Source organism: Frigoribacterium sp. AC512 (assembly GCF_979258295.1).
The window spans coordinates 57,672-172,090 of sequence record NZ_OZ409850.1 but is presented as its reverse complement, the minus strand read 5'-3'; the positions used below and the strand labels follow the sequence as shown (position 1 = coordinate 172,090).

103 protein-coding genes (2 of these 103 cut by a window edge) are annotated in these 114,419 nt (G+C 71.7%); 56 read left to right on the top strand and 47 right to left on the bottom strand.

Annotated elements, in window-relative coordinates; translation table 11 throughout:
• Positions 1-1,343, bottom strand: the beginning of a protein-coding gene (locus ACZZ97_RS00740; RefSeq protein WP_463471923.1) for an AAA family ATPase. 1,945 nt of this gene lie to the left of the window's left edge; the window shows 1,343 of its 3,288 coding nt (coding positions 1-1,343); the start codon lies at positions 1,341-1,343; the stop codon falls past the left edge of the window.
• Complete coding sequence (locus ACZZ97_RS00735; RefSeq protein ID WP_463471922.1) at positions 1,340-2,563, bottom strand: exonuclease SbcCD subunit D; 1,224 nt, start codon at positions 2,561-2,563, stop codon at positions 1,340-1,342. The genes ACZZ97_RS00740 and ACZZ97_RS00735 overlap by 4 nt, the downstream gene beginning before the upstream one ends.
• A 150-nt stretch (positions 2,564-2,713) precedes the next feature.
• Between ACZZ97_RS00735 and ACZZ97_RS00730 the strand changes: the two genes are divergently transcribed.
• From ACZZ97_RS00730 to ACZZ97_RS00715, 4 genes are all read left to right on the top strand, one after another.
• A complete protein-coding gene (locus ACZZ97_RS00730) occupies positions 2,714-3,322 on the top strand; it encodes a hypothetical protein (RefSeq protein WP_314104610.1) in 609 nt (202 codons plus the stop codon).
• A gap of 207 nt (positions 3,323-3,529) precedes the next feature.
• Complete coding sequence (locus ACZZ97_RS00725; RefSeq protein ID WP_463471921.1) at positions 3,530-4,687, top strand: M20/M25/M40 family metallo-hydrolase; 1,158 nt, start codon at positions 3,530-3,532, stop codon at positions 4,685-4,687.
• A gap of 118 nt (positions 4,688-4,805) precedes the next feature.
• Entirely contained in the window at positions 4,806-5,399 is a 594-nt protein-coding gene (locus ACZZ97_RS00720) for a hypothetical protein (RefSeq protein WP_314102559.1), read from the top strand.
• 166 nt (positions 5,400-5,565) lie between these two features.
• A complete protein-coding gene (locus ACZZ97_RS00715; RefSeq protein WP_463471920.1) occupies positions 5,566-6,261 on the top strand; it encodes a hypothetical protein in 696 nt (231 codons plus the stop codon).
• Positions 6,262-6,378: 117 nt separating this feature from the next.
• Here the strand turns inward: ACZZ97_RS00715 and ACZZ97_RS00710 are convergent, their stop codons facing one another.
• The 3 genes from ACZZ97_RS00710 to ACZZ97_RS00700 all read right to left on the bottom strand — a co-directional run bounded on the left by ACZZ97_RS00710 (position 6,379) and on the right by ACZZ97_RS00700 (position 9,890).
• Positions 6,379-7,392 (bottom strand): acetamidase/formamidase family protein, encoded by a 1,014-nt coding sequence (locus tag ACZZ97_RS00710; RefSeq protein ID WP_463471919.1) that lies wholly within the window; start codon positions 7,390-7,392, stop codon positions 6,379-6,381.
• Positions 7,389-8,834 carry an APC family permease gene (locus tag ACZZ97_RS00705; protein WP_463471918.1) on the bottom strand — a complete coding sequence of 482 codons (1,446 nt, stop codon included), beginning with the start codon at positions 8,832-8,834 and terminating at the stop codon, positions 7,389-7,391. The genes ACZZ97_RS00710 and ACZZ97_RS00705 overlap by 4 nt, the downstream gene beginning before the upstream one ends.
• A 123-nt stretch (positions 8,835-8,957) precedes the next feature.
• The gene (locus ACZZ97_RS00700; protein ID WP_314102555.1) at positions 8,958-9,890 is read right to left on the bottom strand and encodes a proline iminopeptidase-family hydrolase; all 933 of its coding nucleotides are present in this window, start codon (positions 9,888-9,890) and stop codon (positions 8,958-8,960) included.
• Between the two features lie 83 nt (positions 9,891-9,973).
• On the opposite strand from ACZZ97_RS00700, the gene ACZZ97_RS00695 reads away from it, so the two are divergent.
• Positions 9,974-10,816: a FadR/GntR family transcriptional regulator gene (locus ACZZ97_RS00695; protein ID WP_463471917.1), complete on the top strand. Its 843-nt coding sequence runs from the start codon at positions 9,974-9,976 to the stop codon at positions 10,814-10,816.
• Between the two features lie 124 nt (positions 10,817-10,940).
• On the opposite strand, the gene ACZZ97_RS00690 is transcribed toward ACZZ97_RS00695, so the two are convergent.
• The 7 genes from ACZZ97_RS00690 to ACZZ97_RS00660 form a co-directional block, all read right to left on the bottom strand.
• A complete protein-coding gene (locus tag ACZZ97_RS00690; RefSeq protein ID WP_463471916.1) occupies positions 10,941-11,966 on the bottom strand; it encodes an LLM class flavin-dependent oxidoreductase in 1,026 nt (341 codons plus the stop codon).
• 170 nt (positions 11,967-12,136) lie between these two features.
• Entirely contained in the window at positions 12,137-12,673 is a 537-nt protein-coding gene (locus ACZZ97_RS00685; protein WP_463471915.1) for a hypothetical protein, read from the bottom strand.
• A gap of 250 nt (positions 12,674-12,923) precedes the next feature.
• A complete protein-coding gene (locus tag ACZZ97_RS00680) occupies positions 12,924-14,813 on the bottom strand; it encodes an amidase family protein (protein WP_463471914.1) in 1,890 nt (629 codons plus the stop codon).
• 101 nt (positions 14,814-14,914) lie between these two features.
• On the bottom strand, positions 14,915-15,682 hold the full coding sequence (locus ACZZ97_RS00675; protein ID WP_463471913.1) for a cohesin domain-containing protein: 768 nt from the start codon (positions 15,680-15,682) through the stop codon (positions 14,915-14,917).
• Positions 15,683-16,100: 418 nt separating this feature from the next.
• Positions 16,101-17,528 (bottom strand): MSMEG_0567/sll0787 family protein, encoded by a 1,428-nt coding sequence (locus ACZZ97_RS00670; protein ID WP_463471912.1) that lies wholly within the window; start codon positions 17,526-17,528, stop codon positions 16,101-16,103.
• A 1-nt stretch (position 17,529) separates the two neighbouring features.
• Positions 17,530-18,645, bottom strand: coding sequence for an MSMEG_0568 family radical SAM protein (locus ACZZ97_RS00665; RefSeq protein ID WP_463471911.1), 1,116 nt, complete (start codon positions 18,643-18,645; stop codon positions 17,530-17,532).
• Positions 18,646-18,657: 12 nt separating this feature from the next.
• A complete protein-coding gene (locus ACZZ97_RS00660; RefSeq protein WP_123547142.1) occupies positions 18,658-19,194 on the bottom strand; it encodes an MSMEG_0572/Sll0783 family nitrogen starvation response protein in 537 nt (178 codons plus the stop codon).
• Positions 19,195-19,464: 270 nt separating this feature from the next.
• Here ACZZ97_RS00660 and ACZZ97_RS00655 point away from each other — a divergent pair, with 270 nt between their 5' ends.
• Genes ACZZ97_RS00655 through ACZZ97_RS00625 form a run of 7 tightly spaced genes read left to right on the top strand, consistent with a single transcriptional unit; the run spans position 19,465 to position 25,587 of the window.
• Positions 19,465-20,361 carry a carbon-nitrogen hydrolase family protein gene (locus ACZZ97_RS00655; protein ID WP_314103970.1) on the top strand — a complete coding sequence of 299 codons (897 nt, stop codon included), beginning with the start codon at positions 19,465-19,467 and terminating at the stop codon, positions 20,359-20,361.
• A gap of 1 nt (position 20,362) precedes the next feature.
• Entirely contained in the window at positions 20,363-20,716 is a 354-nt protein-coding gene (locus ACZZ97_RS00650; protein WP_463473741.1) for an MSMEG_0570 family nitrogen starvation response protein, read from the top strand.
• Positions 20,713-22,050 (top strand): MSMEG_0569 family flavin-dependent oxidoreductase, encoded by a 1,338-nt coding sequence (locus tag ACZZ97_RS00645; RefSeq protein WP_463471910.1) that lies wholly within the window; start codon positions 20,713-20,715, stop codon positions 22,048-22,050. Before ACZZ97_RS00650 ends, ACZZ97_RS00645 begins: the two co-directional genes overlap by 4 nt.
• 9 nt (positions 22,051-22,059) lie before the next feature.
• Positions 22,060-22,935 carry a carbon-nitrogen hydrolase family protein gene (locus ACZZ97_RS00640; protein ID WP_314104385.1) on the top strand — a complete coding sequence of 292 codons (876 nt, stop codon included), beginning with the start codon at positions 22,060-22,062 and terminating at the stop codon, positions 22,933-22,935.
• Positions 22,935-24,083: an MSMEG_0565 family glycosyltransferase gene (locus ACZZ97_RS00635; protein ID WP_463471909.1), complete on the top strand. Its 1,149-nt coding sequence runs from the start codon at positions 22,935-22,937 to the stop codon at positions 24,081-24,083. Before ACZZ97_RS00640 ends, ACZZ97_RS00635 begins: the two co-directional genes overlap by 1 nt.
• A complete protein-coding gene (locus ACZZ97_RS00630) occupies positions 24,040-25,083 on the top strand; it encodes an AMP-binding protein (RefSeq protein ID WP_463471908.1) in 1,044 nt (347 codons plus the stop codon). Before ACZZ97_RS00635 ends, ACZZ97_RS00630 begins: the two co-directional genes overlap by 44 nt.
• Positions 25,084-25,587, top strand: a complete 504-nt coding sequence (locus tag ACZZ97_RS00625) for an AMP-binding enzyme (RefSeq protein ID WP_463471907.1) — start codon at positions 25,084-25,086, stop codon at positions 25,585-25,587.
• Between the two features lie 169 nt (positions 25,588-25,756).
• Here ACZZ97_RS00625 and ACZZ97_RS00620 read toward each other — a convergent pair whose 3' ends face one another.
• Together ACZZ97_RS00620 and ACZZ97_RS00615 are read right to left on the bottom strand one after the other, a co-directional pair.
• A complete protein-coding gene (locus tag ACZZ97_RS00620) occupies positions 25,757-26,509 on the bottom strand; it encodes a hypothetical protein (RefSeq protein WP_463471906.1) in 753 nt (250 codons plus the stop codon).
• Positions 26,506-26,817 carry a hypothetical protein gene (locus ACZZ97_RS00615; RefSeq protein WP_463471905.1) on the bottom strand — a complete coding sequence of 104 codons (312 nt, stop codon included), beginning with the start codon at positions 26,815-26,817 and terminating at the stop codon, positions 26,506-26,508. The genes ACZZ97_RS00620 and ACZZ97_RS00615 overlap by 4 nt, the downstream gene beginning before the upstream one ends.
• A gap of 352 nt (positions 26,818-27,169) precedes the next feature.
• Here ACZZ97_RS00615 and ACZZ97_RS00610 point away from each other — a divergent pair, with 352 nt between their 5' ends.
• The 4 genes from ACZZ97_RS00610 (at position 27,170) to ACZZ97_RS00595 (ending at position 32,510) form a co-directional block, all read left to right on the top strand.
• The gene (locus ACZZ97_RS00610) at positions 27,170-29,428 is read left to right on the top strand and encodes a serine hydrolase domain-containing protein (RefSeq protein ID WP_463471904.1); all 2,259 of its coding nucleotides are present in this window, start codon (positions 27,170-27,172) and stop codon (positions 29,426-29,428) included.
• 65 nt (positions 29,429-29,493) lie between these two features.
• Positions 29,494-31,170 (top strand): sensor histidine kinase, encoded by a 1,677-nt coding sequence (locus tag ACZZ97_RS00605; RefSeq protein ID WP_463471903.1) that lies wholly within the window; start codon positions 29,494-29,496, stop codon positions 31,168-31,170.
• Positions 31,167-31,892: a response regulator transcription factor gene (locus tag ACZZ97_RS00600; RefSeq protein WP_463471902.1), complete on the top strand. Its 726-nt coding sequence runs from the start codon at positions 31,167-31,169 to the stop codon at positions 31,890-31,892. The genes ACZZ97_RS00605 and ACZZ97_RS00600 overlap by 4 nt, the downstream gene beginning before the upstream one ends.
• Positions 31,893-32,057: 165 nt before the next feature.
• A complete protein-coding gene (locus ACZZ97_RS00595) occupies positions 32,058-32,510 on the top strand; it encodes a VOC family protein (protein ID WP_463471901.1) in 453 nt (150 codons plus the stop codon).
• Between the two features lie 130 nt (positions 32,511-32,640).
• Here the strand turns inward: ACZZ97_RS00595 and ACZZ97_RS00590 are convergent, their stop codons facing one another.
• Positions 32,641-33,351 (bottom strand): hypothetical protein, encoded by a 711-nt coding sequence (locus ACZZ97_RS00590; protein WP_463471900.1) that lies wholly within the window; start codon positions 33,349-33,351, stop codon positions 32,641-32,643.
• A 139-nt stretch (positions 33,352-33,490) separates the two neighbouring features.
• On the opposite strand from ACZZ97_RS00590, the gene ACZZ97_RS00585 reads away from it, so the two are divergent.
• From ACZZ97_RS00585 to ACZZ97_RS00575, 3 genes are all read left to right on the top strand, one after another.
• A complete protein-coding gene (locus ACZZ97_RS00585; protein WP_463471899.1) occupies positions 33,491-34,678 on the top strand; it encodes a glycosyl hydrolase family 18 protein in 1,188 nt (395 codons plus the stop codon).
• A gap of 82 nt (positions 34,679-34,760) precedes the next feature.
• Positions 34,761-36,203 (top strand): alpha-amylase family glycosyl hydrolase, encoded by a 1,443-nt coding sequence (locus ACZZ97_RS00580; RefSeq protein ID WP_463471898.1) that lies wholly within the window; start codon positions 34,761-34,763, stop codon positions 36,201-36,203.
• A gap of 153 nt (positions 36,204-36,356) precedes the next feature.
• Complete coding sequence (locus ACZZ97_RS00575; protein WP_463471897.1) at positions 36,357-37,064, top strand: hypothetical protein; 708 nt, start codon at positions 36,357-36,359, stop codon at positions 37,062-37,064.
• 363 nt (positions 37,065-37,427) lie between these two features.
• On the opposite strand, the gene ACZZ97_RS00570 is transcribed toward ACZZ97_RS00575, so the two are convergent.
• The 4 genes from ACZZ97_RS00570 to ACZZ97_RS00555 form a co-directional block, all read right to left on the bottom strand.
• A complete protein-coding gene (locus ACZZ97_RS00570) occupies positions 37,428-38,348 on the bottom strand; it encodes an ABC transporter substrate-binding protein (protein WP_463471896.1) in 921 nt (306 codons plus the stop codon).
• 127 nt (positions 38,349-38,475) lie between these two features.
• Positions 38,476-39,303 (bottom strand): ABC transporter permease, encoded by an 828-nt coding sequence (locus ACZZ97_RS00565; RefSeq protein WP_463471895.1) that lies wholly within the window; start codon positions 39,301-39,303, stop codon positions 38,476-38,478.
• Complete coding sequence (locus ACZZ97_RS00560; protein ID WP_314103096.1) at positions 39,300-39,953, bottom strand: ABC transporter permease; 654 nt, start codon at positions 39,951-39,953, stop codon at positions 39,300-39,302. The genes ACZZ97_RS00565 and ACZZ97_RS00560 overlap by 4 nt, the downstream gene beginning before the upstream one ends.
• Positions 39,950-41,008 (bottom strand): ABC transporter ATP-binding protein, encoded by a 1,059-nt coding sequence (locus ACZZ97_RS00555; protein ID WP_463471894.1) that lies wholly within the window; start codon positions 41,006-41,008, stop codon positions 39,950-39,952. The genes ACZZ97_RS00560 and ACZZ97_RS00555 overlap by 4 nt, the downstream gene beginning before the upstream one ends.
• Before the next feature lie 235 nt (positions 41,009-41,243).
• Here ACZZ97_RS00555 and ACZZ97_RS00550 point away from each other — a divergent pair, with 235 nt between their 5' ends.
• Positions 41,244-41,741 carry a MaoC family dehydratase gene (locus ACZZ97_RS00550; protein ID WP_314103101.1) on the top strand — a complete coding sequence of 166 codons (498 nt, stop codon included), beginning with the start codon at positions 41,244-41,246 and terminating at the stop codon, positions 41,739-41,741.
• A gap of 177 nt (positions 41,742-41,918) precedes the next feature.
• Complete coding sequence (locus ACZZ97_RS00545) at positions 41,919-42,962, top strand: NAD(P)-dependent alcohol dehydrogenase (protein ID WP_463471893.1); 1,044 nt, start codon at positions 41,919-41,921, stop codon at positions 42,960-42,962.
• 109 nt (positions 42,963-43,071) lie between these two features.
• On the opposite strand, the gene ACZZ97_RS00540 is transcribed toward ACZZ97_RS00545, so the two are convergent.
• Positions 43,072-43,773, bottom strand: coding sequence for a DUF4232 domain-containing protein (locus tag ACZZ97_RS00540; RefSeq protein ID WP_463471892.1), 702 nt, complete (start codon positions 43,771-43,773; stop codon positions 43,072-43,074).
• Between the two features lie 105 nt (positions 43,774-43,878).
• On the opposite strand from ACZZ97_RS00540, the gene ACZZ97_RS00535 reads away from it, so the two are divergent.
• The 6 genes from ACZZ97_RS00535 to ACZZ97_RS00510 all read left to right on the top strand — a co-directional run bounded on the left by ACZZ97_RS00535 (position 43,879) and on the right by ACZZ97_RS00510 (position 50,969).
• The gene (locus ACZZ97_RS00535; protein ID WP_314103110.1) at positions 43,879-44,031 is read left to right on the top strand and encodes a hypothetical protein; all 153 of its coding nucleotides are present in this window, start codon (positions 43,879-43,881) and stop codon (positions 44,029-44,031) included.
• Positions 44,032-44,297: 266 nt separating this feature from the next.
• Positions 44,298-45,893, top strand: a complete 1,596-nt coding sequence (locus tag ACZZ97_RS00530; RefSeq protein WP_463471891.1) for a hypothetical protein — start codon at positions 44,298-44,300, stop codon at positions 45,891-45,893.
• A gap of 305 nt (positions 45,894-46,198) precedes the next feature.
• Complete coding sequence (locus ACZZ97_RS00525; RefSeq protein WP_463471890.1) at positions 46,199-47,278, top strand: hypothetical protein; 1,080 nt, start codon at positions 46,199-46,201, stop codon at positions 47,276-47,278.
• Between the two features lie 188 nt (positions 47,279-47,466).
• Positions 47,467-48,018: a YbhB/YbcL family Raf kinase inhibitor-like protein gene (locus ACZZ97_RS00520; protein ID WP_463471889.1), complete on the top strand. Its 552-nt coding sequence runs from the start codon at positions 47,467-47,469 to the stop codon at positions 48,016-48,018.
• 275 nt (positions 48,019-48,293) lie between these two features.
• Complete coding sequence (locus ACZZ97_RS00515; protein ID WP_463471888.1) at positions 48,294-48,842, top strand: putative immunity protein; 549 nt, start codon at positions 48,294-48,296, stop codon at positions 48,840-48,842.
• Positions 48,843-48,968: 126 nt separating this feature from the next.
• On the top strand, positions 48,969-50,969 hold the full coding sequence (locus tag ACZZ97_RS00510; RefSeq protein ID WP_463471887.1) for a putative Ig domain-containing protein: 2,001 nt from the start codon (positions 48,969-48,971) through the stop codon (positions 50,967-50,969).
• Positions 50,970-51,146: 177 nt separating this feature from the next.
• Here the strand turns inward: ACZZ97_RS00510 and ACZZ97_RS00505 are convergent, their stop codons facing one another.
• Both ACZZ97_RS00505 and ACZZ97_RS00500 read right to left on the bottom strand, forming a co-directional pair.
• Complete coding sequence (locus ACZZ97_RS00505; protein ID WP_463471886.1) at positions 51,147-51,581, bottom strand: DMT family transporter; 435 nt, start codon at positions 51,579-51,581, stop codon at positions 51,147-51,149.
• Complete coding sequence (locus ACZZ97_RS00500; protein WP_463471885.1) at positions 51,581-51,895, bottom strand: DMT family transporter; 315 nt, start codon at positions 51,893-51,895, stop codon at positions 51,581-51,583. The genes ACZZ97_RS00505 and ACZZ97_RS00500 overlap by 1 nt, the downstream gene beginning before the upstream one ends.
• A 124-nt stretch (positions 51,896-52,019) precedes the next feature.
• Here ACZZ97_RS00500 and ACZZ97_RS00495 point away from each other — a divergent pair, with 124 nt between their 5' ends.
• Positions 52,020-52,643: a TetR/AcrR family transcriptional regulator gene (locus ACZZ97_RS00495; protein WP_463471884.1), complete on the top strand. Its 624-nt coding sequence runs from the start codon at positions 52,020-52,022 to the stop codon at positions 52,641-52,643.
• Positions 52,644-52,905: 262 nt separating this feature from the next.
• Here the strand turns inward: ACZZ97_RS00495 and ACZZ97_RS00490 are convergent, their stop codons facing one another.
• Both ACZZ97_RS00490 and ACZZ97_RS00485 read right to left on the bottom strand, forming a co-directional pair.
• Positions 52,906-53,952: an NAD(P)-dependent alcohol dehydrogenase gene (locus tag ACZZ97_RS00490; protein ID WP_463471883.1), complete on the bottom strand. Its 1,047-nt coding sequence runs from the start codon at positions 53,950-53,952 to the stop codon at positions 52,906-52,908.
• Between the two features lie 119 nt (positions 53,953-54,071).
• On the bottom strand, positions 54,072-55,322 hold the full coding sequence (locus ACZZ97_RS00485) for an MFS transporter (protein ID WP_463471882.1): 1,251 nt from the start codon (positions 55,320-55,322) through the stop codon (positions 54,072-54,074).
• A 259-nt stretch (positions 55,323-55,581) separates the two neighbouring features.
• On the opposite strand from ACZZ97_RS00485, the gene pgtP reads away from it, so the two are divergent.
• Positions 55,582-57,015: a phosphoglycerate transporter protein PgtP gene (pgtP, locus tag ACZZ97_RS00480; RefSeq protein WP_463471881.1), complete on the top strand. Its 1,434-nt coding sequence runs from the start codon at positions 55,582-55,584 to the stop codon at positions 57,013-57,015.
• 105 nt (positions 57,016-57,120) lie between these two features.
• On the opposite strand, the gene ACZZ97_RS00475 is transcribed toward pgtP, so the two are convergent.
• Together ACZZ97_RS00475 and ACZZ97_RS00470 are read right to left on the bottom strand one after the other, a co-directional pair.
• On the bottom strand, positions 57,121-57,936 hold the full coding sequence (locus ACZZ97_RS00475) for an SGNH/GDSL hydrolase family protein (RefSeq protein WP_463471880.1): 816 nt from the start codon (positions 57,934-57,936) through the stop codon (positions 57,121-57,123).
• A 224-nt stretch (positions 57,937-58,160) separates the two neighbouring features.
• The gene (locus ACZZ97_RS00470; RefSeq protein ID WP_463471879.1) at positions 58,161-59,021 is read right to left on the bottom strand and encodes a VanZ family protein; all 861 of its coding nucleotides are present in this window, start codon (positions 59,019-59,021) and stop codon (positions 58,161-58,163) included.
• A 96-nt stretch (positions 59,022-59,117) separates the two neighbouring features.
• On the opposite strand from ACZZ97_RS00470, the gene ACZZ97_RS00465 reads away from it, so the two are divergent.
• Entirely contained in the window at positions 59,118-59,309 is a 192-nt protein-coding gene (locus tag ACZZ97_RS00465; RefSeq protein ID WP_463471878.1) for a hypothetical protein, read from the top strand.
• Positions 59,310-59,574: 265 nt separating this feature from the next.
• Here the strand turns inward: ACZZ97_RS00465 and ACZZ97_RS00460 are convergent, their stop codons facing one another.
• A complete protein-coding gene (locus ACZZ97_RS00460; RefSeq protein ID WP_463471877.1) occupies positions 59,575-60,153 on the bottom strand; it encodes a MarR family winged helix-turn-helix transcriptional regulator in 579 nt (192 codons plus the stop codon).
• Positions 60,154-60,551: 398 nt separating this feature from the next.
• On the opposite strand from ACZZ97_RS00460, the gene ACZZ97_RS00455 reads away from it, so the two are divergent.
• From ACZZ97_RS00455 to ACZZ97_RS00445, 3 genes are all read left to right on the top strand, one after another.
• The gene (locus tag ACZZ97_RS00455) at positions 60,552-61,151 is read left to right on the top strand and encodes a winged helix-turn-helix domain-containing protein (RefSeq protein ID WP_463471876.1); all 600 of its coding nucleotides are present in this window, start codon (positions 60,552-60,554) and stop codon (positions 61,149-61,151) included.
• On the top strand, positions 61,148-62,755 hold the full coding sequence (locus tag ACZZ97_RS00450; protein ID WP_463471875.1) for an MFS transporter: 1,608 nt from the start codon (positions 61,148-61,150) through the stop codon (positions 62,753-62,755). The genes ACZZ97_RS00455 and ACZZ97_RS00450 overlap by 4 nt, the downstream gene beginning before the upstream one ends.
• A gap of 409 nt (positions 62,756-63,164) precedes the next feature.
• Positions 63,165-63,908, top strand: coding sequence for an SDR family oxidoreductase (locus tag ACZZ97_RS00445; RefSeq protein ID WP_463471874.1), 744 nt, complete (start codon positions 63,165-63,167; stop codon positions 63,906-63,908).
• Between the two features lie 154 nt (positions 63,909-64,062).
• On the opposite strand, the gene ACZZ97_RS00440 is transcribed toward ACZZ97_RS00445, so the two are convergent.
• Positions 64,063-64,488, bottom strand: coding sequence for a VOC family protein (locus tag ACZZ97_RS00440; protein ID WP_463471873.1), 426 nt, complete (start codon positions 64,486-64,488; stop codon positions 64,063-64,065).
• Between the two features lie 109 nt (positions 64,489-64,597).
• On the opposite strand from ACZZ97_RS00440, the gene ACZZ97_RS00435 reads away from it, so the two are divergent.
• Both ACZZ97_RS00435 and ACZZ97_RS00430 read left to right on the top strand, forming a co-directional pair.
• Positions 64,598-65,569 carry a helix-turn-helix transcriptional regulator gene (locus ACZZ97_RS00435; RefSeq protein ID WP_463471872.1) on the top strand — a complete coding sequence of 324 codons (972 nt, stop codon included), beginning with the start codon at positions 64,598-64,600 and terminating at the stop codon, positions 65,567-65,569.
• 117 nt (positions 65,570-65,686) lie between these two features.
• A complete protein-coding gene (locus tag ACZZ97_RS00430) occupies positions 65,687-66,442 on the top strand; it encodes a GntR family transcriptional regulator (RefSeq protein WP_463471871.1) in 756 nt (251 codons plus the stop codon).
• A 20-nt stretch (positions 66,443-66,462) separates the two neighbouring features.
• Here the strand turns inward: ACZZ97_RS00430 and ACZZ97_RS00425 are convergent, their stop codons facing one another.
• The 12 genes from ACZZ97_RS00425 to ACZZ97_RS00370 all read right to left on the bottom strand — a co-directional run bounded on the left by ACZZ97_RS00425 (position 66,463) and on the right by ACZZ97_RS00370 (position 80,117).
• The gene (locus tag ACZZ97_RS00425; RefSeq protein ID WP_463471870.1) at positions 66,463-66,882 is read right to left on the bottom strand and encodes a tautomerase family protein; all 420 of its coding nucleotides are present in this window, start codon (positions 66,880-66,882) and stop codon (positions 66,463-66,465) included.
• 130 nt (positions 66,883-67,012) lie between these two features.
• A complete protein-coding gene (locus ACZZ97_RS00420) occupies positions 67,013-68,131 on the bottom strand; it encodes a transaldolase family protein (protein WP_463471869.1) in 1,119 nt (372 codons plus the stop codon).
• A gap of 42 nt (positions 68,132-68,173) precedes the next feature.
• Positions 68,174-69,052, bottom strand: coding sequence for a sugar phosphate isomerase/epimerase family protein (locus ACZZ97_RS00415; RefSeq protein ID WP_463473740.1), 879 nt, complete (start codon positions 69,050-69,052; stop codon positions 68,174-68,176).
• A gap of 6 nt (positions 69,053-69,058) precedes the next feature.
• On the bottom strand, positions 69,059-70,120 hold the full coding sequence (locus ACZZ97_RS00410; RefSeq protein WP_463471868.1) for a Gfo/Idh/MocA family protein: 1,062 nt from the start codon (positions 70,118-70,120) through the stop codon (positions 69,059-69,061).
• A 28-nt stretch (positions 70,121-70,148) separates the two neighbouring features.
• Complete coding sequence (locus tag ACZZ97_RS00405; protein WP_463471867.1) at positions 70,149-71,117, bottom strand: sugar phosphate isomerase/epimerase family protein; 969 nt, start codon at positions 71,115-71,117, stop codon at positions 70,149-70,151.
• A gap of 47 nt (positions 71,118-71,164) precedes the next feature.
• On the bottom strand, positions 71,165-73,063 hold the full coding sequence (gene iolD / locus ACZZ97_RS00400; RefSeq protein ID WP_463471866.1) for a 3D-(3,5/4)-trihydroxycyclohexane-1,2-dione acylhydrolase (decyclizing): 1,899 nt from the start codon (positions 73,061-73,063) through the stop codon (positions 71,165-71,167).
• A complete protein-coding gene (iolB, locus tag ACZZ97_RS00395) occupies positions 73,060-73,986 on the bottom strand; it encodes a 5-deoxy-glucuronate isomerase (RefSeq protein ID WP_463471865.1) in 927 nt (308 codons plus the stop codon). The genes iolD and iolB overlap by 4 nt, the downstream gene beginning before the upstream one ends.
• A 75-nt stretch (positions 73,987-74,061) precedes the next feature.
• Positions 74,062-75,603: a CoA-acylating methylmalonate-semialdehyde dehydrogenase gene (locus ACZZ97_RS00390; protein ID WP_463471864.1), complete on the bottom strand. Its 1,542-nt coding sequence runs from the start codon at positions 75,601-75,603 to the stop codon at positions 74,062-74,064.
• A gap of 35 nt (positions 75,604-75,638) precedes the next feature.
• Positions 75,639-76,568, bottom strand: coding sequence for a class I fructose-bisphosphate aldolase (locus ACZZ97_RS00385; protein ID WP_463471863.1), 930 nt, complete (start codon positions 76,566-76,568; stop codon positions 75,639-75,641).
• Positions 76,561-77,532, bottom strand: a complete 972-nt coding sequence (iolC, locus tag ACZZ97_RS00380) for a 5-dehydro-2-deoxygluconokinase (RefSeq protein WP_463471862.1) — start codon at positions 77,530-77,532, stop codon at positions 76,561-76,563. The genes ACZZ97_RS00385 and iolC overlap by 8 nt, the downstream gene beginning before the upstream one ends.
• Entirely contained in the window at positions 77,529-78,974 is a 1,446-nt protein-coding gene (locus ACZZ97_RS00375) for a sugar porter family MFS transporter (protein WP_463471861.1), read from the bottom strand. Before ACZZ97_RS00375 ends, iolC begins: the two co-directional genes overlap by 4 nt.
• Before the next feature lie 153 nt (positions 78,975-79,127).
• A complete protein-coding gene (locus ACZZ97_RS00370) occupies positions 79,128-80,117 on the bottom strand; it encodes a LacI family DNA-binding transcriptional regulator (RefSeq protein WP_463471860.1) in 990 nt (329 codons plus the stop codon).
• 121 nt (positions 80,118-80,238) lie between these two features.
• Here ACZZ97_RS00370 and ACZZ97_RS00365 point away from each other — a divergent pair, with 121 nt between their 5' ends.
• From ACZZ97_RS00365 to ACZZ97_RS00330, 8 genes are all read left to right on the top strand, one after another.
• Entirely contained in the window at positions 80,239-81,531 is a 1,293-nt protein-coding gene (locus tag ACZZ97_RS00365) for an ABC transporter substrate-binding protein (protein ID WP_463471859.1), read from the top strand.
• Positions 81,532-81,608: 77 nt separating this feature from the next.
• Positions 81,609-82,544, top strand: a complete 936-nt coding sequence (locus ACZZ97_RS00360; RefSeq protein WP_463471858.1) for a carbohydrate ABC transporter permease — start codon at positions 81,609-81,611, stop codon at positions 82,542-82,544.
• Between the two features lie 10 nt (positions 82,545-82,554).
• Positions 82,555-83,376, top strand: a complete 822-nt coding sequence (locus ACZZ97_RS00355) for a carbohydrate ABC transporter permease (RefSeq protein ID WP_314100708.1) — start codon at positions 82,555-82,557, stop codon at positions 83,374-83,376.
• Between the two features lie 3 nt (positions 83,377-83,379).
• Positions 83,380-85,335 (top strand): glycoside hydrolase family 127 protein, encoded by a 1,956-nt coding sequence (locus ACZZ97_RS00350; RefSeq protein WP_463471857.1) that lies wholly within the window; start codon positions 83,380-83,382, stop codon positions 85,333-85,335.
• A gap of 24 nt (positions 85,336-85,359) precedes the next feature.
• Complete coding sequence (locus ACZZ97_RS00345) at positions 85,360-86,424, top strand: LacI family DNA-binding transcriptional regulator (RefSeq protein ID WP_314100706.1); 1,065 nt, start codon at positions 85,360-85,362, stop codon at positions 86,422-86,424.
• Entirely contained in the window at positions 86,421-86,579 is a 159-nt protein-coding gene (locus tag ACZZ97_RS00340; protein WP_463471856.1) for a RidA family protein, read from the top strand. Before ACZZ97_RS00345 ends, ACZZ97_RS00340 begins: the two co-directional genes overlap by 4 nt.
• Positions 86,580-86,605: 26 nt before the next feature.
• Positions 86,606-86,881, top strand: a complete 276-nt coding sequence (locus ACZZ97_RS00335; RefSeq protein ID WP_463471855.1) for a helix-turn-helix domain-containing protein — start codon at positions 86,606-86,608, stop codon at positions 86,879-86,881.
• Positions 86,878-87,594, top strand: coding sequence for a B3/B4 domain-containing protein (locus ACZZ97_RS00330; protein ID WP_463471854.1), 717 nt, complete (start codon positions 86,878-86,880; stop codon positions 87,592-87,594). Before ACZZ97_RS00335 ends, ACZZ97_RS00330 begins: the two co-directional genes overlap by 4 nt.
• A 41-nt stretch (positions 87,595-87,635) precedes the next feature.
• On the opposite strand, the gene ACZZ97_RS00325 is transcribed toward ACZZ97_RS00330, so the two are convergent.
• A complete protein-coding gene (locus tag ACZZ97_RS00325) occupies positions 87,636-88,655 on the bottom strand; it encodes a LacI family DNA-binding transcriptional regulator (protein WP_314100703.1) in 1,020 nt (339 codons plus the stop codon).
• 163 nt (positions 88,656-88,818) lie between these two features.
• Here ACZZ97_RS00325 and ACZZ97_RS00320 point away from each other — a divergent pair, with 163 nt between their 5' ends.
• The 8 genes from ACZZ97_RS00320 to ACZZ97_RS00285 all read left to right on the top strand — a co-directional run bounded on the left by ACZZ97_RS00320 (position 88,819) and on the right by ACZZ97_RS00285 (position 97,138).
• Entirely contained in the window at positions 88,819-90,075 is a 1,257-nt protein-coding gene (locus tag ACZZ97_RS00320; protein WP_463471853.1) for a sugar ABC transporter substrate-binding protein, read from the top strand.
• A 379-nt stretch (positions 90,076-90,454) separates the two neighbouring features.
• Positions 90,455-91,129 (top strand): carbohydrate ABC transporter permease, encoded by a 675-nt coding sequence (locus ACZZ97_RS00315; protein WP_463471852.1) that lies wholly within the window; start codon positions 90,455-90,457, stop codon positions 91,127-91,129.
• Between the two features lie 116 nt (positions 91,130-91,245).
• Positions 91,246-92,007, top strand: a complete 762-nt coding sequence (locus ACZZ97_RS00310) for a carbohydrate ABC transporter permease (protein WP_463473739.1) — start codon at positions 91,246-91,248, stop codon at positions 92,005-92,007.
• 69 nt (positions 92,008-92,076) lie between these two features.
• Positions 92,077-94,050 carry a glycoside hydrolase family 127 protein gene (locus ACZZ97_RS00305; protein WP_463471851.1) on the top strand — a complete coding sequence of 658 codons (1,974 nt, stop codon included), beginning with the start codon at positions 92,077-92,079 and terminating at the stop codon, positions 94,048-94,050.
• Between the two features lie 142 nt (positions 94,051-94,192).
• Complete coding sequence (locus tag ACZZ97_RS00300; RefSeq protein ID WP_463471850.1) at positions 94,193-95,917, top strand: CBM35 domain-containing protein; 1,725 nt, start codon at positions 94,193-94,195, stop codon at positions 95,915-95,917.
• 132 nt (positions 95,918-96,049) lie between these two features.
• Positions 96,050-96,493 carry a hypothetical protein gene (locus tag ACZZ97_RS00295; RefSeq protein WP_463471849.1) on the top strand — a complete coding sequence of 148 codons (444 nt, stop codon included), beginning with the start codon at positions 96,050-96,052 and terminating at the stop codon, positions 96,491-96,493.
• A gap of 130 nt (positions 96,494-96,623) precedes the next feature.
• The gene (locus tag ACZZ97_RS00290) at positions 96,624-96,872 is read left to right on the top strand and encodes a DUF4287 domain-containing protein (protein WP_463471848.1); all 249 of its coding nucleotides are present in this window, start codon (positions 96,624-96,626) and stop codon (positions 96,870-96,872) included.
• Between the two features lie 89 nt (positions 96,873-96,961).
• Positions 96,962-97,138, top strand: a complete 177-nt coding sequence (locus ACZZ97_RS00285; protein WP_314100695.1) for a hypothetical protein — start codon at positions 96,962-96,964, stop codon at positions 97,136-97,138.
• 59 nt (positions 97,139-97,197) lie between these two features.
• Here ACZZ97_RS00285 and ACZZ97_RS00280 read toward each other — a convergent pair whose 3' ends face one another.
• The 4 genes from ACZZ97_RS00280 to ACZZ97_RS00265 all read right to left on the bottom strand — a co-directional run bounded on the left by ACZZ97_RS00280 (position 97,198) and on the right by ACZZ97_RS00265 (position 104,545).
• Complete coding sequence (locus ACZZ97_RS00280; protein ID WP_463471847.1) at positions 97,198-99,099, bottom strand: ABC transporter ATP-binding protein; 1,902 nt, start codon at positions 99,097-99,099, stop codon at positions 97,198-97,200.
• A 478-nt stretch (positions 99,100-99,577) separates the two neighbouring features.
• Positions 99,578-101,641 carry an antiviral reverse transcriptase Drt3b gene (drt3b, locus tag ACZZ97_RS00275; protein WP_463471846.1) on the bottom strand — a complete coding sequence of 688 codons (2,064 nt, stop codon included), beginning with the start codon at positions 101,639-101,641 and terminating at the stop codon, positions 99,578-99,580.
• Positions 101,641-103,020 (bottom strand): antiviral reverse transcriptase Drt3a, encoded by a 1,380-nt coding sequence (drt3a, locus tag ACZZ97_RS00270; protein WP_463471845.1) that lies wholly within the window; start codon positions 103,018-103,020, stop codon positions 101,641-101,643. Before drt3a ends, drt3b begins: the two co-directional genes overlap by 1 nt.
• Before the next feature lie 235 nt (positions 103,021-103,255).
• The gene (locus ACZZ97_RS00265; RefSeq protein WP_463471844.1) at positions 103,256-104,545 is read right to left on the bottom strand and encodes an ROK family protein; all 1,290 of its coding nucleotides are present in this window, start codon (positions 104,543-104,545) and stop codon (positions 103,256-103,258) included.
• A 97-nt stretch (positions 104,546-104,642) separates the two neighbouring features.
• On the opposite strand from ACZZ97_RS00265, the gene ACZZ97_RS00260 reads away from it, so the two are divergent.
• The 5 genes from ACZZ97_RS00260 (at position 104,643) to ACZZ97_RS00240 (ending at position 112,209) form a co-directional block, all read left to right on the top strand.
• The gene (locus ACZZ97_RS00260; RefSeq protein ID WP_463471843.1) at positions 104,643-106,958 is read left to right on the top strand and encodes an alpha-galactosidase; all 2,316 of its coding nucleotides are present in this window, start codon (positions 104,643-104,645) and stop codon (positions 106,956-106,958) included.
• Between the two features lie 217 nt (positions 106,959-107,175).
• Positions 107,176-108,540 (top strand): ABC transporter substrate-binding protein, encoded by a 1,365-nt coding sequence (locus ACZZ97_RS00255; RefSeq protein WP_463471842.1) that lies wholly within the window; start codon positions 107,176-107,178, stop codon positions 108,538-108,540.
• The gene (locus ACZZ97_RS00250) at positions 108,540-109,493 is read left to right on the top strand and encodes a carbohydrate ABC transporter permease (RefSeq protein ID WP_314100689.1); all 954 of its coding nucleotides are present in this window, start codon (positions 108,540-108,542) and stop codon (positions 109,491-109,493) included. The genes ACZZ97_RS00255 and ACZZ97_RS00250 overlap by 1 nt, the downstream gene beginning before the upstream one ends.
• A complete protein-coding gene (locus ACZZ97_RS00245; RefSeq protein ID WP_463471841.1) occupies positions 109,493-110,446 on the top strand; it encodes a carbohydrate ABC transporter permease in 954 nt (317 codons plus the stop codon). Before ACZZ97_RS00250 ends, ACZZ97_RS00245 begins: the two co-directional genes overlap by 1 nt.
• An 11-nt stretch (positions 110,447-110,457) precedes the next feature.
• A complete protein-coding gene (locus ACZZ97_RS00240) occupies positions 110,458-112,209 on the top strand; it encodes a glycoside hydrolase family 13 protein (protein WP_463473738.1) in 1,752 nt (583 codons plus the stop codon).
• A 397-nt stretch (positions 112,210-112,606) separates the two neighbouring features.
• Here ACZZ97_RS00240 and ACZZ97_RS00235 read toward each other — a convergent pair whose 3' ends face one another.
• Both ACZZ97_RS00235 and ACZZ97_RS00230 read right to left on the bottom strand, forming a co-directional pair.
• The gene (locus tag ACZZ97_RS00235) at positions 112,607-113,590 is read right to left on the bottom strand and encodes a magnesium and cobalt transport protein CorA (RefSeq protein WP_463471840.1); all 984 of its coding nucleotides are present in this window, start codon (positions 113,588-113,590) and stop codon (positions 112,607-112,609) included.
• 58 nt (positions 113,591-113,648) lie between these two features.
• Positions 113,649-114,419, bottom strand: the 3' end of a protein-coding gene (locus ACZZ97_RS00230) for a signal peptidase I (RefSeq protein ID WP_463471839.1). Its footprint extends 870 nt past the window's final position; 771 of the gene's 1,641 nt are visible here — the last part of the coding sequence; its start codon lies beyond the right edge, outside the window — the gene reads right to left on this strand; its stop codon occupies positions 113,649-113,651.

The following is a 114,419-nucleotide window of genomic DNA, read 5'->3' as shown; positions in this document are numbered from 1 at the left end:
ACAGGGGCGGGGGCGCGGTCGGGGGCGGCGGCGGGCACGCTCGAGGCATCAGCGGCGGCTTCGAGAGGATCGGCAGCAGCAGCGTCGTCGTCGTCGCCAGCAGCGGCGGCGACCCCGGCTGCGGAGGCCGCGCGCGCAGCACGGGCGAGCTCGTCCGCGGTCGCGCGGACCGCCTCCTCGGTCCGGGCTGCACCTCGGGCCGCTCCCGTGACGAGGTCGGCACGCGCGGCAGCGTCGAGGCTGTCGCCCGCTTCGCGGACGGCCGGCTCGGCGGCCTCGAGCTGGGCGGCGCGGACGAGCAACGCGGCACGACGGTCGAGGGCCCCACGCAGCCGACGTCGTGCGTCGAGGGTCGACCTCAGCTCGTCGCGACGGGCTGCCCGCCGGTCACGGTCCGACTGCGCCGTGGCGGCTGCCGTCACGAGGTCGGCGAGGACAGCGTCCGGGTCGGAGTCGGGCCCGGCGTCCAGTCGCGCAGCGAGGTCACGGACGACGACGGCCGCGGCGGGGCCATCGACAGCGGTCGCGGTCTCGGCCTCGGACGGCTCCCGGTCACCCAGCGCCCCGCCGCCGCCGAGCGCGGAGTCCCTGACAGCGGGCTCGTCGCCAGCGCCGGTGCCGGTGCCGGTGCCGGTGCCGACACCCCCGAGCTCGTCGTCGCTGCCGACGCCGGCGGCCTCGCGCAGGCGCGCCCAGCCGAGCTCGACGGCGTGGTCGGCCGCGGCCACCTCGGTGTTCGCCGAGCGTCGGGCCTCGACGAGCTGCGCCGTCGTCGCCTCGTAGATCTCGGTGCCGAAGAGCGACTGGAGCATCGTTCGACGCTCCTCTCCCGTCGAGCGGAGGAACGCCGCGAACTCGCCCTGCGGCAGCACGACCGTCTGCACGAACTGCTGTCGCGTCAGGCCGAGGATGCGTCCGATCTCGCCGCCGACCTCCTGCGTGCTGGTCGAGACCGGCTCGCCCGCGGTCGCGTCGGGAGACGTGAGGCGCACGAGGGTCGCCGTGGCGTTCGCCGGGGTCGTGCCCGTGCCGCTCTTCTTCGGCCGCCGCCAGGCCGGGGTGCGCCGCACCCGGTGGATGCCCGCGGCGGTCTCGAAGACGAGCTCGACGAACGGCTCGACCTCGGGGGCGGCGTGGTGGCTGCGCAGCCGGTCACGGCTCGCACCCTCGCCGGCCAGCGACCCGTACAGCGCGAAGACGATCGCGTCGATCACCGTCGACTTGCCCGCGCCCGTCGGCCCTTCGAGCAGGAAGGTTCCGGACGCGCCCAGCTCGGCGAAGTCGACCGTGTGCTCGCCCGCGTACGGCCCGATGGCGCGGAGGGTGAGGCGGTGCAGGTTCACGCGGACTCCTCGGCGCTGCGGGCGGTCTCGTAGGCGTGCCGCACGGCCGCGAGCTCGGCGTCGGTCGCCGGGGCGCCCGAGGCGAAGGCGACGAAGTCCGCGGCCACCTCGAGCGGGTCGGTCTCGGCGGTGACGAGTCGCAGCGCGGGCGCGTCGACCGCGCCGATCGGCTCGTGCAGCACGACGAGCGCGTGGGGGAAGTGCGCCTTGACCCGGCTGTACAGCCGCTCGGGATGGACCGGGTCGGTGACGTGCACGCGCAGCCAGGCGTCGCGCAGCTCGTCGTGGCGACCGTCGAGCAGGTGCTCGAGCGTGTCGGTCACCTCCGCGAGCCTGCGCGGGACGGGTGCAGGGACGAGCTCGACCGTCGCGCCTCCCCCGGCGTCGAGGTCGACGAGCGCGGTCGACTTGACGTGCCCGAGCTCGCCGAACGAGAAGGCCACGGGCGAGCCCGAGTACCGGATCACGGGTCGCTCACCGCGAGACGCACCGATGCGCTGGGCACCGTGCAGGTGCCCGAGCGCGACGTAGTCGACGCCGTCGAGCACGGCCGAGGGCACCGAGTCGACCCCGCCGACGCGGATGTCGCGCTCGCTCTCGCTGGCCTCGCCCCCGCTGACGAAGGCGTGCGCGACGACGACCGAGCGGGTGCCGGGGCGCGAGGCGAGGTCGGCACGCACCCTGCCCATCGCGGCCGCGACGACGGCCTCGTGCGACCTCGGCAAGGGCGGGCGCTCGGCATCGACGCCCGCGTCTGCGGCAGCCCCCGTGTCGGCGGCAGCCCCGGTGTCGGCAGTCGGCGCGAGCGTGTGCCGGACCGTGTCGGGATCCAGGTACGGCAGCCCGTAGAACGCGACCGGCCCGTGCTCGTCGGCGACGACGACGGGCTGGTCGAGGGTCTCGACCGAGGCGAGCACGTGCAGTCCCGGCCGCATGAGCTCGGAGGCGAAGCCGAGCCGCACGGCGCTGTCGTGGTTGCCCGGGGTCACGATCACGACCGCGTGCTCGCTCAGCCGACGCAGGGCCGAGCCGAGGAGGCGGACGCTCGGCACCGAGGGGACGGCCCGGTCGTAGACGTCGCCCGCCACCACGACGACGTCGACGTCGCGCTCGGCGACGAGCTCGACGAGGTGGTCGACGAACGCGGCCTGGTGCTCGAGCAGGTCGACCCCGTGCAGGGTGCGCCCGAGGTGCCAGTCGCTGGTGTGCAGGATGCGCACGGTCGCCCTCTCGTCGTGGTCGGTGTGGCCGTGACGGCCGTCGTCAGATCGCCGTCACTGTATCGGCGGCCGCCGACACCGCCGACACCGCCGGGACGCCCGTGGGGGACATCGGCACTCGCCCGGCACCGTTCCCGTACCCTCGAGCGCATGTCCGACGACGCCGGCACCTGGGTCGAGTTCGCCGACGCCCCGAAGCAGCGCGCGTTCCTCCGGCTCATGCGGACCGTCCTGCCGATCATGGTGCTCGTCGGCACGGCGAGCGCGTTCTTCTCGAAGTCGGGAGAGTCGCCGTTCCAGAGCTTCGGACCGATCGCCGTCCCGATCTGGTTCGTCTTCTGGAGCACCGTCGCGGCCATCACCTGGAACGTCGTGCTGCGCCTCTCACGGCCGTTCGCGGTCGACGTCGCGGGGCGGCGCCTTCGTATCCGGGGGAAGGTGCTCGCGTTCGAGGAGGTCGACTCGGCCGAGCTCGTGCCCCTGTCGAACGACGACGCCTCGGGGCTGCTGCTGAGGTTCGGGAAGAAGAAGGGACGCAAGGCGTCCGTGCTGCTGCGCGACCGCGCCGAGCCCGTCCTCGACGACGAGCGGCGCGAGCTGCTGCTCGCCGTCGTCCGCGGCTCCCGGATCGCCCGGCCGGTCAGCCCGCACGACCCGACGGGCGCGTTCGGCCGGTACAACTTCCCGGGGACGCTCGACCGCGAGGGCGCCGAGCAGGTCGTGCTGCAGCCGCCGGCACCGGGCGAGCACGCGCCCTGACCCGTGCCCGTGGCCGTGCCCGCGGGAGGCGGTCGCGCGCCCCGCAGGGGCAGCGCGCCGCTCCTCCACAGCGGCCACGCGGGCCCGAGCCGCCCCCAGGCGGTCGGGGCCGGCGGGCGGTGGCGACCCGCGCCTCCTACCCTGGGGGTGCGTCCTCCTGGCGAGCGACGTCGGCGTCCGCGCCGCCACTCCCCCGGAGGCACCACCGTGACAGACCTCGACATCACCGCCCTGCGCGAGCGCATCGAGCAGCGGCGCGAGGCGATGGTGGCCGACCTGGTCACCTACGCGTCGCTCGAGACGCCCTCCGACGACGTCGACCTGCTCGCCCACGGCCTCGAGTGGATCGAGCACTGGCTCGGCCGCACCGTCGGCGCGCCGGCTGAGCGCCGCGTGCACGTCGTCGAGGGCTACGGCGACACCGTCACCCTCGAGTACCCGTCGCCCACCGGCTCGGCCGAGTGGGTCTCGGCGCTCTGCCACTACGACACCGTCTGGTCCGAGGGCACCCTCGCCGAGTGGCCCGTCACCATCGACGGCGACCACATGACCGGCCCCGGGGTCTTCGACATGAAGTCGGGGCTGATCCAGCTGGGGCACGCCATCGCCGCCTCCGACGCCCTGGGGCTGCCCCGGCCGGGCGTCCGGCTGCTGCTCAACGGCGACGAGGAGATCGGCAGCCTCGCGTCGCGCAGCGCCATCGAGGCCGAGGTCTCCCGAGGAGGCGCGGTGCTCGTCTTCGAGTCCGCTGCGGAGGGCGCCGTCAAGACAGCCCGCAAGGGCGTCGGCATCTTCGAGGTCGAGACGTTCGGCGTCGAGGTGCACGCCGGGCTGCACCCGCGCTCGGGCGCCAGCGCCGTCGACGAGATGGCCCGGATCATCCTGCAGCTGCACGGCGCCGCCGACATCGACGCGGGCACCTCGCTCAACGTCGGCATCGTGCAGGGCGGCACCCGCACCAACGTCCGCGCCGGCCACGCCCGCGCCTCGGTCGACGTGCGGGTCACGTCGGCGGACGAGGCGGCGCGGGTCGAGGCCGTCTTCGCGGCCCTCGCGCCTCACGACCCGGTCGCCCGCGTCGAGGTGACCGGCGGCTGGAACCGACCGCCGATGGAGCGCACGGAGGCGACGGCCGCGCTCTACGGACGCGCCGCCGCCGTGGCCGACTCGCTCGGCTTCGAGCTGCGCGAGGTGTCGGTGGGCGGTGCCAGCGACGGCAACTTCGCCGCCGCGCTCGGCTGCGCCGTGCTCGACGGCGTCGGCGGGGTCGGCGGCGGGGCACACGCCCGCCACGAGTGGATCAGCCTCGGCGGCATGGTCGAGCGCACCGAGTTCGTCTCGGCGCTGTTCGTCGAGCTGGCGTAGGGCTCAGGGCATGGGCGGCCGTCGGGCAGCGGAGGGCGGCGGACGAGGCTGGCGAGCCGACCCGTCTGCCCTCAGGGGGCTGGCCGCAGGCCAGGACGGCCCTGTGGATCAGGGTCCCGTGAGGCGCAGCAGAGCAGTACCGATCGGCATCGCCGTCATCACCGTCCTCGCCATCGCGGTGCCCGTGTACCTGGGGCGCGACCGCCCCGAGGCCGCCCTCGGCGAACCCGTGGAGACCCGCCTCTGGGCCCAGCCCGACTTCGAGGACGGGACCCTCTCGATCACGGCCGAGTCCCTGGAGCCGGTGACCGAGGAGACGCTCGACCGGTGGGAGCTCGACGCAGGCGGCCAGGACGCCTACGAGGCGCGCTTCACCGTCGAGCTCGTCGACGGCAGCTGGTCGGGCGACGGCAGGACGGGCGCCTTCGACAACGGAAAGTGGGTCGTCGGCGTCGACGGCGACTACGTGAAGGGCCCCAGCCGCCTCACCCCCGGCGGGTCGCGCCTCGACCGTGAGGACTGCCCGAACGACGCCGAGGAGACCGCGGCGGCCCTGCGGTCGGAGGGCACTGCGGACATCTGCGTGCTGCTCCTGGCGCCCGGCGGCTCGACCGTGACCGAGATCGGCTACTCCGGGGCGAAGAACGAACGGACCCGCAGGAGCACGGCCGGCAGCAGGACCGTCACCTGGACGGTCGACGCCGACGGGTGACCCGCCGTCCGAGGCGCGGCCGGCGACCTCGCCGGGTGAGCAGCGTGATCCGATCGTGATCGGACCGAGGGCGATGTCGTCCTCGGAGACGATCGACCGCCTCCTCCGGCTCGGTACCGTGGGCGCAGGCACCCGGGACGACGGGTGACGGACCACGGGGAGAGCCATGACGCACCACAGACGCAGGACGACGACGGGGGCCGCTGCTCTCGTCCTCACCGCACTGGTCGCGCTGACGGGGTGCGCCGGCGGCGCGGCCGGCGACGACGACGACGTCACGACAGGGCCGACCGAGACCGTGACCGTGCCGCCGCCCACGTCGACGCCGGGAAGCTCGGAGTCGCCGACGCCGGAGCCGACCGAGACGGAGGTCGCCGCACCGCTGGTGAGCATCCCGACCGACTGCACCCAGATCGTGGACGAGGCGACCTACGCCGCGACCTTCGGCGAGATCCCCCTCAACCCCGAGAACTTCCCCCGCCGCGACGGCACTGCGCGGGGCGCCCGGACGGCCTCCGTTCCCGAGGCCGGCGCGCAGCCGTTCCAGATCGTCGACGCCGCCGCCGAGCTCGACTGCTACTGGCGGGATCCTCGAGCAGACATCTCGGGCATCGGCGTCGTCCTGGGGCGGCTCGACCAGACGACCGCCGCCTCCCTGCTCGACCAGGTCGCCGCAGCAGGCGCCACCTGCGAGGAGGCGCACGGCGGCCAGCTCTGCCAGCAGCAGGTCGCGGTCGAGCAGTACCCGGTCGAGGCTGCCGACACGTGGTTCGTCCGCGGCGACTTCTACATCGCGGTCGACCAGATCAACGTGCCCACGAACGACCTGATCGGCTCGATGCTCGCGCACCTCGAGAGCTGACTCCGGTGAGGCCGCCGTCCTCGCGAAGAACCGCGTTCCGAACCATGAACCGGGATAGAACGCGGTTCATGGTTCGGAACGCGGTTCGAGGAGGTGGCGGAGCGCAAGCAGCAACGCCTACAGCACGCTCTTCGGCACGCGGTGCAGCGTCACGGCGCCGACCGCCGCGAACGGGTGCAGCGGGTCCGGGGCGACCGACCCCGTCGGCCCGCCCAGCCGGGAGTGCCCGACCGCACTGAGCACGGCGTAGGCGTCTCCCCGCGACCAGCCGTGGTCGTCGACGAGGAACGCGAACGCGTCCTCGTAGCCCCGCCGGACGCTCTCCTGCACGGGGTCGCCGAGGCCGACGAAGATCCAGTCGTCAGCCGTCTCAATCCGCGGCGCCCGCAGCCCGAGCCCCTTCACGAGGTCGATCGACACGACCGCGGTGCCCTGCGCCTCGATCGCCACGAACGACGACTCGCCCTCCGCCATGATCGCGTGGACGTCGCCGATCGACAGGTAAGCGCCCTCGACCATCACGGGCAGGTAGACGGTCGAGCCGATCGTGTTCTCGGTGACGTCCATGTTGCCGCCCTGCGGGTACGCGGGCATGATCGTCGAGTTCTCGCCCTCGGCGGGCGCGGTGCCCATGCAGCCGATCATCGGCCGCGCCGCGAAGGTGTGCCGCGACGTCACGTGCACCCCGTCGGCGTCGATCGGCACGCGTCGGGTGAACATCTCGTCGCCCATCACGTGCTGCAGCGCTCCGGAGCCGGGCAGGCTGACCGACCAGCCGTGGTCGACCAGCCGGACGTCGTGCACCGTCACGGCGAGGGCGTCGCCGGGCATCGCTCCCTCGACGTACACCGGCCCAGTGACCGGGTTGATCGGCACCGACAGCTGCGCGAGGTCGTGGTGCCCGTGCAGCTCGGCGTAGACCGCGTCGCTCGTCTCGAAGCCGATCGTCTCGCCGGTGCCCGGCGTGATCCGCAGCACCGGCTCGACGGCGGCGCTGAAGCCGGGCCGGCCGAGCTCGTTGCCGAGGAAGTGGTCGACGCCGTCGAGCTGCCCCGAGGAGGCGCCGGCCGCCTCGCCGAGATCGTCACGAGCGCCCGAGAGGGTCGGGTCGACGCCGTCGCCGCCGCTCACGCGTCGTGCCGCTCGGAGTCGGCGGCCGGGGTCGACGCGACCGCGGCGTCGTCGGCACCCTGTCCCAGGGTCGGGGCGGCGCCTCCTCGGCTGCGGTAGTAGAGGAACACGCCCGCGCCGAGCACGAGCCAGACGAGCCCGCCGATCTTCGCCTCGGGCGCCGCGTTCACGAGCACGTAGCCGATGATCAGGAACCCGATCACGGGCACGACGAGGTGCAGCAGCCAGTTGCGCGACTTCTTCTTGACGACGTAGTGCACGACGACCGAGACGTGCAGCAGCATGAAGCCGAACAACGCGCCGAAGTTCACCAGCGACGCGATCACGTTGATCTGCCCGACGAAGAAGAGCACGAGCACGGCCGACAGCGCCGACACGACGAGGATCGCGGCCTGCGGCACCTTGCGGGCGTTGATCTTCGAGAGGAACGCCGGCAGCTGCTTGTCGCGGCTCATCGAGAACAGGAGGCGCGAGGTCGCGGCCTGCGCCGCCATCGCGTTCGCGATGCCCACCGCGAGCACGTTCACGACGAAGAACGCCGTCGCCCAGCCGCTGTTCGACGCGGCCCTGACCAGGTCGAAGAAGGCGTTGCCGGCCTCGCCCTCGGGGAACGAGTCCCGGCCGCCCGCGAGTGCGCTGGCCAGCCAGGTCTGCAGCACGAAGCAGAACGCGACGATGAACAGGGCGATGATCATCGCCTTGCCAGCGCCTCCTCGCTTGCCGGTGCTCTCCTCGGACAGGGTCGAGATGCCGTCGAAGCCGAGGAAGCTCAGCACCGCGATCGACAGCGCCGAGGCGATCAGGGGCGCGGTGACCTTGCTCGAGTCCCAGATCGGGTCGGTGGTGAACTCCGCGCCGGGGATGGTGCCGTCGTTCAGCGCGACCACGGCGATGATCACGAAGATCGCGATGAAGACGACCTCGATCGCGAGGAACACGCGGTTCATCATCTTGATCGAGCTGATGCCGAGCAGGTTCACCGCGGTGTTGATCGCCACGAAGATCAGCGCCCACATCCAGCGCGCGCTGCCCGGGAAGATGCCGATCATCGACTCGGCCGCGAACACGTAGAGCAACGTCGGCACGAGCAGGTAGTCGAGCAAGATCGCCCAGCCGGCGAAGAACCCGGCGATCGGGTGGATGCCCCGGCCGACGTACGAGAAGACCGAGCCGGCGAGCGGGATCGACTTGGCCATCTGCGCGTAGGCGAGTGCCGTGAAGATCATCGCGACGAGGCCCACGAGGTAGACCAGCGGCACCATGCCCGACGACGCGTTGTAGACGGTGCCGAAGATCGCCCACGGCGCGATGGGCACCATGAAGATCAGGCCGTAGATGAGCAGGTCGACGGTCGAGACCGACCGCTTCAGCTCCTGCTTGTAGCCGTACTGCTCGAGCTGCTGCTGGTTGCTCAGCTCGGGTGACGCGGTCTTCTCGGACATGGTGTCTCTTCTCGGGTCGAGGCGGGTGAACGACGAGGAGGTGCGGTGGGGGCGGGGCGGAGGAGGTGCGGGAGGCGCGGGTCGCGTCGGTTCAGGAAGCGCGACCCGCGCCGGTCAAGGGGGTCAGGCGCTCTGAGGTGCGGCGTCGTGCTCGCTCAGGTCGTGCTCGCCGAAGAACTCCGCGACGACGCGGCGGAACTCCTCGGGCTGCTCGAGGTGGCTGCAGTGGCTGGCGCCGGCGAAGACGTGCGAGCGGACGTCGGCGATGCCGTCGACGAACGGCTGCCAGGTGGCGGGCGTCGCCTCGTCGTGCTCGCCGGCCACGACGAGGGTCGGGGCGGACACGCGCGGCAGCCGGTCGACGATGCTCCAGTCGCGCATCGTGCCGATGACGTGGAACTCGTTCGGACCGTTCATCGTGTGGTAGACCGTCGGCTCAGCCTCCATCTGCTCCTCGCTGTCGACGAAGTCCTGGGGCATCGGGACCACACGGCAGACGTGGCGCTCGTAGAAGACCTGCGTCGCGGCGAGGTACTCGGGGTCGGTGGTGGTGCCGGCGTCCTCGTGACGCTGCAGCGCCTCCTGCGTCTCGGCCGGCAGCTGGGCCCGCAGCTCGGCGGCGCCCTCGACCCAGAGCTGCATCGAGGCGGGCGAGTTGCAGATCGCGAGGCTGGCGAGCCCGGCGGGCTGCCGCACCGCGATCTCGGCGCCGAGCATGCCGCCCCACGACTGGCCGAGCACGTGGAAGCGCTCGAGGCCGAGGTGCGCCACGACGGCGTCGAACTCGGCGACGAAGAGCGCCGGGGTCCAGGTCTCGACGGGGGCGCCGGGGCGGTGGCTGCTGCGGCCGCAGCCGAACTGGTCGTAGTGGACGACCGTGCGGCCGGTCTCGTCGGCGAGCGCCGCGAGGTTCCGCAGGTAATCGTGCGCCATGCCGGGGCCGCCGTGCAGCACGACGAGGGGCAGGGCGCCCGCGCGCGGCTCGTCGGGCGTGGTCACCTGGAGCCAGGTGTGGCCGTCACGGAAGGGCAGGACGTCGGCGGTGCTCGTGGACATGCGAGAGAGCATGCACCCGGAAAGGTCTCGTGCCAAGACCTTTCTTCGTGACTTAATGTGGCGGTAACAAAGAGACGCAGCACATGAGGACGCAGGCAGGGGCAGGGCGGATGACGACGAGCGAGACGAGCGCCTCCGGCGCCCTCGACGCTCCCCTCGAGCCGACCACGCGCGCCGACGACATCACCGACCGCCTTGTCACGGCCATCGCGACCGGCGAGTACCTGCCCGGCCAGCGCCTCCCCGCCGAGCGCGAGCTCGCGACCTCGCTGCGCGTCGGGCGCATGACCGTGCGGCAGGCTCTCGCGCGGCTCGTCGAGCAGGGGCTGATCGAGACGCAGCGCGGGCGCGGGGGCGGGTCGTTCGTGCTCGCGCAGGACTCCCGCCCCGAGCAGGACGCCCGGTCGACGTCCGCCGTCGCGCAGCGCACCCTCGCCGCCCGGTGGTCGGACCTCAGCGACACGAGCGCGGCCATCGGCCGGCTGCACGGCACCGTCGCGGAGGCGGCCGCCGAGAACCGCACGGACGCCGACGTCGCCCTGCTGCGCGACCGGCTCGAGGCCTACCGCGCCGCCGACTCGGGGCTCGCCTCACAGAAGGCCGACGAGCTGCTGCACGTCGCGATCGCCGAGGCCGCCCACAACGAAGTCCTGCGCGACGTCCTGTTCGAGCTGGAGGCGCGGGTCAGCATCGCCGCGCCGGCCCACCCCTGGGGCGGTCGGGACGGCATGCGCGAGATGGAGCTGCGGGCGCTCGCCGAGCACGAGGCGATCGTCGACGCGATCAGCGCCGGGCGCGCACGCCAGGCGGCGGCACTGGCTCGGGCGCACGTCGGCATCGACCTCGAGCTGCTCGAGCGCGTGGTGCGCGGCAGCGGCGGCAGCGCTGGCGGCAGCAGCAGCAGCAGCAGCAGCAGCAGCAGCTGAGCTTTCTTCTCCCCCACCTCGAACCGCGTTCCGAACAATGAACCGGGATAAAACGCGGTTCTTGGTTCGGGATGCGGTTCATCGCGCCTGATCGGACGCGGTCGCGGCCCTCAGGGCGCAGGCGTCAGGGCGTCGGCGCGGGCGTCCAGCCGAGCTCCGGCCCGAGGTGCTCGGCGAGGTCCGTGAGGATCTGCGCGTAGTCGTCCGGCTCGAGGGAGAAGGGCAGCGCGAAGGCGACCTCGTCGACCGCCTGATAGGCCGGGTCGGCGTGCAGCGCGTCGGCGATCTCGGCCGAGGTGCCGACCAGGTCGGCGGCGAACAGCAGCTGTCCCGGGCCCTGGGGCACGCCCACTCGTCCGGAACGTGACTCGGCGTACGCGGCGTAGCGGGCGCGCTGCTCCGGGGTCGCCGAGTCGGTCGGCACGACGACGAGGCCCTGCGAGACCCGGGCGGAGGCGCCGGCCGGGTGGGCGTCGCGGTACGCGTCGATCTGGGCGCGCTGGTTCACGGCGAAGTCGGTGCCCTGCTCGGCCTTCGTGACGCTCGATGCCAGCAGGTGGAACCCGTGCTCGCCGGCCCAGACCGCCGACCGGGTGCTGCCGACGCCGCACCAGAGCCGGTCGACGAGGCCGGGGCTGTGCGGCTGCACGACGTCGCTGAACTCCTCGATGCCGCGGCGGCCGGGCGAGGCGCTGACGACGTCGCCGCGGACGAGGTCGCGGAGGCGCAGGAGGCGGTCGGGACCGAGGTCCTCCTGGTCGAGGGTGTCCGGGTAGATCGCGTCGCGGTAGAGGTCGAAGTTCATCGGCGTGCCCGTCGAGAAACCGGGGTTCAGACGACCGCCCAGCAACACGTCGACCGTGCCGAGGTCCTCCGCCAGGCGGAACGGGTTCTCGGCGCCGATCGGCGTCACGGCGGTGCCCAGCTCGATGCGGCTGGTGCGCTGCGACGCGGCGGCCATGATCGCGACGGGGGACGAGATGCCGGGCTGCAGGTGCCGGTGACGCAGCCACGCGCTGTCGAGGCCGAGCTGTTCGCCGCGCTCGATGACGCGCAGCGTGTCCTCGTGGCCGCCGGCCGGGGACGCGGGGTCGAACGACCCGATCGTGAGGAAGCCGAGGCGCTGCAGCGGGGAACCGTGTACGGGCATGCTCCGAGTCTCGCAGAGCGCCCCCGAGCCCCGCGCGTCGTCACGCCGGCGTCCGGGGACGGGACAGGCGTGGGCCCACGCCTGTCTCGTCCCACGACGCCTGCGCCGCGGCCCCTTCCACCCGCCCTGGCCCGCGACGTCGCCGTCGCCGTCGGGGGTGCCGGCGGTGCTCAGCGACGGCCGAGCAGACCCGCGAACGGCCGCTGCTGCTCGCCCTGCTGGGCGCCGAGGACGAGCAGCACGCCCGTGAGGACCGGCGTCGCCCACTGCAGCAGCTTCTGCTGACGCTGCGCGCTCGCGAGCTCGCCAGAGCTGCCTGCACCCGGCTCGGTGGTGCCCTTCGCGCCCTCCTCGGCGTTCTTCGCCATCTGGGCGCCGACCACGCCCGACCACGCGGTCGTGCCGATCGCCGCCGCCGTGAGGACGAGCTTCAGCGCGGTGTTGCCGCGCGCCTCTCGCTGTCCGGCGAGCCGGCTCTTGTTCCCGGCGATGAGGCCGACCCCGCCGATGCCGTGCACGACGAGGGCCCCGACCTGGAACGGCGCCCACTTGGCCCAGCCGAGCGACGAGAGCGTGAGGCGCTCGACCGGGTCCTTCGCGCCCGCCGCTGCGCCGTTGAGGCCGACGGCGCCCATCAGGTTGCCGCCGAACCAGGCCGCCAGGCCCAGGTCGTGCATGCTGCGGATGACCGTGTTGCGTCCTGCCATGGGTGTTGCCTCCTCGAGTCCGTGACGGCGGGCTGATCGCCGCCGTCACACCACGTTGCGCGCCCGCGCAGGCGATGTCCCGGGCTTGACGGGCGGCGGCAGAGGTGCTCCCCCGCAGGGCGGCGGAGATGCTCTGCGCACGGCGCGGCGGCGATGCACGGCGCACGGCGCGGGGCCCGCGCCCCGCCGCTCGTGGTGAGCGACGGCACGCAGGCCCCGTCCTGCGCGGCCGGGCGGCCGCCTCCTGCGCTCAGCCCGCGGGCAGCGGGCCGTAGTACGTCGGCGCCGTGCGCGACTGCGACGGACCCGTGGCCTGCTCGAACGCGTAGGCGAGGCCGAGCAGGTCGCCCTCGGCGTAGTCCCGCCCGAGGAACTCGAGGTTCACGCCGGCGCCGGTGACGGTGCCGTCCGCGTCGGTCGCCTGCCCCATCGGGACCGTCACGGCCGGCATGCCCGTGTTGGGGCTGAGGCGCATGTTCGTGCTGAACGCGGCGTAGGGGTTGCCCGACGGGTAGATCAGCGTGTCGAGGTCCTGGTCCTCGAGCATCGACGTGACCAGGGCGTGCCCGTTCGCGATGGCCGTGGTGTGCGTGCCGGTCGGGCCCGCCCAGCCCTGGTAGGTCGCCTCGGTGACGGCGTCGCGAGACCGGTAGGTGCCGGCTCGCGACGGCACGTACATGCCCGACGCCAGCACGCCCTGCAGCGAGCGCGCCTCGACGTTCGGCGCCAGGTGCCTCGCGACGTAGGCGTCGAGGTCGTGCTTGAACTCGTTCGTGCTGCCGCTGCCCTCGGCGAGCACGGCGGCGAAGCCGCTCGGCGGCGTCGAGATCGGGACGACCGTCGCGCCCTGCGCCTGCAGGGTGACCAGCGCCTCCGCGAAGAGCCGGGCGGTGGTCCGGTTGGTGCTGACCATCGACGTCACGTAGCCGATGCGGGTGCCGGCGAGGGCGTCCGCGTCGAGGAAGCTCGTGTACGACTCCGGCACGAGGCCCTGCTGCTCGGCGGTGACCGGGTCGGCCGCGTCCACGCCGGTGACGGAGTCGAGCGCCACGGCCGCGTCGGTGACGGTGCGGGCGATCGGGCCGCCGGTGTCCTGCGAGAGGGCGAGCGGGATGATGCCGTCGCGGCTCGCGAGGCCCACGGTCGGGCGGACGCCGACGAGCTGGTTGAACGACGACGGGATGCGGATCGAGCCGCCCGTGTCGGTGCCGAACCCGATGCCGGCGAGGTTCGCCGCGATCGCCGCCCCGGTGCCGCCGCTCGAGCCGCCGGCCGTCTGGCTGGTGACGTAGGGGCTGGCGACCAGCGTGCTCGTGCCGGCGGGCTGGTACGACGAGAACTCGGACGCGAAGCCGAACGCGAACTCGTCGAGGCTCGCCTTCGCGAGGATCACGGCGCCCGACGCCCGCAGCCCGGCGACCATGGCCGCGTCGGTCGTGGTCTGGTTGCCGTCCCAGCAGCCGCAGCCGCCGGTGGTCGGCATGTCGACCGTGTCGTAGTTGTCCTTCACCGCGATCGGCACGCCGAGCAGCATGTCGGTCATCCCGTCGGAGGCGCGGGTCGCGTCGGCCTCGGCGGCCGCGGCGAGCGCGACCTGGCTGGTCGTGATGATCGAGCGCAGCGGCCGGCCGTTGCCCGCCGGGTCGACCTTCGTCGTGTCGTACGCGGCGATGCGGTCGAGGTAGTCCTGGGTGAGCTCGACCGAGGTCGTGACGCCGGCGTTCATCGCGGCCTGCATCGTCACGACCGACGCCTCCACGATCTCGAAGGGGCCGTCGTCGTACACGATGCGCTGCGACAGGGCGGCGACGTCCGAGATCGTGATGACCCCGTCGTCGTCGCCGTCCGCGACCGAGATGGAGCTCCAGCCCGAGGAGGCGCTGGTCGCCCCGAGCACGGAGCTCAGCACCTCGAGGTCGTCGGCCGTCACCTGGCGGTCGCCGGTCAGGTCGAGCTCGACCCAGTACGGGGCGAGGAACGTGCCGGCGGCAGGTGCGGGCGCTGCCGCGGCGGCGGCGGCGGCGGCGGCGGTGTCAGTGCCTGCGGCTGCGTTCGCGGCCGGGACGGCCACGAGCCCGCCGAGCGCGAGGGCGCAGGTGACGGTCGTCGCGGCGAGGGCGCGGCGTCGGGTGGATGGCACGAGGGAGGTCCTCCTGGGACTGGTCGAGTCGGGGTCGGGCGAGACGTGGCCGGGCGAGTCGGCACGAAGCGGCGCCTGGCGGGCGCCGGGGCGGAGCGCGCTCATCGGGTGCCCGCCGAGCGGCGACGGCGCACCTGGGCGACGACCACGGCGGCGATGCCGGCGAGCAGAACGAGGGCGCCCGCGAGGATGCCCGGGAACGCGTCCGAGCCCGTGAAGGCCAGGGGGCCGGAGGCCGAGGAGGCGCTGGTCGCGCCGGACGTGGGCGAGGGCACCGGCGCGGTGCCGCCTCCTGCGGGCGTGCTCGGGTCGGGTACCGGCGCGGGTGCAGGGTCGACCGGGGGCACTGCCGCGGCCGTCACCGCGAGGGGCGCCGTGGACGGCGCCGCGAGCGTCGTCGTGAGCCCGTCCTCGGAGACGAGCGTGACCGAGGCGAGCCCGAGCGTGCCGTCGCCGGCGCCGATCGCGGCGAACTGCAGGTCGACGGCGAGGTCGCCCGCGAGCCCGGGCGACGTGCCGAGCCGGGTGTGCGTGACGGTGAGGGTGCCGTCCTGCTCGTCGACGGCGTCGAAGCCGCCGTCGGGCGCGGTCGCGCTGCCGTCGACGTAGTCGAGCACGGCAGGGTCGAAGTCGACCACGAGCTCGTAGGCGTAGACCTCCGTCGTGCCGGTCAGCGCGATCTGCGCGTCGACGACGTCGCCGACCGTGGCCGTGGCGGGCGCGGTGATCGACGCGGCGGTGATGCCGGGCGCGATCGGGGCCTGGGCGGCGAGGGCGGAGGTGCTCCCGAGGGCGACGAGGCCGACGGTGAGGGCGCCTGTCGCCAGGGCCGTCCGGGGGCGCACGAGGCGCCGGGTGGTGTGCTGCATCGGGGCAGGGTCCTTCGGTCGAGGTCGAGCGCGGCTCGTCGTCGACTGCGGAGCGGAACGGGCGGCGCCGGCGCACGGCCGGGCTGCTCGACGGGGCCGACGGGACGGCCTCGTGCCTCGCAGATCGCCGTCGGTCCGCTCGTGTGGATCACACGATCCACACCGTATTCATGGGGTGTTTCGAGCAGACGCACAGTGTCGTTACGGTCGTGTTTCCCGTCGGGTGTCGTCGAGCGTCGGCGCGCGGGGCGCTGCACCCGCGAGACCCGCACGAGGAACACCCCCGAGACCGCACTACACCCCGCGTTCTCGGGGTGCAATGCGGTCTCGGGGGTGTAGCTCGAGGGCCTGCAAGCCCGAGCAGGGTGCGCGTGCCGCGCGGCCCGCGGTGCGCGGCGCACGGCGCACGGCGCGGCGCTCAGGCGGGGCCGAGGCCCGTCACGCCGCCGCCGATCGCACGCGTGACCTCGCCGTCGGGCCAGCGCAGGTCGACCCCACGCCGCAGCGACAGTTCGCCGATCTCGGCCGTCTCCGCGTACGGCGAGTGCATCCGCGACTCCCCAGGACGGTCTGCCGTCACCATGCCGAACCCGGGGAAGCAGCTCAGCCAGTCCCCCACGGTCACCCCCGAGGAGGCGCCGCCCGGCCTCGGCACGGACGCCACGTCGACGACAGCGCCGTACCCGCTGGCCTCCGCGAGCATCCCGACGGTGCCGACGATGCCGGCCATGCTGACGTCCTTCGCCGCCGCGGGTCGTGCCCGCGCGACGGTGCCCGCGAGGTCGCGCAGCTCGTGCGAGCGGCGCCCCTCGGTCGAGTTCCACTGGCTGCCGTGGTGCCCCTCGCGCCACGAGCCGCTCACGTCGACCGTGAGGCTGAGGGCGTCGCCGTACCGGCCGCCACCGCCCGGCACGGGATGGGCCGTCCGCCCGAGCGCCGTGACGCTGAGCGCGGCAGGCACCCCGACCTGCGTGTGGCCGCCGAGCAACGGCACGCCCCAGGCCTCGGCGCCGCTGCGCACCCCGGCGAGCACCCGTCGGACGAACGCGGCGTCGCGGCCCGCCACCGCGTCGAGCAGCCCGACGGGCGCGGCGCCCATCGCGCTGAGGTCGTTCACGTTGACGAGCACGCCGCACCAGCCGGCCCACTCCGGGTCGCGCTCGACCATCGAGGGCAGGATCGCGTCACAGGCCGCGACGACGTCGGTGCCCGGCACGGGCGCTCCGTCGTCGCCGACCCAGCCCGCGCCTCCCAGTGATCCGTCGGGCGAAGCCGCCCACGCTGTGTGCGGTTCGAGCACGGCCTCGAGCAGCGACTTCGTCGCGTCGACGAGACGCTGGTGCCGGTCGATCGGCCAGCGCATCCGGAGGTGGTCGACGCCGCCGACCACGCAGCGGCCGGTCTGCTCCCAGCCGAGACGCCGGAACAGCACCGACGAGCGCACCTGGACGGTCGCGTCGAAGCGGAGCACCCCGAGCTGCTCGGCGAGCGCCGACGCGGCCCGGACGAGTGCGGACCCCACGCCGAGGGCGCTCCGGGCCGACGGCGCGACGACGAGCCGGGAACCGGTCCACCAGCCGACGTCCTCCTCCCCCACGGGCGCCAGGCGCACCCCGCCGACGACGCCTCCGCCAGCGCGAGCGACGAGCACGACGGTGCGCGGGTCGTCGTCGATCTCGTCGCGGTCGGTGCCCTCGAAGAGCCCCTGCTCGTCGACGAACGCGTCGCGCCGCAGCCGTCGGTACGCCTCGACCTCGGCGCGGTCGGCGACCCCCACGATGAACTCCGCGGCCGGCGGCGCGACGACCCGCGGCCCCATCAGGGCGGGCACGTCGAGCAGCGCCACCTCAGCCCCCGGCCGTCTGCAGCGCCGAGCACGCGCCGCAGGCCGCGCAGCCGGCCTTCTGGTCGGTGCCCTTCATGCCGGCCGCGATCAGCGCCTCCGACACCCGGAAGGTGATGTCGTGCAGCACCGAGCCGTGCGGCGCGGGCACGTGGTCGACGTCGGTCGCGAGGGTCCCGCGCAGCGGGCGGAACGGGACGATGAACGGGTAGACGCCCATGTCGATCAGCTCCTGGGCGCCGGCGACCATCTCGTCCGGGTCCTCGCCGAGGCCGACGAGCAGGTAGGTCGAGACCTGGTTGCGGCCGAAGACGCGGACGGCCTCGCGCCAGGCGGCCCGGTACTCGTCCATCGACACGCGCGACTTGCCCGGCATCCAGCGGCGGCGCACGTCGTCGTCCATCGACTCGACGTGGATGCCGATCGAGCGCGCGCCGGCCTCGTACAGGTCGGTGATCGTCGCGAGGTCGCCCGGCGGCTCGCACTGCACCTGGATCTCGAGCTCGGGCACCACGGCCTTGACGGCGCGCACGCACCGAGCCAGGTGGGTCGCGCCGCGGTCGCGCCCCTTCGAGGTGCCGGTGGTCATCACCATCTGCTCGACGCCGTCCAGTCGCCAGGCGGCCTCGGCCACCTCCGTGATCATCGACGGCGTCTTGACGGCCACGGTCGCGCCGGAGTTCAGCGACTCCTCGATCGAGCAGAACCGGCAGCGCTCGGCGACGTCGTAGCGCACGCAGGTCTGGACGACGGTGGTCGCCAGCACCTTGGCCCCGTGGAGGCGCGCGATCGCCTCGTAGGAGACGCCGTCCGCCGTCGCCAGGTCGTAGAACCGGGGGCGGGCCACCGGCGTGACCTCGATGCCCGTGTCCTCGCCGTCGAGCAGCAGTCGCCCGTCGTCGACGAGGTACGGGCTGTCCTGGCTCTGCGGGATCGCGGACTGCAGGCCCTGGAACAGGACGTGTCCGTCGTCGCTCGGACCAGCGCCTCCTTCGCGGTGCACGGGGGCGGCGACCCGGATGCCGCGGATGGCGACGTCGACGCGGGTGGAGAGCGCCCCGCCGTTCGAGATGCCGACGGCACCGCGCGCGGGGGCCTGCGGCTCGTTCGTGATCGTCACGCGGTCACCGGCTCAGACCATGTAGGTGCTGTTGATGATGGCGCCCTTGCGGGCGTAGTGGATGACGGCGTCCTGCACGTCGAGGGGGTGGCACGGGATCACGCCGGCGATCAGGTCCTCCTCGCGGTTGCCGTGCAGCGCGAGGCCGAAGCGACAGCAGAACACCGTCCCGCCCTCGGCGATGAACGTCTCGAGCGCGTTGTTGATGTTGTTCTCGCCGGGGAACCCGTCCGAGCCCGTCGTCGGGAACCCGCGGTTGGCGATGCAGTTCATCGAGCCGGGGCCGTAGAAGTAGAGCACGCTCGTGAAGCCCTTGCGGAGGGCCCTGGTCGCCTGCAGCACGGCGACGAAGCTCACCGACGACTCGTGGGCGATGCCGTGCACGAGCTGGAAGTAGTGCTCGTCCTTCGTGGCCGTGTAGTCGGGGAAGATCTTGGTCGAGCCGTAGATGTTGCTCCCCTTCGGCAGCGAGGGGTGCGCGATCTCGTTGCGGGAGATCTCGATGTTGTCGAGGACCTGCTGGTCGAAGTCGATGTCGTTGTCGCTCATGGTGCGGGCTCCTTGCGGGGTCGGGACGAGACGGTGCCGGTCGAACTGCGGTGCCTGGATCTGGTCCCGAGTCTTCGACCGCCGTGTTGCAGGCGGATTACGAGGATTCGCCGTTTTGTTTCGGCGGCGCGGATCGTTCCTCTCTATCGCGGCCCGCACCTGCGACACGAGTTCTTATTCCCGCTGTAACCAATCGGAAACAGCTCCTGGCGTCTGATGGACGCACCGCAGGAACCTGCGCCACCGCCTCCACCGACCAGAGGAGACACGATGTCGACGACCGTCGCCGCCGTCTCGGCGAACTTCACCCGGGACCTCGACCAGAACTACGAGCTCATCGAGACCCTCGTCGGCGAGGCGAGGGCGGCCGGCGTGCAGCTGCTCGTCTTCCCCGAGGCCGCGATCGGCGGCTACCTGTCGTCGCTCGGCAACCACGGCGACACCCTCAAGACCACGACTCGCTCGCTGCCCCCCGCGGTCGCCCTCGACGGCCCCGAGCTGCGCCGCGTGCAGCAGATCGTCGGCGACATGGTCGTCTGCATCGGCTTCTGCGAGCTCGCCGACGACGGTGAGACGCGCTACAACGCCGCGGTCTGCCTCGACGGCACCCGCATCTACGGCTCGTACCGCAAGGTGCACCAGCCCCTCGGCGAGGCCATGTCGTACTCGGCGGGCGACGTCTACGAGGCCTTCGACACCCCTGTCGGCCGCCTGGGCCTGCAGATCTGCTACGACAAGGCGTTCCCGGAGGCGGCCCGGTCGCTGGCGCTGGACGGCGCGGAGATCATCGTCAGCATGTCCGCCTGGCCCGTGGCCCGCACGGCCACCGCCGAGAACCTGCAGGACGACCGCTGGACCTACCGCTTCAACCTGCTCGACACGGCCCGCGCCCTCGACAACCAGGTGTTCTGGATCGCCTCGAACCAGGCCGGCACGTTCGGCTCGCTCCGCTACGTCGGCAACGCGAAGGTGGTCGACCCCGGCGGCGTCGTGCTCGCCACGACCCTGCTGGAGGCGGGCCTCGCGATCGCCGAGATCGACGTCGAGGGCACGTTCCGGGCGATGCGGGGCGGCATGTTCCACCTGCGCGACCGGCGGCCCGACGCGTACCGCACCGGCGAGGCCGAGGCGGCCTCCGCCGCCGGCAGGAGCCTCGCCCGTGCCTGAGATGACCTTCCGGGTGCGCTGGCCGGACGGCTCCGAGACCGCCTGCTGGTCGCCCAGCCTGGTGATGCACGACTGGCTCTCCCCCGGCGCCGAGTACCCGCTCGCCGAGTTCGTCGAGCGCTCGACGACCGCCCTCCGCATCGCGAGCGAGCGCGTCGCGGCGATCTACGGCTTCGCCTGCACCTCCGCGATGCAGCAGGAGGCCGAGATCACCGCGATCGCGGCGACGCACGCAGGAGGCGCGGTGCGGGTGCTCGAGATGCACCCGCCGCTGCCTGCCCCGGCGACCGCAGCCGCGCCTCCTGCGGGAGCGTCGTCGACGACCGCCGCGAGCGCCTCGGGAGCGTCGTCGTGACCGCGCTCGTGACCGCCCCGCGCCGCGTCGTCGACGGCACGCACGTCGAGGTCGCCGTCGTCGGAGGCGGCCAGGCGGGCCTCTCGATCAGCTGGCACCTGACGCGGCAGGGCGTCGACCACGTCGTCCTCGAGCGCGACACGGTCGCGCACGACTGGATCGACCGCCGGTGGGACGCCTTCACGCTCGTGACCCCGAACTGGCAGTGCGTGCTGCCCGGCTTCGCCTACGACGGCGACGACCCCGACGGCTTCATGGGCCGCGACGAGGTGCACGCGTGGATCCGTCGCTACGCCGCCTCCTTCGACGCCCCCGTCGTCGAGGGCGTGCTCGTCACCCGGCTGCGGGAGGCGGCGGCCGGCGGGTTCGAGGTCGTCACCGACCAGGGCACGATCGTCGCCGACCAGGTCGTGCTGGCCACCGGCGGGTACCACCGGCCCGTGCTGCCGGCGGTCGCCGCGGGGGTGTCCGACGACGTCGTGCAGGTGCACTCGGCCGACTACCGCTCGCCGCAGGCCCTGCCCGAGGGCGGCGTGCTCGTCGTCGGCTCGGGCCAGTCGGGCGCCCAGATCGCCGAGGACCTGCACCTCGCCGGACGCCAGGTGCACCTCGCGCTCGGCTCCGCGCCCCGGTGCGCCCGCTTCTACCGCGGCCGCGACTGCATCGCCTGGCTGAGCGACATGGGCGTGTACGACGTGCCCGTCCAAGCCCAGGTCGGCGGCCTCACGAAGCGCGAGTCGACGAACCACTACATGACCGGGCGCGGCGGCGGGCGCGACATCGACCTGCGCGCGTTCGCGCTCGAGGGCATGCGGCTCTACGGCCGGCTGACCGGCGCCGAGGGCACCGCACTGACCTTCAGCCCCACCGCGGAGGCGTCGCTCGACCACGCGGACTCGGTGATGGAGTCGATCAAGACCGACATCGACCGCTTCATCGAGCGCACCGGTGTCGACGCGCCCGTCGAGCCGCGCTACGTGCCGGTCTGGCGGCCCGAGGCCGAGGTGACGAGCCTCGACCTGCGCGAGGCGGGCATCACGAGCGTCGTCTGGTCGGCCGGGTTCCGGGCGGACTGGTCGTGGGTGCAGGTCGGGGTCTTCGACGGAGGAGGCGTCCCGACGCACCAGCGCGGGGTCACCACCGCGCCCGGGCTGCACTTCCTCGGGCTGCCGTGGCTGCACACCTGGGGGTCGGGGCGCTTCGAGGCGATCGCCCGCGACGCCGCACACGTCGCGGAGAGCGTCGCGGCGCGGGCCGGGCGGGCCGGCGGGGCCGGCCGGGCTGGCCGCGCTGACCGATCGGTGCTCGCCGAGGAGGCCGTGGCCGCGGGCTAGCCTGACGCCATGGCCGAGATCACGATGGCAGCCGTCGCCGCGCACTTCGGCCGGGACGTCGGGCGGACGCTCGCGAAGCTCCCCGGCATGGTCGAGCAGGCGCGCGCCCGCGGGGTCGACCTGCTCGTGCTGCCCGACGCGACCGTGGGCGGGTACCTGCTCGACCTCGTGAACCCGGGGGGCGCCTCCTCGGGTCCCGACGACGCCGACGCCCTGCTGCCGCCGGCGGTCGAGATCGACGGGCCCGAGGTCCAGGCCGTCGCCGACCTCGCCGGCGACCTCACGATCTGCTTCGGCGTCACCGAGCGGGCCCTCGAGGGCGGCGAGGACGTCCGGTACAACAGCGCCGTCTGCGTCCAGGCCGGTCGCGTGCTCGGGTCGCACCGCAAGGTGCACCTGCCCCTCGGCGAGTCCGAGGTCTACCGCGCGGGCACCGAGTTCGTCCCGGTCGACACCCCCGTCGGCCGCCTCGGCATGATGATCGACTTCGACAAGACGTTCCCCGAGTCCTCGCGCACGCTGGCGCTCGCGGACGCCGAGCTGCTCGTCTGCCTGAGCGCCTGGCCGGCCAGCGTCACGGACCGCTCGGACCGCCTCCGGAACGACCGCCAGGCCCACCTCTTCGACCTCTACGACTGCGCCAGGGCCGCCGAGAACCAGCTCTGGCTCGTCTCGTCGAACCAGACGGGGGTGCTCGGCGGGCTGAGGTTCCTCGGGCAGGCGAAGGTCGTCGACCCTGCCGGCGAGATCGTCGCCAAGACCTGGGCCAAGGGCGGCCTCGCCGTCGCGACGGCCGACGTCGCCGCCGACGCCGCTCGGGCCCGCCGCACCATGGACCACCTGCGGCAGCGCGTACCGTCGGCCTACGAGAGCGGGCTGCGCTGATGCGCATCGCGCAGGTCACCTACTCGACGAAGCCGCGGGGCGGCGTCGTGCACGCCCTGGCGCTGTCGGAGGCGCTGGCCCGGCGAGGCCACGAGGTCACGGTGTGGACGCTCGGACGCGGCGGTGACCAGGCGTTCTTCCGTCGTGTCGACCAGGCCGTGTCGATCCGCGTGGTGCCGTTCGAGGCGCGCGACGACGAGTCGGTCGGCGACCGCATCGCCCGGTCGATCGAGACGATGGGGGCCGCGTTCGCGGATGCCCGGCTGCACGAGCGGTACGACGTCGTGCACGCCCAGGACTGCATCTCGGCCAACGCGGTCGGCCCGTGCCTCCGGACGATCCACCACCTCGACGAGTTCACGACGCCCGAGCTCGTGCGCTGCCACGACGAGGCGGTCCGCCGCCCGATCGCCCGGATCTGCGTGTCGGCCGCCGTCGCCGCCGACGTCGAGCGCGGCTGGGGACTGACGCCGACCGTGATCCCGAACGGAGTCGACGCAGGCAGGTTCGCGGCGGCCGCAGGGCCCGCCGGCGACGGCGACCGGGCACGCTGGCGCGACCGGTTCGGCGAGTACGTGCTGGCGCTCGGCGGCATCGAGCCGCGCAAGGGCAGCCTCGACCTGGTCGAGGCGTTCGCGCTGCTGCGGCGCCGACGGCCCGACGTGCGCCTGGTGTTCGGCGGCGGCGAGACCCTGTTCGACTACCGCGACTACCGTGCCCGGGTCGACGCCCGCATCGCCGCGCTCGGCCTCGACCCCGTCGTGCTCGGCGTGGTCGACGACGACGAGCTGCCCTCGCTCGTGGCCGCCGCCGGCGCCCTCGCCTTCGTGTCGACCAAGGAGGGCTTCGGCCTCGCCGCGATGGAGGCCCTCGCCGCGGGCGTGCCCGTCGTCGCCCGTGACCTGCCGGTGCTGCGCGAGGTGTTCGGCCCGACCGTCGCCTACGCGACCGGCCCCCCGTCGATCGAGGAGGCGCTGGTCGCCGCCCTCGACGGGGCCGGCCCCGCAGCCGGTCCCGGCCGCGACCTCGCGGCGTCGCACTCGTGGGACGACGTCGCCCTGCTCCACGAGCAGTTCTACGAGGCCGTCGGCCGGGAGGGCGACCATGGTGCGGCAGTCGATCTCGCGCACCGTCACGGGGCTCGCTGAGGCGGACCCGGACCGCGTGGTGGCACGCGACGACGCCGGGACGCTGACGGCCTCGGAGCTGGACCACGCCTCCTCGGTGCTCGCCCGCGCCTACCTCGACCTCGGCGTCGGCCAGGACTCGCTGGTGACCGTGGCCCTGCCGAACACGGTCGAGATGATCGTCGTCTGCGCCGCCGTCTGGAAGTGCGGGGCGACGCCGCAGCCGATCTCGCTCGGGCTCGACGCCGCGGAGCGAGCCGAGCTGGAGGCACTGGCGCGGCCGGCGCTGGTGGTGGGGGTGCCGCCGGCGGGCAGCGGTGCGGGTGCCGGTGGAGGGGCAGATGGTGGTGCCGGGGAGGTGCCGTGGGTGCCTGCGGGCTGGGCGCCTCCCCCGGTGGCCGGTGACGCGCCTCCTCTGCCGGACGCCTGGGCCTCGAGCTGGAAGGCGCCGACCTCGTCGGGGTCGACCGGCCGGCCGAAGGTGGTGCTGGCGGCGGCGCCCGCGCTGCTCGACCCGTCGCTCGCCGTCGCGTCGTTCCTGCCGCGCGACCAGGTGCAGCTCGTCGCCGGGCCGCTGACGCACTCGGCGACCTTCACGTACGCGTTCCGCGGGCTGCTGACCGGACACGAGCTCGTGCTGCTGCCGCGCTTCGACGAGCGACGGGTGCTGCAGGCGATCGCGGCGCACCGGGTGACCTGGGCGCTGCTCGTGCCGACGATGATGCACCGGCTGCTGCGCCTGCCCGCCGACGAGCGCGCCGCCGCCGACCTGTCGTCGCTCGAGACCGTGCTGCACCTCGGAGCGCCCTGCCCGCCCGACCTCAAGCGCCGGTTCATGGCCTGGGTCGGTGCCGAGCGCGTGGTCGAGGTCTACGCGGGCAGCGAGTCGAACGGGGTCCTGTCGATCCGTGGCGACGAGTGGCTCGAGCACCCCGGCAGCGTGGGGCGGCCGAGCGGCGGCACGAGCGTCGCCGTGCGCTCGGCCGAGGGCGACGACCTGCCCGCGGGCACGGTCGGGTAGGTGTGGCTCCGGCGGGATGGAGGTCCGACGTACCGGTACCTCGGCGGCTGCTCCGCTCGGACCGAGGACGGCTGGGACACCCTCGGCGACCTCGGCCTCCTCGACGACGACGGGTGGCTGCACCTGGTCGACCGGGCCGACGACGTCGTGCTCCGCGGCGGCGTCAACGTGCACCCGACCGAGGTCGAGCGGGTGCTGGAGGCGCATCCCGCCGTGCGCGGCGCGGTCGCGTTCGGCGTCGCCGACGACGACCTCGGGCAGCGGATCGAGGCCGTGGTCGACGTGGCGGGCGCGGGCGCGGGCGCAGGCGCAGGTGCGGGGGCGCGGGCGAGCGCGGGCGTGGGTGCGGGCGTCACCGCGGAGGAGCTCCTCGCGTGGGCGCGGCAGCGGCTCGACCCCGAGCGACGTCCGGCTGCGCTGTGGCTCGTGGACGAGCCCGTGCGCGACGACGCCGGCAAGACCAGCCGCCGCGCGTGGGCCGCGCGCGTCGCCCGCCTCCGCTAGCCGCTCGCGCGCTGCGCCCCCGCGCACGGCCGCGCCTCGCGAGCTACACCCCGCATCCGGCGCTACACCCCCGGAACAGAGGGTGCAGCGCGGGTCCGGGGGTGCAGCTCGAGCAGCAGCGCCGCCGGCGTGCGAGCGGCCGCACCCCGGCGGCAGCGGCAGCGGCAGCTCACCAGGAGGCAGGCAGCGGCGCCCCGGGAGCGGGCGGGCGCTCGACGAGCGCGACGGCGTCGCCGAGTCCGATGTGCCCCGGGAAGTTGTAGCGCCCGAAGCGGCCCGTCGGATCGGTCGCCGAGGTCGGCATCGCGACGGACGTGCGGCGCAGCGCCTCCGCGAGCACCCGGGTGGAGGTGTCGTCGAGGCGCGGGCCCCGCCGGTCGCGCAGGATGATCTCGACCCGCGCCTCCTTCGCGGTCAGGCGGAGCACGAGAACGTCCGACCGCAGGGCCGGGTCGAGCGGGACGAGCGCGCGGTCGACGTCGGCGAGCGCGACGGTGCGGCGGGTGCCGGCGCGCAGCTGGTCGGTGTCGAGGTTCACCCAGGGCTGCGGGTAGATCGCGTTCCGCACCGCGGTGGCGACCCACATCAGGGCCGCGATCAGCACAGCGCCGAGCAGCAGGTCGCTCGGGAACGGCACGAGGCCGTCGAAGAACCGGCCGGCCTGCGCGCCGAAGTAGACGATCGTCGTGACGACGAAGACGGCGCTGTACCCGGCCCAGGACGACCACCAGCTGCGCTCTCCGATCCGCACCCAGCCGGAGGGGAGCGGCGCGTCGGGGCCGTCGGTCGCGTCAGCGTCGCCGCCCTCGCCGGGCTCGTCGTGGTCTGGCGATCCGGGCCCGTCGGGGTCTGGCGAGCAGGGCCCGTCGGGGCCGGGCTCGTCGTGGCCGGGAGCGCCGGGTCCGCCGGTGCCGGCCGTCACGCCGGGCGCCCGTCGGACGACGACCGGGGTCCGTCGCCGTCCCGCAGCATCCGCACGAGACCCACGACTCCGACGACCACGGCCGTCGCGAGCAGCGCGCCCGCGGCGAGCGTCAGCACGTTCCCGGCGATCAGCCGGAGGGCGACCCAGTCCGGCTGCGGCGCCGAGCTCCACCGGGCGGGACCGCCCGCCGTGAGGTCGGTCCACCAGGTCAGGAGCACGGCGAGCCCGAGCAGCAACGCACCGACGGCGGCCAGGGCGACGGCGGCCCGCAGGAGGCGGCGGCCGGCTCGCCGAGTGATCGTCACGTCGTGACACTATTGCAGCGCGCGACGGCGCGCCGCAGCCAGCTCCGCACCCGTCGGACCCGCGCGCACCCTCCCGCGTACCGACGGGTGCGTGCGGGTCCGACGGGTCCGCGTGCGTTCGCCTCGCGCTGCCCGTGTCACGTCTTGTTCCGAGCATCACGTCGCGTCGTGACGGGACGTGATGCTCGGAACGTGACGCGACACGTCGGCGACCCCGGCGACCCCGGCGACGTCGGCGACCCCGGCGACCCCGGCGACGGCGGCAGGGCGGACCTCGCCTGCGACTCAGGTCGCAGGCGAGGTCCTGACCTCTGCCCCTGTGGCACGGCGCCCGACCGGCGAGCGTGGAGGCATGACATCGACACCCCTCCCCGCCCCGCCGCGGACGGGCCTCCGCGCCCGCCGCCTCCTGCCCCGACTCGCCGCCGCCGCGGCCGTCGTCGCGCTCGCCGTCCCGCTCGCCGCCTGCTCGGCCGGCGCGTCCGACCCGGACGGCGCTGCCGGCACCGGCACCGGCACCGGCACCGGCACCGCAGCCAGCGCGACCTCCCCCACCACCGCGCCCGCGCCTCCTGCGGCCCCCCAGCACCAGCCCGGCGGCCACTCCCTCACGCAGGGCGACGTCGACGCCTGGCTCGACGGCGCGCTCGGCTCGGCGCTGCAGACGACCGGCATCCCCGGCGCGACGGTCTCCGTCGTCTCCGACGGCCAGGTGCTCACCGCGCGCGGCTACGGCCTCGCCGACACCGGCACGGACGGCGACCCGGCCCGCCCGGTCGACCCCGACGACACCCTGTTCCGCATCGGCTCCGTCTCGAAGGTCGTCTCGGCGACCGCGATCATGCAGCTCGTCGAGCAGGGGGAGCTCGACCTCGACGCCGACGTGCAGCAGTACCTCGACTTCGACCTCGACACCCCGAAGGGCGCGATCACGCTGCGCCACCTGCTGACCCACACCGCGGGCTTCGAGGAGGTCATCGCCGGCCTGATCGGCACCCCCGGCAGCGAGAAGACGCTGCGCGAGGCGGTGACGGCCGCTCCCCCGGCGCAGGTCTACGCGCCCGGCACGACTCCCGCGTACTCGAACTACGGCGCCACGCTGGCCGGCTACGTCGCCGAGCGGGTGAGCGGGAAGCCGTTCGCGGAGCTGGTGCAGGAGCAGGTCCTCGACCGTGCAGGGATGACCTCGTCGTCGTTCGCACAGCCCCTGCCCGCCGACCTCGACGCCCGACTCGCGAAGGGCTACCCGAACGACTCGGCGCCGTCCGTGCCGACCGAGGTCGTGAACGCCGCGCCCGCCGGCGCGATGTCGGCCACCGCCTCCGACATGGCGCGCTTCATGCTCGCGCACCTGGGCGACCTGCCCGCCGAGCAGTCCCTGCTCGAGCCCGCGACCCTCGACGAGATGCACCGCCCCGCGCTCGGGGCCGACCAGCTCGGCACCCTCGCCGTCGGGCAGCGCATGGACCTCGGCTTCTTCGACGACAGCACCCCCGGCGTCCCGGCCTTCGGGCACGACGGCGACACGCAGGTGTTCCACAGTGCGATGCGGATGTTCCCGGAGTCCGACGCGGGCATCTTCGTGTCGTTCAACGCCTCGGGACGCACCCCGACCGCGACGCTCGACCTCCGCACGACGCTGCTGCAGGGCTTCGCCGACCGGTACCTGCGAGACGCCTCGGCTGAGGCCGACCTCGCGGGGACCGGCGCGGGCTCGGTCGCTGCTGCGGCTGATCCGTCTCGAGACGGATCAGCCGACCGAGACGCCGCCCCCTCCTCGACGACGTCGCCGGGGTCGGACGAGACCGAAGGAGGCGCGGGTCAGCTCGACAGCGCCGCCGCGGCGGCCGCGATGGCCGGCACCTTCACCTCCTCCCGCTCGCCGGTCACGAACCCGGGCGCGCTCCTCGCCCTGAGCGGCCAGACGACGATCGTCCCCCGCTCGGACGGCACGATCGCGGTCACCCCGAAGCCGCTCGCCACGACGACCGGCGTGTACGAGCTGGTCGACGAGCACCTGTGGCGCGAGGTGGGCGGCGACTCGCTGCTCGCGACGCGGACCGACGGCGACTCGGACGACGCCGACGCGACCGTCCAGGCGATCTCGTGGGGCGCCTCCTTCACGATGCTGCGGGCGCAGCCCTGGCAGGTCGCGTCGACGGCGCTGCCGTCGGTGATCGCCGCCGTCGCGGTGCTGCTCGTCTCGGTGGTCGCGTGGCCGACCGCCGCGCTCGTCGGCCTCGGCCGCCGCACCGGACGCCGCGACCTCGTCGCCGCACGCCGTCCCGAGACCGGACGCCGCCGCCGCGCGCTGCTGCTGTCGCGCATAGGCCAGGTCGCGACGCTGCTCGCCCTCGCCGGCTGGGCGGTCGTGGCCGGGCAGGCCATGTCGTTCGTCGACGTCTCGGCAGGGTCGATCCGCGTCGTGCAGGTGCTCCAGCTGGTGGGCGTCGTCGCGATCGTGCCGGCCACCGTCGCCGCCGTGCAGGCCGTGCGTGAGCGACGGGGCTGGGCCTCGGTGACCGGACGGGTGCTCGTCGTCGTGGCGCTCGTCGTCCTGGCCGTGTTCGCCGTCACGTGGCGCCTCCTCTCCCCGAGCGTGAGCTTCTGATGCGCCGCCCACAGGGAGGTGCGCCTCGCGACCACGAGGTCGACGGCACCTGGCATGCTCGGGACGTGACCACCTCCTCCTCCGCCCGCTCTGCAGCCGTCGCCGGCCTCGTCGGCGCGGCACGGCACGAGGGGTCCGCTGCTGCGCGGCACGAGGGCACCGGCCCGGGCTTCGCCGCTGCACGTCGGCTGCTCGCCCGGGTCGGGGTGCGGACACCCTTCGGACGCGACGTCGCCCTGGCCGCGGTGTGGACGCTCGTCACGGTCGCTCTGCTCGCCTCGCTCGTGGGCGCGGGCGAGTTCCTCGGGGCGTCGAAGAGCATCCCGGCCGCACAGATCACGGTGGTCCTCGTGCTCGCCGTCGTGCAGTGCCTGCCACTGGCGTTCAGGCGTCGACGGCCGGTGGCGACCTTGCTGGTGATCAGCGTCGTGCAGGCGGGCCTGCTGACGGTCTTGCCCACGGGGCTCGCGGTCTGGACGGCGGCGCCCGTCGTCGCCGCCTACACGGTGGGCACCCTGCTCACGACGCGCACGGCGGTCGGCTGGCTGCTCGTCGCGATCGGCGTCGAGACGGTCGGCGCCGTGATCGGTGCGGCAGGCGCCGCCAAGCAGCTCCTGGGCGCCGAGCCGGGGCTCGGCGGCCTCGGCGGGGTCGACGGCCTCAGCCCCGTCGGCGCCGCCGTCGAGGCCCTCGCCCTCGTCGCGACGGCCGTCCTCGTGAACGGGATCAGCGCCTCCGTCGGCTCGTGGGTCGCCCTGCGCCGGCGCCACGAGAGCGACAGCCAGGCGCGCGCCGCGGAGTCGGTCGAGCACCACGAGACGCTGACCCGGTCGGCCGTCGCGGCGGAACGCACGCGCATGGCCCGCGAGCTGCACGACATCGCGGCGCACCACCTCACCGGCCTCGTCGTGCAGGCGGGCGCCGCCGAGCGCCTCGTCGACGTCGACCCAGAGCGCGCGAAGGAGTCGCTCCGCAGCGTCCGGTCGCAGGGGCGCGAGACGCTCGACTCGCTGCGATCGATCGTGGGGATCCTGCGCGAGACCGGCGACGACGCCACCGGCACCGCTCCGGTGCCCGGGCTGCGCGACGTCGGCGGGCTCGTCGCCGCGGCCCGTGCCGCCGGCACCGTCGTCGACGAGCGAGTCGAGGGCGAGCTGCCCACGCTCGCCCCGCTCGCCGACGTCACGGCCTACAGAACCGTGCAGGAGGCGCTGGCCAACGCCCGCAGGCACGCCCCGGGCGCCGGCGTCCTGCTGGCCACGACGGTGCGGCAGGGACGGCTCGTCGTCGTCGTCGAGAACGCGGTGCCCCGGGGGCCCGCGAGCTCTGCTCCGGCGGGGTACGGGCTGGTCGGGATGCGCGAGCGCGCGGCCCTCGTCGGCGGGCTGCTCGAGGCGGGAGTCGTCGGGACGGAGCCTGCCGAGACCGGGTCGGCCGATGCACGACCGGTCGACGGTCGAGGGGACGGGCACACGGACGCCAGGACGGCTGCGGCAGACAGGGTCGACACGGCCGGCGGGGTCGGCAGGGTCGGCGGGGCCGGCGGGGCCGGCGGGGCCGGTGCGGTCGGCGGGGTCGGCGCGGTCGGCGGGGCCGGCGCGGTCGGCGGCCGCACCTGGCGCGTGCGGCTCGAGCTGCCCGTCGAGCGGGAGCCCGACACCGCCGACGCTCCCGACGGGACCGACGCCGTCGATGCGCCCGACGCCGACGCCGTCGACGGGACCGACGGGACCGACTCGTGATCCGGGTCGTGCTCGTCGACGACCAGTCGATCGTGCGGGCCGGGTTCCGCATCGTGCTCGAGACCGCGGGAGGGATCGAGGTCGTCGGCGAGGCCTCCGGGGGCCGCGAGGGCGTCGAGGTCGTGCGGCGCACCCGGCCCGACGTCGTCGTGATGGACGTCCGGATGCCCGGCGGCGACGGCATCGAGGCGACGCGGTCGATCACGGGCGCGGCCCCGGGCGGCGACCCGCAGGCCTCCTCGGTCACGGTGCCCGGCGATCCGCGGGCGGAGCCGGGCACGTCCGGCGACGCCCGCCGCGGCCCTGCCGTGCTCGTCGCGACGACCTTCGACCTCGACGAGTACGTCTTCGGCGCCCTCGAAGCGGGGGCCAGCGGGTTCGTCCTCAAGGACGCGGAGCCCGACGAGTTCATCGCGGCCGTCCGAGCTCTCGCGTCGGGGCGTGCCGCGATCGACGGCGCGACCACCCGCCGGGTCATCGCGGAGTTCACGCGACGGCGGGCCGCCTCCTCGTCCGGGGCCTCGGTCGACGTGCTGACTCCGCGCGAGCAGGAGATCGTCCGACTGCTCGGCGAGGGCCTGTCGAACGACGAGATCGGCGCGCGTCTCGTGATCGAGACGAGCACGGTGAAGTCGCACCTGACCCGCGTCATGACGAAGCTGGACACCCGCGACCGGCTGCAGACCGTCGTCTGGGCCTGGCGCTCGGGGCTGCTGCGCTGACACCGGCGCTGCGCGCCGGCTGGCCGCTCGCCCGCGACCGCCGGGCAGGACGGGCGGGTTCGACGGGGGCGGGCCGTCACGACCGCCCGTCCCGGTCGAACTCGCCCGCTCTCGGCCCCGCGTCGCGAGCGGGCCACGACCGGCCTCGAGGCCGATGATGGCCCCATGAACGACGCCATCGTCACGCCCCTCGGCTTCTCGCACGTGCGCCTCACGGTCACGGACATCCGCCGCAGCAAGGCCTTCTACGAGCAGCTGTTCGGCATGCCGCCGGGCAGCGACTTCAGCGACCAGATCGACGACCCGACGATCCACGACGACCCGCAGCGCACCTACGGCGGCTGCTCGTTCACCTTCGGCGGCCAGACGCTCGGGCTGCGCCCGGTCGCCCCGGCCGGCGACCGCTTCGACCCCGACCGGGTGGGGCTCGACCACCTGAGCCTTCGGGTCGGCTCCGTCGACGAGCTGCACGCCGCGGCCCAGCGACTCGAGGCAGCCGGGATCGAGCACGGCGAGGTCACGGACCTGCCCGCGTTCGGCCTCGTGGTCCTCTCGCTGCAGGACCCCGACGACGTCAACCTCGAGCTCGCCGCCGCTCGCCCTGGCGGCCGCGTCTGACCCCCGGCCGCACGATCCCCGCCCGAACGCGTCGAGTTGCCCCGAAGTGCGGCTCCAGGCCCGCGAGGGCAGCACTTCGGGGCGACTTGACCGATCCCGCAGCGCGCGAGCACGAGCGCGAGGCCTGGCGTCAGCCCCAGATGCGGGTGACGATCGCGCCGAGCAGGTCGTCCGTGGGGAAGTTCGACTGGCGCACGGTGACGACGACGTCGTCGCGGACGAGCACGGTCTGCGTGAAGTCGGTCCCGTACTGCTCCTCGACGCGGGTGTACTGGCAGATGGTGCCGCCGAGCCGGTCCGTGCAGTCGGACACGGCACCCGCGACTCGCCTTTCCTCGTCGACCGTCGGGTCGGACAACCACGCCGGGTAGGAGGCGGCAGTCGCCTCGTCGACGGTGGCGACGTCGACGAACAGGCCCGTGATGTCGGCACGGATGTCGCGCCAGCCACAGCGCAGCTGAGCTGCCGACTCGACGATCGTGTACGGGTCGGCGCCGGCGGGAGGCGTGATCGGCTCGATCCGCCCCATCCGCACCTCGGCGAAGAACTCCGGGTCGTTCAGGGGCGTGTCCCCCATCGTCGAGGCGTAAGTCGCCGCGTCGACGATGTCGGTGCAGTCCGTCGGGATCGAGGCGACGGCGGGTCCCGGCGAGGGCGCCGGAGCGGTCGTGGACGGCGAGGCGCTCGGGGACGCCGCCGTGTCGGTGGCCGTCGGCCGGGGCGTCTCCGAGGAGGCGCCTCCTGCGTCGTCTGCCCCGCTCGCGCACCCGGCGAGCGAGAAGGCGAGAGCCGCGACGGCGCCCAGCGTCGTGACCGTGGTGAACGAGCGTGTGGTCCTCATGTGAGCGTCCCCCCGGACTGTGCTCGCCCCGGCGCGGGTGTCCCGAGGTCGTGCTGCCCACGCTAGGCCGCCGGGGGCGTCGGCGCGTCATCCTGCAGCGGGAGTCCGCATCGGTCGCGAGTCGTCGTACGATCCGTCCATGACACCGACGTCCGGCCGCTCCCGCTCCGTCCGCGCGGGCGGGTCGCGTCCCGTCGTGGCCGTCGCTCCCGTCGCGGCCCTGGCCGTGCTGGCCCTGGTGCTGAGCGGGTGCACCTCGACCACCCCCGCCTCGTCGCCGGACGCCTCCGCATCCGCATCCGCATCCGCATCCGGGGCGACGCTCGACGACGCCGCGGAGCGGGACGCCGCAGCCGCAGACGCAGACGCAGACGCCCTCCCCGCCGACGCCGCCACGGTCCCTGCCCTCGACGTCACGGGCTTCGTGCTCGAGGGCTCCGATCCCGACCTGGTCGACGCGAGCGCCGCCTCCCTCGACGTGGTCGGGGTCGACGGTGTGCTCGTGGCCGCCGACGGGGCCAGCGTGAGCAGTCCGTCGCTCGACGCCGAGGCCCAGCGGGACGCGGCCCACGCCAGGGGACTGCAGGCGCAGCTGCTCGTGAGCAACTGGGACGACCGGATCGGCGACTTCAGCGAGCCGGTCGCGAGCGCTCTGCTGTCGAGCCCGGCGAACCGGTCCGCGGTCGCGGCCGACCTGGCCTCACGCGTGTCGACGGGCGGCTGGGACTCGCTCATGGTCGACCTCGAGGGGCTCACGGCCGGCGACTCCGCCGGGCTGACCGCCTTCGCCTCGGAGCTACGGACAACCGTCGGCCCCGACGTGCGGCTGGACGTCGCGCTGCAGGCCTCGACGACGGTCGAGGGCTACGGCGACCTCGGCTACGACGTGCCGGCGCTGGCGGCGTCGCTCGACCACCTCACCCTCATGGCCTACGACCAGCACGGCCCGTGGGAACCCGACGACCCGGGCCCCGTCGGCTCCCTCGACTGGACGATCGACTCGCTCGCCGCCCTCACCGCGCTCGCGCCGACCGACCAGGTCGTGCTCGGCGTCGCGGGATACGGCTACCGCTGGGGCGGCGACGAGCCCGCCGGGCAGGTGTCCGACGAGGAGGCGCGCGACCGCGTCGGGGACGCTGGCGGCAGCGCCCGCTGGGACTCCACGGCCGCGGAGCAGACCGCGACCCTCGCCGACGGCGCCGTGCTCTGGTGGTCGGACTCGCGCTCGCTCGACACGCGCGTCCAGCTCGCCCGCGGGCTCGGCCTCGCCGGCGTCGCCGTCTGGTCGCTCGACCTCAGCGACCCGGTCGAGGTCGACGCGGGCTGAGGCGCGCTCGCCCGCAGCCGCGCAGCGCACCTGACGACGTGCGCGCGGACCGGCCCGCGCACCCGCCGCTACCGTGGCCCGCATGCAGCACAGCACCCCGGTCACCCCCGGCAGCACCAGTCCCCGCGCCGACGCTCGCACCCCGACCGCCCCCGAGCGCGCCTGGACCGAGCACGTCATCTGGTGGCACGTCTACCCGCTCGGGTTCGGCGGGGCCGACACGACCGGGGCGGACCGCTCGCCGCAGCCGCGCCTCCTCGACCTCGTGCCGTGGCTCGACCACCTGCTCGCGCTCGGCGCGAACGGGCTCGCGCTCGGCCCCGTCTTCGCGTCGTCGACCCACGGCTACGACACGATCGACTGGTTCCGCGTCGACCCGCGGCTCGGCACCGACGACGACCTCGTCACGCTGATCGAGGCCGCCCACGCCAAGGGCGTTCGGGTGATGCTCGACGGCGTCTTCAACCACGTCGGCCCCGAGTTCCCGGCCCTGCAGGAGGCGCGGGCCGACTCGTCCTCGCCGGCCGCCGCCCTGTTCCGTCGCGACGAGCACGGCGACCTGGCGACCTTCGAGGGCCACGGCGGGCTGATCGCGCTCGACCACTCGTCCCCCGAGGTGGTCCGCGTCGTCTCCGAGGTGCTCGTGCACTGGGCCGAGCGCGGCGCCGACGCCTGGCGCCTCGACGCCGCCTACTCGGTGCCGTCGTCGTTCTGGGCAGAGGTGCTGCGTCCGCTGCGAGAGAGCCACCCCGACGTCTGGGTGGTCGGCGAGGTGCTGCACGGCGACTACGCGGCGGCCGTCCGCGACGGAGGCCTCGACAGCGTCACCCAGTACGAGCTCTGGCAGGGCACCTGGCACGGCATCCAGGACGTCAACCTCCACGAGCTCGCCTGGGCGCTCACGCGGCACGACGAGTTCCTCGACGAGTTCGCGCCCCTGACGTTCGTCGGCAACCACGACGTCACCCGCATCGCCAGCCAGATCGACGACGAGCGGCACCACGCGCACGCCGTCGTGCTGCTGTTCACCCTGGGCGGCGTGCCGTCCGTCTACTACGGCGACGAGCTCGGGCTGCGGGCCGTCAAGGAGGAGCGGGTCGGCGGCGACGACGCGATCCGTCCCGCGTTCCCCCGCTGGTCGGGCGACGACGGCGTCGGCACCGACGCCGGTGCCGGTGCCGGTGCGGACGCCGGTGCCGACGCCGTGTCCCTCGTGGCCGGCGCCGACCCGGCCGTCCTGGCCCTGCACCAGGAGATGGTCGGCGTCCGTCGTCGTCACCCGTGGCTGCACGGGGCGCGCACGCGCGCGGTCTCGGTGACGAACGAGACGCTCGTGCTCGAGGTGCGCGGTGCCGGTGCCGACGAGGTCCTCGTCGTCGCGCTGAACCTCGGCGACGAGCCCCTGCGCGTCGCGGACCCCGCACCCGCCGCCGACGGCTGGGTCGCGGGACGCGACGCAGGCCTCGACGGCGACGTGCTGGTGGTCGGCGCGCACGGCTGGGCCGTCGTCGCTCCCCGCGGCTAGACGGATCGACGCTCGGGGGGCGAGCAGCAGGGCGGGCGGGCGGGCCTGGAAGGTAACGGCGCGATAACGAAGTCGATGCGAACCCATCCATCTGCGTGAGGGTGGCGAACCCCTGTCAACTCCCCACCGGGAACCACAGACAAGGAGAAACCCATGAACATCTCGCGCAAGACCATCACCAAGTCCGCCTTCGGCATCGTCGCCTCCGGCGCCCTCATCTTCAGCCTCGCGGCCTGCTCCTCGACCGACGCCGGCTCCGGCTCGTCGTCCTCCGCTGCCCCGTCGTCGTCCTCGTCGGCCGCCAGCACCGAGCCCGTCGCGTCGCTCCCCGACCTCAGCAAGGGCGTCGACACCCAGGTCGCCGTCGACGCGTCCTTCGTCGAGGCACTCACCAGCCTCGGCCTCACCCCCGGAGTCGTCGGCACCGCCGGCTTCGACGCCACCACCGGCACCTTCTCCTTCCCCATCACCGGCGGCAACGTCGACTACTACGACCCCTCCTCCGACGTGCGCCCCTACGTCCAGGGCGAGATCGACCACGACGGCTCCGGCCTGTCGCTGACCGCCGCCGACGGCACCGTCGTCGAGCTCACCGACTTCCGCATCGACCCGGGCGAGAGCAAGCTCTACGGCACCGTCACCGCCAACGGTGCTGTCGCCGCCGAGGACGCCTACCTCTTCAACCTCTACGGCGGCTCGCTCAAGCCCCTCCAGATGGAGGGCAGCAACGCCGTCCTCGAGGGCACCACCGTCCACATCAGCCCCGACGCCGCCGGCCTGCTGAACCAGACCTTCAACACCGACGCCGTCCAGGACGAGATGCTCGTCGGCGTCGCGAAGATCACCGTCGCCACCGAGTAGTCCCCGTACTGTTCACCGGGGAGCGCTCACAGAGCGGTTCTCCCCGGCTGGCGTCCCCCGTCGGCACCCGCCGACGTTCCCGGTGAAGCCCCGTCCCGCAGCCTGCGGGACGGGGCTTCCCGCGTTGCCCGGCCCGCACCTCCTCGGCGCCGTGACATTCAGGAGAACTCGGGCCGCACCTCCTGAACGGTGCACGACTCAGGACTCTCGCTCCCCCCGATGCACGACTCAGGACCGATGTTCCTGAAGGAGGAGACACACGACCGGGGACTCAAGGGGGGCGAGACGACGAAGAAGGTCCTCCCCGAGACCGGGGAGGACCTTCTTCGTCGGTCCGCGAGCGAGACCTGCAGTACGGGAGACCTAGAGCAGGTCGTACTCCGTGAGGAACGCGGTGGCGACGCTCGCCGAGTCCTTCTTGTCGACCTGCACCATGGCGAGGTACTCCGTGAGGTTCTCGGTGGTGAGGGCGGCCGAGACGGCGTTGAGCGCCTCCTCGACGGTGTCGCTCGACTTGTCCTCGCGGATGATCGGCACGATGTTCTCCGAGAGGAACAGGTTCTTCGTGTCCTCGAGGGTGACGAGGTCGTTCGTCGTGATGGCCGAGTCGGTCGAGAAGAGGTTCGCGACCTCGACGTCGCCGTTCTCGAGCGCGGCGAGCGTCAGCGGTCCGCCGGCGTCGAGGGGCACGAACTCCTTGAAGGTGAGGCCGTAGAGCGACTCGAGGCCGACGACGCCCTGCTGGCGCTCCGCGAACTCGGGCGCGGCCGCGAGGCGCATGTCGGCGGCGACGGGGGCGAGGTCCTCGATGGACTCGAGGCCGTACTGGTCGGCCGTGGCACGGGTCACCGCGAGGGTGTCCTTGTCCTCGGCGTCGGACTGCTCGAGCGCGCCGATGCCGTCGGGCAGCACGTCGACCATCGCGTCGTAGACGGCGTCGGGCGTGGTGATGCTCTCGTCGACGCCGTCGGTCGCCAGCGCGGCGAGCAGGGCGCCGTTGTACTCGGGCAGCAGGTCGATCGAGCCGTCCTCGAGCGCCTTGAGGTAGACCTCGCGGGAGCCGATGTTGAAGGTGCGGCTGACCTTGACGTCCTTGGCCTCGAGCGCCTGGGCGTAGATCTCGCCGAGCAGCTCGCTCTCGGGGAAGTTCGCCGAGCCGACGGCGATCGTGTCGCTGTCGGACGACGAGCCGCCGCCTGTGCTGGCGGTGGGGTCGGAGCAGGCGGACAGCGCGAGGACGCCGACGCCGATGACGCCGATGGCGCCGAGGAGGGTCTTCTTCATGGGGTGTGAGCCTTTGCTCTCGTGCACCTGACGACGATTCGTTCGGGTGCGGGGGTGTGGGTGAAGGGGGAAGACCGGCAGGTGCCGGCCGGGTCGAGGAGGCGCGGGTCGGGAGGCGCGCGCCGGGTCAGGAGGACGCGCGGTCGCGGGCCGAGGCGGCGGGCTCGGGCGTCGAGGTCGTGGACGTCGAGGGTCCGGGCACCGAGGTCGTCGCCGCGACCCCGTCGGCCGGAGCGAGTGCCGGTGCAGGAGCGGCAGGGGCGGTGCGCCGCAGCCGACGCTTCGGGATGCGCCCGGTCAGGCCGGGCGACACGACGAGCCGCTGCGTGCCCGCGGCGAGCAGGTCGAGCACGATGGCGAGCGCGGCGACGACGACGGCGCCGGCGACGACGCGGCCGTAGTCGTTGAGCGACAGCCCGTCGATCAGCAGCCGGCCGAGGCCGCCGATGCCGACGTAGGCGGCGACCGTCGAGGTGGCGACGAGCTGCAGCAGCGCGTTGCGGAGACCCGACGAGATCAGCGGCAGCGCGATGGGCACCTCGACCTTGAACAGGACCTGCAGGGGCCGCATCCCCATGCCCCGGGCCGCGTCGATCGCCGCCGGGTCGACCGCGCGGATGCCCGCGTACGTCGTGGTGAGGATCGGCGGGATCGCCAGGATGACCAGGGCGATCAGCACGGGGCCGAAGCCGAGGCCCATGACCACGACGAGCAGGATGATGAGCCCCAGCGTCGGCAACGAGCGCCCGGCGTTCGCCGCGTTGATGGCGATGAACGAGCCCTTGCCGGTGTGGCCGATGTAGAGGCCGAGGGGAAGCGCGATCACGGCCGCGACGACGAGCGCCTGCACCGTGTACCAGAGGTGGGTGAGCACCAGTTCGGGGATCGAGGCACGCACGCCGCCTCCCTGCCAGTTGGCGGGGTCGAGCAGGTAGCCGAGCAGTCCGTCGCTCATGCGGCGATCCTCCCTGCCGCACGCGTCCAGGGCGTCACGCGCCGCTGGATCAGCACGATGATCCCGTCGCACACGGCCGCGAGCAGCACCGAGAGGACGATGCCGACGACGATCGGCGGGGTGTAGTTCAGCTGCTGCCCGCGGGTGAAGAGGGCTCCGAGGCCGCCGACGCCGATCAGGGCGCCGACGCTGACGAGGCTGACGTTCGCGACCGTCGCGACGCGGAGCCCCGCGAGCATGACCGGCAGCGCGATCGGCAGCTCGACCGAGACCAGGCGCCGGAGGCGGCGGTAGCCCATCGCGGAGGCGGCCTCGGTCACGAGAGGGTCGACCGACTTCAGCCCGTCGGCGACGACCCGCACGAGCAGGGCGATCGTGTAGACGCTGAGGGCGATGATGATGTTCAGCGGAGACAGAATCCGGATGCCGACGATGGTCGGCACGAGCACGATCAACGCGATCGACGGCACCGCGTAGAGGATGCCGCTGAGGTTGAGCAGCGGGTGGTAGAGGAACCCGAAGCGGACCGCGAGGTAGCCGATCGGCAGCGACACGACGATGCCGATCAGCACGGGGACCAGCGCCAGGAACACGTGCTGCGAGAGGGCGGCCTGGATGACCGCGACGTTGTTCTGCAGGTACTGGATCACGCCGGGTCGACCTCCCGTCGACGGCGGGCTTCCAGCTGCTGCATGAGGCTGGTGTGGCGGATCACGCCGTCGGCCACCCCGTCCTCGTCGACACGGACGACGACGCCGACCGGCGACGTGATCGCGAGGTCGGTCACGAGGCGCAGCGAGTCCGTGCTCTGGAACGCGCCTCCGGTGGGCGTCGGGGAGGCGGTCGACCCGAGACCGGCGCCCGTCCAGCCGAGCGGCCGGCCGGCCTGGTCGAGCACGAGCTGCTCGGGACCGGTCGTCACCTCGGACAGGGGCGCGACGTCGAGGCTCGCGGCCGAGTCGAACGAGAGGCTGCGGAAGCCGCGGTCGCGTCCGACGAAGCCCGCGACGAAGTCGTCGGCCGGGTTCGCGAGCAGCTCGCGCGGGGTGGCGAACTGGGCCAGGCGGCCGCCCTCCTGGAACACGGCGACGTTGTCGCCGAGCTTGATCGCCTCGTCGATGTCGTGGGTGACCATCGCGATGGTCTTGCCGAGGTCGCGCTGCAGGCGGAGGAACTCGGCCTGCAGGCCCTCGCGGACGATCGGGTCGACGGCGCTGAACGGCTCGTCCATGATCATCACCGGCGGGTCGGCGGCCAGCGCGCGGGCGACGCCGACGCGCTGCTGCTGGCCGCCCGAGAGCTGCACCGGGTAGCGGTCGGCCATCGCCGAGGTGAGCCCGACCCGCTCCATGAGCTCGACCGCGGTGGCGCGGGCCGCCTTCTTGCTCGTGCCGACGAGGGCGGGCACCGTCATGATGTTCTCGACGATCGTGCGGTGCGGGAACAGGCCGGCGGCCTGGATGACGTAGCCGATGCCGCGGCGCAGCAGCGCCTCGTCCTGGCCGGCGACGTCGACGCCGTCGATCAGCACGCGGCCGGTCGACGGGGTGACCATGCGGTTGATCATGCGCAGCGAGGTGGTCTTGCCACAGCCGGAGGGGCCGACCAGGACGGTGAGCTCGCCGGTCGGCAGTTCCATGTCGAGCTGCTCGACGGCGACCGTGCCGTCGGGATAGACCTTGCTGACGCCCTCGAACGTGATCATCTGTTCTCCTTGCCTGTCGGAACCGTGGTGGCCGGGTGTTCGACATGACCGGTAGAACAGCCATACATCGTCCATTGTCGCCGATTCCTGGTCGGTGCGCGGCGATCGAGGCCTGATCGTGATCTTGGGGGCTTGCGTTCCCTGCGACTCGGGGGAAGTTGCAGGAGCGGGTCTTGTCACGCGCGTCACCCCAGAGGTGTCCGACGGGACGTCGTGAGTGGCGGAGGATCGGAACATGACCGATCGCACCACCGTCCCCCTCCCCGCGCGCGCCCTGCCCGACCGCACCTTCGACGACTACGTGGCCGGGCTCGTCGAGACGCACGGCCCGCTCGAGGTGACCGAGTCCGAGATCGTGGCGTTCGCCTCCTCGTTCGACCCCCACGACATGCACGTCGACCCCGAGGCGGCGAGGAGGAGCCCGTTCGGCGGCCTCATCGCCAGCGGCTGGCACACGACGGCTCTGATGATGCGGCTGATGGTGGGCGGGTTCCTGAACCAGCGCGCGAGCGTCGCCTCGCCCGGGGTCGACGAGCTGCGCTGGCTGCTGCCGGTGCGGCCGGGCGACTCCCTCAGGGCGCGGTTCACCGTGCTCTCGTCGCGCGTCTCGGCCTCGAAGCCCGACCGCGGCCTCGTGCGCACCCGCATCGAGGTGCTGAACCAGCGCGACGAGGTCGTCATGTCGCAGGTGATGATGAACCTCGTCCTGCGCGAGCTGCCCGCCCTCGCCTGAGCCGACCAGCCAGCCGTCCGCGTGCCGGCGCCGAGTGGTCAGGAGATGTCCTGCCCGAGCCCGTGGAGGACGTCTTCTGACCACTCGCGGCGCTCGGACACGCGGACGGGCCGACCAGCAGGCCGGCAAGCCGACAGGTGTCGGGCACGGGTGACGCGCGCGGCGTAGCCTCTGGCCATGAAGGCACTCCAGTACACGAAGATCGGTCAGCACCCCGAGGTCGTCGAGATCGAGAAGCCGTCGCCCGGCCCCGGGCAGGTGCTGCTCAAGATCACCGCCGCCGGGGTCTGCCACAGCGACGAGTTCGTCATGGGCCTCAGCGAGGAGGACTACACGGCGGGCGGCTACCCCCTCCCGCTCACGCTCGGCCACGAGGGCGCGGGCGTAGTGGACGAGCTCGGCGAGGGGGTCGAGCACCTGCAGGTCGGCGACGCCGTCGCCGTCTACGGCCCGTGGGGCTGCGGCCGCTGCCGCCCCTGCTCGCAGGGCAAGGAGAACTACTGCGTCAACGCGGCCGCCGAGGGCATCAAGCCTCCCGGCCTCGGCGCCCCCGGCTCGATGGCCGAGTACATGGTCGTGGACGACCCCCGGCACCTGGTGCCGCTCGGCGACCTCGACCCCGTCCAGAACGTGTCGCTGACGGACGCCGGGCTCACTCCGTACCACGCGATCAAGACCTCCCTGCCGAAGCTCGGGGCGGGCACCTTCGCGGTCGTGATCGGCACCGGCGGCCTCGGGCACGTCGGCATCCAGATCCTCAAGGCACTGTCGGGCGCGCAGATCATCGCCCTCGACGTCAGCGACGACAAGCTCGAGCTCGCCACCCACGTCGGTGCCGACCACGTGCTGATCAGCGACGAGCACGCGGCCGACGGCATCCGCGAGCTCACGGGCGGGCTGGGCGCGAACGCCGTGTTCGACTTCGTGGGGGCGCCTCCCACGGTGGCCCTCGCCACGTCGGTCGCCGCCTCGGAGGCGGACGTCACCCTCGTCGGCATCGGCGGCGGCACCGCAGAGGTCGGCTTCGGCTCGATCGCCTACGACGCCGCCGTCCGGGTGCCGTACTGGGGCAGCCGCTCCGAGCTGATCGAGGTGCTCGACCTCGCCCGGTCGGGCCGCGTCTCGGTCGAGACGCAGCGCTACTCGCTCGACGACGGCCCGGCGGCGTACGAGGCCCTCGCCGCGGGCACGGTGCGCGGCCGCGCGGTCATCGTCCCGTAGCGCGTCCGCCGGGCCCGGGCGGGCAGGGCCTCTGTCCGTCCGGGTGACGCGTCGCGGGGGTCCGGCCGGCTCGGACCCCCGCGACGCGTCGCATCGATCGCCCTGAGGGCTAGAACGCGGCGAGCGCGCTCGTCGAGAGCTGCTGCACGGCCGCGTTCGCGCACGCCTCGTAGCTCGAGCCCGACGCGCCGACGAAGATCGACCGGACCGATCCGGGCGGGTAGATGCGGAACCCGTCGGTCGCGGTGGGCTGGCACTCGGCCGGGTCGTAGTTCCCGGCCTGCGTGATCTTGACGAGGGCCTGGGTTTCCCCTCCCGGCGCCAGGTCCTGGGTGTCGTGCGGAGTGCCGCGGTCGAGGGTGGCGGAGGCGCCGACCTGGGTGCCGTTCCCGCCGCCGACGAACGAGACGCCCGGCCAGCCCTGCAGCGTGCAGGTGCGATCGCCGGTGTTCGTGAAGATGAACGCGACGCCGTAGCTGCCCGCCGCGCCGCCGCCTCCCTGACCGCCTCCGTCGGCGATCTCGATGCCGAGCTCGTCGACCGTGCAGCGGGCCGACGCGTCGCTCGAGGCACCGTCGCCGAGGTCGCCGCCGCCTCCCGAGGCGCCGTCGGGACCCGGGGTCGCGCTCGGCTCGGCGGGGTCGGTCGCGGCGGGGCTGTCGGAGGCGACCGGGTCGGGAGCCGACGGCGAGGCGGACGAGGAGGCGCCGGTCGACGACACGTCCGGGTCGCCCGAGGTGCAGCCCGCGACGAGCAGGCCGAGCGACGAGGCCAGCACGAGGGGGACGATGATCTTCACGGAACGGTTCATGTACCGATCGTGCACTGTCTGCAGGGAGCGTGCACTTCGTTCAGGGAGATCGTCCATCCCTCTGGCCGAGGAACGCACGCGGCGGAGCCAGCGTGGGGACGTGCCGTGCGCACCACCGTGCCGTGGCCGGTCGTCGTCGGGTCGTGGCTGGCCGACGGCTCCGTCTTCGACGCTCTCGACTGCCTGCCCGGCGTGCACCACGACATGCACCTCGAGGCGCCCGACCGTGTGTTCGAGCTCGTCGCCGACGTGCTCTAGCCCGCCTCCCGCGCCTCGCGCCTCGCTCGCCTCGCGCCTCGCGCCCGATCGAGACGACGCGTCCGGGGAGTCACGCGCGCTCGCAGCCCCCGCGAGCGTCATCGGGATGCGGCTCGCGGTGCCGCGATCAGACTCACAGGACCCTCTTACCGCATCCTTGAGGTTCTGTTATGTTCCGGGCAGGGGCTCGCCCCTCCTCCCTCGGGGTGCTGGGCCGCGACGGAACTGCAATGACGCACGTATCCACCTCGAGAGAAAGAACGCCCTTGCGCTCATCAGCCAGAAGGGGCCTCGTCGCTGCGCCGACGGCCCTCGCACTCGCCCTCGGAGGTGTCCTGCTCGCCGCAGGGCCCGCCTCCGCGGCCGCTCCTGTGACGATCACGTCGCCGGCGCCCGGCTCCACCTACGACAACTCGGCCGGCCTGCCTCAGGTCGTGCCGATCACGGGCACCGGCCTGCCGACCACCGACGACCTCGTGCTCACCTACGACATCGGCACCGCCACCCCCGCTCAGGCCCTGTTCAGCGGCACGACGCACAACGACGACGGCTCGTTCTTCGTGAACGCCAACTTCGGACAGCTGCCCCCGGGTGAGACGACTGTCGTGGCGACCGTCGCGGGCGCGGATGCGCAGTCGGGCCTCGCCGACCCCGAGGTGACCCCGCTGGCCTACACCTTCGAGCTTGCCGTCGCGCCGAACCCGGCATTCCCCTTCACCGTGACCTACCCCGGCACGGGCACGGTCGTCGACACGACCACGCCCGTCTTCACCGGAACGGCGCAGCCCGGCAGCACGGTCACGGTGACGTACAGCAACAAGAACCTCGGCAACTCCACCGCCGGCACCGGCATCGCCGACCTCGCCGGCAACTACTCGATCCCGACGACGTTCCTCGACCTCGCGCCGGGCTCGCTCGGCACGGGTGCGAACGTCACCCAGTCAGGCCCGGCCGCCCAGGTCGGCTCGCTGGGCGTGGCCTTCACGTTCGCCACGGCGCCCGTGCCCGCGATCACGCCCGTCGTGGTGGCAGCCCCCCGCCAGTTGACGGTCGACGAGGCCACCTCGACCGGCTTCGCCATCACGGCCGCCGGCTTCAGCCCCGGCGAGGAGGTCCGCACCACGGTCTTCCAGGCCGACGGCACCGCGATCCAGCTGGTCGACCGCGAGCTCAACTACTACGCGGACGACGACCTGGGCGGCTACACCGACACCGTCGTCCTCGAGGCAGGCATCGTCGCCGACGACTACACGATCTCACTTGAGGGCGTCCGCTCCGGCGTCCTCCTCGCCGTGACCGTCGCGGTCGTGGACGAGGTCGTCCTGCTCACGCCCACCCCGGTGATCACCAGCCCCACGGAGGGGCAGGTCGTCACGGGCGGCACCGTCACGATCTCGGGCACCGGCCCCGTCGGCACGGGCATCATCGTGACCGTCGCCGACTCGTCCTTCCTCGACGGGACCGTCACCGAGGCCCCCGCCGCCGGCCGCTTCTACATCACCGACCTCGCCGACCCGATCCTGGTCGACGCGGAGGGCAACTGGACGGTCTCCGTCTCGCTGCTCCCCGGTGAGTACGTCACCCAGGCCATCGCGGCCGAGCTGAACGCCGACGGCTCCGTGAACGAGGCAGGGGCCGTGTCGAACGTCTCGAACACCGTCACCTTCTCGCTCGTCGCCGCCGCCGTGGCGCCGCCCGTCGTGACCCCGGCCGCGCCCGTGGCGCGTCCGGCCGGTCTCGCCTACACCGGTTCCGAGGCGTCGCAGGGCGTCGTCGGCGCCGCGCTGCTGCTGCTCGTCGGCGGAGGGCTGCTCGTCGCCGCCCGTCGCCGCCGCGCGCTGACGGTCGACTCGGCCGAGTAGCACCGCACCACCTCGCCCGCCCCGGGCGGCACCACGGACTTCCGTGGTCGCCGCCCGGGGCGGGCGTCGTCGCGGTCGTCCTCACACCGCGAGTTGCCACTTCGCGGGGCCTCACCGCCTCCAGAGCACCGCGAAACGGCAAGTCACCTGTGGCAGAGGGCGCGAGCACGCGAGGGCGCGAGCACGCGAGCACGCGAGGGCGCGAGCACGCGAGCCGAGGAGGCGGGCGAGCAGACGAGGCAGTTCGGATGACTTCCGCAGGTCCTCCCGGGGGTCTGCACATCGTGGGCCAGCACGATGTGGTCATGCCCGACTTCAAGCGCCTCCTGGGCGCCGCCGCGAAAGCGCTCGGTGACTCGAACTCCTCCTCGTCCTCCCGCAACGGCCAGCCGCCGCGACCGGGCGCCGGGTCCGGCTCCGGCTCGGGCACCGACTGGCGCGACCTCGTCCGCACGGCGGCCGACAAGCTCACCGGCGACGGCAGCCAGCAGCAGCAGCAGGGCGACCAGCGAGGAGGTGGCCCGCAGCAAGGGCAGGCCGGCTACGGCCAGCAGCAGGGGCAGGGCTACGACCAGCAGGGCCGGCAGGGCTACGGCCAGCAGGGCCAGCAACGGCAGAGCCAGCCGGGCGGCTACGACCCGCGCCAGCAGGGCGGCCACGACGGGCGTCAGCAGGGCGAGCAGCAACGCCCGGCCCAGCAGCACAGCGCGTCCGGCGCTCCCCGCGCGACCGAGGCCGACCGCGTCGCCCTCGGCAAGTACGACTACCTCCTCCGCACGGCCGAGCCCGAGCAGCTCGAGCAGGTGCACCGCGACGCGTTCGCCCGCCTGACCCCGCAGCAGCGCGAGCTCGTCCAGGCCCGCCTCACGGAGGAGCTGCCCGCCCACGAGCAGCCCCGCAGCGGCAGCACCGACGACCTCGCACGGGCCGCCACCCGCGGCGAGACCGTGCACCCCGGCCTCATGCAGCGCGTCTTCGGCGGCCACGGCCGTCCCGGCCAGGGCTCGGGCGGCGCCGGCTCCGGCGCCCGTCAGGGCTCCGGCGCAGGGAAGTTCGCCGCGGGGGCAGCGGCCGGCGCAGGAGTCGCTGCACTCGGCGGGCTGGCCCTGGCGGTCGCCGGCGGCGCCGCCGTCAGCAGCGTCGCGGGCCCGCTCCTCTCGGGGGCGCTCGCGAACGGCGTCGACTTCGGCGGCCTGGCCGAGAACTTCGGACTCGAGGGCATCGCCGGGCTCTCCGAGGGCCTCGGCGGCCTGACCGAGGGCGTCGACGGCATCGCACAGGGCGGCGAGGAGTACCTCACCGGCCTCGGCGAGCAGGTCGGCGGTCTCGGCGAGGGCTTCCAGATCCCCGGGCTGGGTGACCTCGGCGGTCTCTTCGACCGCTAGCGCGCCTCCTGCGGCACGTGCCGGGGCCCCGCGTCCGCGCCGCACCGCACGCGGTGCGTCGTCCGCGCCTCCGCACCCGCGGGACCCGCTCAGACCCTCGTGCGCGCACGGGGTCTGCGCGGTTTCCGAGGGTGCCGGAGCATGATCCCCCAGGAGGCGCCACCCGGCCGCCCCAGGAAAGGACCGTCATGAGCGACACCACCGGAAACGACCCCTTCGCCCGCCTCCCCGAGGTGCCGAGCTTCACCGTCACGAGCGACACCGTCGAGGACGGCGCCCCCTTCGCGCAGCAGCAGTACTCCGGGGCGTTCGGCGTGCCCGGCGGCCAGGACGTGTCGCCGCAGCTCTCGTGGTCGGGCGCCCCCGAGGGCACCAAGAGCTACGCCGTGACGGTCTACGACCCCGACGCCCCCACGCAGTCGGGCTTCTGGCACTGGGCCGTCGCGAACATCCCGGCGTCCGTGACCGACCTGCCCGAGGGCGCCGGCGACGCGACCGGCGCACAGCTCCCCGAGGGGGCGTACCAGCTGCCGAACGACTCGCGGGCTCCCTCGTTCATCGGTGCCGCACCTCCTGCGGGCCACGGTCAGCACCGCTACTTCGTGACCGTCCACGCGCTCGACGTCGAGGACATCGAGGTGCCCGCCGACGGCACGCCCGCGTTCCTCAACTTCACGATCGCGTCGCACATCCTCGCGCGCGCCACGCTGGTCGCGACGGGCGAGATCCCCGCCGAGTAGCCCGGCACTGTCTCTCGCTCTCCTCATTCAGGAGGCTGAGTCCTGAGTCCGCACTGCGCAGGACTCAGCCTCCTGAACCGTGCTCAGTTCAGGAGGCGCCAGCCGCGACCTCCTGACTACGGGAGCGAGCGCACGGTCGCGCACCGCCCCTCCTGGCCGCTGTCTCGGCGAGTTGCCCCGAACTGCTGCCTCCGATCGCGTGAGGCAGCACTTCGGGGCAACTCGCCGCCACCGCCGCCGCTGTGGCCGAACGCCGCATGTGCGAGGGTGCGGGCATGACCTCCCCGCAGGCGCTCTCCGAGGCCGACCGCCGACTCGTCGCCGCGTGGGCTGCCGACTGTGCCGAGCGCGTCCTGCCCCTCTTCGAGCAGGAGGCGCCCGATGACGACCGCCCCCGCGACGGCATCGCGCGAGCTCGGGCCTTCGCCCGCGGAGAGCTCGACGCCGCCGGCGAGATCCGCCGCCGCTTCGTCGCCGGGCGTGCCGCACAGGCCGTGACCTCGCCAGCTGCGAGGGCCGCTGCGTGGTCGGCCGGCCAGGCGTCGGGCGTCGCCCACATGGGCGCCCACGCCCTCGGCGCCGCGGCCTACGCGGCGAAGGCCGTGGCGCTGGCCGCCGGGTCCTCGCAGGGCACTGCCGCAGGAGGCGCCGCCGAGATCGCTTGGCAGCTGCAGCACCTGAGCGGGCCGGTCCGCACGGCCCTCGCCCGCCTCCCCCTGCTCGGAGAGGACAGCTCGGGCCCCCTCGGCACGGGCCTGCTCGCGTCGGGCACGCTCGGCGAGGCGATCCGGACGCTGCAGGCCGAGCTGCGTCCCGAGAGCTGACCGCTCCGCTGTCGAGTCACCCTGTCGCCCCGGGTCGCTTACCCCTCAACGGGTGACTACCGCCGAGTATCGAGTGCCCTAGGCTGCCGCTGACTCCCGCTCCACGACCAGACCGGACCCCGCCCGATGTCGCGTGCCCTCCTCCGCCCGTCCTCCCGTCGCCGCCCGGTCGGCGCCGCCGCCGCCGTCGCGCTGATCTCCGCCGTCGCGCTGCTCCCGTTCGGGCCGGGAGGCGGGGTGCCGAGCGCGAACGCCGCCCCGGTCGGCACGGTGTCGCCGCCGGCCGGTCCGACGACCGGCGGCACGCAGGTGGCCCTCACGGTGCCCGCGGCGACGCGGTTCACGCAGATCGCGACCGGTCGCGAGTCGGCGTTCGGCATCGACGACGGCGGAACGGTCTCGACGTGGGACCTGCGCCCGCGCGGCACGTCGAGCATCCCCCGAGTGGTGTCGATGCCCGCCGGCGTCCGGGTCGTGCAGATCGCGGCGGACGACGCGACGGTCATGGCCCTCGGCTCGGACGGCACGGTCTGGGCGTGGGGCGACGGCAGTTCCGGCCAGCTGGGCCGGGGCGACGGGACGTCGTCCGGGGCACCCCTGCAGGTGGTCCTCCCCGGCAACCCGTTCGTCACGCAGATCTCGCTGAGCCGGACGCCGCTGGCGCTGACGGACGACGGCCGGGTGTTCGCCTGGGGCGCGTCCGAGAGCCTGGGCACGGGGGCTCCCGCCGGACAGCTTTCCCTGCCGGTGCAGGTGCCGGTCGCGGGGATCACCTCCGTCTCGAGCAGCTCGACGCAGTTCGCCCTCGCTGCGGACGGGACCGCACAGGCGTGGGGCGTCAACGAGTTCGGCGAGCTCGGCGACGGCACGACGACCGCTCGCCCCCTTCCCGTGCCCGTCTCCCTGCCCGACGGGCGTCGCTTCGCGCAGATCTCCGGCGGCCAGGACGGACACGGCCTGAACACGCCCTTCGTCTACGAGGAGCACACGCTGGCGACGGCCACGGACGGGACGACCTGGACCTGGGGTGAGTACTTCGCGGACGAGCCCGTGCAGTACTCGGTCTACGCCTCGAGGACGCCGCTGCAGGTCGAGCTGCCGACGGGCGTGCGGTTCACCGAGGTGACCGACGGAGGCTCCGCATCGTTCGCGACGGCCGACGACGGCTCAGCGTGGGCCTGGGGCGAGGGCGCCGTCAACACGGGTGCGAGGTCGGGCCCGCAGCGACCTGCCCTGCTCACGCTGCCCGGAGGCCGCACGGTCGAGCAGTTCACCTCGGACGGATCGACGTCGGGCGCCCTCGCCACCGACGGTGCCGTCTTCTGGTGGGGCTCGACGGTCGACAGGGACGACATCCCCCAGTTCAACAGCTTCTACCAGGCCACGCCCGATCGCGTGCCCGCGCCCGGCGCCGTGACGGGCGTCTCGCTCGACGGGGTCTCGGTCGCCGATCCCGTCACCTCGGCCGAGCTCGACGCCGACGGCAACCGGACGGTCACCTTCACGGCCCCGGCTCACGCCGTCGGCACCGTGCCCGTCGTGGTGACGACCGACGACGGACGCAGCTTCCCGTTCTCGTACGCCTACGGCGTCGCCCCGACCGTCACCTCCTCCCCGCTGCCGTCCGGCACAGCAGGCTCCGCGTACTCGGCCACCCTCACCGCCTCCGGAACGGGCCCGGTCTCGTTCGGCGTGGTCGGGGACTCCTTGCCTGCTGGTCTCGTTCTCGACGGCGCCACCGGACTGGTCTCGGGCACCCCGACCGCGTCGGGCACCTCGGTCGTCACGATCTCGGCGACGAGCCCCTACGGCACGACGACCCAGGCGAGCACCGTCGTCATCGCCCCCGCCGCCGTCGTCCCCGCCCCGGCGCCCGGCTCGCCCTCGGGGGCACCGTCACAGGCACCGGCACCGGCACCGGCACCGGCACCGGGGGCAGCTGCACCCGTGGCAGCAGCGCCGGCGTCGACCGTCGACGCGTCGGACCGACCGGCGGGGCTGGCGTTCACCGGCTCGGAGGCCGCCGTGGCCGCAGGGCTCGGCGCCCTGCTCGCATCGACCGGCCTGGCCCTGGTCGTCGCCGCCCGTCGGCGCAGCACACGATCGGCCACGACGACCTCCGCCTAGGCCGGGCACGGGCCGGACGCCCCACGCGCCCCGCGCCCGCGCCCTGCGCTGGCGCCCCGCGCCCGCACCCTGCGCTCGCGCACGCACCCGGCGCCCGCGCCCGCGCCCGGCGCCCGCGCGCGCCCTGTGCCCTGTGCCCTGTGCCCTGTGCCCTGCGCCCTGCGCCCTGTGCGACGCCTAGCCCGCCGGCGGACGCTGCCCGTCACCGGCAGTCGCACCAGCCGCAGCCGCCGCACCTGCCCGGTCAGCGGCGGCGCCCTCACCCTCGGCACCGGGCTCGACGCCTGCAGCCGGCCCCGACTTCAACAACTTCAGCCCGACGACGCTGCCGACGATCCCCGCGAGCAGCAGCACCCGCACGACGGTCACGGCCTCGCCGCCGGTGAGCATGCTCCAGGTGACGGTGAACGCCGCGCCGAGACCGGCCCAGATCGCGTACGCGGTGCTGATCGGGATGTGCCGCGTCACCCAGCCGAGCGTCAGCATCGAGGCGGCGAGGCCCAGCACGAAGACGACGGAGGGGGCGAGCACCGAGAGCCCCTCGCTCCGACCCAGCGCGGTCGCCCAGACCGCCTCGAGGACGGCACTGAGGACGAGCACGACCCACGGCATCAGCTGACCACCTTGAGGCCGACGACGCAGCCGATCAGCACGGCGAGCAGCAGTGCGCGGGCGACGGTCAGCACCTCCTGGCCGCGGACGACCGCGATCACGACGGTCAGCACGGCGCCGATCCCGACCCAGACGGCGTAGGCGGTGCCGACGGGCAGGTCGTTCATCGCCAGCGCGAGGCCGACCATGCTCAGGACGAGCGCGACGACGAACAGCGCCGTCGGCCCCTTCTTCGTGAAGTTCCCCGACGCGCCGAGCGCCGACGCCCACACGGCCTCGAGCACCCCCGCGACGATCAACAGCAGCCAGGCCATGACGGGCCCCTCTCCTCCGGCGCACTGAGCCGACCTCGTGTCGACACCCTGCGCGACCCGTTGTCGCACAGTCGTGCGGAATCATTTGTAGCACGTTTTCGCACAGTCGTGCCAGAATCGACGGATGCCCCGCACCGTGGACCTCGACGACCGCCGCCGCATCGTCGGCGAAGCCGCCTGGCGGGTGCTGGTGCGCGAGGGCCCGACGGAGGTGTCGGTCCGCAAGGTCGCCGCCGAGGCCGGCCTGCCTCCCTCGTCGCTGCGCTACACGTTCCCGACGCAGGCGAGCGTACGCGACGCGGCCGTCGAGCTGCTGGTGTCGCGGCTGCGCGAGCGCGTCGACCGGGCGGCGACCGCGCCCGGCGGACGCGACGCGGCCCGGGCCGTCCTGCTCGAGCTGCTCCCCCTCGACGACGAGCGGCGCGCCGAGATGGAGGTGACGGTCGCCTTCGCCGCCCTCGCCCTGACCGACCCCTCGCTGCGGACGGCGCACGAGCAGACGCACACGGCGGTGCGCGACGTCTGCGCGCTCGCGCTGGCGCACCTCGACGCCCGCGACGACGGAGGAGACGGTGGCGCGGCGGGCGCCCCCGGCACCCCCGGGCCGGCCGGCGTGGACGTCGAGCTCACCCACGCCGTCGTGGACGGTCTGGCCCTGCACCTGCTCGCCCAGGCCGTCAGCACCGACGCCTCCTGGGCGGTCACGGCTCTCGACACGCACCTCGGGCTGCTGGCACTGCGCCCCTGATGCCCCGCAACGCACTGACTTTCGTGCACTGCACCGCGTCTGGACCCGGTGCAGTGCACGAAACCCGGTGCGACGTCATGCGACAGCGCAGTCGGCCAGTCCGCAGGAGGTGCGGGCCGTGCCAGCAGACCGCTCGCGACCAGGGACGACGCCCGCACACGCACGAACGCCCCCGCTCACGGCGAGGGCGTTCCTGCAGCCAGCGGATTGCACGAACGCCCCCGCTCACGGCGAGGGCGTTCGTGCGACCAGCGGGTGCGACCTATGCGAACGTCGCCGCGTCGATCACGAAGCGGTAGCGCACGTCCGACTTGAGCACGCGGTCGTAGGCCTCGTTGATCTGGTCGGCGCTGATCAGCTCCGTCTCGGGCAGGATGCCGTGCTCGGCGCAGAAGTCGAGCATCTCCTGGGTCTCGCGGATGCCGCCGATGGCCGAGCCGGCCCAGCTGCGGCGAGCCGGGATCAGCGCGAACGCGGGCACCTCGAGGGGCTCCGAGGGGGCGCCGACGTTGACGAGGGTGCCGTCGACGGCGAGCAGGCCGAGGTAGGCGCCCATGTCGATCTTGGCCGACACCGTGTTGACGATCAGGTCGAACGAGTTCGCCAGGTCGGTTAAGGTCTGCTCGTCGCTGGTCGCGTAGTGCGCCTTCGCGCCGAAGCGCAGCGAGTCCTCCTTCTTGGAGGTGGTCTGCGACAGCACGGTGACGTCCGCGCCGAGCGCGGCGGCGATCTTCACGCCCATGTGGCCGAGGCCGCCCATGCCGACGATGGCGACCTTGGTGCCCTCGGTGACGCCCCAGTGGTGCAGCGGCGAGTAGAGCGTGATGCCGGCGCAGAGCAGCGGCGCGACCTTGTCGTAGTCGAGCGACTCGGGCACGCGCAGCACGAAGTCCTCCGTGACGACGACGGCCTGCGAGTAGCCGCCCTGGGTGACGGTGCCGTCGGCGGGGTCGACGCTCGTGTAGGTGCCGGTGTTGCCCTTGGCGCAGTACTGCTCGTCGCCGCGCTGGCAGTACTCGCACTCACCGCACGAGTTCACCATGCAGCCGACGCCGACGCGGTCGCCGACCTCGTGCTTCGTGACCTCGGAGCCGACCTCCGAGACGGTGCCGACGATCTCGTGGCCGACGACCTGCGGGTACTGGATCTCGCCCCACTCGCCGCGGACGGTGTGGATGTCGCTGTGGCAGATGCCGGCGTAGGCGATGTCGATCATGACGTCCTTCGGGCCGACGTCCCGGCGCTCGATGGTCGTCGGGACGAGGGGCTCGGTGGCGGACGGTGCCGCGTAGGCCTTGACGGTGCGCATGTGTGCTCCTGTGTTCGTGTTCGGTGGCGATGTCGGGGAAGAGGAGAAGAAGAGGGGGAAGACGAGGAGGTGCGGGCCGGGCCGCCGGGCCCGCCCACGCTGACGAGGGGCCGCGTCGCTCAGTACCGCGCCGGGAAGGCGCTGCGCCTGCCGCACACCGTGAGGCCGAGGGCGAGGGCGCCTGCCCCCATCATGACGACGGGGAGCACGAGAGGGCCGACCCCGCCGAGCAGCAGCGCTCCGAGGACACCCGCCGCGAAGATGGCGACGTTGAAGGCGACCGGCAGGAACGAGTTCGCGACGTCCGCCTCCGCGCCTCCTGCGGTCGTCAGCGCCGCCTGCAGCTGGGCCGAGGCCCCGCCGAAGGTCAGCCCCCAGAGCACGGAGGCGGCGAGCACCGCGGCCGGGGACGCCTGGCCGACCAGCAGCACGGCCCCCGCGACGACGAAGAGGGCGACGCTACCGTGCAGCAGGGGGCGGGGGTGCCGGTCGAGCAGCGCGCCGGTGACGACGATGCCGCCGATCGACGAGACCCCGTAGACGAGCAGCGTCAGGTCGACGCCGAGGCCCGAGCCGCCGGCCCGCAGGTACGGCGCGACGTACGTGTAGATCGTGTTGTGCGCGATCATCCACGCGGCGATCACGGCGAGGATGACGACGACCCCGGGGAGGCGGAGGACGCGGCCGAGCGGGAGGCGGCCCGAGGCCGGGGCGGACGCCGGGGTCGCGTCGGGCACCACGGTGAGCACGAGCACGAGGGCGACGAGCCCGATCAGGCTGAGGCCGCCGAACGACCAGCGCCAGTCGAGGGCCGTGCCGAGCCAGGAGCCGAGGGGCGTCCCGAACGCGAAGCCGACGGGGGCTCCGGCCGAGACGATCGCGAGCGCGCGACCCGCGCTGCCGGGCGGGCTGATGCGGCGGCCGTGCACGGCGAGCATGCCCCAGATCGTGCCCGAGAAGGCCCCGGCGACGAACCGGGACGCGAGTGCGACGCCGACCGTCGGCGCGAAGGCGGTCACGACGTTCGCGAGCACGAGCCCGGCGAGCGCCGCCGCGAGCACGGGGCGACGCCGCAGGCCCCGGGTCAGCGTGATCGCGGGGACGGTCGCGACGACGGTGCCGAGCGCGTACGCGCTGATGAGCAGCCCGACGGTGCCCTCGCTCGTGTCGAGGCCGGAGGCGATCTGCGGCAGCAGCCCGGCGGGCATCGTCTCCATCGCGACGAGCACGAAGCCGATCGTCGCGAGCACGACCAGCGAGAACAGCGGCAGGCGGGTCGGGGTCGACGTGCCGGGCTCGCCCGCGAGGGCGACGTCGGCAGCGGGCGTGGACGCGGGTGCGGGGGCCTTCGTCAGGACGGGTCCTCTCAAGGTCGAGGGCAGGGGCGAGCTGCGGTCAGCAGCAGCAGCAGGAGGGGCGACGCCGACCTGCGGCGTCGAGATCCACGCTACGCACGCGCCCCGCAGACTGACAGGCACTGCCAGGGCACCCCTCCCGACGAGCGCTCCCTCTCCGCTCCCACGGCTGGTGTCAACCCCTCCAGGTGAACGGCAGGTGTCATTTGCGTGAACTGCAACCTTGTGTTCAGCTATGAGTTCGCCCACACCGCCGTGGACGAGGAAGGCCGAGATGACCACTGATCACCGCGCCCCGCGCACCCCCACCGAGACGTCGTCGCGACGAGGGCTGACCGCCTTCCTCGCGGCCCCGCCGCCCGCTCCCCGACTCGACGACGCGACCGTCGCACGTCGCTACCCGCGCCTCCGGCTGCAGGTGTTCCTGGGCATCTTCATCGGCTACGCCGCCTACTACCTGATCCGCAACAACGTGCCGCTCGTGTCGACGATCCTCAAGGACGAGAACGGCTTCAGCACCGTCGGCCTCGGCGTCATCACCAACGGCGTGCTGCTCGCCTACGGCTTCAGCAAGTTCCTCAGCGCGATCGTGAGCGACAAGAGCAGCGCGCGGTTGTTCCTGCCGATCGGCCTCGCGCTCTCTGCCCTCGCGAACCTGTTCATCGCCTTCGTCCCCGCGGTCGGCGCCTCCGTCGCCTTCTTCGCCGTGGTGATGATCTTCAACGGGTTCTTCCAGGGCATGGGCTGGCCGCCCAGCGGCCGCACCCTCGTGCACTGGTTCTCGACCTCCGAGCGCGGAGGCAAGACCGCGATCTGGAACGTCGCGCACAACGTGGGAGGCGCGGGTGCCGGAGGCCTCGCCGGTGTGGCGCTCGCGTCGTTCGGCACCTGGCAGAGCGTGTTCTGGTTCCCCGCGGTCGTCTGCCTCGTCATCGCGGTCGTCGCGCTGGTGCTGCTGCGCGACACCCCCGAGTCCGAGGGCCTGCCGCCCATCGAGGAGTACCGGAACGACCCGGCCCCCGTCGAGACCGACGCCGCCGACGAGGGCGCCTCGACCTGGTCGACGATCCGCCGCTACGTGCTCACGAACCGCACCATGGTGAACCTGGCCCTGGCCAACGTGTTCGTGTACACGCTGCGCTACGGGGTGCTCGTCTGGGCGCCGGTCTACCTGTCCGAGGTGCGCGGCGCGAGCCTCGGCGAGGGCATCGCCGGCTTCTCGCTGTTCGAGCTGGCCGGCATCCCCGGCACCCTGCTCTGCGGCTACATCAGCGACAAGGTGTTCAAGGGCCGCCGCTCCCCCACGGGCATCCTCTTCATGACCGCGGTCGGCGTCGCCGTCGCCGTCTACTGGCTGTCGCCGGTCGAGGGCCCGCTCTGGATCTCGCTCGCCATGCTCGTCGCCATCGGCGGCCTCATCTACGGCCCGGTCATGCTGATCGGCCTGCAGGCGCTCGACCTCAGCCCGCGCTCGGTCGCCGGCACCGCGGCCGGGTTCACGGGGCTGTTCGGCTACGTGCTCGGCGCGACGCTCGCCTCCACCGGCATCGGCCTGGCCGTCCACGCGTTCGGCTGGGACGTCACCTTCGTGCTGATCCTCGCCTGCGTGGTGCTCGCCATCGTGCTGCTGGCGGTCGTCGGCCGCGACGAGCGCGCGCTGAACGAGCGCAAGCGCGCCCGTGACGCCGAGGAGGCGGCGGCCCGCTAGCCGGGACCGGCCGCGGCGCGCGTCGCATGCGCACCTCCCCCAGAACGACGAACCTCCGTGATCTTCCGCGGAGGTTCGTCGTTTCCACGTCGGGACGGCGCCTCCTCAGCTCGACTCGTCGAGCACCCTCACGAGCTCGGGCCAGAGGCTCGCCGCCCACAGCTCGTGCACCCGCCGCCACGACCACAGCTGGCCGCCCAGGCGTGCGCTGCCGACGGCCGGCTCGGGCTCGGGGAACGGCACGAAGACGCAGTCGCCGCGCTCCCGGACGAGCCGCTCGGACTCGGCGTTGAGCCGCGCGATCTGCCCGTGGACACGGCCTCGCGCCCCGCGCGACGTGAGCCGCAGCCGGTCGATCGGCGGGATCCCCGCGACGAGCACCGGACTGAGCACGCTCCCCGGGTGCCGTGCGGCGTCGAGCAGCCGGTCGAGGTCGCGACGCCACGCGGCGGCGGAGGTCATCAGCAGCACGTCGCTGAACCCCAGCGCGACGACGACCGCGTCGACGTCGGGCACGGCCGAGGCCGGCTCGTCGGCCGCCGCCCGCACGGTCAGCACCTGGGCCGGCCCCTCGACCCAGACGAACGGTCGGCCCCTCGCGGCGCCGACCGCGGCCGCGACGCGGCTGAGCGTCGTCAGCTCCTCCTCGAGCACGCCGAACCGGGCCGCGGCCGCGTTGCCGACGTAGGCGACCCGGTCGGCGGTGACGTCGTCGAGCAGAGAAGGAGGCGCGGTGGCCGCAGGCGGGAACGTCCCCGACCGCACGGCCCGGCGGAAGAGCGCGAGCCGCAGCCTCAGCGCCGGCCGCAGGCAGGCCCAGACGACGTCGTGCGGCTGCAGCATCGGCACACCGCGCTCGGTCGCGCCGCCGTTCGGCAGGCCACGCTCCGTCGCGCCGCCGTCGCTCGCGGGATCGGTCACCGCGCCTCCTCGGTCGATCCGACCCTACGCCCGGGCCGCCCGACGGCGCCGTCGTGCGTGGTGCGCGGTGCGCGGTGCGCAGTGCGCAGTGCGCAGTGCGCAGTGCGCAGTGCGCAGTGCGCGCAGGCGCAGTGCGCGCAGGCGCAGTGCGCGCAGGCGCAGTGCGCGCAGGCGCAGTGCGCGCTCGCGCGCTCGCGCGCCGGCGCGTCGGTACGTCCGCACCCTCAGGACCCGCGCGCACCCTCGCTCGCGCGCGCGGGTGTACGCGGCTCCGAGGGGTGCGGACGCCCTCGCGACGGGCCTGCCGTGGCGAGCGCCGCCTCCTGCAGGCTCGAGGTCGTGCGCAGACTCGAGGTCGAGCGCGGGCTCGTGCTCGTGCGCGGGCTAGTGCTCGTACTCGTACTCGTACTCGTACTCGTGCTCGAGCTCGTGCTCGTGCTCGTGCTCGTGCTCGTGCTCGCGCTCGCGCCCGTGGCGACCAGCTCAGGGTGCCGGCCAGGGAAGACCAGCCGCCCTACGAGCAGCACGGCCCGCCAGAGCACCGCGCCGACGACGGCTCCGGCGGTGTTGGCGATCACGTCGTCGATGTCGGTCGCGCGGTTGCCGCCGATCGTGAGGTGCAGCACCAGCTGCAGCAGCTCGACCATGACGCTCGCGACCAGCGCGATCGCGGCGACCGGCACGACGCCCCGCAGTCGGCGCCGACCCGACGACCCGAGCCCCGCCCGCCCGCGTGCCGCCAGCCCGCCGCCCGCCAGACCGCGGCCCGTCAGGTACGCCCCGAGCGGCACCGTCATCACGATGTTCAACCAGAACGACCGGAGGTGCAGCGAGCTGAGCGCGTCGAGGTTCATCATCGGGCGCCACAGCGAGTCCGGCGGTGCGTCGAGGTCGATCACGAACGGGAAGAACGTGACCGCGACCAGCGCTCCGAGATAGGCGACGAACGACGTGCGCCAGAGGGTCGTCCCCAGGTCGGCCCCGGCCCGCCGCGAGCGCAGCCCCACGAGCGCGACCGCGAGGATCGTCACGGGGACGACGGTCGCGAGCGCCGGGACGACGAGGTGGAGGGTGGCGAGGTGCATGGAGTCCGTTTCTCTGGGCCTTCAGTCTCGCTGCCGCGACCCGGGGCCCGCTTCGCCCGCAGGGCTGAATGCGCCCCGCGTGTGTAGACAGTCCCCATGGAGATGAACACGCGCCTCGGGCGCATCATGTACGGCATCAGCCTCGTCGTCAGCGTCGGCATGATCGTCGTCGTGTGGGCGGTGCTGCAGCCGAGCGTCGTGTTCTCGGTCTTATTCACGCTCTTCGTCGTCGGGATCGCCGTGTGGAACGGCCGCAAGGCCTTCGGCGCCTCGCCCGAGCCGCGCTGACCGTACCTCGCTCCGGCCGCAGCTCCGGGTCCGCAAATGCCGACCGCGCCATCGGCAATACGGGCTTTTCCGGGTATCGGGAGTCTCCCCGCGCCTCCCCGGTCGGGTCTTGCGGCAGCCAGGGCCGCCGAGGCGGGTGCGACCAAGGGAGGCGTCTCCCGCCCCGCCCGCAGGCCCGACGTCGCGATCGAGGTGACGCGTCGAGGGGGTACGCCCCGATCGGCCCCCTTCGACGCGTCACATGGTTCGAGAGAGTCAGCTCGGGCTAGGCCGAGGCTGAGCTCGCACCCGCAGAGCGCGCAGCCGCGTGCCGCGTCATCGAGTTCGCGAGCTCGGCGAGCGCGGTCGTCACGACGGCCAGCTCGGGCCGCGACGCGAGCCCGTCGAAGACCTCGAGGTAGTACCCGATCTCGCCCTCGATCAGCGCGACGCCGTCGGGGGCGATGACGAGGACGCTGCTGCGCCGGTCCGTCGGGTGGGCGGCGCGGTCCAGGAACCCGGCGTCGGTCATCCGGTCGACGAGGCTCGTGACGGAGCCGGACGAGAGCTCGAGGTACGCGGCGAGCTCGCGCGGCGTGACGTCCGTGCCGCCGTGGACGAAGTACAGCGCGCGCAGGTCCGAGACGCCGATCCCGTGGTCGGCGGCCACGATCTTCATCAGGGTCTCGGCGCGCATCTGCGCCGCGCCGAACGCCTGCATGAAGCCGGTGACGGAGTCGGGGCCGACGCCGGCGTCGTGACCGGCGCCTCCGTCGAGGGAGGGGGCCGCGGCCGGGGTCGGGTCCGGTGCGGTGGTCGGTCGGGTCATGTGCCTGGGTCGGGTCGAGAGTGTCGGGGTGGTCATGTTCGCTCCTGCGCTGAGATCGGCATCCGTGCCGACGATTAGATTAGCGAGAATCTCGACCGTCGAGACACCCCCCGTTCGGTACTGCGCGATCCGGACAGCCGAGGAGGCGCGTGACCGTCCGAAGACCGCCCCGGCCCGCGCCCGTCCCCGTTCCCACCCCCGCCGCGTGCGACCACCTGTCGGCGGGCGAGACCGTCGTCAGCGGGCCGTCGCGGCAGCCCGCCTCCGACGAACTCGCCCGCCGTCCACGCGACGGGTCCGCAAGGACCGAGCCCGCCGCCGTCAGGCCGACCGACGCCCGCCTGACCGCGCCGCGGACGCGGCCGGGCCTGCATGAGGCACGGAACTCCACAACACCTCTTGCGCAACACCTCTTGTGCACCTACCGTTGCCTCATGACCCGCGACGAGCCCCGCTCCACCCTCACCGACGCCGCCTCGATGCGCGCGCTGGCCCACCCGACGCGGCTGCGCCTCCTCGGCCTGCTGCGCCAGCGCGGTCCGCAGACGGCGGCGCAGCTCGGCGACGTGGTCGACGAGGCGCCGGGCACGGTCAGCTACCACCTGTCGAAGCTCGCCGCGAGCGACCTGATCCAGCCCGCCGACCCGCAGAGCGCCGACCGTCGCGAGCGCTGGTGGCAAGCCACGGCCCTCCTCACCTCGTGGGAGCCCGCCGACCTGCTCGACGACCCCGAGCGCCTCAGCGCGTCGGCGGCCCTCGAGAAGTCGATCGTCCAGGCGAACGCCGCGCGGTACACCCAGTACGTCGACGAGATGCCGACCCTGCCCCGCGAGTGGGTCGCGGCGGCGGCGGGCGGCGACCGCGCGATCCGCCTCACGGTCACGGAGCTCGCCGCCCTCCGCGCCGAGCTCGAGTCCGTCGTCGACCGCTGGGTCGACGTCGGCGACGCACACGACCCCGCCGACGACGACGGAGCCGAGACCGTCGTCCTCGCCTACCAGGCCTACCGGCACCCAGGAGGCGCGGGCGCGTGACCGAGGACGCCCCGGCCCCCGAGACGGTCGCCCCGGGATCTGCCAGCCCGACAGGCCCTACCAGCGCGACCGCCCCCACCAGCGCGACGGGCCCGACCAGCGCGACCCGCCCGACCGGCGCGACCGGCCCCACCAGCGCGACCGGCCCCACCCGCGCCACCAGCGCGACCGGCCCCACCCGCGCCACCAGCGCGACGGGCCCTACCAGCCCGACCGGCGCGACCGGCCCCACCAGCGCGACCGGCGCGACCAGCGCGACCCGCGCCTCCCGCACCGCCCTCTCGGCGCTCGTCGCCGCCCACGCGATCTCGCAGACCGGCAACGTCGTCACGGCCTTCGCGGTCCCCTTCTACGTCCTGGCGCTGGGCGGCTCCGGGGTCGAGATCGGCGTCGCCGCGGCCTTCGCGACCGCGCCGGTGATCATCGGCGGGCCCCTCGGCGGGGTCGTCGTCGACCGCGTCGGCCACCGCCGCGCCGCGATCGTGGCGGACGTCGTGAGCGGCGCCTACGTGCTCGCGATGCCGGTGCTGGCGCTGACCGTGGGCCTGCCGTTCTGGGCGCTGCTGGCACTGGTCTTCGTCGCCGGCCTGCTCGACACGCCCGGCCAGACCGCGCGTCGGGTGATGCTCCCCGGCCTCACCGAGCGCGCCGGCATCCGCATCGAGCGGAGCGTCGGCCTGCTCGACGGCTCGGAGCGCTTCGCCAAGCTGATCGGGGCGTCGCTGGCTGGTCTGCTCGTCGCCGCCGTCGGACCGATCCCGTCGCTGTTCGTCAACGCCGCGACGTTCGCCGTCTCGGCGGTGCTGACCTGGACGCTGGTCCCTGGGCCTGATCCGTCCCGTGACGGATCAGCCAGCTCGGCGAGCCCCCGCCCCGCAGCGCCCGCCGGCGAGGGCACTGAGGGCCCCGAGGTGCCCGGCAGCCGCAGCCGCGACCGCACCGGCAGCACCGAGCCGACCCGCGCCTCCTACTGGCAGGACCTCGCCGAGGGAGCCCGCTTCGTGGTCCGCGACCCGCTGATGCGGCTGATCGTGGCGCTGGTGCTGGTCACGAACCTCCTCGACGCGGCGCGCGGATCGACCCTGCTGCCGCTCTACGCCAACGACCGACTAGGAGGTGCGGCGAGCCTGGGACTGCTGGTCGCGACCATGGGCGGCTGCGCCCTGCTCGGCAACGTCGCCTTCGGCTTCGTCGCGCACCGGGTGCCGCGGCGGGTCACGTTCGCGCTCTGCTTCGCCCTGGCCGGCGGTCCCTCGAGCCTGGCGTTCGCGCTCGGCGCTCCGCTGCCCGTGCTGGTCGCCGCGACCGCGCTGTCGGGACTCGCGGCAGGGTCGCTCAACCCGATCCTCGCGACGGTCGAGCTGGAGCGGGTGCCCGAGCACCTGCGGGGCCGCGTCTTCGGCCTCCTCAACGCGGGGGCCTGGGCCGGGGTCCCGTTCGGAGCCCTCCTCGGCGGAGTCGCTGCCGACACGATCGGCCTCACCATCGCCTTCGGAATCGTCGCGGCGGTCTACGTCGGGGTGACGCTCACGCCGCTGGCGGGCGGGTCGTGGCGGCTGATGGAGCGCGGCGCGGTCCGCCTCGAGACGCACCGCACGCCCTAGCCTCGGCACACGAGCACCGACCACCCCTCGGTGAAGGCGTGCGCACCGGCCCTGACGGAGCAGTAGCGGCCGCGGCCACGGCCGCGGCCGCGGCCGCGCTCGTGCTGGTCACCGCCGCCGCGCTCGGGTGCCCACGCGTGTCCCTGTCCGCGTCCCGTCTCGTTCCGAGCATCACGTCGCATCACGGCGAGACGGGATGCTCGGAACGAGACGGGACACGTCGACGCCCACGAGCCGCCCGCGCGTGCCGTGGCTCTGTCGAGGTTCCCTCAGCGAACCCGACGGTTCGGTCGCTACTCTCGCGGCACGGCAACACCCGTCGCCCAGAGCGACATCTGCCGAGACCCGCAGAGCACCGTTGCTCGCGAACCCGAACGACCCGCAGCACCCGATGGCGAAGGAGCCACCCATGGACAGACTGACCAGCAAGATCGCCCTCATCAGCGGAGGCGCGCGAGGCATGGGCGCATCGCACGCCCGCGCGATCGTGGCCGAGGGAGGCAAGGTCGTCGTCGGCGACCTACTCGACGACGAGGGCCGCGCCCTCGCGGACGAGCTCGGCGACGCCGCCCGCTACGTGCACCTCGACGTGACGTCGCCCGACGACTGGGAGGCGGCCGTCGCCACGGCCGTCAGCGAGTTCGGCGGCCTCAACGTGCTCGTGAACAACGCCGGCATCGTCAACTTCGGCCGCCTCGGCACGTACACGCTCGACCAGTGGAACCTCATCCTCGGCATCAACGTCACGGGAGCCTTCCTCGGCATCACCGCGGCGAAGGAGGCGCTGGTCGCGTCGGCCCCGTCGTCGATCGTCAACATCTCCTCCACCGCAGGGCTGCAGGGCACCACGGCGCTGCACGGCTACGTGGCGTCGAAGTTCGCCCTCCGCGGCCTGACCAAGTCCGTCGCCCTCGAGCTCGGGGCCGAGAACGTGCGCTCGAACTCGGTGCACCCCGGCGTCATCCGCACCCCGATGACCGACGGCCTCGAGCTCGGCGACCAGCTCGGCGCCCTCCACCGCATCGGCGAGCCCCAGGAGGTGTCGGCCCTGGTCGTCTACCTCGCCAGCGACGAGTCCAGCTTCCAGACCGGGGCCGAGTTCGTCATCGACGGCGGCGAGCTCGCCGGCGAGAGCGACAGCGTCAGCGAGTAGGCCGGACCGAGCCGGACACCCCTGAGTGGACGATGCACCCCGCAACGACGGGGTGCATCGTCCACTTCGCGGTGTCAGACAATGCGGTGCCGGGCTTCGAGGTGCCGGGCTACGGGGCGCCCGACCGAGGGGTGCCGGGCCTGCCCGCCGCCCGTCACGCCCCCGGCTGCGGAGCCCGGACGTCGAGCGCCCACACGACGCCGAACCGGTCGCGGAGCTGCCCCGCCAACGGCGACCACGCGGAGGCGCCCAGCGGCTGCCGGATCTCGGCCCCGACGACGAGCCCCTCCCACACCGCCGTGATCTCGGCGGCGTCGTCGCCGCTGAGGTAGACGTAGCAGGAGTTCGCCCCCTGGTCGTACTCCTGGTGCGGCCAGACGTCGAACGCCATGACGCGGACCCCGCTCACGGTCTCGACCTGCCCCCAGACGATCCGGTCCGCCCACGCCGGGTCGTCGGAGGCGCCCATCTGTCCGTAGGTCATGGCCGTCGCCTCGGTGCCGAGCGCGGCGGCCCAGAAGTCGAGGGCCTGGCGGGCGTCTCCGTCGAAGTTGAGGTGCGGGGTGGTCGAGATGGTCATGACTGTCTCCTCGTCGTCGCGCAGTCCTCGGTGGTGAGGCCCGCGTCGAGAGCGACTCTCCTCCCCGATGCGGTCAGATCGTGACCGCATCTGGTGCGACGATCAGAACGTGACCAGCCCCTCCTCGCGGATCCTCACGCTCCTCTCGCTGCTGCAGGTGCGACGGGACAGCTCGGCGACGTTCCTGGCCGAGCGGCTCGGCGTGAGCCCCCGGACCGTCCGCCGTGATGTCGAGCGTCTGCGCGAGCTGGGCTACACGGTGACGACCCTGCGAGGGCCGGCCGGCGGCTACCGCCTGTCGGCGGGCAGCGAGCTGCCGCCCCTGCTCTTCGACGACGACCAGGCCGTGGCCGTCGCGCTCGCCCTCGCCGTGGCGCCCGCCTCCGGCACCGCCATCGGCGAGGCGGCCGCCCGTGCACTGGCCACCGTGCGGCAGGTGATGCCGTCTCGGCTGCGGCACCGGATGGACTCGATCGAGGTCCTCAGCACGCCCTCGGCGGTGGTCGTCGACCCGGAGGTGCTGGTCGCGGTGATCGAGGCGACCAGCGCCCACGAGGCGCTCCGGTTCGACTACGTGCCCGTCTGGGGAGAGGCCGAGGTCGGCCCGCCGCTCTCGGTCGAGCCGCACGCGGTCGTCACGAGCAACGGCCGCTGGTACCTCCTGGCGTGGGCGCCCGCCGCAGCTGACTGGCGCACCTACCGAATCGACCGGCTGCACCCGCGGGCGGCCACGCGCCGGTCGTTCAGTCGGCGCCCCGTGCCCGGGGACGACCCGGTCGCCTTCGTCGCGGCGCGGTTCCGGGGGTCGACCGACGCCTCCTGGCCCTGCGTCGGCACGGCACTGCTCGACCTCCCGGCGAGCGACGTCGCGCCCTACGTCGACGCCGACGCCCTCGTCGAGCAGGGGGACGACGGCCGCACGCGGCTCACGACGGGCTCGTGGTCGTGGGGCGCCCTCGCGGCCCGCTTCGCCGGGTTCGACGCGGACCTGACGCTCGAGGGGCCACCGGCGCTCGTCGAGGCAGGGCAGGAGCTGGCGCGGCGGCTGCTCGACTCGCGAGGCCCGGGCACTCGACCGTGAACGTCGACGCGTCGAGGCGCGGCCCGGCCCCCGAGATCGGCCCGCCCGGCCAGCCCGCGCGCGCAGCCGAGATCGACCCGTAGGGTTGTCACGACATGACCTGGGGCGGTGCAGCAGATGACAGACACGACTCTTCCCGACGACCTCTTCGCTGACCTGGACAGGGGCGGCCCGGTGCCTCTCTGGTACCAGATCTCCACTCGCCTCGAGGCCTCCATCCTGAGTGGTCAGCTGCCCGCCGGCGCGCGGCTCGAGAACGAGGTCGGGCTCGGCGAACGGCTAGGCCTGTCCCGCCCGACCATCCGCCGTGCGATCCAGGAGCTCGTCGACAAGGGCCTCGTCGTCCGTCGACGGGGCATCGGCACGCAGGTCGTCCACGGGCCCGTCACGCGGAACGTCGAGCTGTCGAGCTTGTTCGAGGACCTCGCCCTGAGCGGTCAGGCACCGACCACACGCCTCCTCACGCACGACATCACCCCCGCGGACGAGAAGACGGCGACCGCGCTGGGCGTCGAGGTGGGCGCTCAGGTGAGCCACGTCCGTCGGCTGCGCCTGGCCGACGACGTGCCCGTCGCGATCCTCGAGAACTACCTGCCGCTCGACCTCGCACCGTTCTCCGATGCCGATCTCGCGGCCCGGGGGCTGTACCAGCTCCTCCGCTCCCACGGCGTGACGATGCGGGTCGCGAAGCAGAACATCGGCGCCCGAGCCGCCCACGGGGACGAGGCGCAGCTGCTGGAGATCGAGCCTCGGGGTGCCGTCCTCACGATGACACGCACCGCCTACGACGCCTCGGGCCGAGCCGTCGAGGTCGGGCACCACTGCTACCGACCCGACCTCTACTCGTTCTCGATCACCCTCGTCGACAAGTAGCGCCCGGGGCCGGGTCGGGGTCAGCCGAGGCCGGGGGCCGCGGCAGGGACCTTCAGCTCGCCGTTCATGTACTGGGCGACGCCGAACCCGAACGACCAGTCCTGCGGCCCGTTCTCGACGTAGCCGATGAAGACGTCCTCGCCGGCCACGCCAGCACTCTCGAGTCCCCCGGCGATGCGGGCGTACAGAGCCTGCTTCGTCTCGTCGCTCCGGCCGCGCTGGGTGAAGATCTGGATCATCACGACGCCGCCGGTGCGCTCGAAGCCGAGCCCCGCGTCCTCGGCGACGATGCGCCCTGCGGGCAGCTCGTTGACGACCTGGAAACGGTCTCGGACCGGGATGCCGTACACCTCGACGATCGCCTCGTGGATCGCGTCGGCGATCGCGGTGATCTGCTCGGGCGTGCGGCCGGTCATCAGGTCGATGCGGACGAGGGGCATGGCGGGGTCCTCACTGTCGGTCAAATGTAAGGACATACTAACAAGACTACGGCGGAGACGCCAGGCCCGACACGAGGAGGCGCGGAGTCCGAGAACGGACCCCGCGCCTCCTGCGCCCTTCAGCCGCAGATCAGATCGCGGGCACGATCACGTCGCGGACGAGGGCGTCGAGCTGCGCGTCCGCCTCCAGGAACTGGCGGAGGGTCCTGACGGTCGCGCCGAAGCGCTCGAACTCGTCGAGGGTCATGCCGGCGACGTCGTAGGCCCGGTGCCACTCCTCGGGGATCTTCTCGGCCAACGACTCGAGGATGCGGGGGTCGACGGGGACGTCGATGCGGTTCTCGACGGGGAGCGCAGCGGCGTTGATGTCGACCTGCCATGAGAACGGAGGCGACACCACGAGGTCTCCCCCGACGAGCTCGGACCACTGCAGGTGGTTCCGGAACGCGGCCGAGAGGACTCGTGAGCGATAGCCACGGGCCACGAACTCGTGGTGCGCTTTCTTGAGGGCCGCGACGCCCGCCCACTCGAGGTGACCGGGGTCGATCATGACGTGGTCGCGCTTGACGACCGCCTTCAGCCAGTCGTCGAGCCGCCCGCCCATGAGGGTGACGACCGAGCCGAACTCGTGGTTCGTGAGGCCCTCCGCGGTGCGACGGTGGAGTCCGCGCTCGATGGCGGCACCGACGGCGACGGCCTGGGCGACGGTGAACGAGACCGTCGCGTTGATGCTCACACCCCGGTACGTCGCCTCCTCCATCGCCTCGATGCCGATCTTGGTGGCGGGGATCTTGACGATGATGTTCTTCGCCAAGGACGAGAAGTGAACGGCCTGCTCGACCAGCGCCGCGGCGTCTCGGTGCAGGCGCGGGTCGGTCTGCATCGACAGACGTCCGTTGCGGCCGCCCGAGGCCTCGAACTCCGCCTCGAGCAGGGCTGCGGCCTCGATGCTGAGCTGCTCGACGGCGAGCCACCCGATCTCGGACTCGCCGGCGGTGGGGTTCGCGTCGGCGATCTCGCGGAGTCGAGGCGCCCAGGTCGCGAGGTCGTTCTTGATCACCGTGTAGGCGATGACGGGGTTGCAGGTCGCCCCCACCGCCCCGAACCCGATGGAGGCGGCGAGCTCGGTGACGTCGGCCGAGTCGTTCCACAGGCTGGTGGGGGTGTCCTGCGCCGCCCGGAGCAGGGTCGGCCGCTCGTCGGTCGCGGTCGTGGTCGGGTCGGCGGTCGGGTCGGTGAGGGTCGTCATCGTTCTTCTCCGGTGTGGTCGGTCGTCGCGGCGCGACGAGTCTCAGGGACGAGGCGCGGAAGCGATCCGCGACAGGATCTGCTCGCGCTGGTAACGGCTGACGGCATCGACGTCCTCGTCCTCGGCGAAGACGCTCGAGACGGCCACGGTGTCGTCGCGGTCGAAGAAGCCGAGCTGACCGAGGCCGCCGAAGAAGCCGTCCCAGTCGACGTCGCCGTCGCCGATCTTGAGGTGCTGGTGGACGCGGGCGGCGTTGCCGGGCGGGTTGGTGATGTACCGCAGGCCGTGCGACCGGTGGTGGTCGAAGGTGTCGGCGATGTGGACGAGCCCGAGTGACTGACCTGCGGCCGCCATGATCTCGGCCGTGTTGCCGCCGTAGTGGAAGGTGTGGCAGGCCACGTAGGCGAGCCCGACGTTCGAGGAGTTCAGCCCGCGGATCACGCGGAGCGCCTCGAGGCCGTCCTCGACGAAGTCGTCGGGGTGCGGGTCGATGAACACCTGGATGCCCTCGCGCTCGATGATCGGGAGCAGCTCCTCCATAGACCAGTAGAACTGTCGCTCCGATTCCTCCTGCAGCTCGGGGCGTCCGCTGAACTCGGTGTTGACGACGCCGACCCCGAGTCGCGCGGTGATCTCGATCACGCGCTTCCACTGCTTGACCGCCGCTCGCCGCGACTCCTCGTCCGGTCCCGACCAGCGGAGCACGGGCAGCACCGACGCGATCTGCACGTCCGCGTCGCGGCAGGCGGCCGCGAAGGCGTCGACCAGGTCGTCGTCCGCCTTCGGGTGCCGGAAGAAGGGGATGAAGTCGGCGTGGGGGGTCAGCTGCAGGTGGTCGTAGCCGAGCTCGCGGACCTTCGCCGGGATCTCGAGCAGGGAGTGGCTGTGGTGCAGCGGCGTCGGATCGAGGGCGATCTTCACCATCGGTCACGCCTCCGACGGGACGGCGTCGGCGCGGGCGTCCAGGTCGTAGAAGGCCGGCTTGGCCATCGCGTAGTCGACCTCGACACGGCGACCGCTCTTCTGCGCCTCCACGCCTGCGGTCGCGACCACGCTGGCGAGGTAGCCGTCCCAGGCGCTCGGCCCGTCGATGGTGCCCCGGTGTGCCGCGTCGACCCAGCGCTGCACCTGCGTGTCGTAGGCGGCGCCGAAGCGCTCCTTGAAGCTCGGCGGGACGGCCACGCCCGCGCGGCCGGCGCTCGTCAGCTGCAGGCCCGTCTCGCGACCGATCGACGCGACGCCGCTCTCGAAGACCGCGTCGGTCGTGACCTGGTAGCCGAACTGGATGTTGACGTTGATCTCGACGACGGCCAGAGTGCCCGACGCAGTCTCCAGGAGGACGAACTGCGGGTCGCGGAGCCCGTCGGGCGCCAGCGAGTTGCGGCGGGGCTTCTTCACCTCGACGGCCACGATCGGCTCGCCCGCGATGAAGGGGACGGCGTCGATCTCGTGGATGACGGAATCGAGGATCAGCATCTCCTCCGAGTAGCTCGGCGGGGTCGTCGCGTTGCGGTGGGCGCAGTGCAGGGCGAGCAGGGCTCCGTTGTCACCGGACGCGACGAGGGCGCGGAGGTCCTGGTAGCCCTGGTCGAAGCGGCGCATGAACCCGACCTGGATGTGGGGCCGGTCGAGCTTCTGCTCCGCCTCGAGGACGCGCAGGGACGCCGCTTCGTCGGTCGTGAGGGGCTTCTCGCAGAGGATCGCCAGTCCGCGCTCGAGGGCGGGCATCAGCACGGCCTCGTGCAGGAACCCGGGCGTGGCGATGATGACCGCGTCGATCTCCGTCGCGGCGAGGGCTTCCTCGAAGTCGGCGGCCGTGACGGCGCCCGGCGCGGTCGCCGCGGCCGCGGTCGCTCGTGCCGTGTCGGGGTCGACGACGGCGACGACCTTCGCGCCGCTGATGGTCGAGGTGATGCGGGCGACGTGGTCGGCGCCCATCATGCCGGCGCCGACGACGGCGACGCGGAGGTCCTGGGAGGTGGGGGTCATGGTCGGTTCTCTTTCCGGTGCGGTGTCGTCAGACGAGGCGGGCGCGGGGCGAGCAGCTGAAGATGTGCTCGCGGGTGCGGGTGGCGATGCCGAGGGGCAGGTCGATCGACTCCACCGGGAACATGTCCTGCTCGACGATGGCGAAGATGTCGGGGTCGATCCGGCTCACGGCCTCGAGCACGGGCGCCAGCTCGGGCACGCCCTTCGGGGGCTCGACCATCACTCCCATCGCGACGGCGTCGCCGAAGGGCACGTCGTTCTTCAGGACGGTGAAGCGGAGGTCGGAGTCGACCTGCTTGAGGTGCAGGTAGCCGATCCGGTCGGGGTGGGCCTCGATGAGTCGGACGTTGTCGCCGCCGTAGTAGGCGAAGTGACCGGTGTCGAGGCAGAGGTTCGTGTAGCGGGCGTCGGTCTCGGCCAGGAACCGCTCGGTCTCCTGGTAGGTCCCGACGTGGCTGTCGGCGTGGGTGTGGAACTGCTGCTTCACCCCGAACTCCTCGAGCAGCGCCTTGCCGAGCTTGTCGTGCCCTGCGCCGAGCGCCGCCCACTGCTCGTCGGTGAGGGTGCGGGCCTCGAGGACCTCGGTGGTGGCGTCGCTGCGCCAGAGGTCGGGGATGACGACGAGGTGCTCGGCGCCGAGCGCCGAGGCCAGCCCCGCGACGGCGAGCGCCTGGTCCCAGGCGCGCTGCCACTGGTCGTCGCCCTTGTGGAAGCCGGTGAAGACGGTCCCGGCCGAGAGCAACAGGTCGCGCTTGCCGAGTTCGTCCTCGAGCTGGTGGGGGTCGGTGGGGAGGTAGCCGTACGGGCCGAGCTCGATCCACCGGTAGCCGGCCTGCTGCACCTCGTCGAGGAACCGCGGCCACGGGATCTGGCTGGGGTGCTCGGGGAACCACACCCCCCACGAGTCAGGTGCGGTGCCGATGCGCAGCCCGCGGTCGTTCGGCGCGGAGGAGGTCTCGACGGGTGTGGCGTCGGGATCGGTCACGGTGTCGGTCATGGCGGCGGTGCCTTTCGAGAGTGAGTCGTGAGATCGAGCTGAGGGGGTCAGCCCAGGAGCGGGCGCTGGGCCGAGCGGTGCTCGCGGTACTCGGCGAGCGCCTCCTCGGTCGCCGCGAGGGTGGAGACCTGGGCGACGGGGACGTCCCACCAGCCCTCGCCGTCGGGGGCGTAGACGAGCGGGTCGCTGTTGATGTGGATGAGGGTGGTCGTCGACGATGCCTTCGCCGTCGCCATCGCCGCGCTCAGGTCGGCGACGGAGTTCTCCGACGGCTCGACCTCGATGACGTCGACCCCGTAGCTGCGGGCGTTCATCGCCAGGTCGACCGGGAGGACCTCCGTGCCCTGGAAGTCGAGGGCGTCGGGGTCGAGCTTGCGGTAGAGGGTGCCGAAGCGGTCGGCGCCGACCGTCTCGGACAGGTGCCCGATCGAGGCGTAGCCGTGGTTCTGGATGAGCACGACGATGATCTTGATGCCCTCGGCCACGGCGGTGACGAGCTCGGTGTGGAGCATGAGGTACGAGCCGTCGCCGATCATGACGATGACGTCGCGGTCGGGTGCGCCCCGCTTGACGCCGAGGCCGCCCGCGATCTCGTACCCCATGCACGAGAACGCGTACTCGACGTGGTAGCCGAGCGGGTCGCGGACGCGCCAGAGCTTGTGCAGGTCGCCGGGAAGCGACCCGGCTGCCTGGACGACGACGTCGGTGGGGTCGCTGGCGGCCTGGACGGCGCCGATGATCTCCGGCTGACCGGGCAGTGCGAGCCCGGACGGCAGGAAAGCCTCGTCGACCAGGTCGTCCCACGCCGCCTTCTCGGCGGCGACGCGCGTCGAGTGCTCGGCGGGGACCGCGTGCTCTGCGAGCGCTGCGCCGAGGGCGTCGATCGCTTCGCGGGCATCGGCCACCACGGGCAGCTGCGAGCCGTGCTTGTAGGCGTCGAACGAGGCGATGTTGACGTTCACGAACTGCACGTCCGCGTCCTGGAAGGCGGTGCGGGACGCGGTGGTGAAGTCGCTGTACCGGGTCCCGATGCCGATGACGACGTCCGCCTCGGCGGCGATGCGGTTCGCGGCGGTCGTGCCCGTGGCTCCGATGCCGCCGAGGTACTGGGGGTGGTCCCAGGCGAGCGACCCGCCGCCGGCCTGCGTGGTCCCGACGGGGATGCCGGTCGCACGGGCGAGGGCGTCGAGCTGCTGCTCGGCGCCGGAGTAGAGCACTCCCCCGCCGGCGACGATGACCGGGCGCTTCGCGGACCGGATCGCGGCCGCCGCTCGTTCGAGGGGCCCGCGCTCGGGGACCGGACGGCGGATGTGCCACTCCCTCGGCTGCAGGAACTCCTCGGGCACGTCGAGCCACTCGGCCTGGACGTCCTCGGGGAGGGCGATCGTGACGGCACCGGTCTCGGCAGGATCGGTCAGCACCCGCAGGGCGGCGAGGGCGATCGAGAACAGCTGCTCGGGCCTGTCGACCCGGTCGAAGAAGCGGGACAACGGCCGGAACGCGTCGGTCACCTGCAGCGAGGTGTCGTGCGGCATCTCGATCTGCTGCAGCACAGGGTCGCTGACCCGCGTCGCGAAGGTGTCGCTCGGCAGCAGCAGCGCGGGGAGGCGGTTGGTCGTCGCCAGGGCGGCGGCGGTGAGCATGTTGGCGGCCCCCGGACCGACGGAGGCGGTGCTCGCGTAGGTGGCGCGCCTCCGGTGCATGCGGGCGTAGCCGACGGCCTCGTGGACCATGGCCTGTTCGTTCCGAGCCTGCAGGTAGGGCATCAGGCCGGGGCGGTCGACGTGGTACTGCTTCAGGGCCTGGCCGACGCCGGCGACGTTGCCGTGGCCGAAGATGCCGAACATCCCGGGGATCGTGCGCTCGCGCACGTCGCCGTCGACGGTCCACTGGTTGGCGAGGAACTCGACCAGGGCCTGGCCGACGGTGAGTCGCTTCGTCGTCATCGACGCGGTCCTTTCGGTGCTGCGGTGGGGAGGTAGGGCAAGCGGGGGTCAGGGTCCTGCGATTCCCACTGGGTGCGCACCCAGCCGTGGGCCGGGTCGTCGGTGATGAGCCACGCGCGTTCAGGGTCGGGGCCTGCCATGACGTTCAGGTAGTAGAGGTCGTACCCGGGGGCGGCGACGGCGGGCCCGTGGTAGCCGAAGGGAACGAGGGCGACGTCGCCGGTGCGGACGAGCTGGTCCACCTGGATCTGCCCGGCAGGTGAGCCGTAGGTGGCGAACATGCCGAACGGGTCGGCCTGCCCGGGGGCCTCGAGACCACGGCTGACGTCGGACTCGAAGTAGTAGATCTCCTCGAGCCGGGACTCGACCCCCGGCACCGACTCGTCGTGCTTGTGCGGCGGGTACGACGACCAATTCTCGGCCGGGGTCACCACCTCGCAGACGATCAGCTTCTGGGCGTGCAGCCCGGCCGGCGTGCCGAAGTTGTGCACCTGTCGGGTGGAGCGACCTGCCCCCCGGATCTCGACCGGGATGTCGGCCGCGCGCAGCACCTGCACGTCGAGCACCTGGTCGGCGGGCGCCTCGGCGACCGCGACGCGACCCGACCCGGTGACCCGCGCCTCCGTGTGGATGCCCAGGTACACGACGTCGGCGGGGCCGTCGAAGACCGATCGGCGCCCTGCGAGCTCGACCGTTCCCGAGCCGCCGCGGCCGTCGCTCCACTCGACGACGACGTCGCCCGAGAGCGGCACGACCATGCGCTCGACCTGTCGTGCCGGGAGGCGGAGCTCGGCGCCGCCTGCCAGCTCTCCGACGCGGAGGCCGGTGTGCTGCCAGCCGTCGACCTCGCCGTCGACGACGGTCTGCCAGCCACCTCGTGCCAGGTCCCCTCGCGGGAAGAACCAGCGCGTCTCGTCGTTCATGTCGTCCACCTCATCATCGAGTGCCGCGACCGTGGGGTCGCGAGCGAGCAGCCTGGGGAGAATCCTGCAGGTCGGTCAGTTCTGGGGGAACCCCAGGTCGACGCCGCCGTGGCTCGGGTCGAGCCAACGCGACGTGATCGCCTTCTCGCGGGTGAAGAACTCGAAGCCCTGCATCCCGTAGGCCTTGTCCGAGCCGAAGATGCTGTCCTTGAAGCCGCCGAACGAGTAGTAGGCGACGGGCACGGGGATGGGCACGTTGATGCCGATCATCCCGACCTCGATCTCGGCCTGGAAGCGCCGCGCCGCGCCCCCGTCGTTGGTGAAGATCGCCGTGCCGTTGCCGTACGCGCCGGCGTTGATCAGTGCGACGCCCTCCTCGTAGGAGGCGACCCTCACGACCGAGAGGACGGGCCCGAAGATCTCCTCCGTGTAGACGCGGCTGGTCAGCGGCACCTTGTCGATCAGGGTGGGGCCGAGCCAGAAGCCGTCGGCCTCGCCGTCGACCTCGACTCCGCGGCCGTCGACGACGACGTCGGCGCCGTCACCGAGGGCGATGTCGATGTAGCTCGAGACCTTGTCACGGTGCTGCTCGGTGACGAGCGGGCCCATGTCGCAGCTGCGGCGCCCGTCGCCCACGGTGAGGCCCGACATGCGGGCGGTGATCTTCTCGATCAGCTCGTCGGCCACGGGCTCGACCGCGACGACGACGCTGATCGCCATGCAGCGCTCGCCGGCCGACCCGAAGCCGGCGTTGATCGCGCTGTCGGCGACGAGGTCGAGGTCGGCGTCGGGCAGCACGAGCATGTGGTTCTTCGCGCCGCCGAGCGCCTGGACGCGCTTGCCGTGCTTGGCGGCGGTCTCGTAGATGTACTGCGCGATCGGGGTCGAGCCGACGAACGAGATGCTCTTGACCTCGGGGTGGGTGAGCAGACCGTCGACCGCCTCCTTGTCGCCGTGGAGGACGTTGAAGACACCCTCGGGCAAGCCCGCCTCGGCGAAGAGGCGAGCGAGGAACATCGCGCTGGACGGGTCCTTCTCGCTGGGCTTGAGGACGACGGTGTTGCCGACGGCGATCGCGATGGGGAAGAACCACATCGGCACCATGGCGGGGAAGTTGAACGGGCTGATGATCCCGACGACGCCGAGCGGCGCCTTCGTCGAGTAGACGTCGACCCCGGTCGAGACCTGCTGCGAGAACTCGCCCTTGATCAGGTGCGGGAACCCGGTCGCGAGCTCGACGACCTCGAGGCCGCGGGTGATCTCGCCGAGGGCGTCGCTGAGCACCTTGCCGTGCTCGGACGTGAGGATCTCGGCGAGCTCGCCCTTGCGCTCGTTCAGCAGCTCGCGGAAGCGGAACATGATCTGCTGCCGCTTCGTGACGGAGAGGTCGCGCCAGGCAGGGAAAGCGCGAGCGGCGGAGGCGACGGCGGCGTCGATCTCCGACTGGTCGGCGAGCGAGACGTCCTTCGTGACGACGCCGAGGGCCGGGTCGTACACGGGGGCGGTGCGGCCGCTCGTGCCGGGCACCTCGGCGTTGTCGATCCAGTGCGCGACGAGGGGGCGGCCGTCGGCGGCGACGGTGCCGTCTGCGGGCGTGGTGCTGGTGGTGGTGGTCATGGTGGTTCCGTTCCGGATCTCGAGAGGAGGCGCGGTCAGCGTCGGGCGGGCTCGGCGGGGTGCACGAGGCTGGCGGCCACGTCGACCGCCGCGGCGACGTCGCCGTCGGCGGGGTAGAGCAGGGTGCGGCCGACGACGAGGCCGCGGACCCCGGGGAGGGCGAGAGCGTCGCCCCAGCGGGCGTAGGTCTCGTCGGGGTGGCCGGTCGGGTCGCCCCCGAGCAGGAGGGTCGGCAGCGTGGTCGACGCCATCACCCGCTCCATCTCGTCGACGACGGGCAGCTTGAGCCAGCTGTAGGCCGACGATTCTCCGAGGCCGGAGGCGACGGCGACCGACTTGATGACGGCGTCGGCGGTGAGGTCGTTGACGACCCGACCGTCGCGCCACTCGCTCATGAAGGGCTCGAGCATGATCGGCAGGCGCAGCGCCGCCGACTCCGTGACGGCGCGCGCGGTCGCCTCGAGGGTCGCCGCGGTGCCCGGGTCGCCGAGGCCGATCCGCACGAGCAGCTTGGCGAAGTCGAGGCGCGAGGCGACGATCGACCCGGCCGAGTAGGCGGTGAAGCGGTCGTCGAGCTCGAACGAGGCGCCCTGCAGGCCGCCCCGGTTCATGCTGCCGACGACGACCTTGCCGTCGAGGGCGCCGAGCAGCGCGAGATCCTCGACGATGTCCGGCGTGCCGAGGACTCCGTCGACGCCGGGACGACCGAGAGCCACGACGAGGCGGCGGAGGAGGTCGTAGCGGTCGGCCATCGCGGTCGTGTCGGACCGGACGCCGAGGGCACCACGCGCCGGGTGGTCGGCGGCGACGATGAAGAGCTTGCCGTCGCCCTCGAGCGGGAGACGACGCGTGCGGGAGGCGAGGACCTCGCCGAGACGCTCCGGCTCGGTGGCCCGGATCTCACGGAGGCGGTCGAACTGCGAGGCGCTGACCGCCTCGTCGACGCTGGTGGTCTGCTCAGGCACGGTGCGCCTCCTCGAGGACGGCCTCGACCTCGGCGGTCGTCGGCATGGCGGTGGAGCACTCGAAGCGGGTGGCGACGATGCCGCCGGCCGCGTTCGCGAAGCGGAGGGTGCGGTCGAGCGACCAGCCCTCGAGCAGGCCGTGGCAGAGGGCGCCGCCGAAGCCGTCGCCCGAGCCGAGCCCGTTGATGACCTCGACGAGGTGCGCGGGCACCTCGACGCGCTCGTCCCGGGTCTTGGCCAGCACGCCCTTCGGCCCCTGCTTCACGACGGCGAGCTCGACGCCACGCTCGAGCAGCGCGTCGGCGGCCCGGTCGGGGTCGGTCTCGCCGACGGCGACCTCGCACTCCTCGCGGTTGCCGACGGCGACCGTGACGTGCTCGAGCGCTCGCTCGACCTCGCGGTGGGCGACCTCGGGGCTGCTCCAGAACATCGGCCGGTAGTCGAGGTCGAGGATCGTCAGCGGCCGACGCGCCCGGGTCTGCCACGCCACGTGGTGCGCCTGGCGGCTCGGCTCCTCGCTGAGGCCGGTGACGGTGGTCCAGAAGACACCTGCCTGCTCGATGGCCGCGAGGTCGAGCTTGCCGGCGCTGATCATGAGGTCGGGGGCCTTGGGCTGGCGGTAGAAGTAGAGCGGGAAGTCGTCGGGCGGGAAGATCTCGCAGAACGTGACGGGCGTGGGGAGGCCCTCCACCGTGGAGATCAGCCGGGTCGAGACGCCGAGCCTCTCGAGCTCCTGCACGGCGTACCGGCCGAACGGGTCGTTGCCGGTCCGCGTGAGGACGGCTGCCCGGCGACCGTACCGCGCGGCGGCGATGGCCACGTTCGTGGCGCTGCCGCCGACCGACTTGCTGAACGTCTCGACCTGCTCGAGCGGGACCCCGGACTGCTGCGGGTAGATGTCGACGCCGATCCGCCCCATGGTGAGGACGTCGAGCGGGCTCGTGGTGGTCTCGTCGGTCGTCACTTCTTGTCCTTCACGACGTAGATGGCTCCGGTGCTGAAGTCCTCCTCGAGCTGCTCGAGCGAGCGACCGTTCGTCTCGGGCACGCGGGTGGCGGCGAAGACGAGGGAGGCGGCGTTCAGCACCGCGAAGATGAAGAAGGTCGTCGAGATGCCGATGCCCGCCACGAGGATGGGGAACAGCAGGCTGACGGCGAAGTTGGTCAGCCAGAGGATGAGCACGGTCAGGCCCATCCCGACGCCGCGCAGCTTCAGCGGGAAGATCTCGGAGAGCATCAGCCAGACCAGTGGGCCGATGGTGCCCTGCATGGTGCCGACGAAGCAGATGACGAACACGAGCACGACGATCGCCCGGCCGAGGCCCTCGGGGATGAGCAGGGACGACAGGCCGATCAGGAGGTGGAACACGGTCACGCCGGCGAAGCCGAACATGAGCATGTTGCGTCGGCCGACCTTGTTGATCACGCGCAGGGCGACGAGCATGGCGACGACCGCGATCACGCCGGCACCGACGTTGGCGATGAGTGCGCCGCTCTGCGAGAAGCCGGACTGCTGCAGCACCTGGGTGCCGTAGTACATGATCGAGTTGATGCCGGTCAGCTGCTGGGCGACGGCCAGCCCGATCCCGATGAAGAGGATCTTGCGGAGCCAGGGCTCGGCCACGAGGTCGGCGAGACGGGCGCTCTTGGCCTCCTTCTCCTCCTCGGCGAGGAGGCGGACCTCGGCCATCTCGGCGACGGCCCTGTCGTCGGCACGGATCTGCTTGAGCACGGCGAGCGCGTCGTCGTCACGGCCCTTGGCGATCAGCCAGCGGGGGCTCTCGGGGACCCGGAACATCCCGATGAAGAGCGCGATGGCCGGCAGGACGGCGACGGACAGCATGTAGCGCCACACGTTGTCGTGCTCGCCCCAGACGCTGCCGATGACCGCGTTGATGGTGAACGCGGCCAGCTGACCGGAGACGATCATGAGCTCGTTGCGGCTGACGAGCCCGCCGCGCTGCTCGGTCGGCGCGAGCTCGGCGAGGAACACCGGGACGGTGACCGACGCTCCGCCGACGGCGATGCCGAGGAAGAACCGCGCTCCGGTCAGGAACTCCCACGTCGGGGCGAGGACGCACGCCAGCGCGGCGAAGAAGAAGAGGATCGCGAGCGTGTTGATCGTGGGCTTGCGACCGAACGCGTCCGAGATGCGACCGATGAAGAACGCGCCCACGGCGGCGCCGATGAGGATGGCCGAGACCATGATCCCCTCGCTGGCGGGGGTCAGCCCGAGGCTCTCCTCCATCGAGTCGAGCGCACCGTTGATGACGCCGGTGTCGTAGCCGAAGAGGAGGCCGCCGAAGGTGGCGATGACCGCGACCGTGCCCAGTCTCTTCGTGTGCGGCCCTGAGACCAGGGCGGGGAGCGCCGTGCGAGGGCTGCTCCCGGACGTGTTGGTGACCACGATTCCTCCATTGGTTGTGGTGACTGCGCCGCGCATCGGTGCGGGTGCATCGCCCTGGTGCCAGCGACAGGTTGAGACTAGCCATGCCGTAATGTCCTGTCAATCATTCATAGTCGACGCGACGAAGATCGGCGAGACGACACTGCCACCTCGTCAGGTCGACTGGCGGACGACGAGGCTGGTCTCCAGACGCCTCGTGCCTCGGAGCTGCTGGCCCCCGATGAGGCTCGCCAGGCTCTGCGCCGCCGTCTTCCCGACCTCGCGCAGGTTCATGTCGACCGTGGACAACGCCGGACTGCTCCCCGCGGCGATCGCTTCCCAGTTGTCATACCCGATGACGGCGACGTCGCCGGGCACGCTCCGACCACGCCGGGCCAGCGCGTCGAGAGCACCCCGGGCGATCGTGTCGTTCCCGCAGAAGAGTGCGTCGAGCTCCGGCTCCCGCTCGAGGAGCATCTCGGTCCCGACCCTGCCCCAGTGCTCCGACCACTCGCCGGAGAGCGGCCGACCGCCGGCGAACTGGAGCCCACGCGCACGCAGGGCCTGGTCTGCCGCCTTGGCCCGGCGCTTCGTGGCCGCGTAGGAGCTCGGCCCGGCCACGTGGCCGATGCGGGTCCGGCCGAGTCCGATGAGCAGCTCGACAGCTCGCCGGGCACCCTCGGACTCGTCGGGCACGACGGAGAAGTCGTCAGGGTCGTCGGAGGCGCCGTAGGCGTAGACGACGGGCACTCCCACCTGGCCGAGGGAGGCCTGGTCGTCGGTGCTGTGCGACAGGGCGATGATGCCGTCGATGCCGTGGTCCAGGAGGGTGCGGATGTGGTGCCGGGTGCGGACGGGGTCGCCTCGCCCGTCGCTCAGGAGGACGGCCGTCTCCTCGGCGCCGAAGGCCTCTTCCGCGCCGAGGAGCACGGGCAGGCTCTGCCAGCCGATGCTGTCGTGGCTGAGGAGCCCGATCGCCCGCGTCCGCCCTGTGCGGAGGCGCCGTGCAGCGCCGTTCGGACGGTAGCCGAGTTCTGACGCACGGCCCTGGACACGACTGCGGGTCGCGTCGCTGATCTCCGAGCTGCCGGCGAGCGCCTTCGAGACCGTCGAGATCGAGACCTGGAGGTCGGCGGCGAGGTCGACGATGCGCACGCGGTCCATGGCGAATCCTTATTCGTAGAGTTTTCGTTTTCGTTCCTTGACGAAAACTGTAGCCCGACCGTACTTTCACTACAACGTTTTCGGCATCGAGGAACGACCTCGATCGATCAAAGGAGATCTCGTGCAACGTCCTCTCGCGCCCCGCCGTCTGGCGGTGGTCTCGGCGTCCGCCGTGGCCGCTGCGCTCCTCCTCAGTGCCTGCCAGACAGGCCCGGCCGCCTCGACGGGCGGTCAGCTCGAAGCCACCGACGACGGCACGACCGTCACGATGTGGACCCGGTCCGCCACCAGCGACTACACCCAGGCACTGGTCGACGCCTACAACGACAGCCACGAGAACCAGGTCGAGCTGACGGTGGTCCCTTTCGACGCCTACCAGCAGAAGGTCGCGAGCGCTGCAGGTGCCGGCCAGCTGCCCGACATCGTCTCGTCCGACGTCGTCTTCACCCCCGACTACGTCACCAAGGGGCTCTTCCGCGACCTGACCGCGGAGATCGACGCGCTCCCCTTCGCCGACGACCTCGCCGAGGGACACATCGCGGTGGGCACGTCGGCCGACGGCAAGAAGTACGCCGTCCCGCACGACATCGACCTCTCCGCGGTGTTCTACAACAAGGTGCTCTTCGAGAAGGCGGGACTCGACCCCGACTCCCCGCCCACCGACCTCCCCGGCTGGTTCGAGGCGGCCAAGGCGATCGACGGGGTCGAGGGCGCTGACGGCTTCTACTTCGGCGGCAACTGCGGCGGCTGCATGCTCTTCACCACCTGGCCGAGCATCTGGGCCGACGGCGGAGAAGTCCTCAACGACGACGGAACCGAAGCCGATCTCGACACCGACACAGCCGGCTCGGTCTACGACCAGTACCGCACGGCGTGGGAAGACGGTCTCGCTCCCGAAGCGGCCCAGACCGAGACCGGCGCCACCTTCGGCACGGCGTTCGGCACCGGCCAGATCGGCTGGCAGGTCCTCGGCGCCACCGCGTACGGGACCTACCCGAAGTCCGACACCCTCGACGTCGGCATCGCCCCGGTGCCCGGTGTCGACGGCGGCGAGAGCACCTTCCTCGGCGGCGACACGCTGAGCATCGCGTCGACCAGCGAGAAGGCGGCAGCTGCCTGGGACTTCTTGTCCTGGACCATCGGCGACGAGGCCCAGATCGACGTCGTGGCCAAGAGCGGCGCCTTGCCTTCTCGTACCGACCTCGCTGACAACGAGTACTCCGAGGCCGACCCCAACGTCGCCGAGCTGTCACGCCTCGTCTCCGTCGGCCAGACCCCCGTCTCGGCCGCCTTCGGCTCGACCTTCAACGACGCGAACGGCCCCTGGACCGCGTACGTCCGGAACCAGGTCTTCGGTGACGCCGCCGAGCGAGGCGCCGACAACGACGCCATCTCCGCAGCACTGAGCCAGTGAGCACCAGCCGGCGGGGCCCAGCATCCTGGGCCCCGCCGGCCCTCGTACGCCACCCCCACCACAAGTCAAGGACGACCATGGTCACTCTCGCCGCGCCACCAGACGCCAACCCCAGAACCACACGACGCTCCCGGGCAGGCACCTCAGCCCACCTCGCCGAGCAGCGACGCACCGGGCTCCTCTTCGCCGCCCCCACCGCTCTCGTCGTCGGGGTGGTCTTCGTCCTCCCGCTGGGGCTGCTCTTCTGGATGTCGCTGAACGACTGGCCCCTCATCGGCGTCTCGAAGCCGAACTGGGGAGCCAACTTCGCGGGCCTCTCCGACCCTCTCTTCGTGAAGGCTGCCGGGTTCACGCTCGTCTACACGATCGTGACGACCGTCGTGCTCAGCGCGATCGCCCTCGGCCTGGCACTGCTCATCCAGCAAGCTCGACCCGGGACCGCGCTGTACCGCACCGCGTTCTTCATCCCCGCCGCCATCGGCATCTCGTCGAGCGCCCTGATCTTCTACGGTCTCTACACGCAGCCGACGAGCGGCCTCAACGAGCTGCTCGCGACCTTCGGGATCGGGCCGGTGGCCTGGATCGCGACCCCGGCGGGCGCGTTCTGGTCGACCCTCCTGCTCGTGATCTGGAGATTCTCGGGGTTCTTCATGCTGATCCTGCTCACAGGGCTGCAGGCGATCCCCGACGAGGTCTACGAAGCGGCGCGTGTCGATGGCGCGGGGCCGATGCGGACCTTCTGGTCCGTCACCGTGCCGCTGCTGCGCCCGTCCCTGGCGTTGATGCTCATCCTCTCGGTCACGGGCAGCGTGCTGGCGTTCGACCAGTTCTACGTCCTCACGAGCGGCGGGCCCGACAACTCGACGGTGACCCTCGTGATCGCCCTGTACCGCAAGGCCTTCGTGCAGTACGACCTCGGCACCGCCGCCGCCCTGTCGGTCGTCGTGCTCGCGTTCCTCCTCGTCCTCAACCTCGCCCAGTTCGCGCTCCTCCGGCGCGACAACACCAAGTAGGCGGCCGACCGTGAAACTCCGACGCACTCTCGGCGCCACCGCCTGGCACGTCGTCTCGATCGTCATCGCCGTGGCCTTCCTGCTGCCCCTCGCCTGGACCCTCTGGTCTTCCCTCACCGACTCGGGCGCCTCGCCCGACGGCGGCTTCGGGTTCGCCAACTACAGCCGGGTCGTGGACTACGGCAGCGGCCTCGGCACGTACGTGCTCAACACCGGCGCCGTCGCCCTCATGACCGTCGCGGGCGTGCTCGTCGTCTCCGTGCCCGCCGGCTACGCCTTCGCCCGGCTCACCTTCCCGGGCAAGAACGTGCTCTTCGTCCTGGCCCTGGCGATCCTGATGGTGCCGTACGCGACGATCCTCATCCCCCTGTACGTCCTGCTCGGCTGGATCGGCCTGCAGGACAGCCTCGTGGGCCTCGCCCTCGTGCTGGTGATGCTGCAGCTGCCCTTCAGCCTGTTCATGATGCGCAACTCGTTCGAGTCCCTGCCCAGGGAACTCGACGAGGCCGCCTACGTCGACGGCTGCACCAGCCGGACCGCTTTCCTCAAGGTGCTCCTGCCGGGTACCGTCCCCGGCGTCGTCACCGTCTGCCTGTACGCGTTCCTCGCCTCCTGGAACGAGTTCATCGCACCGCTGATCTTCCTCACCGACGGATCTCGCTTCACGCTGCCCGTCGCCCTCGTCAGCCTCCGCAGCGGCAGCCTCGGCCAGGTCGACTACGGAGCGCTCCAGGCCGGCGTCATCGTCTCGGCGATCCCGTGCTTGTTCCTCTTCCTCCTCCTCCAGCGGTACTACGTCCGCGGATTCACCTCCGGCGCTCTGAAGGGCTGAGCCATGACCGACACCATCAACCACACCACGGACCACCAGGCCGACGCGATCGCGGCCGCTGGCCGCGGCCGTCCCTCGCGCCCTGCGCCGCTGGACGCCGTCACCGTCGACGACACGTTCTGGTCGCCCCGCATCGAGACGGTCGTCGCCGAGACGATCCCGTTCCAGCGCCACCAGCTCGACACGGTGGGGCACCTGCACGCGCTCCGCCACGAAGAGCTGGTCGGCGACCCGGTGCCGCACATCTTCTGGGACAGCGACGTCGCCAAGTGGATCGAGGCCGCGAGCAACAGCCTGGTCGACCACCCCGACGCCGACCTCGACGCCCAGCTCGACGACGTCATCGCTCTCCTCGCCGCCGCGCAGGAAGACGACGGCTACCTCAACACCTACTTCCAGACCATCGACCCCGCGGGCCGCTTCACCGACCTCCGTGACGCCCACGAGCTGTACTGCGCCGGGCACCTCATCGAGGCTGCCGTCGCACACCACGCCGCGACCGGCAAGACCAGCCTCCTGGACGTGGTGCGCCGCTACGCCGACCTCATCGAGGCGGTGTTCGGCCGCGGTGACGGGCAGCTCCGCGGATACGACGGCCACGAGGAGATCGAGCTGGCCCTGGTCAAGCTCGCCGGAGCGACGGGCGAGCAGCGGTACCTCGACCTCGCCTCCTACTTCGTCGAGGAACGCGGCCGTGAGCCCTACTTCTTCGACCTCGAGGCCGAGCGGCGAGGCACGTCCGGCTGGTTCGGCGACCACTTCCCCGGCCCCGACCACCCTGGCCGCAGCCGTGAGTACCTCCAGGCCCACGCCCCGGTCCGCGAGCAGTCGGAGGCGGTGGGCCACTCCGTCCGGGCTATGTACCTGTACTCGGCGATGGCCGACCTGGCACGCGAGCAGGGCGACGACTCGCTGCTCGAGGCGTGCCGTCGGCTGTGGGACCACCTCCTCTCGCGTCGCACCTACGTCACCGGCGGGATCGGGACGAGCGCGGTCAACGAGGGCTTCACCGAGGACTTCGACCTGCCCGACGCCACGGCGTACGCCGAGACCTGCGCCGCCATCGGCCTGGCCATGTGGGCCCAGCGCCTGCTCCGCATCGACCGCCACCGTCGCTACGGCGACGTGCTCGAGCTGGTCCTCCACAACGGCGTGCTCGCGGGGCTCTCGCACGACGGGCGGTGCTTCTTCTACGACAACCCCCTGTCCAGCCGGGGCGGCGTCGGACGCCACGAGTGGTTCGAGGTGGCTTGCTGCCCGCCCAACGTCGCGCGCCTGCTGACCTCCCTGGGCTCCTACGCCTACGCCTTCGGCGACGACGAGCTCGTGGTGCACGTCGCCGTCTCGGGCGAGGTGCGCGTGCCGGTGGGGGGCGAGGAGGCGCGCGTGACGATCGACGCGGACGTGCTCGGCAGCGGGCGCGTCGAGCTGAGCGTCGAGCACCCCTCGTCGTCGCCGTTCACCGTGACCCTCAGGGTGCCAGCCTGGTCGGCGGCCTCCACGCTCACGGTCGCCGGCGAGGACGTGGACCTCGCCGACGAGGCGATCCTCGGCGACGACGGCTACGTCAGCGTCACTCGCAGCTGGACGGCCGGCGACCGCGTCGTGCTGCAGCTCGACACGACGCCGCGCCGCCTGCGTCCCGACGCCCGGCTGGCCGACCACGCCGGTCAGGTCGCCGTCGCGCGCGGCCCCCTCGTCTACGCCCTGGAGGAGGTCGACAACGGGGCCGAGCTGCAGATGCTGGCGCTCCCCCGAGACGCGGAGCTGAGGACGGGTCGCCTCGGTGACGTGCACACGGTGCAGGCGGCCGGCATCCGGACGCAGATCCCCGGCACGGGGCTCTACCGCAGCGTCGATCCGGTCGAGCAGCCCGCCGAGCTCGTCTTCGTGCCCTACTTCAGCTGGGCCAACCGCGGCGAGGGCGAGATGCGCGTGTGGGTGCGTGACGGGCGATGAGGACGGGACGGGACGGCGGCCGAGATGGCTGACCGTCGTCCTCCAGACCGCCCCGCGACGCTCAAGGACGTCGCCGCGGCCGCGGGCGTCTCGATCGCGACGGCGTCCAAGGCGCTGCGAGGCGGATACAAGGTCAGGGCGGACACGCGCGGGCGGGTCGAGCGTGCAGCCGCGGCACTCCGCTTCACGCCCACCCGGCTCGACGCGAACCGCCCCCACGGGCGCTCGGGAACCGTGGGGCTGATCACTCACGATCTCGAGGGGCGGTTCTCGATCCCCGTCATGATGGGCGCCGAGGACGCCTTCGGGACCGGCGGCATACAGGCCTTCCTCTGCGATGCCCGTGGGGACGCGAAGAAGGAGAGAGAGCAGGTCAGGGCCCTGCTCGCGAGGAGGGTCGACGGCTTCATCGTCGTGGGCGACACCACCAACCCCCGCCCCAGCCTGGGCCGTGACCTCAGGGTGCCCGTGGTCTACGCCTACTCCCCCAGCGCCGACCCGACCGACATCAGCGTGGTGAGCGACGGCTACGGAGCAGGACGCCTGGCGATCGAGCACCTGCTGGACTCCGGTCGACGCCGCATCGCCTACGTGGCAGGAGACCCCAGCTTCGCTGCGGCCGTGGATCGCGCCGCCGGAGCCGGTGAGGCGATGGCGAGCCGCGGCCTGCAGTTCGTCGGCGGGGGTCCGTTCTTCGGGGACTGGACGGAGGCGTGGGGCCGTCGCGAGACGCGCCGCCTGTTGGCGAGCGACACGGAGATCGATGCGATCGCGTGTGGTGCCGACCAGCTCGCACGGGGAGTCCTGGACGCACTTCGTGAGACGGGAAGACGAGTGCCGACCGACATCGCCGTGATGGGCCACGACGACTGGCGCCACATCGCCACCCAGGCGCGTCCGCCGCTCTCGTCCATCAGCATGGACCTGGAGGAACTCGGGCGGCTGGCGGCCCGCCTCCTCTTCACCGCGATCGACGGCGGGGGCGGGGCCGGCGTGCACGTCGTGCCGACTCGCCTCGTGGTCAGGGGCTCCACCGCGCCCGCTCCGGCACCGGAGGTCCAGCTGCCCGCGACAGGACGGCGACCATGACACGGACCTCTCTCGAGGCTCCCGGCGCTCCCGACGCCGTGAACTGCGTCTACGCCTCCGTCTTCGAGGCCCCGTACCCCGCGCGGACGACGGTGGCCGTGGCCGGCCTGCCGCTCGGGGCGCGGATCGAGATCGAGGCCACCGCGTCGATCTGACGTGGTGGCGTCCTCAGGAGGATCCCGTGCCGAGCCCGCTGTTCTCGGACCCCGGCCCGGCGGGTCGGCTGGGTCGGCTCGTCAGGCGCGCCCGGATCGCCATGGGCCTCCGGCAGGAGGACGTCGCGAGGCGCTGTGAGATCGCGACCGCGACGCTGCGGCGCATCGAGACCGGCCAGGGCACAGGGCCTAGTGTCTTCGTCGTCGTGCGTCTGTTCCGCGAGCTGGGACTCGAACTGGGCAGGTTGGACGAGCTGATCACCCCACCCCCGTCAGGAGAACCCCGAGAGGAACGACCATGACCACCTTCGCCCTGCTCGACCAGGCCCGGATCGACGACGGCGTCCTGGCGCTGCGGCCCGACTACCGGGTGTCCCTCCTCGCCGTGTCGGGTCTCACGCCCGGCGACAGCGACCAGGCGACCGATGATCTCCTGAGCGCCGCCGAGGAGCGAGCTCGCGCGCTGCTCTCCGCCTCGCCCGTGGAGGAGCTGGCGCACGTCGCGGCCTGGCGAGACGCCTACCGCAGCTTCGGGGCCAAGCCCCAGCGCACCCGGAACAGCCTCGAGGCGCTCCTCCGCCGCGCCGAAGGCGGCCTGCCGCGGGTGAACAGGCTGACCGACATCTACAACGCGATCTCCGTCCTGCACCAGGTTCCCCTGGGCGGTGAGGACCTCGACCACTACGTCGGCGCACCCCACCTGACCCGCGCCTCCGGCGACGAGGACTTCGACACGACCGCCGGCGGCGCCGACGTGACCGAGCACCCCGACACCGGTGAGGTCGTCTGGCGCGACGACGCCGGCGTCACCTGCCGTCGCTGGAACTGGCGCCAGGGTCGGCGGACGCAGCTGCGCGACAGCACCACGAGCGCCCTGTTCATCCTCGACGCCCTCGCGCCCATGACCGACGAGCAGCTCCGAGCCTCGACGGACGACCTCGCCACCCACCTGTCGAGGCTCGGGCCCGACGTGCTCGTCGCGTCCCGCACCCTCGGCGGCACGGCGACCGCCTGACGGGCTCCGGCGCAGGACCTGCCCATCGGACCTCGACGCGACTAGGCCGAGTCCCGGACGACGAGGCGGACCGGGCCGGCGACGACGCCGGGAGAGGGCGCCCCGCCGATGGCGTCGACGAGGTGCTGAGCAGCAGAGCGGCCCAGCTGCTCGAGCGACATGTCGACGCTCGTCAGGGGCGGCCGCGACTCGCGGACCAGGAGGTCCCAGTTGTCGAAGCCGATCACGGAGATGTCGCCCGGGACGCTCACGCCCTCGTCGCGCAACGCGTCGATCGCACCGCGGGCGATGTGGTCGCTGCCGCCGATGATCGCGTCGACGGGCTCGCTGCCCCGGACGAGGAGGCGCGCGCAGTCCCTGCCCCACCCCTCGCCCCACTGCCCGAAGAGGGACGTCCCCCCGACCAGCTCGAGCCCGGCTGCGGACAGGGCCTGCTGGACGCCCACGGCCCGGTCGCGAGCCGCGGCGTACGAGGCCTCGCCGTTGACGAGGGCGATCCGCGTCCGCCCCTTCTCGATGAGGTGCTCGGCGGCCAGCCGTCCGGCCTGGACGTTGTCGGGGGTGAACGAGGCGTCCGCGGGGTCGCTGGAGGGTGCGTAGACGTAGACGACCGGGACGTCCGCGAGCAGGGGGACCGGCGGACGCGGGTTCGTCGTCCGACCGACGATCAGCAGGCCGTCGACCCGACGCGTGAGCAGCGTCTGCAGGTGCAGCTGCTCGCGCAGCGCGTCGTCCCGGGCGTCGGCGAGCAGCACCGACAACGAGCCCGAGCCGAACGCGTCCTCGGCGCCCAGCAGCACGGGCAGGACGAACCGGTTGTCGAGGTCGCTCGTGACCATCCCGATCGTGCCGGTCCGGGCCGAGTTCAGCGCCTGCGCGAAGAAGTTGGGCGTGAACGAGAGCGCCGCAGCGGCCTCCTGCACCTTGACCCGGGTGGATTCCCGCACCTGCGCCCGGCCGTTCAGGGCCTTGGAGGCGGTCGCGACCGACACCCCGGCAGCTCGGGCGACGTCAGCCAGCGTGACGGGGGCCGCCGCCTTGCCGCCTCCTGCAGTGGTCATGTACCGAAAATAGTTCACAAAGTGATTGACGAGCAAGTCATGCCCGTGTAACTTCGCACCCGAAACCAGTTTCGGTCTCTTTGCTCTCGACGATGAGCGCCCTGTGCTGCACCTGCCGGGCTCTCTGACAGAGCATCCGCAGCAGTTCAGAGAGGAACCTCCTGTGATCTCGTTCATCCGCAGCAAGCGCACCGCCGTCGCGGTCGTCGGCCTGGCCGCCGCGACCCTCGCCCTGACCGGCTGTGCCGGCGGAGCAGGCGGCGGCTCGACCGACGCCGCGACCGGCACCTACACGTTCTGGGACCCGTACCCCCAGTTCGACGACTCGAGCGACTGGGCGAAGCTCATCGAGAAGTGCGGCACGGAGGCGGGCGTGACGGTCGAGCGCACCGGATACGACACGTCCGACCTCACCAGCAAGGCGCTGCTCGCCGGCCAGCAGGGCAACTCGCCCGACCTCCTGCTCGTCGACAACCCGGTCGTCTCGACCCTCGCCGAGGCAGGCCTGCTGACCGACACGGACGAGACGGGCGCCGACACCTCGGAGATCGAGGCGAACATCCTGGCCGCCGGCCAGCTCGACGGGAAGACCTACGGCGTCCCCATCGGCGCCAACACCCTCGCGCTCTACTACAACAAGACCGTCCTCGACGCCGCAGGCGTGGACCCTGCGTCGATCACCGACTGGGACAGCCTGACCTCCGCTCTCGAGGCGGTCTCCGCCTCCGGCGGCAAGGGCATCACCTTCTCGGGCATCGGGACGGAAGAAGGCAGCTTCCAGTTCCTGCCCTGGTACTGGGGCTCGGGCGCCGACCTCACCGAGCTCGACTCGGACGACGCCGTCTCGGCGCTCGCCCTCTGGACCGACTGGGTCGAGAAGGGCTACGCCCCCAACTCGGTCATCAACAACACGCAGACGACGAGCTGGCAGGAGTTCCTGACCGGCGAGTACGCCTTCAGCGAGAACGGCACGTGGCAGCTCGCCGGCGTCAAGGAGTCGGGCATCGACTACGGCATCATCTCGATCCCCTCGAAGGACGGCGGCGCAGCCCCCGCACCGACCGGCGGCGAGTTCCTCACCGTCCCCGTCCAGAGCGACGACGCCCGCTACGAGGTGAGCGAGAAGATCCAGTCGTGCCTGACGAGCACCGACAACCTCGTCGCCACCGACACGACGCTGTCCTACGTGGCCCCCACGAAGGACGCCCAGGCAGAGCAGGTCGCCACCGACCCCGACCTCGAGCCGTGGGTCACCGCGGTCGCCGACGCCAAGGGCCGCACCAGCGACGACCTCGGCACCGACTACCCGAAGATCTCGGAGCAGCTCTGGAAGGCCGTGCAGAACAGCCTCAGCGGGTCGTCCGACCCCGAGGCAGCCCTGCAGGAGGCGCAGCAGGCCGCCGCGTCCGCCACCGAGTAGTCCCCGCACCGCCACCGCATCACCCCACCCACCGCACCGGGCACCGCCGGACGACGAGGAGCAGCACCATGAGCACCGACACGATCGAACGTCGCGAGGCACCGCCCGGGGGAGGTCGGCCCTGAGCCCCGACCTCCCCGGCGGGGGGCCTCGACGCCCGCGACGACGCGGACCGGGGGCCTCCCAGCTCACCGCCTGGGCGTTCCTCGCCCCGGTCGTCGCCTACCTCGCCGTCTTCTACGTCTGGCCGCTGGTCCGCAACGTCGACCTGTCGACGCACGACTACACGGTCCGGTCGTTCATCGACGGGACGGCGCCCTTCATCGGGCTCGAGAACTTCACCGACGTCTTCTCCAGCCCGACCTTCGGGCCGGCCCTGGTGAACACCCTGCTCTTCACCGGCGTCTCGATCGCCTTCCAGTTCTCGATCGGCATGGCCCTGGCGGTCTTCTTCTTCCAGAAGTTCCCGCTGTCGTCGACCCTCAGGGCCCTGTTCCTCGTGCCGTGGCTGCTCCCGTTGATCGTCAGCGCCTCCACCTGGTCGTGGATGCTCAACAGCGAGAGCGGCGTCGTCAACTCCGTCATCCGCACGCTCGGCGGCGATCAGGTCAACTGGCTCACCTCGCCGCAGTGGGCACTCACCAGCGTGATCATCGCCAACATCTGGATCGGCATCCCGTTCAACCTCGTCATCCTCTACAGCGGGCTGCAGAACATCCCCGGCGACATCTACGAGGCGGCGGCGCTCGACGGCGCGAACGCCTGGCAGGTCTTCTGGCGCATCACGTTCCCCCTGCTGCGCCCGGTCTCGGCCATCACGATCCTGCTGGGCCTCGTCTACACGCTCAAGGTCTTCGACATCATCTGGATCATGACGCGCGGCGGGCCCGGCGACGCCTCCACCACCTTCGCCATCTGGTCGTACCAGCTCGGCTTCGGCTCGACCCTCCCCTCCTTCGGACCCGCCGCCGCGGTCGGCAACCTGCTGATCGTCATGGCGCTCGTCTGCGGGTTCGTCTACCTGCGAGTGCAGAGGAAGCAGGACCAGTCGTGAGCGCCACCGTCCGGCCCGCCGCGGCCCCCACGTCCGCCGCCCGCCGCGCCTCCTCGAGCCGCGCCGGCCGCCGCAGCCTCGCCACCACCGTGATCGGGGTCGTGCTGACCGCGATCATGCTGTTCCCGATCTACTGGATGATCAACGTCTCGTTGACCCCGACCGCGCAGATGCGGCAGAGCCCGCCGTCGTGGTTCCCCTCCGCCCCGACGCTCGACGGCTACCGTGCCGTCGTCGCCGAGCAGCTGCCGTTCCTCGGCACCAGCCTGCTGGTCGGCCTCGGGACCGTCGTCGTCACCGTCGCCCTGTCGGCACCGGCCGCGTACTCCCTGGCCAAGCTGCGGCCGGTCGGAGGAGGCGCGCTCAGCTTCGTGATGATCGTCGCGCAGATGATCCCCCAGGTGATCATGGCGATGGGGTTCTACGCGATCTACCTCAACCTCGGCATCCTGAACCAGTGGTGGGGCCTCGTCATCGCCGACTCGACGCTGGCGGTGCCCTTCGGGGTGCTCATCTTCACGGCGTTCATGCGGGGCATCCCCGACGAGCTGATGAGCGCCGCGAAGCTCGACGGAGCCGGCGCGTGGCGCACGTTCCGTTCGGTCGTCCTGCCCGTGAGCCGCAACTCCGCCGTCACCGTCGGCCTCTTCGCCTTCCTCTGGGCGTGGTCCGACTTCGTCTTCTCGTCGACCCTCAACAGCGGCGGCGACGCGCAGACCATCACGCTCGGCATCTACCGCTACATCGGCAACAACAACCAGGAGTGGAACTCGATCATGGCGACCGCCGTGGTCGCGTCGATCCCGGCGACGGTGCTGCTCGTCGTCGCCCAGCGCTACGTCGCGGCCGGCGTCACCGCCGGGGCCGTCAAGGACTGACGCCTGCACCGCGGACACCAGCCGCTCCTCCCCCGACTCGCTCCCCTCCCTCACCACCCGGAGAACCCCGTGACCACCACCGCGCCACACGCCCACACCGCTCCTGCCGCTTCCCGAGACGGCCACGCCCGTCGCTTCGCCGGTGCCGTCTCGCCGTCCACCTCGACCCTCACCCCGCTCGACGCGACCGAGATCCGGCTCACCGACGGCTTCTGGGCCGAGAAGCAGGCCCTGAACGCCGACGTGGTGCTGCGGCACTGCGAGGACTGGATGGAGCGCATCGGCTGGACGGGCAACTTCGACCGTGCCGCCGCCGGCCTGGGCGACCCGAGCACCCCGTGGGAGCACTCCGGCATCGAGTTCGTCGACTCCGAGGTCTACAAGCTCCTCGAGGGCATGGCGTGGGAGCTGGGGCGGGAGCACGACCCGGCCCTGCAGGCACGCTACGACGCCCTCGTCGACCGCGTGGCCGCGGCGCAGGAGGGCGACGGCTACCTGCACACGAGCTTCGGCCGTGCCTGGCAGCGACCACGGTGGAGCGACCTCGAGTGGGGCCACGAGCTGTACTCGATGGGCCACCTGCTGCAGGCCGTGGTCGCCGCCGAGCGCACCGGCGCCTCGCCCCGCCTGGTCGAGATCGGTCGGCGTCTCGCCGAGCACCTGTGGACCGTCTTCGGCCCCGAGGGCCGGGTCGCGATCTGCGGCCACCCGGAGGTGGAGGTCGCCCTGGCCGAGCTCGGCCGCGCCCTCGACGAGCCGCGCTGGATCGAGCTCGCCCGACTCTTCGTCGACCGCCGCGGACGGGGCCTGCTCGGCCAGATCGAGTACGGCGCCGAATACTTCCAGGACGACGTGCCGGTGCGCGACGCCGGCGTGCTGCGCGGGCACGCCGTCCGCGCCCTGTACCTGGCCGCCGGTGCGCTCGACGTCGCGGTCGAGACCCGCGACGACGAGCTCGCCGACGCGGTGCGCCGACAGTGGGAGGCGACGGTCGCCACCCGGACGTACGTCACGGGCGGGATGGGCTCGCACCACCAGGACGAGGCGTTCGGCGCCGACCACGAGCTGCCGCCGGACCGCGCCTACTCGGAGACCTGCGCGGGCATCGCGTCGACGATGCTCTCCTGGCGCCTCCTGCTCGCAGACGGCGAGGCCCGGTACGCCGACCTCATCGAGCGGACCCTCCTCAACGTCGTGCTCGCGTCGCCCCGCGACGACGGGCGCGCGTTCTTCTACACGAACACGCTGCACCAGCGGTCCGAGGGCGTCGAGCCGGACGAGGACGAGCTGAACGCCCGCGCGCTCTCGAGCCTCCGGGCGCCCTGGTTCGAGGTGTCCTGCTGCCCGACCAACGTGGCGCGCACCCTGGCCAGCGTGGAGCAGTTCTTCGCGACCCGCAGCTCCGACGGGGTGCAGCTGCACCAGTACGGCAGCTACGACGTCGACACCGTGCTCGACGACGGCACGCCGCTGGCGCTGTCCGTCGCGAGCGGATACCCCCTCGACGGGCGCGTCGAGGTGACGTGGCGCGGCGACGTCGAGCGCGAGGTGGAGCTGACGCTCCGTGTCCCCTCGTGGGCCGACGGCGCCCCGGCCACGGTGGTCCTGCCGGACGGGGAGGTCAGGCAGGCCCAGGGCTCGACGACCGTCGTCCGCCGCCGCTTCTCGGCGGGCGACGTCGTCGTGCTCGAGCTGCCCGTCGTCGCCGAGTGGGTGCTGCCCGATCCCCGGATCGACGCGGTCCGCGGCCAGGTCGCCGTCCAGCGGGGCCCGCTCGTGCTCGCGCTCGAGTCGGTCGACCTGCCGACCGGCAGCGTCAACGACGTGCTCGTCGACACGACCGTCGACCCGGTCACCACGTCCGTCGGCGCCAGGGTCGAGCTCTCGCGCAGCCGCACGCCCGCGAGCGGGTGGCCCTACGGCCGTGCTGCGTCGACCGCCGGGTCGCTCGGGAGCGTGGAGCTCCTGCCGTACGCCGCGTGGGGCAACCGAGGCCCGTCGACGATGCGCGTGTGGTTGCCCGTGGACGACCTCGAGGCCTGACGGCGAGCGAAGGCGCCCGCCCACTGAAATCACTTCAGGTGCCCACATTGCTTAAATTGCAAGCTCGTGTGAGTCTTACTGAAAGCGGTTTCGGACAATGCCGTCCTCGACGGCGCCGCTCGTCCACGCAAAGGAGCACAGGATGAGAACGAAGAAGAAGTCGACAGGGGCCGCTCTCGGCCTCGGCCTGAGCGCAGCGGTGGTCGCAGCGCTCCTCACCCCGGGAGCGACCGCCAGCGCGGCCGGGAACACGCTCGTCGTCGACGCGGCGACCAGCATCAGGCCGGTCACGTACGTGGGGGCGGGCGGGCTCTACGCGGTCGCGACCGACACCGACCCCGCACCCGGCCTCCTGACGCCGCTGAAGCTCAAGCAGCACACCCAGCCAGCGCCCGGAGTCCAGCAACTCGGCAACGGCGCCACGGTCCCGTCGGGCGACATCCTCAAGACCGCCCCGGCGTTCACCCGCGACGGCGCCCAGTCCTACGCGCGGATGCCCGACGTCTACCCGAACTTCCCCTACCGCTGGATCAGCTGGGAGGACTGGACCCAGAAGATCGACACGATGGTCAAGGCGCGCGTCGACGCGGGGTCGACCACGAACATCAACGGCTGGGAGCTGTGGAACGAGCCTGACGGCACGTGGGACACCGCCAAGGCCGGTCCGTTCCTCGACGGCTGGACGCGCACCTACCGACAGGTGAAGCTGCAGGACACGACCACGCCGATCGTCGGCCCGAGCTACAGCCGCTACTACCCCGACCTGATGCGCGACTTCATGGCCCGGGCCAAGGCCGACGGCACCCTGCCCGACGTCGTCGTCTGGCACGAGCTCGAGGACGAGACCTACAACACCGTCGACGAGCACGTCGCCGACTACCGGGCCATCGAGCGTTCGCTCGGCATCAGCCCGCGACCCATCTCGATCAACGAGTACGGCTCCCCCAGCCAGATCGACACCCCCAGCGTCGCGGCGCACTACATCGCCCAGTTCGAGCGCACCGGCATCAACGACGCCGAGCGGGCCTACTGGTACGAATCCGGCACCGTGGGCGGGCTCGTCTGGAACAACCGCCCCACCGGCTCGTACTGGCTGTACAAGTGGTACGGCGAGATGGCCGGCAACATGCTGGCGGTGACGCCCTCCGGCGATCTCGACGGCTTCGCCTCCTACGACTCGACCCGCAAGGTCGTCAACGTCGCCCTCGGCGGCACCTTCGGCGACAACGCGGTGCAGGTCAAGGGCCTCGCCGGCTTCGGCACGCAGGCCAGGGTGACGGTCAACTACACCCCGCGATCCGGGCGCATGACCAACGTCTCCGCACCGACCCAGGTCTCGAGCACGACCGTCCCGATCGTGAACGGCGCCGTCACGGTCCCGATCACGAACCAGGACTACCTCGGCGCCTACCAGGTGGTGGTCACTCCGGCCGCCGGCCCGACCACGCCCTACCAGCAGGTCTACGAGGCGGAGAACGCGACGGTCGTCAACGCTCAGCGGCTGACCTCGACCGGTGCGTCCAACGGAGGATACGTCGGCCGGATCGACGGACTGGGCGACGGCCGCTCGAACAGCTTCGTCGACTTCATCGTCGAGGTCCCCGCCGCGGGCAGCTACGCGCTCACCACCCGCTACGCCAACGGCGGCGCGGCGACCTCCACCCAGGGGCTGGCGACGAACGGCAGCGCGTTCCGGGACGTCTCCTACGCGCCGACCGGCGCCTGGGGCCGCTTCGCCGACTCGGCCGCGACGCCGGTCACCCTCAAGGCCGGCTACAACGTGATCCGGCTCGCCAAGGGCTCGCCGAACTACGCCGGCGGCTCGGGCTTCGCCGAGATCGACTCGATCACGGTGCGGCCCCGCTGAGGCCCCGCGCCCGAGGGTGCTGACAGGAACGAGTGGGAGTCCCCGTGTCCCCGGGGGGCTCCCACTCGGGACGTCGACGTGGTCGGCCCCTAGAGTCGAGTGACCGACACGTCCCCTCACGACGGGAGCGACATGGCACTCCGCATCACCGCGGCCACCACGAAGGTCGGCGTCGTCCTGGTGGCAGTGATCCTCGGCCTCGCCCTCGGGTTCCTCATCGTGTTCCTGCTCGGCCCCACGGCAGGGGCCCTCACGCTCCTGGCCGTCACGGTCGCGACGGTCGTCTTCTGCGGGCGGACCTTCCGGGCGGACGACGAGCCGACCGCGCCTCCTCGTCCGGCCTGGCGCCTCACCGGCGGGGTGACCTCCAGCGTCGTCCTGGCGGTGTTCTTCACGGTCCAGGGGCTGAGCACGGTCCTCGCCCTGTCCGCAGGCGACGGCGGCGCCTCCGACACGGTCCTCTCCGCCGTGGTCTACGCAGCCCTCGCCGCGGCGTACGTCCTGTCGGCCGTCAAGCAGCGGGCAGGCCGGCAGCGAGCAGGCCGGCAGCGCGAGCAGAGCCCCCGCCTGCGCTGAGGCGCCGCTCGTCGGGCGGGGAGGTGTCCCGTCTCGTTCCGAGCATCCCGTCGCGTCCTGGCGAGACGGGATGCTCGGAACAGGACGGGACATGACGTGCTCGGCAGGCCCGGCCGCTACCCTCTGAGCCATGACCGCAGACCGCGTCCTCGCGCCCGAGCCGCCCGCCGACGGGGCGAAGCCGAAGGGGCCCGCGTCGTACTTCCCGAGCATCGAGAAGACCTACGGGCGCCCGATCCAGGAGTGGCTCGACCTCGTGAACGAGCGGCTCGACAGCGACTCCCACATGCAGGTCGTCGCCTGGCTGAAGTCCGACCACGGCATGGGCCACGGCCACGCGAACGCGATCGTCGCCTACGTACGAGCCGCCCGCGCCTGACCCGGTGCGCGGGCGACCCGACGCCCCGACCTGCTGGTTGCACGAGACGTGATCGGCCGCCACGGGGAAGGGAGCACTACGGTCGACCCGTGATGCGAACGGTGATCCTCGTGGGCGTCGCGGTGGCGGTCGTCATCGCCGTCGTCGCGATCGTGCTGGGCGTGAGGGACATCCGCGCAGACCGGTCCATGTCACGCCGAACGCTGTCGGCGTACTGCGCAGCGGGCGTGGTCGCGGCCGCCGTCATCGCCTACGCCGTGCTCTGACGCCCTTGCTGAGGTCAGAGCGCGACCGCTGACCCGAACCGAACCGAGCCGAGCCGGTCCTACGGCCGGACCGCCGCCTCCTCGTCGGGCGCGACGTCCTTCTGCACGGCGAACTGGGTGCGGTGCAGCTCCTCGTAGCGGCCGGCCGCGGCGAGCAGCTCGTCGTGCGTGCCGCGCTCGACGATGGAGCCGTCCTCGACCACGAGGATCAGATCGGCGCTGCGGATGGTGGAGAGGCGGTGGGCGATCACCATCGCCGTCCGCCCCTCGAGCGCCTCGCTCAGCGCCGCCTGCACGGCGGCCTCCGAGGTCGAGTCGAGCGCCGCGGTCGCCTCGTCGAGGATGACGACGCGAGGCTGGGCCAGCAGGAGGCGGGCGATCGTCATGCGCTGGCGTTCGCCTCCTGAGAGCCGGTAGCCCCGCTCCCCCACCATCGTGTCGAGCTGGTCCGGCAGCGAGCGGAGCAGGGCCTCGAGCCGTGCGCGACGGACGGCGTCCCACACCTCGTCCTCGGTCGCCTCCGGCCGCGCCAGGCGCAGGTTGCTGAGGATGGTCTCGTGGAACAGGTGGCCGTCCTGCGTCACCATGCCCAGGGTGTGGCGCATGGAGGCGAAGGTCACGTCGCGCACGTCGGCGCCGGCGAGGCGCACGGCACCGCTGTCGACGTCGTACAGGCGCGAGAGCAGCTGGGCGATCGTGGACTTGCCGGCACCCGACGTGCCCACGAGGGCGACGGTCTGTCCCGGCTCGATGCGGAACGAGACGCCGTGCAGCACCTCCTCGCCGCCGCGGGTGTCGAGTGTCGAGACCTCCTCCAAGGAGGCGAGCGACACCTTGTCGGCGGACGGGTACGCGAACCGGACGTCGTCGAACTCGACGCTCACCGGGCCCTCGGGGACGGAGGTGGCGGCCGGCTTCTCCTGGATGAGCGGCTTCAGGTCGAGCACCTCGAAGACGCGCTCGAAGCTGACGACGGCGCTCATGATCTCGACCCGGGCGCTCGCGAGGCCGGTGAGCGGCACGTAGAGGCGGGTGAGGAGGAGCGCCAGGGTGACCACCTCGCCGGTGTCGAGCTGGCCGGCGAGGGCGAGGAAGCCGCCGAGTCCGTAGACGAGCGCGAGGGCCAGGGCGGAGACGAGCGTCAGCGCGGTGACGAAGACGAACTGCAGCAGGGCGCTGCGGACCCCGATGTCTCGGACACGGGCGGCGCGGACGCGGAACTCCTCCGCCTCCTCGTCGGGACGGCCGAAGAGCTTGACGAGGGTGGCGCCCGGGGCCGAGAAGCGCTCGGTCATCTGGGTGCTCATCGCGGAGTTGTGGTCGGCGGCCTCACGGCGCAGGGCGGCGAGGCGGCTGCCCATGCGTCGTGCGGGGATCAGGAAGATCGGCAGCATGATGACGGCGAGCACCGTCACCAGCCAGGAGGTGCTGAGCATGACGATGAGGGTGAGGACCAGCGCGACGACGTTGGTGACGACGCCGGAGAGCGTGCCGCTGAAGGCCTGCTGGGCGCCGATGACGTCGTTGTTGAGGCGGCTGACGAGGGCGCCGGTGCGGGTGCGGGTGAAGAACGCGATCGGCATCTTCTGGACGTGGTTGAAGACGGCGGTGCGGAGGTCGAGGATGACGCCCTCGCCGATCCGGGCCGAGAACCAGCGTGTCAGCAGCGAGACGCCGGCGTCGGCCACGGCCACGACGGCGATGAGGACGGCGAGCCGGACGATCATCGACACCTCGCCCTTCGCGACGATGACGTCGACCACGCGGCCGGCGAGCACCGGTGTCGCGACGGCGAGGAACGCCCCTACGACGGAGAGCGCGATGAAGACGACGAGCTTCGCCCGGTAGGGCACGGCGAACGTCATGATCCGCTTGACGGACTCGCGCGAGATGCCGTGCTTGCCGTCCCTCGCGGACGAGATCTTGTAGAGCGAGCTCCAGGCCGCGCCTTCCATGCTCATGGGTGGTTCCTTCCGTGGGGTGCAGGCCCGACGTCTGCGGCGGGCCGCCCCGGGGTCGCGGTTCTCCCCCTGGGCGGCGCGATGGGGGCACCACGAGTCAACTCGGGTAGAGCGGGATGTGTGGCCCCCACAGGAGTGTGGGCAGTGAACGCGATCTGGCTCCCCGGTTGGTGCGAAATGAGAAACTGACCAAGCCACTATTAAGCGCTGGGCCATCGCGATTGGCCGCAATTAGTAGGTGGATGGACGAGGACCTCTCGGATGGACGCCTCTCCGTTTACGCCCTCGTACTCGGGGCGTTATAGGAGTGAGGAGGCCAATTGGACGCACGCAAAAGTTGCGACCACGAGCAGACAGTTCGAGCCTGTTTGGCGACCAAGCCCGGCCGGAAAAGTTTGTCGGGGATTCGACGGCGCCCGTCCCCTCGCGCCAGTGTGTGGTCGGACCCTTGAGTCCAGTTTGCGCCATGGCTGCCTACTCAGTATACGAACTGAGCCGACTTCAGGAGCAACCGTTCGTAGTAATTATCACTCGCGTTCCAGGAGAACATCGATGCTCCATATCGGCCTCCCCGCAGCTTTTCCACGCTGGTGGCCGAATACCCAGGGCCCATAGCTTTAGCAATTTCGATGGCAGAAGCACCCGGGAAAGTTGGGAGGCTCAGAAGCAAAATCGCTCGCGCAGTTTCGTCTTCCTGGTGCTGTTTGCCCCGCTCCACGAGCTGCCCAGCTCTGGAGAGCAAGGCGTTCTTGAGATCGCTGGAAGTCGTGGGCTCTGAATATCGCCTCAGGAGTGTCAGGACACCGAATGCGTCGAGGTCCGCTACCTCGGTTCCCCGCCGTTCCAGAATTGAGGTCAACGTCTGATCCGATACGTCTGGGTCAAGATAGATCAAACAATCCAGAAGAAACAGCGTGTGGGCTCCAAAGGAACTCTCATCACGAATAGCACTCAATTGGGCTATGACCTCGCGGCGAACATGCCCCTGGAAATGCGACACGTCCAGCGTCCCAAACTTCTGAAGTTCCAACTCTCCGAGGCAAGCAGCAACCATTCGAGTCAGCTTTACGCTGTGGGAGACGGATGGAGCGCCAGAATATATAAAGATGGCAACATCGACGACCTCAGTGAGGTAACTCACCAGAAGCAGCCTAGCTCTATGCGCGGCCCTTCTGTCGCCCGACTTCTGGGCTTTCTCTAAATACGTCCTATATTTAAGCACAGTCGCATCTCGACGATGCCCCAGTTCATACAGATATGAGTTCGCCAGTTCTCCATGCTTTAATTCTGTGTCGATGAGCAGAGCCTTGTAATCAAGAATCGCTTTCTTTGCCGAGAAGAAGAAGTCGACTGACATGTCGTTATCTTCCGGATCGAAAACAAGTTTTGTGCGTGCCGTCAAATCGGCTCTCATTCGACTTTTCGCAACAGACATGTGCGATGCAAGGGGAGTATCATATCTCAGTTGCTTTTCGTCGTTCAAGTGCAGTTTAAATATAGCCAGTTGAGCAGCGAGGACTTCCTCAATCAACTCGCTTTTCTGAGGATCAGCCAGAAACATAAAGTAATCATCTACGTAGCGCATTATCTCGTAATGGACACCCCGGTTCAGACCTCGGTGGCTGAGTTCACGCTCAACTCGGACGTCGATCTCTTGAAGAATGATCTCGGCAAATATACGCGACAATTCCGGACCAATAATAATTCCGCTCGTCTCAGCATAATTCAGGTACTGCATGAGATGATCGAATTTGCCCCCGAAAGTGGCGCCTGTCTGTTTTTGCCTATTCTTACTGGCGTGAACGCCATTTGTCACCCATGAGAGCGTATGCGTGTAAACACTGTCAAAGCATTTTGAGACATCTGCTCGCAGCAAACGAGGGTACTTCCGCTCGCATGCTTGAAACTCCGGGGACGAGTAAAATCGATTTATATTACTGTAACTACGATAACTAAAGTATGATGAAACATGAGAGTATTCGAGATCTGACTGCTCGACACCTAGCGGTTTTGACTCTTGTAGACCACTGAAAACGGAATCACGCTTTGACTGCAATCGGGCAACTCGGTGAGGGTGCCTAATCGAAAAGCTGCTTCTATTAGTGAAGTAGAGTATGGAATCGCGATTGTCATGAATAAACGACGCCATCTGCACCATCGAATGCGGATGGGGAATGGCCAAATTGCGCGATTTACCGTTGTTGCGCCTCGACCGAAACTTGTACGGATGGCGAAGGTCAGACTTCGGCCCTCCGCCCGACGCCAAGTTAAATTCCCGTCGATTTGGTTGACTGCCGGGGTTGGCAACAAGCACGCCCGGGCCAAGTTGGATCGGGTCGAAAATCAGCGCAAGCCACAGCTTTGCAGGGCTATCAAGGCGCTGTTCCAAGACTGAAAAGGAGTGCTTGTCTCCCCACTTGAAGTCAAGGCGTCGGAGAAACTTGTACATCCGCGAGATGTCGAATGGCAATGGAATCTCATAAGGAAGAATCTCTGACGTCAATGCGCGAAGTGAGTCCCGTTTAGCCCGTTGATACTTCATTAAGCTACTCCAGTCCACACTTTTGTAACCTGGTCAAGGCGCCTTTGTCGATAGCGAATAAACGGCCTTGTGATGAACATTTCTGCGAACGAGATGGCTCCCAGCTTTGCCAGAACTTGATCACTCATCTTCGACGAGTGGTCCTTGAGGAACCCCTCCAAGATCGCATCAAGTTCCGCGAATTCCTTGGCACCAGTATCCAGAGCACTATTCGAGTGATACAGGCCAATGGCCACCTTGCTTTTGGAGTTCATTAACCTAGTGTTACTGGCAAGATACTTCACTCGATCTACTAGCAAGCCATCATGCCCGTGATTGGGCGTAGCAGAGTTTGGACTAGTCGAAAGCCACTGATTGAGTGCAAGTTCAAGCCGGGTCCGCCGCCGATCCTTCCGCGCGGTAGTCAGGCTAGTTACAAGGGCTTTCGAGTCACGATGGAATCGGTATCCGAGGTATTCGATGTGTTCCGCAGGAAGATAGCTCCCGTCCTCACCAGCCACTACATCATGCGTCTTGCCACTATTAATTGCCAAGCTCAGCGATGAAAGATCAGTTAATATGGATTGCTTGACGGCCTGCAGAATGCTTTCACTCTCCAGGATCAGCACCATATCGTCAACGTATCGTGCGTAGAACAAGACACCCGGGTGAGCCTTGAATCGAGAATCGAAGTCCGACATGTATAGTTCGGCGAGTTGAGAGCTCATTCCAACCCCCCTCGGGAGCCCAATGGCGCTGCCCAAAAGAGCTTCGTATTCGATAAGAAGGCGACGCACCAAATCGATGGTGAGACGATCGATATCAGGGCGCCCGATGACCTTCCCCAAAAGGACGTCATGCGGAATCGACTCAAAGAAGTTTTGAACATCAATTCTGTAGACCGCATGCTTATATTGCTTGCCTAGCGCTTCTTTTAGCGCTCGGACGATGCTATTTCGGCTCGAACCAGTCACAGACGTCGAGTTCTTAAGTACGTTGGAAGCCTGCCGAGCTGGGACCTGGACATCCAATCGACTAGCAATAATATATGTTTGCTTTTTCGCCATTACCGGGCCGGGTCTTAGGTCGAAGGTAAAGGTCTTTTTTACTATTTTATCTTCAAAAGCCGTCAAAGCGTTATGCATGGCCAACTCGACTGCTGACTCCCGGTCGAGCCGCAAAGCTCTACGCTCCTCTTTGTATTTTGCTTTCAACAGGTCGCGAATTGGATCGCCTTTCGTGTACCTGCTCATCGCGAGCAGGAACATGCGACGCCGTTTCTGCAGTGCTCTGGTAGTTCGCCGGACTTCGCGGTCTTGGCGGCTGAGGTCATTGCCGCGTTCATTTTGGCGCTCCACGAGGCGAATGAAGCTTTCGAGCGTGTAGGGCGGAGGGATCACAAGGCCACCTGACCTGTACGGAGAAATTTGGGAGTAGATGAACCTTAGTCACGAGAGGGTGCCGACAGGGCATCTTTCCGTTGGTCGCGCAGGCTGGTCAGCATGGCCACTATGGAGCCTCTCAACGCATTGCACGAGGGGCTCCGCCCTGTGCTGACAAAGTCGCTTCAGGTGTCCAACCAAGGCCTGGATGGGGCTTGTGCCGGTCGCGCGTTTCAGGCGGCACCTTCAGCCTTTAGCGCCAGATGGCTCCCAAACTTCCGATCCGCGCCTGCACGGCAACCGCCGCAGCACCACGCGCCCAGGCACCGAAGTCGGCGTCCCCGGTGAGGACCCGCACCTCCGACGCGTCGGGGTCTCGGTCTGCGGCGATGCCGGCACGCATCTCGGACGTCGCGACGGGGACGTCGACGAGCCCGATGCCCTCGCCCGAGAGCACCACCGTCCCCACCATCGTCAGGTTCGCGACCGCGGCGATCATGCGGCCGAGCGACCGGCCGGCCGTGCCGACGACCTGCACCGCGACCGCGTTGCCGGAGGCGGCGAGCGCCAGCAACTCCTCGTAGCTGACCAACCGGCCGAGACCGACGGCCGCCGAGGCGCACATGCTCGTCGTCGAGAGCATCGCCGTCGAGCAGCCGCGGTGCCCGTCGGCACAGATCGGTCCCGTGGGGTCGAGGGGGAAGTGCCCTCCGAGCCCGAGACCCGTGTCGGGCGTGATGACCTGCCTCCCGTGGATCACGAGGCCGTAGCCGACACCGGCCCCCGTCGTCACCACGGCGAAGTCGTCGATCCCCCGCCCGAGGCCGAACCACCGCTCAGCCTCCGTCAACGCCACCACGTCGTTCTCGACCACGACCGGCAGCCCGAGCCGCCGCGACAGCATCCCGCCGAGGTCCACCTCACGCCACTCGAGGAAAGGCGCGCGCAGCACCACCTGCTGCCCGGTCACCTTGCCGCCGATGCTCACCCCGACACCCGCGAGCTCCGCGACGCCGCCAACGTCAGCCACGCTCGCCTCGGCTGATCCGTCACGTGACGGATCAGGCTCAGCAGCAACACCACCCCCGCTGCCGCCGCCAGCAGCAACGGCACCACCACCCCCGACAGCGCGACCGTCAGAGCCCGACCCGGCGAGCGCCTCCACCACCGCAGCCAGCGCCTCCACCACCTCCTCGGGCGAGTGCCCGGCGAGGTCGGCGACGTGCTCGCCCAGCGTCTTGGCCCGCAGGTCGGTCAGCACGCCGAGCGCCTGGTCGCCGGTCAGCTTGATGCCGACGAAGCGCTGCAGGTCGACCCGCACGTCGAGCGGCTTGGCGGGGCGGCCGACGGCTCCGGCGAGCTCGACGGCGCCCTCGACGAAAAGGCCGCGGTCCAGGAACGGCTTGCTCAGCCGCGTAAGGCTCGCCGGCGACAGGCCCAGCCGGCGCCCCAACTCCGCCCGCGCGATCGGCCCGTGGATCAGCACCTCGCGCACCAGCTCACGCCCGGACTCGCCCAGCACCGGCTCCGTCGTCGTCGTCATGCGCCGAGCATATCTTCCAGCCCGAACGAAAAGGAGGCGCCATCCGGCTCCCCGCAAGCACTTGACAGCCCTATTACTTCCGTCGTAGAACTAACCCATGCAGCGTCGCACCGAAGTCCGCACGACCGAGCTCCACCTCCGCCAGGGAGGCACGAGCGTCGTCCTCGACACCTCCGGCCCCGGCCTCCCCGGCATCGTCCACTGGGGCCCCGACCTCGGCGAGCTCAGCGCCGCCGCCCTCGCCGGTGTCGTCCTCGCCTCCCGCCCCCAGCGCACCTCGGGCGCCATCGACGAACCCGCCCGCCTCACGCTCCTCCCCCTCGAGTCCGACGGCTGGCAGGGCACCCCCGGCCTCCTCGGCAGCCGTGCCGGCGCCTCCTTCTCTCCCGCCTTCACCGTCACCGACCTCGACGTGACCGAGAACGACGACAGCCCAGAGGAGGCGCGCGACACCACCGAGACCGGTGTCACCCCCGGCAGCGACAACGGCACCGGCAGCACGGGCGTCACGGGCACCTCCGGCACCGTCGTGACCATCACGGCCGACGACGACGCCGCCGAGCTGCGCATCGCGATCACCCTGCGTCTCGACCCCCACGGCCTGCTGCACCAGCGCCTCCGCCTCACCAACACCGCGGCCGGCTCGACCGGCGACGACGCCCGCGAGCTCGACGCCTCCGCCGCCGCCGCACTCGACACCGCCGCCACCTACGAGCTCGGCGAGCTCGCGGCGAGCTTCCCCCTGCCGCACACCGCCGGCGAGGTGCTCGACACCACCGGTCGCCACCTCCGTGAGCGCACCCCGCAGCGCCACGACCTCACGATCGGCCGCTACGACCGCGAGAGCCGCCGCGGCCGTCCCGGAGCCGACGCCACCCTCTTCATCGCCACCGGCACGCCCGGCTTCGGCTTCGAGCGCGGCCTCGTTCACGCCGCCCACCTCGCGTGGAGCGGCAACCACCGCGTCAGCGTCGAGCGCATCGTCACCGGCGCCACCCACACCCGCGTGGCCGAGCTGCTCGCCCCGGGCGAGATCCGGCTCGGGCCCGGCGAGAGCTACGAGACGCCGGAGGCGCTCGGCTCGTGGGGAGACGGACTGACCGAGCTCTCGGCACGGTTCCACCGCCTCCTCCGCTCCCGCCCGAACCACCCGGCGACGCCGCGTCCCGTGACCCTCAACACGTGGGAGGCCGTCTACTTCGACCACGACCTCGGCCGCCTCAGCGCCCTCGCCGACGCCGGGGCCCGCGTCGGGATCGAGCGCTTCGTGCTCGACGACGGCTGGTTCCACGGCCGCCGCGACGACACCACGAGCCTCGGCGACTGGTGGGTCGACGAGACGGTCTGGCCCGACGGGCTCGCGCCGATCATCGACCACGTCACCGACCTCGGCATGCAGTTCGGCATCTGGGTCGAGCCCGAGATGGTCAGCCCCGACAGCGAGCTCGCCCGGGCGCACCCCGAGTGGATCCTCGGGCCCGGCGAAGGGCGCCTGCCCGCGATCGCCCGCCAGCAGCAGGTGCTCGACCTCTCGAACCCCGACGCGTTCGCGTACATCCTCGGCAAGCTCGACGCGCTGCTCAGCGACCACGACATCGCCTACCTGAAGTGGGACCACAACCGCGACCTGCTGGAGGCGGGCGCCGGCGCCTCGGCACGACCGGCGGTCCACGAGAACGTCGTCGCGCTCTACCGCCTGCTCGACGAGCTGCGCAGCCGTCACCCCGGCGTCGAGATCGAGAGCTGCGCCTCCGGCGGGGCCCGGGTCGACCTGGGGATCCTCGACCACACCGACCGCATCTGGACGAGCGACTGCATCGACCCGATGGAGCGCCTCGTCAACCAGAAGCACACCGGACTGCTCGTGCCCTACGAGCTGATGGGCGCCCACGTCAGCGGGCCCCGCTCGCACTCGACCGGACGCCGCCACGACCTGTCGTTCCGTGCGGGAGTCGCCCTCCCCGGCCACTTCGGCGTCGAGTGGGACATCAGCTCGCCCGACGTCGACGACGCCACCCTCGACGAGCTCGCCGCCTGGATCGCGGTGCACAAGGCGAACCGGTCGCTCCTCCACACGGGAGTCGTCGTCCACGCCGACCTGCCCGACCCCGGCATGGACCTGCGCGGGGTCGTCGCCGCCGACCGCAGCCGCGCGCTCTACACGTTCACGCAGGTCGCGACGAGCGCGATGTACCCGGCAGGCCCGATCACACTGCCGGGCCTCGACGACGACCGCGAGTACCGCGTCGCCCTCGCGGCGCCGACCGCCTCCGTCGGCGGCCCCGGCCAGTCCCCGCTCGCCTGGGCCCTCGACGGGGTCGTCCTCACCGGTCGCGCCCTCCGTCTCGGCGGCGTGCAGGCCCCGGTCCTCTTCCCCGAGCAGCTCGTCCTGCTCGAGGCCACCGCCCTCTAGCCCCGCTCCTCTCCTCTCCTCTCCTCTCCTCATTCAGGAACATCAAGCCTGATCCTCGCGAGGGGGAGACCGGTCGTCCTGATCCGTGCACCATTCAGGACTCCCCGACCCGCACCTCCTGAATTCCGAGGAGGCGCCCCGCACGACCCAGCACCAGCACCAGCACCAGCACGACCCACGCGGCCCCGGCCGCACCCCCAGCGCAAGGAGGCGCACAGTGACTCCCCGATCCCACTCCCCCGGTCCGAGCTACGACCGGAACAGGCCTGGTCCGAGCCACCGCAAGCACCGCGGCCGCCTCGCCGCGGCCGCGCTCGGCACCGCCGTCGTCCTCGCCGGCCTCACCGGCTGCGCGCCCGGCAGCGGCCCCGACGCCGACGGCGTCACGACGCTCGACTTCTTCCAGTTCAAGCCGGAGGCGGTGCAGGACTTCGCCGACATCATCACCGACTTCGAGGCCGAGAACCCCGACATCCGCGTGGTGCAGAACGCCGTGCCCGACGCCGACACGGCGATCCGCACCCTGCTCGTCAAGAACAAGGTGCCCGACGTGCTGACGCTCAACGTCAGCGGCAACTTCGCCGAGCTGGCGCGGGCCTGCGTCTTCGCCGACCTCAGCGACGAGCCCTCGGCCGACACGGTGAACCCCGCCGTGCAGGAGATCGTGCAGGACCTCGGCAGCTGCGACCAGGGAGGCGGACAAGAGGTCAACGCCCTCCCCTTCGCCAACAACGCCTCGGGCATCATCTACAACCCCGACATCTTCGCGGCGCAGGGCGTCGAGGTCCCCACGACGTGGACCGAGCTGATCGCCGCCGCCGACACCTTCGAGCAGGCCGGCATCGCGCCGTTCTACTGCACGATGAAGGACGCGTGGACGGCCGGGCCCGCCTTCGTCAACCTCGGCGGCGCGTTGATGCCCGACGGCTTCTTCGACGACCTCCGTGCCGAGGGCTCCGACGTGCAGGACGGCGCCGTGTCGTTCAGCAAGGACTTCGGCCCCGCCATGGAGAAGCAGACCGAGCTCTTCTCCTACTGCCAGGACGACTTCGCCAGCCGTGACTACAACGCCGGCAACCTCGCCTTCGCGAACGGCGAGTCGGCCATGTACCTGCAGGGCTCGTACGCGATCCCGGCGATCCGTGCCAACGCGCCCGACGCCTCCATCGGCACCTTCCCCTACCCGGTGACCGAGAACGCCGACGACCGCATCGCCGTGTCCGGCGTCGACGTCGGCCTGTCGATCGGCCGGGACAGCGACAACAAGGAGGAGGCGCAGCGCTTCGTCGACTACCTCATGTCGCCCGAGGTGGTGCAGGCCTACTCGGAGTCGCAGTCCACCTTCTCGCCCCTCGTCGACGCCGAGCCAAACACCGACCCTGCCCTCGCGGGGCTCGAGCCGTACTTCACGAGCGGCCGGATCATCGGCTTCATCGACCACCAGGTGCCCGCGTCGATCCCGCTGGTCAACATGCTGCAGACCCTGGTCATCACCGGCGACGTGGACGAGTTCCTCACCGACCTCGACGACGAGTGGAGCAAGGTCGCCGCCCGCACCACCACGCAGAGAGAAGGCAAGTGATGACCGCCACCGCACCGCGGCCGACGACCGACGCCGGCCCCGAGGGGCCGAGCCGCGCCTCCTCCGGGAAGCACGCCCCCACGCGCCGCGCCGGCCAGGGCAAGACGCCCCGCGCCTTCTACTGGATGGTCGTGCCGGCCGTCGTCATCTTCTTCGGCCTGCACACGATCCCCGTCGTCACGGGCATGTTCTTCAGCCTCACCAACTACGCGGGCTACGGCACGTGGAGCTTCGTCGGGCTCTCGAACTACCTCAACCTGTTCCGCGACGACCGGGTGATCGCGTCGTACCTGTTCACGTTCGGGTTCGCCATCGTGTCGACGATCGCCGTCAACGTGATCTCGCTCGCCATCGCGCTCGGCCTCAACTCGCGGATCAAGTTCCGCACCGCGTTCCGGGGCATCTTCTTCATCCCCTACGTGCTGGCGATCCTCATCATCGGCTACGTCTTCAACTACCTGTTCGCGAACTCGTTCCCGACGATCCTGCAGTCGATCGGGCTGCCGGGCGCCAACATCCTGGCCGACCCGCAGTGGGCCTGGGTCGGCATCGTCATCACGACGGTGTGGCAGGCGTGCGCGTTCAACGTGATCCTCTACCTGGCGGGGCTGCAGACCATCCCCGCCGAGCTGTACGAAGCGGCCGGCATCGACGGCGCGTCGTCGTGGCGGCAGTTCCGCTCGATCACGTTCCCGCTGATCGGCGCCTACTTCACCATCAACATGGTGCTCTCGTTCAAGTCGTTCCTGCAGGTGTTCGACCAGATCGTCGCCCTGACGAACGGCGGCCCCGGCACGTCGACCGAGTCGATCGCGCTCGTCATCTTCCGCGGCGGGTTCCAGGGCGGCGAGTACGGCTACCAGATGGCCAACGCCGTGCTGTACCTCGCCGTCATCATCCTCGTGTCGTTCATCCAGTTGCGCTTCCTCCAGCGCAGAGAGGCGTCGTTCTGATGAGCTCGACGATCCAGGGCGCTGAGGCCCTCCAGACCACCACCAGCCCCGTCGACCCCGGCAGCTCCGACGGCGTCGGCACGAGACCGGCAGGCACACCCCCGAGGTCGCGTCGCCGGCGTCGCCTCGACGGCGGCACGGGAGGCACCAACTGGTGGCTCACCGCACTGATCGCCGTCTGCTCGCTGACGGTGCTCCTCCCCCTGTACTTCACGATCGTGACGTCGCTGAAGACGCCCGACCAGCTGGGCGGCACCGGCTTCGAGCTGCCGACCGAGATCCGCTGGCAGAACTTCGTCGACGCGTACCAGCTGACGAACTTCCCGCAGGCGCTGTTGAACACGGCGCTCATCACCGTCGGGGCCGTCGTGCTGACGCTCTTCACGAACTCGCTGGTGGCCTACGCCATCGCGCGCAACATGCACAAGAAGTTCTTCCGCGGGCTGTACTTCTACTTCCTGGCCGCGATCTTCGTGCCGTTCCCGATCATCATGCTGCCGGTGGTGAAGGAGACGGCGCTGCTCGGCCTCGACACCCCCGTCGGGCTCGTGCTGCTCTATACCGTCTACGGGCTGTCGTTCAACATCTTCATCTTCACCGCCTACATCAACTCGATCCCGATCGAGCTCGAGGAGGCGGCGCGCATGGACGGCGCCAGCACCTGGGGCGTCTTCTGGAAGGTCGTGTTCCCACTGCTGGCGCCGATGAACGCCACGGTCGGCATCCTCACCTGCGTCTGGGCGTGGAACGACTTCCTGCTGCCGCTCGTGATCCTCTCCGACCCCTCGGCGCGCACGCTGCCCCTGGCGCAGTTCATCTTCCAGGGCCAGTTCAACACGAACTACACGGTCGCCTTCGCCTCGTACCTGATGGCCCTGGCACCCCTGCTGGTCGTCTACATCGTGGCGCAGAAGTGGGTCGTCAGCGGCGTGATGCGGGGGTCGACGAAGTGACCGACGCGCGCATGCCGCAGGCCGATGACGGCGGCCGGGACCACACTCGAGACACGACCCCGTCCCCTGCCGGGGGCACGACCGAAGGAGGAGCGGTGCAGCACACCGACGCACCCTGGTGGACGTCCGCCACCGTCTACCAGATCTGGCCCCGCAGCTTCGCCGACGGCGACGGCGACGGCGTGGGTGACCTGGCGGGCATCCGCAGCAAGCTGGGGCACCTGCACGACCTCGGCGTCGACGTGATCTGGCTGTCGCCGATCTACCGCTCGCCGCAGGCCGACGCCGGCTACGACATCAGCGACTACGACGACATCGACCCGCTGTTCGGCACGCTCGACGAGTTCGACGAGCTGCTGGCCGAGGTGCACGGGCTCGGCATGAAGCTCGTGATGGACCTCGTCGTCAACCACACGAGCGACGAGCACGCCTGGTTCACCGAGTCGCGGTCGTCCGTCGACAACCCGAAGCGCGACTGGTACGTTTGGCGTCCGCAGTCGGACGACGGGTCGCTGCCGACCGAGTGGCGCAGCGCCTTCAGCGGGCCTGCCTGGCAGCTCGACGAGGCGACCGGCGAGTGGTACCTGCACATGTTCGCGACGAAGCAGCCCGACCTCAACTGGCAGAACGCGGACATGCGCGCCGCCGTCTACGCGATGATGAACCGCTGGCTCGACCGCGGCGTCGACGGCTTCCGGATGGACGTCATCAACTTCATCGCGAAGACCCCCGAGTCGCTCGCGGCCGGCTCGCCGGCGTTCGTGATGGACCCGGCGATCCACGAGCACCTGCAGGAGATGCACCGCGAGGTCTTCGCCCACCGCGGCGACCGCCAGCTCATCACGGTCGGCGAGATGCCCGGCGTGACGGTCGACGACGCCGCGCTCTTCACCGACCAGGCGCGCAGCGAGCTCGACATGGTGTTCCAGTTCGAGCACGTCGACCTCGACCGCGGCCCCGACTCGAAGTTCGACAACGTGCCGCTCGCGCTGACCGACCTGAAGCGGTCGCTCGGCCGCTGGCAGGAGGGTCTCGCCGAGCGCGGCTGGAACAGCCTCTACCTCGGCAACCACGACCAGCCCCGCAGCGTCTCGCGCTTCGGCGACGACGGCGCCCACCGGTACGAGTCGGCGACGATGCTGGCCGCCGTGCTGCACCTCCACCGTGGCACTCCGTACGTCTACCAGGGCGACGAGATCGGCATGACGAACGCGGGCTTCACCTCGATCGACCAGTACCGCGACATCGAGACGCTGAACTGGCACGAGGAGGCGCTGGCCGCGGGGGCCTCCGAGGCCGACGTCCTCGAGGCGCTCCGCTTCCGCAGCCGCGACAACGCCCGCACGCCGGTGCAGTGGTCGGCGGGCGCCTCCGCGGGCTTCACGACGGGGACCCCGTGGATCGGGGTCAACCCGAACTCGGCCGAGCTGAACGTCGAGGCCGACCGCGCCTCCGGCGACCGCAGCGTCTTCGAGTTCTACCGTCGACTGATCGCGCTGCGGCACGAGCTGCCGGTGGTGCAGCTCGGCGACTTCGCGATGCTCGCGCCCGACGACGAGCGGCTCTACGCGTTCACGCGCACGCTCGGCGACGAGCGCCTGCTCGTGCTCGCGAACTGGTCGGGCGAGCCGTACGACCTCGACCCCGGGCTCGACCCGGTGCTGCGGCGCCGGTCGGTCCCCGAGGTGCTCGTCAGCAACGTGCCGCACGGCCCCGGGCCGCTCACGCTGGCCCCCTGGGAGGTGCGAGTCCTGCGCGCCTGACCCCCGCCTCCTCGCCCCCTCCTCATTCAGGAAGATCCGTCCTGATCCGCGCAACAGGGGGCACGGGGTTCCTGATCCGTGCACGAGTCAGGAACCCCGGGGCCGGGGTTCCTGAATTCGCCTGCGAGGGTCTCCCACCGCGAGCTGCACCCCTCGTCCAGCGCTGCACCCCTCGTTCCGAGGGGGTAGCGCCGGGTCGGGGGTGCAGCTCGTCCGCACCCGGCGAAGCCGCGCGACCCCTCGTGCGCGCAGTGGGGTGCACGAGGGGTCGCGCGACCCCTCGTGCGCGCAGCGGGGTGCACGCGGGTTCGAAGGGGTGCGACCCCGCGGCGACGCGGTCGCAGTGCCTGCAGACAGCGCGGACGCGCCTCCCACAGCAGCGCTCCGGCGGCGCGGCCTACAGCCAGCGCTTCAGCTTGAACGCGCCCCAGAGGCCGCCGCCGATGCCCACCATCAGCGCGAGGGCGAACGGGTAGCCGTACTCCCAGTGCAGTTCGGGCATCACGTCGAAGTTCATGCCGTAGATCGCGCCGATCAGCGTCGGGGCGAAGAGGATGGCGGCCCAGGCGGAGATGCGCTTGGTGACGTCGTTCTGCACTTGGGCGACGAGCGTGGCGTTCAGCGACAGCGCGTTCTGAAGCACCGCCCGGAACGTGTCGGCACGGTCGACGACGCGGATGACGTGGTCCTGCACGTCGCGCAGCCGGCGCTCGAGCTCGGTGCCGACCTGGTACTTCTCGCCTCCGCGCAGCAGCCCGTCGAGCATGCCGACGAGCGGGCGGGTGGCCTTCTGGAAGTCCGCGACCTCGCCGAACAGCTCGTAGATGCGGCGCGAGACCCCGGCCTCGCCGGCGAACAGCTGCTGCTCGATCTCGTCGATGTCGTTCTCGAGCCCCTCGACGACCGGTGCGTACGCGTCGACGATCGCGTCGAGCACCGCCCAGAGGATCGCCTGCGGGCCCACCCGCAGCAGGTCGGGCTTGGCGCGCAGCCTCGACACGCTGCGCGCCAGGTACCGGGAGTCGATGTCGGAGACGTGGTTGATGCCGATCAGGAAGTCCGGCCCGACGAAGAAGTGGATCTCGCCGAACGCGACCCTCTCCTCGGCGTCGACGTACACCGCCGGGCGCACGACGACGAACAGGGTCGTGCCGTAGCGCTCGAGCTTGGCGCGCTGGTGGCCGTGGCCGGCGTCCTCGACGGCGAGCTCGTGCAGGTCGAAGCGGGCGGCCAAGGAGGCGAGCTCGGCTTCGTCGGGCTCGCTCAGCACCATCCACGCGGTGCCGCGCGTCTCGGCGAGCGCCGCGTAGGTCTCGTCGAGCGTGTCGGGGCTCGCGGCGACGCGTCCGTCGACGTAGACGTCGTTGATCAGCAGGGGCATCCGCCCAGTGTCGCAGCCCGGCGGGCCGGGGCCGGGACGGGAAGGGGACGGAGGCGGCTCAGCGGCCGTTCTTGACGTGCTGCGCGATCGTCGCGGCCGAGAGGGCCGTGTTGTACGCGGCCGTGTCGTCGAGGCTGCCGCCGAAGAAGTAGTTCGCGGAGCTCGCGGGGATGTTCGGCCAGCCGGCGAGGTTGTCGTACCCGACGCGCCAGTAGCCGGTGTTCGGCTCGCCCGGCGCGTTCGACAGGGTGCCCACGACCGCGCCGTCGACGTAGAGGGTCAGCACGCCCGCCGCGGTGACGGTGCCGGCGACGTGGTGCCAGGCTCCGTCGCGGTAGGTCTTGGTGGTGCTGACGGTCTTGGTGCCGCCGTTGTAGGTGCCGAAGGTGATCACGCCGGTGCCCGACACCCAGAGCTGGCGGTCGTACGAGCCAGACAGGCCGCTGGCCTGGTTGCCGAAGCCGATGATCTTGCCGCCGGTGCTGTTCGTGGGCAGGTTGATCCACGACTCGACGGTGAAGGCGGTCGGGGCCTGCACGGCGGGAGCGTTGGTGGTGACCTGCCCGGAGGTGCCGTTCAGCGTCACGTAGGGGCTCGAGCCGCAGGCGCCGGCCACACGGCTGACGCCGGCCGACAGGGTGCCGGCACGGCCCGTGGACGAGCTGTCGACGACGGAGGTGCCTGATCCCTCGTTGTAGCCGTACGAGAAGACGGGCGAGTCGGTGACCGCGGGCATCAGGCAGTCGTAGGCCGAGGCCGCGGCGAAGCTACTCGTCTTGTTCGCGGCCTGCGACGAGAAGGCCGCACCGGCCCCGCCCGAGACGACGAG

Bases quoted from the DNA above. Each gene is read 5' to 3' on its own strand.
- ACZZ97_RS00730 (WP_314104610.1), top strand. From the start codon at position 2,714: ATGTCCGACGACGCCGGCACCTGGGTCGAGTTCGCCGACGCCCCGAAG.
- ACZZ97_RS00715 (WP_463471920.1), top strand. From the start codon at position 5,566: ATGACGCACCACAGACGCAGGACGACGACGGGGGCCGCTGCTCTCGTC.
- ACZZ97_RS00705 (WP_463471918.1), bottom strand. From the start codon at position 8,834: ATGTCCGAGAAGACCGCGTCACCCGAGCTGAGCAACCAGCAGCAGCTC.
- ACZZ97_RS00700 (WP_314102555.1), bottom strand. From the start codon at position 9,890: ATGTCCACGAGCACCGCCGACGTCCTGCCCTTCCGTGACGGCCACACC.
- ACZZ97_RS00695 (WP_463471917.1), top strand. From the start codon at position 9,974: ATGAGGACGCAGGCAGGGGCAGGGCGGATGACGACGAGCGAGACGAGC.
- ACZZ97_RS00690 (WP_463471916.1), bottom strand. From the start codon at position 11,966: ATGCCCGTACACGGTTCCCCGCTGCAGCGCCTCGGCTTCCTCACGATC.
- ACZZ97_RS00685 (WP_463471915.1), bottom strand. From the start codon at position 12,673: ATGGCAGGACGCAACACGGTCATCCGCAGCATGCACGACCTGGGCCTG.
- ACZZ97_RS00675 (WP_463471913.1), bottom strand. From the start codon at position 15,682: ATGCAGCACACCACCCGGCGCCTCGTGCGCCCCCGGACGGCCCTGGCG.
- ACZZ97_RS00660 (WP_123547142.1), bottom strand. From the start codon at position 19,194: ATGAGCGACAACGACATCGACTTCGACCAGCAGGTCCTCGACAACATC.
- ACZZ97_RS00655 (WP_314103970.1), top strand. From the start codon at position 19,465: ATGTCGACGACCGTCGCCGCCGTCTCGGCGAACTTCACCCGGGACCTC.
- ACZZ97_RS00650 (WP_463473741.1), top strand. From the start codon at position 20,363: ATGACCTTCCGGGTGCGCTGGCCGGACGGCTCCGAGACCGCCTGCTGG.
- ACZZ97_RS00640 (WP_314104385.1), top strand. From the start codon at position 22,060: ATGGCCGAGATCACGATGGCAGCCGTCGCCGCGCACTTCGGCCGGGAC.
- ACZZ97_RS00635 (WP_463471909.1), top strand. From the start codon at position 22,935: ATGCGCATCGCGCAGGTCACCTACTCGACGAAGCCGCGGGGCGGCGTC.
- ACZZ97_RS00630 (WP_463471908.1), top strand. From the start codon at position 24,040: ATGGTGCGGCAGTCGATCTCGCGCACCGTCACGGGGCTCGCTGAGGCG.
- ACZZ97_RS00610 (WP_463471904.1), top strand. From the start codon at position 27,170: ATGACATCGACACCCCTCCCCGCCCCGCCGCGGACGGGCCTCCGCGCC.
- ACZZ97_RS00595 (WP_463471901.1), top strand. From the start codon at position 32,058: ATGAACGACGCCATCGTCACGCCCCTCGGCTTCTCGCACGTGCGCCTC.
- ACZZ97_RS00590 (WP_463471900.1), bottom strand. From the start codon at position 33,351: ATGAGGACCACACGCTCGTTCACCACGGTCACGACGCTGGGCGCCGTC.
- ACZZ97_RS00585 (WP_463471899.1), top strand. From the start codon at position 33,491: ATGACACCGACGTCCGGCCGCTCCCGCTCCGTCCGCGCGGGCGGGTCG.
- ACZZ97_RS00580 (WP_463471898.1), top strand. From the start codon at position 34,761: ATGCAGCACAGCACCCCGGTCACCCCCGGCAGCACCAGTCCCCGCGCC.
- ACZZ97_RS00575 (WP_463471897.1), top strand. From the start codon at position 36,357: ATGAACATCTCGCGCAAGACCATCACCAAGTCCGCCTTCGGCATCGTC.
- ACZZ97_RS00570 (WP_463471896.1), bottom strand. From the start codon at position 38,348: ATGAAGAAGACCCTCCTCGGCGCCATCGGCGTCATCGGCGTCGGCGTC.
- ACZZ97_RS00565 (WP_463471895.1), bottom strand. From the start codon at position 39,303: ATGAGCGACGGACTGCTCGGCTACCTGCTCGACCCCGCCAACTGGCAG.
- ACZZ97_RS00555 (WP_463471894.1), bottom strand. From the start codon at position 41,008: ATGATCACGTTCGAGGGCGTCAGCAAGGTCTATCCCGACGGCACGGTC.
- ACZZ97_RS00550 (WP_314103101.1), top strand. From the start codon at position 41,244: ATGACCGATCGCACCACCGTCCCCCTCCCCGCGCGCGCCCTGCCCGAC.
- ACZZ97_RS00545 (WP_463471893.1), top strand. From the start codon at position 41,919: ATGAAGGCACTCCAGTACACGAAGATCGGTCAGCACCCCGAGGTCGTC.
- ACZZ97_RS00540 (WP_463471892.1), bottom strand. From the start codon at position 43,773: ATGAACCGTTCCGTGAAGATCATCGTCCCCCTCGTGCTGGCCTCGTCG.
- ACZZ97_RS00525 (WP_463471890.1), top strand. From the start codon at position 46,199: ATGCCCGACTTCAAGCGCCTCCTGGGCGCCGCCGCGAAAGCGCTCGGT.
- ACZZ97_RS00520 (WP_463471889.1), top strand. From the start codon at position 47,467: ATGAGCGACACCACCGGAAACGACCCCTTCGCCCGCCTCCCCGAGGTG.
- ACZZ97_RS00515 (WP_463471888.1), top strand. From the start codon at position 48,294: ATGACCTCCCCGCAGGCGCTCTCCGAGGCCGACCGCCGACTCGTCGCC.
- ACZZ97_RS00510 (WP_463471887.1), top strand. From the start codon at position 48,969: ATGTCGCGTGCCCTCCTCCGCCCGTCCTCCCGTCGCCGCCCGGTCGGC.
- ACZZ97_RS00505 (WP_463471886.1), bottom strand. From the start codon at position 51,581: ATGCCGTGGGTCGTGCTCGTCCTCAGTGCCGTCCTCGAGGCGGTCTGG.
- ACZZ97_RS00500 (WP_463471885.1), bottom strand. From the start codon at position 51,895: ATGGCCTGGCTGCTGTTGATCGTCGCGGGGGTGCTCGAGGCCGTGTGG.
- ACZZ97_RS00495 (WP_463471884.1), top strand. From the start codon at position 52,020: ATGCCCCGCACCGTGGACCTCGACGACCGCCGCCGCATCGTCGGCGAA.
- ACZZ97_RS00490 (WP_463471883.1), bottom strand. From the start codon at position 53,952: ATGCGCACCGTCAAGGCCTACGCGGCACCGTCCGCCACCGAGCCCCTC.
- pgtP (WP_463471881.1), top strand. From the start codon at position 55,582: ATGACCACTGATCACCGCGCCCCGCGCACCCCCACCGAGACGTCGTCG.
- ACZZ97_RS00470 (WP_463471879.1), bottom strand. From the start codon at position 59,021: ATGCACCTCGCCACCCTCCACCTCGTCGTCCCGGCGCTCGCGACCGTC.
- ACZZ97_RS00465 (WP_463471878.1), top strand. From the start codon at position 59,118: ATGGAGATGAACACGCGCCTCGGGCGCATCATGTACGGCATCAGCCTC.
- ACZZ97_RS00460 (WP_463471877.1), bottom strand. From the start codon at position 60,153: ATGACCACCCCGACACTCTCGACCCGACCCAGGCACATGACCCGACCG.
- ACZZ97_RS00455 (WP_463471876.1), top strand. From the start codon at position 60,552: ATGACCCGCGACGAGCCCCGCTCCACCCTCACCGACGCCGCCTCGATG.
- ACZZ97_RS00445 (WP_463471874.1), top strand. From the start codon at position 63,165: ATGGACAGACTGACCAGCAAGATCGCCCTCATCAGCGGAGGCGCGCGA.
- ACZZ97_RS00440 (WP_463471873.1), bottom strand. From the start codon at position 64,488: ATGACCATCTCGACCACCCCGCACCTCAACTTCGACGGAGACGCCCGC.
- ACZZ97_RS00430 (WP_463471871.1), top strand. From the start codon at position 65,687: ATGACAGACACGACTCTTCCCGACGACCTCTTCGCTGACCTGGACAGG.
- ACZZ97_RS00425 (WP_463471870.1), bottom strand. From the start codon at position 66,882: ATGCCCCTCGTCCGCATCGACCTGATGACCGGCCGCACGCCCGAGCAG.
- ACZZ97_RS00420 (WP_463471869.1), bottom strand. From the start codon at position 68,131: ATGACGACCCTCACCGACCCGACCGCCGACCCGACCACGACCGCGACC.
- ACZZ97_RS00410 (WP_463471868.1), bottom strand. From the start codon at position 70,120: ATGACCCCCACCTCCCAGGACCTCCGCGTCGCCGTCGTCGGCGCCGGC.
- ACZZ97_RS00405 (WP_463471867.1), bottom strand. From the start codon at position 71,117: ATGACCGACACCGTGACCGATCCCGACGCCACACCCGTCGAGACCTCC.
- iolD (WP_463471866.1), bottom strand. From the start codon at position 73,063: ATGACGACGAAGCGACTCACCGTCGGCCAGGCCCTGGTCGAGTTCCTC.
- iolB (WP_463471865.1), bottom strand. From the start codon at position 73,986: ATGAACGACGAGACGCGCTGGTTCTTCCCGCGAGGGGACCTGGCACGA.
- ACZZ97_RS00390 (WP_463471864.1), bottom strand. From the start codon at position 75,603: ATGACCACCACCACCAGCACCACGCCCGCAGACGGCACCGTCGCCGCC.
- ACZZ97_RS00370 (WP_463471860.1), bottom strand. From the start codon at position 80,117: ATGGACCGCGTGCGCATCGTCGACCTCGCCGCCGACCTCCAGGTCTCG.
- ACZZ97_RS00360 (WP_463471858.1), top strand. From the start codon at position 81,609: ATGGTCACTCTCGCCGCGCCACCAGACGCCAACCCCAGAACCACACGA.
- ACZZ97_RS00350 (WP_463471857.1), top strand. From the start codon at position 83,380: ATGACCGACACCATCAACCACACCACGGACCACCAGGCCGACGCGATC.
- ACZZ97_RS00345 (WP_314100706.1), top strand. From the start codon at position 85,360: ATGGCTGACCGTCGTCCTCCAGACCGCCCCGCGACGCTCAAGGACGTC.
- ACZZ97_RS00340 (WP_463471856.1), top strand. From the start codon at position 86,421: ATGACACGGACCTCTCTCGAGGCTCCCGGCGCTCCCGACGCCGTGAAC.
- ACZZ97_RS00330 (WP_463471854.1), top strand. From the start codon at position 86,878: ATGACCACCTTCGCCCTGCTCGACCAGGCCCGGATCGACGACGGCGTC.
- ACZZ97_RS00325 (WP_314100703.1), bottom strand. From the start codon at position 88,655: ATGACCACTGCAGGAGGCGGCAAGGCGGCGGCCCCCGTCACGCTGGCT.
- ACZZ97_RS00310 (WP_463473739.1), top strand. From the start codon at position 91,246: ATGCTGTTCCCGATCTACTGGATGATCAACGTCTCGTTGACCCCGACC.
- ACZZ97_RS00300 (WP_463471850.1), top strand. From the start codon at position 94,193: ATGAGAACGAAGAAGAAGTCGACAGGGGCCGCTCTCGGCCTCGGCCTG.
- ACZZ97_RS00295 (WP_463471849.1), top strand. From the start codon at position 96,050: ATGGCACTCCGCATCACCGCGGCCACCACGAAGGTCGGCGTCGTCCTG.
- ACZZ97_RS00290 (WP_463471848.1), top strand. From the start codon at position 96,624: ATGACCGCAGACCGCGTCCTCGCGCCCGAGCCGCCCGCCGACGGGGCG.
- ACZZ97_RS00280 (WP_463471847.1), bottom strand. From the start codon at position 99,099: ATGAGCATGGAAGGCGCGGCCTGGAGCTCGCTCTACAAGATCTCGTCC.
- drt3b (WP_463471846.1), bottom strand. From the start codon at position 101,641: ATGAAGTATCAACGGGCTAAACGGGACTCACTTCGCGCATTGACGTCA.
- ACZZ97_RS00265 (WP_463471844.1), bottom strand. From the start codon at position 104,545: ATGACGACGACGACGGAGCCGGTGCTGGGCGAGTCCGGGCGTGAGCTG.
- ACZZ97_RS00260 (WP_463471843.1), top strand. From the start codon at position 104,643: ATGCAGCGTCGCACCGAAGTCCGCACGACCGAGCTCCACCTCCGCCAG.
- ACZZ97_RS00250 (WP_314100689.1), top strand. From the start codon at position 108,540: ATGACCGCCACCGCACCGCGGCCGACGACCGACGCCGGCCCCGAGGGG.
- ACZZ97_RS00245 (WP_463471841.1), top strand. From the start codon at position 109,493: ATGAGCTCGACGATCCAGGGCGCTGAGGCCCTCCAGACCACCACCAGC.
- ACZZ97_RS00240 (WP_463473738.1), top strand. From the start codon at position 110,458: ATGCCGCAGGCCGATGACGGCGGCCGGGACCACACTCGAGACACGACC.
- ACZZ97_RS00235 (WP_463471840.1), bottom strand. From the start codon at position 113,590: ATGCCCCTGCTGATCAACGACGTCTACGTCGACGGACGCGTCGCCGCG.